At 65.7% G+C, this 109,607-nt stretch carries 108 protein-coding genes, 2 tRNA genes and 14 pseudogenes (2 of these 124 cut by a window edge); 74 read left to right on the top strand and 50 right to left on the bottom strand.

Annotated elements, in window-relative coordinates; translation table 11 throughout:
• Together ACHMW8_RS26700 and ACHMW8_RS26695 are read left to right on the top strand one after the other, a co-directional pair.
• Window positions 1–958, top strand: partial view of an amidohydrolase gene (locus tag ACHMW8_RS26700; RefSeq protein WP_395444326.1) — the 3' portion only. The gene continues 98 nt to the left of window position 1, outside the view; 958 of the gene's 1,056 nt are visible here — the last part of the coding sequence; its start codon lies off the left edge, out of view; its stop codon occupies window positions 956–958.
• Complete coding sequence (locus ACHMW8_RS26695; protein ID WP_395444325.1) at window positions 942–1,673, top strand: amidohydrolase; 732 nt, start codon at window positions 942–944, stop codon at window positions 1,671–1,673. Before ACHMW8_RS26700 ends, ACHMW8_RS26695 begins: the two co-directional genes overlap by 17 nt.
• Window positions 1,674–1,745: 72 nt before the next feature.
• On the opposite strand, the gene ACHMW8_RS26690 is transcribed toward ACHMW8_RS26695, so the two are convergent.
• The gene (locus ACHMW8_RS26690) at window positions 1,746–2,318 is read right to left on the bottom strand and encodes a TetR/AcrR family transcriptional regulator (RefSeq protein WP_395444324.1); all 573 of its coding nucleotides are present in this window, start codon (window positions 2,316–2,318) and stop codon (window positions 1,746–1,748) included.
• Window positions 2,319–2,412: 94 nt separating this feature from the next.
• On the opposite strand from ACHMW8_RS26690, the gene ACHMW8_RS26685 reads away from it, so the two are divergent.
• Entirely contained in the window at window positions 2,413–3,240 is an 828-nt protein-coding gene (locus ACHMW8_RS26685; RefSeq protein ID WP_395444323.1) for an SDR family oxidoreductase, read from the top strand.
• A gap of 193 nt (window positions 3,241–3,433) precedes the next feature.
• Here ACHMW8_RS26685 and ACHMW8_RS26680 read toward each other — a convergent pair whose 3' ends face one another.
• The 3 genes and pseudogenes from ACHMW8_RS26680 to ACHMW8_RS26670 all read right to left on the bottom strand — a co-directional run bounded on the left by ACHMW8_RS26680 (window position 3,434) and on the right by ACHMW8_RS26670 (window position 6,710).
• Complete coding sequence (locus tag ACHMW8_RS26680; RefSeq protein WP_395444322.1) at window positions 3,434–4,225, bottom strand: MipA/OmpV family protein; 792 nt, start codon at window positions 4,223–4,225, stop codon at window positions 3,434–3,436.
• Between the two features lie 209 nt (window positions 4,226–4,434).
• Window positions 4,435–5,098 (bottom strand): annotated as a pseudogene (locus tag ACHMW8_RS26675) (SDR family oxidoreductase).
• A 295-nt stretch (window positions 5,099–5,393) separates the two neighbouring features.
• The gene (locus ACHMW8_RS26670) at window positions 5,394–6,710 is read right to left on the bottom strand and encodes an MFS transporter (RefSeq protein WP_395444321.1); all 1,317 of its coding nucleotides are present in this window, start codon (window positions 6,708–6,710) and stop codon (window positions 5,394–5,396) included.
• Window positions 6,711–6,762: 52 nt separating this feature from the next.
• Between ACHMW8_RS26670 and ACHMW8_RS26665 the strand changes: the two genes are divergently transcribed.
• The gene (locus ACHMW8_RS26665) at window positions 6,763–7,833 is read left to right on the top strand and encodes an AraC family transcriptional regulator N-terminal domain-containing protein (protein WP_395444320.1); all 1,071 of its coding nucleotides are present in this window, start codon (window positions 6,763–6,765) and stop codon (window positions 7,831–7,833) included.
• Between the two features lie 141 nt (window positions 7,834–7,974).
• Here ACHMW8_RS26665 and ACHMW8_RS26660 read toward each other — a convergent pair whose 3' ends face one another.
• Together ACHMW8_RS26660 and ACHMW8_RS26655 are read right to left on the bottom strand one after the other, a co-directional pair.
• The gene (locus tag ACHMW8_RS26660; RefSeq protein WP_125158754.1) at window positions 7,975–8,187 is read right to left on the bottom strand and encodes a 4-oxalocrotonate tautomerase family protein; all 213 of its coding nucleotides are present in this window, start codon (window positions 8,185–8,187) and stop codon (window positions 7,975–7,977) included.
• 66 nt (window positions 8,188–8,253) lie between these two features.
• Entirely contained in the window at window positions 8,254–8,715 is a 462-nt protein-coding gene (locus ACHMW8_RS26655; protein WP_395444319.1) for a DoxX family protein, read from the bottom strand.
• A 120-nt stretch (window positions 8,716–8,835) separates the two neighbouring features.
• Between ACHMW8_RS26655 and ACHMW8_RS26650 the strand changes: the two genes are divergently transcribed.
• The 4 genes and pseudogenes from ACHMW8_RS26650 to ACHMW8_RS26635 all read left to right on the top strand — a co-directional run bounded on the left by ACHMW8_RS26650 (window position 8,836) and on the right by ACHMW8_RS26635 (window position 11,827).
• Window positions 8,836–9,726 carry a LysR family transcriptional regulator gene (locus tag ACHMW8_RS26650; RefSeq protein ID WP_395444318.1) on the top strand — a complete coding sequence of 297 codons (891 nt, stop codon included), beginning with the start codon at window positions 8,836–8,838 and terminating at the stop codon, window positions 9,724–9,726.
• A gap of 299 nt (window positions 9,727–10,025) precedes the next feature.
• The gene (locus ACHMW8_RS26645) at window positions 10,026–10,940 is read left to right on the top strand and encodes an SDR family oxidoreductase (protein WP_395444317.1); all 915 of its coding nucleotides are present in this window, start codon (window positions 10,026–10,028) and stop codon (window positions 10,938–10,940) included.
• A 118-nt stretch (window positions 10,941–11,058) separates the two neighbouring features.
• A pseudogene (locus tag ACHMW8_RS26640) lies at window positions 11,059–11,310 on the top strand (SDR family NAD(P)-dependent oxidoreductase); the annotation flags it as partial.
• A 70-nt stretch (window positions 11,311–11,380) separates the two neighbouring features.
• Complete coding sequence (locus ACHMW8_RS26635) at window positions 11,381–11,827, top strand: SDR family NAD(P)-dependent oxidoreductase (protein ID WP_395444316.1); 447 nt, start codon at window positions 11,381–11,383, stop codon at window positions 11,825–11,827.
• On the opposite strand, the gene ACHMW8_RS26630 is transcribed toward ACHMW8_RS26635, so the two are convergent.
• From ACHMW8_RS26630 to ACHMW8_RS26615, 4 genes are read right to left on the bottom strand one after another with little or no spacing between them, the layout of a single operon-like run.
• The gene (locus tag ACHMW8_RS26630) at window positions 11,793–12,287 is read right to left on the bottom strand and encodes a lipocalin-like domain-containing protein (RefSeq protein WP_395444315.1); all 495 of its coding nucleotides are present in this window, start codon (window positions 12,285–12,287) and stop codon (window positions 11,793–11,795) included. The genes ACHMW8_RS26635 and ACHMW8_RS26630 overlap by 35 nt on opposite strands.
• Window positions 12,288–12,339: 52 nt before the next feature.
• Window positions 12,340–12,591, bottom strand: coding sequence for a hypothetical protein (locus ACHMW8_RS26625; protein ID WP_395444314.1), 252 nt, complete (start codon window positions 12,589–12,591; stop codon window positions 12,340–12,342).
• Window positions 12,578–12,865 (bottom strand): SDR family NAD(P)-dependent oxidoreductase, encoded by a 288-nt coding sequence (locus tag ACHMW8_RS26620; protein WP_395446063.1) that lies wholly within the window; start codon window positions 12,863–12,865, stop codon window positions 12,578–12,580. Before ACHMW8_RS26620 ends, ACHMW8_RS26625 begins: the two co-directional genes overlap by 14 nt.
• A complete protein-coding gene (locus ACHMW8_RS26615) occupies window positions 12,832–13,173 on the bottom strand; it encodes an SDR family NAD(P)-dependent oxidoreductase (RefSeq protein WP_395444313.1) in 342 nt (113 codons plus the stop codon). Before ACHMW8_RS26615 ends, ACHMW8_RS26620 begins: the two co-directional genes overlap by 34 nt.
• A gap of 65 nt (window positions 13,174–13,238) precedes the next feature.
• Between ACHMW8_RS26615 and ACHMW8_RS26610 the strand changes: the two are divergent.
• Window positions 13,239–13,376 (top strand): annotated as a pseudogene (locus tag ACHMW8_RS26610) (LysR family transcriptional regulator); the annotation flags it as partial.
• A gap of 179 nt (window positions 13,377–13,555) precedes the next feature.
• Entirely contained in the window at window positions 13,556–14,170 is a 615-nt protein-coding gene (locus tag ACHMW8_RS26605) for a LysR substrate-binding domain-containing protein (RefSeq protein WP_395444312.1), read from the top strand.
• A 557-nt stretch (window positions 14,171–14,727) separates the two neighbouring features.
• Here ACHMW8_RS26605 and ACHMW8_RS26600 read toward each other — a convergent pair.
• A complete protein-coding gene (locus ACHMW8_RS26600) occupies window positions 14,728–14,847 on the bottom strand; it encodes a winged helix-turn-helix transcriptional regulator (RefSeq protein ID WP_395444311.1) in 120 nt (39 codons plus the stop codon).
• A 62-nt stretch (window positions 14,848–14,909) separates the two neighbouring features.
• Here ACHMW8_RS26600 and ACHMW8_RS26595 point away from each other — a divergent pair.
• The 5 genes and pseudogenes from ACHMW8_RS26595 to ACHMW8_RS26575 all read left to right on the top strand — a co-directional run.
• Window positions 14,910–15,425, top strand: a pseudogene (locus ACHMW8_RS26595) (AraC family transcriptional regulator ligand-binding domain-containing protein); the annotation flags it as partial.
• A 34-nt stretch (window positions 15,426–15,459) separates the two neighbouring features.
• Complete coding sequence (locus ACHMW8_RS26590) at window positions 15,460–15,918, top strand: helix-turn-helix transcriptional regulator (RefSeq protein WP_395444310.1); 459 nt, start codon at window positions 15,460–15,462, stop codon at window positions 15,916–15,918.
• Window positions 15,915–16,331 (top strand): NAD-dependent epimerase/dehydratase family protein, encoded by a 417-nt coding sequence (locus tag ACHMW8_RS26585; RefSeq protein WP_395446062.1) that lies wholly within the window; start codon window positions 15,915–15,917, stop codon window positions 16,329–16,331. The genes ACHMW8_RS26590 and ACHMW8_RS26585 overlap by 4 nt, the downstream gene beginning before the upstream one ends.
• Entirely contained in the window at window positions 16,213–16,605 is a 393-nt protein-coding gene (locus ACHMW8_RS26580) for an NAD-dependent epimerase/dehydratase family protein (protein WP_395446061.1), read from the top strand. Before ACHMW8_RS26585 ends, ACHMW8_RS26580 begins: the two co-directional genes overlap by 119 nt.
• Window positions 16,544–16,942, top strand: coding sequence for a hypothetical protein (locus tag ACHMW8_RS26575; protein WP_395444309.1), 399 nt, complete (start codon window positions 16,544–16,546; stop codon window positions 16,940–16,942). Before ACHMW8_RS26580 ends, ACHMW8_RS26575 begins: the two co-directional genes overlap by 62 nt.
• A gap of 96 nt (window positions 16,943–17,038) precedes the next feature.
• Here ACHMW8_RS26575 and ACHMW8_RS26570 read toward each other — a convergent pair whose 3' ends face one another.
• Window positions 17,039–17,368 (bottom strand): hypothetical protein, encoded by a 330-nt coding sequence (locus ACHMW8_RS26570; RefSeq protein ID WP_395444308.1) that lies wholly within the window; start codon window positions 17,366–17,368, stop codon window positions 17,039–17,041.
• A 218-nt stretch (window positions 17,369–17,586) separates the two neighbouring features.
• Between ACHMW8_RS26570 and ACHMW8_RS26565 the strand changes: the two are divergent.
• Window positions 17,587–18,231, top strand: a pseudogene (locus tag ACHMW8_RS26565) (LysR family transcriptional regulator); the annotation flags it as partial.
• 34 nt (window positions 18,232–18,265) lie between these two features.
• The gene (locus ACHMW8_RS26560; RefSeq protein ID WP_395444307.1) at window positions 18,266–18,481 is read left to right on the top strand and encodes a LysR substrate-binding domain-containing protein; all 216 of its coding nucleotides are present in this window, start codon (window positions 18,266–18,268) and stop codon (window positions 18,479–18,481) included.
• Window positions 18,482–18,913: 432 nt separating this feature from the next.
• On the opposite strand, the gene ACHMW8_RS26555 is transcribed toward ACHMW8_RS26560, so the two are convergent.
• Window positions 18,914–19,324 (bottom strand): hypothetical protein, encoded by a 411-nt coding sequence (locus tag ACHMW8_RS26555; RefSeq protein ID WP_395444306.1) that lies wholly within the window; start codon window positions 19,322–19,324, stop codon window positions 18,914–18,916.
• Between the two features lie 75 nt (window positions 19,325–19,399).
• Between ACHMW8_RS26555 and ACHMW8_RS26550 the strand changes: the two genes are divergently transcribed.
• Window positions 19,400–19,654 carry a helix-turn-helix domain-containing protein gene (locus ACHMW8_RS26550; protein WP_395444305.1) on the top strand — a complete coding sequence of 85 codons (255 nt, stop codon included), beginning with the start codon at window positions 19,400–19,402 and terminating at the stop codon, window positions 19,652–19,654.
• Here the strand turns inward: ACHMW8_RS26550 and ACHMW8_RS26545 are convergent.
• The 5 genes from ACHMW8_RS26545 to ACHMW8_RS26525 form a co-directional block, all read right to left on the bottom strand.
• Complete coding sequence (locus tag ACHMW8_RS26545; RefSeq protein ID WP_395444304.1) at window positions 19,617–20,273, bottom strand: hypothetical protein; 657 nt, start codon at window positions 20,271–20,273, stop codon at window positions 19,617–19,619. The two genes, ACHMW8_RS26550 and ACHMW8_RS26545, sit on opposite strands and share 38 nt — an antisense overlap.
• Window positions 20,274–20,656: 383 nt before the next feature.
• Window positions 20,657–20,860 (bottom strand): hypothetical protein, encoded by a 204-nt coding sequence (locus ACHMW8_RS26540; RefSeq protein ID WP_395444303.1) that lies wholly within the window; start codon window positions 20,858–20,860, stop codon window positions 20,657–20,659.
• 22 nt (window positions 20,861–20,882) lie between these two features.
• Window positions 20,883–21,362 (bottom strand): response regulator, encoded by a 480-nt coding sequence (locus ACHMW8_RS26535; RefSeq protein WP_395444302.1) that lies wholly within the window; start codon window positions 21,360–21,362, stop codon window positions 20,883–20,885.
• On the bottom strand, window positions 21,359–22,465 hold the full coding sequence (locus tag ACHMW8_RS26530) for a hypothetical protein (protein WP_395444301.1): 1,107 nt from the start codon (window positions 22,463–22,465) through the stop codon (window positions 21,359–21,361). Before ACHMW8_RS26530 ends, ACHMW8_RS26535 begins: the two co-directional genes overlap by 4 nt.
• Window positions 22,466–22,755: 290 nt before the next feature.
• Window positions 22,756–23,844: a hypothetical protein gene (locus ACHMW8_RS26525; protein WP_395444300.1), complete on the bottom strand. Its 1,089-nt coding sequence runs from the start codon at window positions 23,842–23,844 to the stop codon at window positions 22,756–22,758.
• Window positions 23,845–24,370: 526 nt separating this feature from the next.
• On the opposite strand from ACHMW8_RS26525, the gene ACHMW8_RS26520 reads away from it, so the two are divergent.
• The 3 genes from ACHMW8_RS26520 (at window position 24,371) to ACHMW8_RS26510 (ending at window position 27,465) form a co-directional block, all read left to right on the top strand.
• Complete coding sequence (locus tag ACHMW8_RS26520) at window positions 24,371–24,961, top strand: recombinase family protein (RefSeq protein ID WP_395444299.1); 591 nt, start codon at window positions 24,371–24,373, stop codon at window positions 24,959–24,961.
• A 1,440-nt stretch (window positions 24,962–26,401) separates the two neighbouring features.
• Entirely contained in the window at window positions 26,402–26,839 is a 438-nt protein-coding gene (locus tag ACHMW8_RS26515) for a hypothetical protein (protein WP_395444298.1), read from the top strand.
• A 35-nt stretch (window positions 26,840–26,874) separates the two neighbouring features.
• Window positions 26,875–27,465, top strand: coding sequence for a tyrosine-type recombinase/integrase (locus tag ACHMW8_RS26510; protein ID WP_395444297.1), 591 nt, complete (start codon window positions 26,875–26,877; stop codon window positions 27,463–27,465).
• A gap of 57 nt (window positions 27,466–27,522) precedes the next feature.
• On the opposite strand, the gene ACHMW8_RS26505 is transcribed toward ACHMW8_RS26510, so the two are convergent.
• Window positions 27,523–27,597, bottom strand: a tRNA-Val gene (locus ACHMW8_RS26505).
• Between the two features lie 48 nt (window positions 27,598–27,645).
• Window positions 27,646–28,359, bottom strand: a complete 714-nt coding sequence (locus tag ACHMW8_RS26500; protein WP_395444296.1) for an HAD-IA family hydrolase — start codon at window positions 28,357–28,359, stop codon at window positions 27,646–27,648.
• A 67-nt stretch (window positions 28,360–28,426) separates the two neighbouring features.
• Here ACHMW8_RS26500 and glmU point away from each other — a divergent pair.
• The 7 genes and pseudogenes from glmU (at window position 28,427) to ACHMW8_RS26465 (ending at window position 37,495) form a co-directional block, all read left to right on the top strand.
• A pseudogene (gene glmU, locus ACHMW8_RS26495) lies at window positions 28,427–29,813 on the top strand (bifunctional UDP-N-acetylglucosamine diphosphorylase/glucosamine-1-phosphate N-acetyltransferase GlmU).
• The gene (gene rpiA / locus ACHMW8_RS26490) at window positions 29,810–30,493 is read left to right on the top strand and encodes a ribose-5-phosphate isomerase RpiA (RefSeq protein ID WP_395444295.1); all 684 of its coding nucleotides are present in this window, start codon (window positions 29,810–29,812) and stop codon (window positions 30,491–30,493) included. Before glmU ends, rpiA begins: the two are co-directional and overlap by 4 nt.
• A 42-nt stretch (window positions 30,494–30,535) precedes the next feature.
• Window positions 30,536–31,936, top strand: a complete 1,401-nt coding sequence (gor, locus tag ACHMW8_RS26485; RefSeq protein WP_395444294.1) for a glutathione-disulfide reductase — start codon at window positions 30,536–30,538, stop codon at window positions 31,934–31,936.
• Entirely contained in the window at window positions 31,933–33,168 is a 1,236-nt protein-coding gene (locus ACHMW8_RS26480; RefSeq protein ID WP_125158739.1) for an O-antigen ligase family protein, read from the top strand. Before gor ends, ACHMW8_RS26480 begins: the two co-directional genes overlap by 4 nt.
• Before the next feature lie 112 nt (window positions 33,169–33,280).
• Window positions 33,281–34,660, top strand: coding sequence for a class II 3-deoxy-7-phosphoheptulonate synthase (locus ACHMW8_RS26475; RefSeq protein ID WP_125158738.1), 1,380 nt, complete (start codon window positions 33,281–33,283; stop codon window positions 34,658–34,660).
• A 134-nt stretch (window positions 34,661–34,794) separates the two neighbouring features.
• A pseudogene (locus tag ACHMW8_RS26470) lies at window positions 34,795–36,586 on the top strand (long-chain-acyl-CoA synthetase).
• A gap of 72 nt (window positions 36,587–36,658) precedes the next feature.
• Window positions 36,659–37,495 carry an alpha/beta hydrolase gene (locus tag ACHMW8_RS26465; RefSeq protein WP_395444293.1) on the top strand — a complete coding sequence of 279 codons (837 nt, stop codon included), beginning with the start codon at window positions 36,659–36,661 and terminating at the stop codon, window positions 37,493–37,495.
• Between the two features lie 63 nt (window positions 37,496–37,558).
• On the opposite strand, the gene ACHMW8_RS26460 is transcribed toward ACHMW8_RS26465, so the two are convergent.
• A complete protein-coding gene (locus tag ACHMW8_RS26460) occupies window positions 37,559–38,461 on the bottom strand; it encodes a M23 family metallopeptidase (protein ID WP_395444292.1) in 903 nt (300 codons plus the stop codon).
• A 2-nt stretch (window positions 38,462–38,463) separates the two neighbouring features.
• On the bottom strand, window positions 38,464–39,117 hold the full coding sequence (locus tag ACHMW8_RS26455) for a hypothetical protein (RefSeq protein WP_395444291.1): 654 nt from the start codon (window positions 39,115–39,117) through the stop codon (window positions 38,464–38,466).
• Between the two features lie 186 nt (window positions 39,118–39,303).
• On the opposite strand from ACHMW8_RS26455, the gene panD reads away from it, so the two are divergent.
• Together panD and ACHMW8_RS26445 are read left to right on the top strand one after the other, a co-directional pair.
• A complete protein-coding gene (gene panD / locus ACHMW8_RS26450) occupies window positions 39,304–39,660 on the top strand; it encodes an aspartate 1-decarboxylase (RefSeq protein WP_099576484.1) in 357 nt (118 codons plus the stop codon).
• Window positions 39,660–40,121: a hypothetical protein gene (locus ACHMW8_RS26445; RefSeq protein WP_395444290.1), complete on the top strand. Its 462-nt coding sequence runs from the start codon at window positions 39,660–39,662 to the stop codon at window positions 40,119–40,121. The genes panD and ACHMW8_RS26445 overlap by 1 nt, the downstream gene beginning before the upstream one ends.
• 61 nt (window positions 40,122–40,182) lie before the next feature.
• Here the strand turns inward: ACHMW8_RS26445 and ACHMW8_RS26440 are convergent, their stop codons facing one another.
• The gene (locus ACHMW8_RS26440) at window positions 40,183–40,932 is read right to left on the bottom strand and encodes an SIMPL domain-containing protein (RefSeq protein ID WP_395444289.1); all 750 of its coding nucleotides are present in this window, start codon (window positions 40,930–40,932) and stop codon (window positions 40,183–40,185) included.
• 151 nt (window positions 40,933–41,083) lie between these two features.
• Here ACHMW8_RS26440 and ACHMW8_RS26435 point away from each other — a divergent pair.
• Window positions 41,084–41,160, top strand: a tRNA-Ile gene (locus ACHMW8_RS26435).
• A 22-nt stretch (window positions 41,161–41,182) separates the two neighbouring features.
• On the opposite strand, the gene ACHMW8_RS26430 is transcribed toward ACHMW8_RS26435, so the two are convergent.
• The gene (locus ACHMW8_RS26430) at window positions 41,183–42,322 is read right to left on the bottom strand and encodes a phosphatidylserine decarboxylase (RefSeq protein WP_395444288.1); all 1,140 of its coding nucleotides are present in this window, start codon (window positions 42,320–42,322) and stop codon (window positions 41,183–41,185) included.
• Window positions 42,323–42,602: 280 nt separating this feature from the next.
• On the opposite strand from ACHMW8_RS26430, the gene ACHMW8_RS26425 reads away from it, so the two are divergent.
• Window positions 42,603–42,836 (top strand): hypothetical protein, encoded by a 234-nt coding sequence (locus ACHMW8_RS26425; RefSeq protein ID WP_395444287.1) that lies wholly within the window; start codon window positions 42,603–42,605, stop codon window positions 42,834–42,836.
• A gap of 7 nt (window positions 42,837–42,843) precedes the next feature.
• On the opposite strand, the gene ACHMW8_RS26420 is transcribed toward ACHMW8_RS26425, so the two are convergent.
• Window positions 42,844–43,188, bottom strand: a complete 345-nt coding sequence (locus tag ACHMW8_RS26420; RefSeq protein WP_125158729.1) for a helix-turn-helix domain-containing protein — start codon at window positions 43,186–43,188, stop codon at window positions 42,844–42,846.
• 175 nt (window positions 43,189–43,363) lie between these two features.
• Between ACHMW8_RS26420 and ACHMW8_RS26415 the strand changes: the two genes are divergently transcribed.
• The 15 genes from ACHMW8_RS26415 to ACHMW8_RS26345 all read left to right on the top strand — a co-directional run bounded on the left by ACHMW8_RS26415 (window position 43,364) and on the right by ACHMW8_RS26345 (window position 57,463).
• Window positions 43,364–43,780, top strand: a complete 417-nt coding sequence (locus ACHMW8_RS26415) for a hypothetical protein (protein ID WP_395444286.1) — start codon at window positions 43,364–43,366, stop codon at window positions 43,778–43,780.
• A 4-nt stretch (window positions 43,781–43,784) separates the two neighbouring features.
• Entirely contained in the window at window positions 43,785–44,000 is a 216-nt protein-coding gene (locus tag ACHMW8_RS26410; protein WP_125158727.1) for a hypothetical protein, read from the top strand.
• Between the two features lie 148 nt (window positions 44,001–44,148).
• Window positions 44,149–44,700, top strand: a complete 552-nt coding sequence (locus ACHMW8_RS26405) for a hypothetical protein (RefSeq protein ID WP_395444285.1) — start codon at window positions 44,149–44,151, stop codon at window positions 44,698–44,700.
• 314 nt (window positions 44,701–45,014) lie between these two features.
• Window positions 45,015–45,419 (top strand): phage tail terminator-like protein, encoded by a 405-nt coding sequence (locus tag ACHMW8_RS26400; RefSeq protein ID WP_395444284.1) that lies wholly within the window; start codon window positions 45,015–45,017, stop codon window positions 45,417–45,419.
• 95 nt (window positions 45,420–45,514) lie between these two features.
• Window positions 45,515–46,729, top strand: a complete 1,215-nt coding sequence (locus ACHMW8_RS26395; RefSeq protein WP_395444283.1) for a phage tail tube protein — start codon at window positions 45,515–45,517, stop codon at window positions 46,727–46,729.
• A gap of 89 nt (window positions 46,730–46,818) precedes the next feature.
• On the top strand, window positions 46,819–47,262 hold the full coding sequence (locus tag ACHMW8_RS26390; RefSeq protein ID WP_125158723.1) for a hypothetical protein: 444 nt from the start codon (window positions 46,819–46,821) through the stop codon (window positions 47,260–47,262).
• Window positions 47,148–47,606, top strand: a complete 459-nt coding sequence (locus ACHMW8_RS26385; RefSeq protein ID WP_158624736.1) for a hypothetical protein — start codon at window positions 47,148–47,150, stop codon at window positions 47,604–47,606. Before ACHMW8_RS26390 ends, ACHMW8_RS26385 begins: the two co-directional genes overlap by 115 nt.
• Before the next feature lie 59 nt (window positions 47,607–47,665).
• Entirely contained in the window at window positions 47,666–52,423 is a 4,758-nt protein-coding gene (locus ACHMW8_RS26380) for a phage tail length tape measure family protein (RefSeq protein WP_395444282.1), read from the top strand.
• Complete coding sequence (locus ACHMW8_RS26375; RefSeq protein WP_395444281.1) at window positions 52,423–53,577, top strand: hypothetical protein; 1,155 nt, start codon at window positions 52,423–52,425, stop codon at window positions 53,575–53,577. Before ACHMW8_RS26380 ends, ACHMW8_RS26375 begins: the two co-directional genes overlap by 1 nt.
• A gap of 4 nt (window positions 53,578–53,581) precedes the next feature.
• A complete protein-coding gene (locus ACHMW8_RS26370; RefSeq protein WP_395444280.1) occupies window positions 53,582–54,355 on the top strand; it encodes a hypothetical protein in 774 nt (257 codons plus the stop codon).
• A gap of 3 nt (window positions 54,356–54,358) precedes the next feature.
• Window positions 54,359–55,588 carry a hypothetical protein gene (locus ACHMW8_RS26365; protein WP_395444279.1) on the top strand — a complete coding sequence of 410 codons (1,230 nt, stop codon included), beginning with the start codon at window positions 54,359–54,361 and terminating at the stop codon, window positions 55,586–55,588.
• 501 nt (window positions 55,589–56,089) lie between these two features.
• Complete coding sequence (locus tag ACHMW8_RS26360) at window positions 56,090–56,401, top strand: hypothetical protein (protein WP_395444278.1); 312 nt, start codon at window positions 56,090–56,092, stop codon at window positions 56,399–56,401.
• Window positions 56,398–56,694, top strand: a complete 297-nt coding sequence (locus ACHMW8_RS26355) for a hypothetical protein (protein ID WP_395444277.1) — start codon at window positions 56,398–56,400, stop codon at window positions 56,692–56,694. Before ACHMW8_RS26360 ends, ACHMW8_RS26355 begins: the two co-directional genes overlap by 4 nt.
• Window positions 56,684–57,148, top strand: a complete 465-nt coding sequence (locus tag ACHMW8_RS26350; protein WP_395444276.1) for a lysozyme — start codon at window positions 56,684–56,686, stop codon at window positions 57,146–57,148. Before ACHMW8_RS26355 ends, ACHMW8_RS26350 begins: the two co-directional genes overlap by 11 nt.
• Window positions 57,149–57,223: 75 nt before the next feature.
• Window positions 57,224–57,463, top strand: coding sequence for a hypothetical protein (locus ACHMW8_RS26345; RefSeq protein WP_395444275.1), 240 nt, complete (start codon window positions 57,224–57,226; stop codon window positions 57,461–57,463).
• Here the strand turns inward: ACHMW8_RS26345 and ACHMW8_RS26340 are convergent.
• The gene (locus ACHMW8_RS26340; protein WP_395444274.1) at window positions 57,460–58,569 is read right to left on the bottom strand and encodes a hypothetical protein; all 1,110 of its coding nucleotides are present in this window, start codon (window positions 58,567–58,569) and stop codon (window positions 57,460–57,462) included. The two genes, ACHMW8_RS26345 and ACHMW8_RS26340, sit on opposite strands and share 4 nt — an antisense overlap.
• Window positions 58,570–58,712: 143 nt before the next feature.
• Window positions 58,713–61,442 carry a TonB-dependent receptor gene (locus ACHMW8_RS26335; protein WP_395444273.1) on the bottom strand — a complete coding sequence of 910 codons (2,730 nt, stop codon included), beginning with the start codon at window positions 61,440–61,442 and terminating at the stop codon, window positions 58,713–58,715.
• Window positions 61,443–61,744: 302 nt separating this feature from the next.
• Between ACHMW8_RS26335 and ACHMW8_RS26330 the strand changes: the two genes are divergently transcribed.
• Together ACHMW8_RS26330 and ACHMW8_RS26325 are read left to right on the top strand one after the other, a co-directional pair.
• Window positions 61,745–63,541, top strand: a complete 1,797-nt coding sequence (locus ACHMW8_RS26330; protein WP_125158713.1) for an alpha-amylase family glycosyl hydrolase — start codon at window positions 61,745–61,747, stop codon at window positions 63,539–63,541.
• Window positions 63,520–65,163 (top strand): alpha-glucosidase, encoded by a 1,644-nt coding sequence (locus ACHMW8_RS26325; RefSeq protein WP_395444272.1) that lies wholly within the window; start codon window positions 63,520–63,522, stop codon window positions 65,161–65,163. Before ACHMW8_RS26330 ends, ACHMW8_RS26325 begins: the two co-directional genes overlap by 22 nt.
• Here the strand turns inward: ACHMW8_RS26325 and ACHMW8_RS26320 are convergent.
• Window positions 65,160–66,181, bottom strand: a pseudogene (locus ACHMW8_RS26320) (LacI family DNA-binding transcriptional regulator). The gene ACHMW8_RS26325 and the pseudogene ACHMW8_RS26320 overlap by 4 nt on opposite strands.
• Before the next feature lie 317 nt (window positions 66,182–66,498).
• On the opposite strand from ACHMW8_RS26320, the gene ACHMW8_RS26315 reads away from it, so the two are divergent.
• From ACHMW8_RS26315 to ACHMW8_RS26305, 3 genes and pseudogenes are all read left to right on the top strand, one after another.
• Complete coding sequence (locus ACHMW8_RS26315) at window positions 66,499–68,028, top strand: MFS transporter (RefSeq protein ID WP_395444271.1); 1,530 nt, start codon at window positions 66,499–66,501, stop codon at window positions 68,026–68,028.
• A gap of 34 nt (window positions 68,029–68,062) precedes the next feature.
• Window positions 68,063–70,379, top strand: a pseudogene (locus tag ACHMW8_RS26310) (glucan 1,4-alpha-glucosidase).
• Window positions 70,380–70,500: 121 nt separating this feature from the next.
• Entirely contained in the window at window positions 70,501–72,849 is a 2,349-nt protein-coding gene (locus tag ACHMW8_RS26305) for a methyl-accepting chemotaxis protein (RefSeq protein WP_395444270.1), read from the top strand.
• Here ACHMW8_RS26305 and ACHMW8_RS26300 read toward each other — a convergent pair.
• Window positions 72,846–72,974, bottom strand: coding sequence for a hypothetical protein (locus ACHMW8_RS26300; RefSeq protein WP_395444269.1), 129 nt, complete (start codon window positions 72,972–72,974; stop codon window positions 72,846–72,848). The genes ACHMW8_RS26305 and ACHMW8_RS26300 overlap by 4 nt on opposite strands.
• Window positions 72,932–73,936: a serine hydrolase domain-containing protein gene (locus ACHMW8_RS26295; protein ID WP_395444268.1), complete on the bottom strand. Its 1,005-nt coding sequence runs from the start codon at window positions 73,934–73,936 to the stop codon at window positions 72,932–72,934. The genes ACHMW8_RS26300 and ACHMW8_RS26295 overlap by 43 nt, the downstream gene beginning before the upstream one ends.
• Window positions 73,937–74,074: 138 nt before the next feature.
• On the opposite strand from ACHMW8_RS26295, the gene ACHMW8_RS26290 reads away from it, so the two are divergent.
• The 8 genes and pseudogenes from ACHMW8_RS26290 to ACHMW8_RS26255 all read left to right on the top strand — a co-directional run bounded on the left by ACHMW8_RS26290 (window position 74,075) and on the right by ACHMW8_RS26255 (window position 81,928).
• Window positions 74,075–75,163, top strand: coding sequence for a ChaN family lipoprotein (locus ACHMW8_RS26290; RefSeq protein WP_395444267.1), 1,089 nt, complete (start codon window positions 74,075–74,077; stop codon window positions 75,161–75,163).
• Between the two features lie 50 nt (window positions 75,164–75,213).
• Window positions 75,214–75,708: a GAF domain-containing protein gene (locus ACHMW8_RS26285; RefSeq protein ID WP_395444266.1), complete on the top strand. Its 495-nt coding sequence runs from the start codon at window positions 75,214–75,216 to the stop codon at window positions 75,706–75,708.
• A gap of 96 nt (window positions 75,709–75,804) precedes the next feature.
• Entirely contained in the window at window positions 75,805–76,956 is a 1,152-nt protein-coding gene (locus ACHMW8_RS26280) for a GNAT family N-acetyltransferase (RefSeq protein WP_395444265.1), read from the top strand.
• Window positions 76,956–77,876: a glycosyltransferase family 2 protein gene (locus ACHMW8_RS26275; protein ID WP_395444264.1), complete on the top strand. Its 921-nt coding sequence runs from the start codon at window positions 76,956–76,958 to the stop codon at window positions 77,874–77,876. Before ACHMW8_RS26280 ends, ACHMW8_RS26275 begins: the two co-directional genes overlap by 1 nt.
• Window positions 77,792–78,796, top strand: a complete 1,005-nt coding sequence (locus ACHMW8_RS26270; protein ID WP_125158702.1) for a hypothetical protein — start codon at window positions 77,792–77,794, stop codon at window positions 78,794–78,796. Before ACHMW8_RS26275 ends, ACHMW8_RS26270 begins: the two co-directional genes overlap by 85 nt.
• A gap of 38 nt (window positions 78,797–78,834) precedes the next feature.
• Window positions 78,835–79,359, top strand: a complete 525-nt coding sequence (locus tag ACHMW8_RS26265; protein ID WP_125158701.1) for a flavin reductase family protein — start codon at window positions 78,835–78,837, stop codon at window positions 79,357–79,359.
• Window positions 79,360–79,424: 65 nt separating this feature from the next.
• A pseudogene (locus tag ACHMW8_RS26260) lies at window positions 79,425–80,922 on the top strand (CoA-acylating methylmalonate-semialdehyde dehydrogenase).
• A 22-nt stretch (window positions 80,923–80,944) separates the two neighbouring features.
• Window positions 80,945–81,928 (top strand): M15 family metallopeptidase, encoded by a 984-nt coding sequence (locus tag ACHMW8_RS26255; RefSeq protein WP_395444263.1) that lies wholly within the window; start codon window positions 80,945–80,947, stop codon window positions 81,926–81,928.
• On the opposite strand, the gene ACHMW8_RS26250 is transcribed toward ACHMW8_RS26255, so the two are convergent.
• The 4 genes from ACHMW8_RS26250 to ACHMW8_RS26235 all read right to left on the bottom strand — a co-directional run bounded on the left by ACHMW8_RS26250 (window position 81,925) and on the right by ACHMW8_RS26235 (window position 84,549).
• A complete protein-coding gene (locus tag ACHMW8_RS26250; protein ID WP_395444262.1) occupies window positions 81,925–82,152 on the bottom strand; it encodes a hypothetical protein in 228 nt (75 codons plus the stop codon). The two genes, ACHMW8_RS26255 and ACHMW8_RS26250, sit on opposite strands and share 4 nt — an antisense overlap.
• A gap of 277 nt (window positions 82,153–82,429) precedes the next feature.
• Window positions 82,430–83,143, bottom strand: coding sequence for a DUF72 domain-containing protein (locus tag ACHMW8_RS26245; protein ID WP_395444261.1), 714 nt, complete (start codon window positions 83,141–83,143; stop codon window positions 82,430–82,432).
• 31 nt (window positions 83,144–83,174) lie between these two features.
• Complete coding sequence (gene nth, locus ACHMW8_RS26240; RefSeq protein ID WP_395444260.1) at window positions 83,175–83,900, bottom strand: endonuclease III domain-containing protein; 726 nt, start codon at window positions 83,898–83,900, stop codon at window positions 83,175–83,177.
• Between the two features lie 79 nt (window positions 83,901–83,979).
• The gene (locus tag ACHMW8_RS26235) at window positions 83,980–84,549 is read right to left on the bottom strand and encodes an NUDIX hydrolase (RefSeq protein WP_395444259.1); all 570 of its coding nucleotides are present in this window, start codon (window positions 84,547–84,549) and stop codon (window positions 83,980–83,982) included.
• 290 nt (window positions 84,550–84,839) lie between these two features.
• Here ACHMW8_RS26235 and ACHMW8_RS26230 point away from each other — a divergent pair, with 290 nt between their 5' ends.
• From ACHMW8_RS26230 to upp, 3 genes and pseudogenes are all read left to right on the top strand, one after another.
• Entirely contained in the window at window positions 84,840–85,304 is a 465-nt protein-coding gene (locus ACHMW8_RS26230) for a (2Fe-2S)-binding protein (protein ID WP_395444258.1), read from the top strand.
• A gap of 2 nt (window positions 85,305–85,306) precedes the next feature.
• Window positions 85,307–87,476: pseudogene (locus tag ACHMW8_RS26225) on the top strand (molybdopterin cofactor-binding domain-containing protein).
• A gap of 32 nt (window positions 87,477–87,508) precedes the next feature.
• Window positions 87,509–88,138: a uracil phosphoribosyltransferase gene (upp, locus tag ACHMW8_RS26220; protein ID WP_125158692.1), complete on the top strand. Its 630-nt coding sequence runs from the start codon at window positions 87,509–87,511 to the stop codon at window positions 88,136–88,138.
• A gap of 8 nt (window positions 88,139–88,146) precedes the next feature.
• Here upp and ACHMW8_RS26215 read toward each other — a convergent pair whose 3' ends face one another.
• Together ACHMW8_RS26215 and ACHMW8_RS26210 are read right to left on the bottom strand one after the other, a co-directional pair.
• Entirely contained in the window at window positions 88,147–88,380 is a 234-nt protein-coding gene (locus ACHMW8_RS26215) for a CsbD family protein (protein WP_395444257.1), read from the bottom strand.
• Between the two features lie 56 nt (window positions 88,381–88,436).
• A complete protein-coding gene (locus ACHMW8_RS26210; RefSeq protein ID WP_395444256.1) occupies window positions 88,437–89,339 on the bottom strand; it encodes a 5'-methylthioadenosine/S-adenosylhomocysteine nucleosidase in 903 nt (300 codons plus the stop codon).
• Window positions 89,340–89,487: 148 nt separating this feature from the next.
• On the opposite strand from ACHMW8_RS26210, the gene ACHMW8_RS26205 reads away from it, so the two are divergent.
• A complete protein-coding gene (locus tag ACHMW8_RS26205; protein WP_125158690.1) occupies window positions 89,488–89,865 on the top strand; it encodes a response regulator in 378 nt (125 codons plus the stop codon).
• Between the two features lie 110 nt (window positions 89,866–89,975).
• Here ACHMW8_RS26205 and ACHMW8_RS26200 read toward each other — a convergent pair whose 3' ends face one another.
• The 3 genes from ACHMW8_RS26200 to ACHMW8_RS26190 are packed head-to-tail and all read right to left on the bottom strand — an operon-like array spanning window position 89,976 to window position 92,380.
• Window positions 89,976–90,605, bottom strand: a complete 630-nt coding sequence (locus tag ACHMW8_RS26200; RefSeq protein ID WP_395444255.1) for a hypothetical protein — start codon at window positions 90,603–90,605, stop codon at window positions 89,976–89,978.
• Window positions 90,605–91,882 carry an amidohydrolase family protein gene (locus tag ACHMW8_RS26195; protein WP_395444254.1) on the bottom strand — a complete coding sequence of 426 codons (1,278 nt, stop codon included), beginning with the start codon at window positions 91,880–91,882 and terminating at the stop codon, window positions 90,605–90,607. Before ACHMW8_RS26195 ends, ACHMW8_RS26200 begins: the two co-directional genes overlap by 1 nt.
• Window positions 91,883–91,942: 60 nt before the next feature.
• Window positions 91,943–92,380, bottom strand: coding sequence for an acetyltransferase (locus tag ACHMW8_RS26190; RefSeq protein ID WP_395444253.1), 438 nt, complete (start codon window positions 92,378–92,380; stop codon window positions 91,943–91,945).
• A gap of 174 nt (window positions 92,381–92,554) precedes the next feature.
• Between ACHMW8_RS26190 and ACHMW8_RS26185 the strand changes: the two genes are divergently transcribed.
• Window positions 92,555–92,689 (top strand): hypothetical protein, encoded by a 135-nt coding sequence (locus ACHMW8_RS26185; protein WP_255414603.1) that lies wholly within the window; start codon window positions 92,555–92,557, stop codon window positions 92,687–92,689.
• 197 nt (window positions 92,690–92,886) lie between these two features.
• Here the strand turns inward: ACHMW8_RS26185 and ACHMW8_RS26180 are convergent, their stop codons facing one another.
• From ACHMW8_RS26180 to ACHMW8_RS26170, 3 genes are all read right to left on the bottom strand, one after another.
• Window positions 92,887–94,383, bottom strand: a complete 1,497-nt coding sequence (locus ACHMW8_RS26180) for a phosphomannomutase/phosphoglucomutase (RefSeq protein ID WP_395444252.1) — start codon at window positions 94,381–94,383, stop codon at window positions 92,887–92,889.
• 98 nt (window positions 94,384–94,481) lie between these two features.
• Window positions 94,482–95,438 carry an SIS domain-containing protein gene (locus tag ACHMW8_RS26175; protein ID WP_125158686.1) on the bottom strand — a complete coding sequence of 319 codons (957 nt, stop codon included), beginning with the start codon at window positions 95,436–95,438 and terminating at the stop codon, window positions 94,482–94,484.
• Window positions 95,435–95,698, bottom strand: a complete 264-nt coding sequence (locus tag ACHMW8_RS26170) for a hypothetical protein (RefSeq protein WP_395446060.1) — start codon at window positions 95,696–95,698, stop codon at window positions 95,435–95,437. The genes ACHMW8_RS26175 and ACHMW8_RS26170 overlap by 4 nt, the downstream gene beginning before the upstream one ends.
• Before the next feature lie 163 nt (window positions 95,699–95,861).
• Here ACHMW8_RS26170 and gpmA point away from each other — a divergent pair, with 163 nt between their 5' ends.
• The 3 genes and pseudogenes from gpmA (at window position 95,862) to ACHMW8_RS26155 (ending at window position 99,292) form a co-directional block, all read left to right on the top strand.
• The gene (gene gpmA, locus ACHMW8_RS26165) at window positions 95,862–96,575 is read left to right on the top strand and encodes a 2,3-diphosphoglycerate-dependent phosphoglycerate mutase (protein ID WP_125158684.1); all 714 of its coding nucleotides are present in this window, start codon (window positions 95,862–95,864) and stop codon (window positions 96,573–96,575) included.
• A gap of 93 nt (window positions 96,576–96,668) precedes the next feature.
• Window positions 96,669–97,929 (top strand): annotated as a pseudogene (locus ACHMW8_RS26160) (pentapeptide repeat-containing protein).
• Between the two features lie 100 nt (window positions 97,930–98,029).
• Window positions 98,030–99,292 (top strand): pentapeptide repeat-containing protein, encoded by a 1,263-nt coding sequence (locus tag ACHMW8_RS26155; protein WP_125158682.1) that lies wholly within the window; start codon window positions 98,030–98,032, stop codon window positions 99,290–99,292.
• A 75-nt stretch (window positions 99,293–99,367) separates the two neighbouring features.
• Here ACHMW8_RS26155 and ACHMW8_RS26150 read toward each other — a convergent pair whose 3' ends face one another.
• Window positions 99,368–99,829, bottom strand: coding sequence for an Hsp20 family protein (locus ACHMW8_RS26150; RefSeq protein WP_125158681.1), 462 nt, complete (start codon window positions 99,827–99,829; stop codon window positions 99,368–99,370).
• Window positions 99,830–100,062: 233 nt separating this feature from the next.
• On the opposite strand from ACHMW8_RS26150, the gene ACHMW8_RS26145 reads away from it, so the two are divergent.
• From ACHMW8_RS26145 to ACHMW8_RS26125, 5 genes and pseudogenes are all read left to right on the top strand, one after another.
• Window positions 100,063–100,905 (top strand): class I SAM-dependent methyltransferase, encoded by an 843-nt coding sequence (locus tag ACHMW8_RS26145; protein WP_125158680.1) that lies wholly within the window; start codon window positions 100,063–100,065, stop codon window positions 100,903–100,905.
• A 58-nt stretch (window positions 100,906–100,963) separates the two neighbouring features.
• A pseudogene (locus ACHMW8_RS26140) lies at window positions 100,964–101,861 on the top strand (class I SAM-dependent methyltransferase).
• Complete coding sequence (locus tag ACHMW8_RS26135) at window positions 101,858–102,505, top strand: hypothetical protein (protein ID WP_395444251.1); 648 nt, start codon at window positions 101,858–101,860, stop codon at window positions 102,503–102,505. The pseudogene ACHMW8_RS26140 and the gene ACHMW8_RS26135 overlap by 4 nt, the downstream one beginning before the upstream one ends.
• Before the next feature lie 90 nt (window positions 102,506–102,595).
• Complete coding sequence (locus ACHMW8_RS26130) at window positions 102,596–102,904, top strand: SCP2 sterol-binding domain-containing protein (RefSeq protein ID WP_125158677.1); 309 nt, start codon at window positions 102,596–102,598, stop codon at window positions 102,902–102,904.
• Window positions 102,905–102,910: 6 nt separating this feature from the next.
• Window positions 102,911–103,895: pseudogene (locus ACHMW8_RS26125) on the top strand (alpha/beta fold hydrolase).
• Here ACHMW8_RS26125 and hisN read toward each other — a convergent pair.
• Window positions 103,870–104,706: a histidinol-phosphatase gene (hisN, locus tag ACHMW8_RS26120; protein ID WP_125158675.1), complete on the bottom strand. Its 837-nt coding sequence runs from the start codon at window positions 104,704–104,706 to the stop codon at window positions 103,870–103,872. The pseudogene ACHMW8_RS26125 and the gene hisN sit on opposite strands and share 26 nt — an antisense overlap.
• A gap of 42 nt (window positions 104,707–104,748) precedes the next feature.
• The gene (locus ACHMW8_RS26115; RefSeq protein WP_125158674.1) at window positions 104,749–105,138 is read right to left on the bottom strand and encodes a helix-turn-helix domain-containing protein; all 390 of its coding nucleotides are present in this window, start codon (window positions 105,136–105,138) and stop codon (window positions 104,749–104,751) included.
• Between the two features lie 125 nt (window positions 105,139–105,263).
• Here ACHMW8_RS26115 and ACHMW8_RS26110 point away from each other — a divergent pair, with 125 nt between their 5' ends.
• The gene (locus ACHMW8_RS26110) at window positions 105,264–106,211 is read left to right on the top strand and encodes a lysophospholipid acyltransferase family protein (protein WP_125158673.1); all 948 of its coding nucleotides are present in this window, start codon (window positions 105,264–105,266) and stop codon (window positions 106,209–106,211) included.
• Here the strand turns inward: ACHMW8_RS26110 and ACHMW8_RS26105 are convergent.
• The 5 genes from ACHMW8_RS26105 to gcrA form a co-directional block, all read right to left on the bottom strand.
• Window positions 106,208–106,726 carry a response regulator gene (locus tag ACHMW8_RS26105; protein ID WP_125158672.1) on the bottom strand — a complete coding sequence of 173 codons (519 nt, stop codon included), beginning with the start codon at window positions 106,724–106,726 and terminating at the stop codon, window positions 106,208–106,210. The two genes, ACHMW8_RS26110 and ACHMW8_RS26105, sit on opposite strands and share 4 nt — an antisense overlap.
• A 132-nt stretch (window positions 106,727–106,858) precedes the next feature.
• Window positions 106,859–107,710, bottom strand: coding sequence for a M23 family metallopeptidase (locus tag ACHMW8_RS26100; RefSeq protein ID WP_395444250.1), 852 nt, complete (start codon window positions 107,708–107,710; stop codon window positions 106,859–106,861).
• Window positions 107,695–107,910, bottom strand: coding sequence for a DUF2093 domain-containing protein (locus tag ACHMW8_RS26095; RefSeq protein ID WP_125158670.1), 216 nt, complete (start codon window positions 107,908–107,910; stop codon window positions 107,695–107,697). Before ACHMW8_RS26095 ends, ACHMW8_RS26100 begins: the two co-directional genes overlap by 16 nt.
• Window positions 107,911–107,938: 28 nt before the next feature.
• On the bottom strand, window positions 107,939–109,465 hold the full coding sequence (gene xseA / locus ACHMW8_RS26090) for an exodeoxyribonuclease VII large subunit (RefSeq protein ID WP_395444249.1): 1,527 nt from the start codon (window positions 109,463–109,465) through the stop codon (window positions 107,939–107,941).
• Window positions 109,466–109,592: 127 nt separating this feature from the next.
• Window positions 109,593–109,607 carry the final stretch of a cell cycle sigma 70 cofactor GcrA gene (gene gcrA / locus ACHMW8_RS26085; protein ID WP_125158667.1) on the bottom strand. 507 nt of this gene lie beyond the right edge of the window, so the window shows 15 of its 522 coding nt (coding positions 508–522); the start codon falls outside the window, past its right edge — the gene reads right to left on this strand; the stop codon is at window positions 109,593–109,595.

The following is a 109,607-nucleotide window of genomic DNA, read 5'->3' as shown; positions in this document are numbered from 1 at the left end:
CGGCGGCGAGACCAAGGCCGCGCCGGTGGCGGGCCCCGACCTGATCCTCACCAACGGCCGGGTCTATACGGTCGAGACGGCCAAGCCGTGGGCGCAGGCCGTAGCGGTCAAGGACGGCAAGATCCTCAAGGTGGGATCGGTCGCCGAGATTGCGCGCCTGAAAAGGCCGAACACAAAGGTCGTCGATCTGGGAGGTCGACTGCTGATGCCCGCCTTCGGCGACGCCCACGCCCATCCCGTCTTCGGCGGGCTGAGCTATTCGCGATGCTCGCTCCACGATGGCAAGACGCTGGAGGACTATCAGCGGATCATCGCCGACTGCGTCGCCAAGTCGCCCGGGCAAGGCACGGTTTTCGGATCCGGATGGAACCAGGCCCTGTTTCCGCCGAATGGCGTCCCGCGTAAGGAGATCCTCGACGCCGTGACGACCGCTCGGCCCCTCATCTTCGAGTCGGACGGCCACACTCTGTGGGTCAACTCCAAGGCGCTGGAGATGGCGAACATCACCCGTGAGACGCCTGATCCGGTCAATGGCAAGATCGATCGAGATCCTGCCACGGGCGAGCCCGGCGGCGGTCTCGAAGAGGCCGCCATGGCGCTGATGGAGAAACTGACGCCGCCTCCCACGGCCAAGGATCGCGAGGCCGCGATCGGCTACACGGTGAAGCTGTTCAACAGCCTGGGTATCACATCCTGGCATGACGCCATGGTCGAATGGGACGCAAGCGGCGCCAGCGTCGTGCTCGACGCGTATAAGGCCGTGAAGGACCGCGGCGAACTGACCGTCCACACCGCGCTCGACCTTCAATGGAACAACGGCCGAGGCCTCGACCAGCTGCCGGACATCCTCAAGCTCACCGATCGCGCCCACAAGATGGGCCTTCGCGCCACGGGGGTGAAATTCTTCATCGACGGCGTGATCCCCCGAACAGACCGCCGCCATGCTCGCCCCCTATGAGGGGACCATGGAGAAGGGCGCATCGCAGATTCCGTTGGAGACCCTCGCCGAGGCTGTGAGCCAGCTCGACGCAAAGGGCTTGCAGGCGCATTTCCACGCGATCGGCGATGGGGGCGTGCGCGAGGCGCTGGACGCCGTCCAGCGTGCGCGCGCTCGTGACGGGATGAGCGATACGCGGCCGATGATCTCCCATCTCAACGTGGTGGATCCTGTCGATCAACCCCGCTTTGGCCAACTCGGGGTCACGGCGATCTTCCAGCCGCTCTGGGCCTGCGACGAGCCTTATATGCGCCTGACGATCGAACGCATCGGCCCCAAGCGCGCCGGCTACATCTATCCCGCCAACAGCATCCTGAAAGCCGGCGGTAAGCTGGCCTACGGCGCTGACTGGTCGGTGGCTTCGGCGAACCCATTGGAAGGGATCGAAGTGGCCCTGACGCGCATCGCGCCGGGCGACAAGGACGCCAAGCCGCTGCTCGCGGATGAAGCCGTGACCCTGGCCCAGGCGGTGCAGGCCTACACGCTAAACGTCGCCTATGTGAATCATCTCGATAAGCAGACTGGTTCGATCCTGGCCGGCAAGAGCGCCGACCTGATCGTGCTCGACAGCGACATCTTCGCGATCCCGACCACCGAAATCTCCAAGACCAAGGTACTTGTCACCCTGTTCCAGGGTCGCGAGGTGTTTGGAAAGCTGGCGGCGCTAAGGCCCTGACCGTCTTCGGGCCCTGAAGCTTCGGGGAGGCGCTGAGCTGGCGACGGTCTTCAAGAGGCGGGTCGCCGCGGGCTAGCCTTTGGTCCCATCGTCGATGGCGGTGGTGATTTGGTCCCAGCCGGCTAAGGCGAGTTCCGCGACAGCTTCCAGTTCGGCGCGGTCCGCTCGGTCACGGGCGCGGATCGCCATGCCGCTCTGCACCGTTTGCACCAATCTCGCCAGCTTGGTTGTGTCGGCCGTGGCCGGGAGATCTGCGTCTTCCTTTGCCTGGTCGAAGCGCGCCTTGAGGATATCAAAACCTCCCGCGCGGACGGCTCGCATGAGCTCGGCTAGTTCGGCATGTCCCTCGCCGCCCACCGTGGCGAGGGTCGCCATACAACCGTGCGGCAGATCGCAGTCCCCACCCGTCATGGCTATGGCGGAATCCTGCAGGAACGCCAGGGTCGCCTCTCTCGCGGTCGCCGCCTTCCGGAACCGCGTCCAGACCAGCCCTTCATAGGTCGTGTAATAGTATTTGAGCGCTTCGGCGTAGAGCGCGTCCTTTGAACCAAAGGCCGCGTAGAGGCTCTTTGTCCCGATCCCCATCGCTTCCGTCAGATCGGCGATCGAGGTCGCCTCGTACCCCCTGATCCAGAACAGGCGCATCGCGGCGGCGAGCGCTTCCTGGCGATCGAATTCCCGCGGCCGACCGCGTGTGGGGTGTGTCGGCTCCGGAGTGGCCGGAGGCGCTGGCGCGTCATTGTGCATCGACCACTGTATAAATCGGTTGACCGGGCGCGGCAACGGACTTACCGATTTATGCATCGATCACTGCATAAAGGAAAAGATCGTGGATTTGCTTGGAAAGCGCGCGCTCGTCAACGGTGGCTCACGGGGCATCGGGGCCGCGATCGCGATTGCGCTCGCCGAGAAGGGCGCTGATGTGGCCTTCACCTATCACAGCTCGGCGGAACGGGCGGCGACGGTGGTCCGGTCGATCGAGGAGAAAGGCCGCCGCGGACTCGCGATCCAGGCCGACAGCGCCGACCCGGAAGCCATCCGCCGCGCCGTCGCCAAGACGGTCGATACCCTTGGAGGGCTCGATATCCTGGTCAACAGCGCGGGCGTCGCAACGGGTGGGATGACGGCGGAACTGTCACTGGCCGATTTACAAGCCATGCTCGACGTCAATGTTCGCGCGCCGGTCCTGTTCGCTCAGGCGGCGATACCGCACCTCTCATCCGGAGGCCGTATCATCTCCATCGGCTCCTCCTTGGCCGAGCGTGTTCCGTTCCCGGGCGTAACGGCCTACGCCATGTCGAAGTCGGCGCTTTTGTCGTTCACGCGCGGCCTTTCGCGCGAGCTCGGCCCTCAAGGGATCACCGTGAACCTCGTTCAGCCGGGATCGACCGACACGGACATGAACCCGGCCCATGGGGAGAACGCCGACTATCAGCGGAGCCTGACCTCGCTGGGTCGATTTGGCGAACCCCGTGAAATCGGCAGCGCCGTCGCGTTCCTTGCCAGTCCGGCGGCAAGTCTGATTACGGGCGCGGTGCTCAATGTGGACGCCGGCTTCAACGCCTGAGTTCATTGCTGCTTGCGCCGCCGGTTGCGGGGCGAACCGCAGTCACGCGGATTGCGCGCCGCAGCTGGTCTGGCCCGCTGTAGCGGAGCTTGTTCCTCCATCGCGTAGGCGATGGAGGAACAATTCCGTAAGGACGCCCTCCATGGCGCCGGCCGTGGCAGCACGGCGGCCTTGAGGGTTCGGACTGACGGCCTCAGAAGCGGTAGGTGACCGTGAGAGCGCCCATAGGCTGCCAGCGGCGCCCTTCGTCAGTGATCGGGCTGTCGGCGAAATCGCCGACGAGGTAATTTGCTCCGACCGCGCCCATGACGCCGATCCTTGGGCTGAACCAATATCCCGCCGTCAGGCTCATGCCGACATCCCTGATCCCGGAACCCGGTCGGTAGGCCGCCAGCCCGCTGGCGACGGCCTCGGCGGGGGTGACGCCGAAATAGGTGCGCGCATAATCCTGGTTCACCCAGGTCGTCCGAGCGTCCAGCGACAGCGAAAATGTGTCGCTGCGGATTGCGAAGTAGCTGACCCGCGCGGTCGCGAGCAGACCATCGTGCGCGCCCGAGACATCCTGGACGACGGAAAGTTCCGTCTCCAAGGCGCCTTGTCCTCCTTCGTTTCCGCCGAACCGGTATCCGACGAATGCGCCAGCCTCGATCGCCGTGTCGATCTCCGGTAGCAAACCCATGCGCCCGTCGGCGTCGTCACGCGGAAGCCGCACGCCGATGACCGGACCGAACGCGAGGCGCGAATTGGAGACGATGTCGGCGCGAAGGCCTTGCCCTCCGACCTGGACGTTGACGCCGCGCCAGCGAATGTCGGCGAGAATGGCGGGAAGAACGCGCACGTCCTTTGAGCCGTCAAAGTCGGGAGCGACGCCGGCTCCAATCGCGACGACGCCGTGCGGGGACGGGTCGGCTTCGATCTCCTGCGCCTGGGAGACGCTGGCGCTCAAGGCGACAAAAGCGCAGGCGAGCATGGTCGGGCGAAACATAAGCATAACGGTCCTTTCGGCATGGGGAGGGGCCACCAAAGGCGCGCGGCGTGAAGCCGGCGCCTTCGGTGGCCAGGGAGATCGCCTGGGTGGGGGCCGGCGATCTCCCTTTGAAATCGGCGGGGAAAGGGGGAGGGGAGATCCCCTGATCCGATTTCAAAACGGGTGTGCTTGGCGCCTGGCGCCGTCCGCAGGCTGGCGGTTCTCGATCAGCCCAACCCGCCGTTGGCGAACACGGTTTGAGCATCGATCCAGGCGCCGTCCCGCGAGCAGAGAAGCGCTATGACGCCGGCGATGTCTTCGGGCAGACCCAGGCGACCAAGGGGCGTCTGTTCGGGGAATGCCGCGGAGCGCCGCTTCGCCGTGCTGACGGAGAAGCTGCGTGTCGACCGCGCCAGGCGCGACCGCATTGACCGAAATGTTGCGACCGGCCAGCTCCTTGGCCAGGACGTTGGAAAAGAGCACCTGGGCGCTTTTGGTGGCGGCATAGGCGCCCGTCGCCGGGGGCGGCGTCTTGATGATGCTCGATGACAGGCTGATGATCCGGCCGCCGTCACGCGTACGCCGCGCCGCCTCGCGCAACACGTTGAAGCTGCCTTTGACATTGGTGGCCATCATGCGATCGAAGGCCGCGTCCGTCATCTGGGCGAAGGGGCCGACGTTCATGATGCCGGCGTTGTTGACCACCACATCAACGCCACCGAACGCCTGGTCATGGGCGTCGAACAGGGCCTTGACCGCCGCGGGATCGGCGACATCGGCTTGGCGAACGATGGCGCGGCCCCCAGCCGCCTTGATGTCGGCCACGACACGGTCGGCGAGATCGCGGTTGGTGAGGTAGTTCACGGTCACGGCAAAGCCATCGCGCGCCAGGCGCCTGGCGGTGGCCGCGCCGATGCCGCGCGAGGAGCCGGTGACGACAGCCGCCCTGCCGACGCCGGGAAGAGCGGTCGGGCCGAACGGGGCCGTCGGGCCGAAGCCGCGCCTCCCGTGACGAGCGCCGCGGGAGCGGCGGCCGCGAAGGCCATGAAGGTGCGGCGTGAGGTATCGACATCGGACATTGCGATGGTTCCTTTCTCGATATGAGTGGTTTGCTTGCGATGGGTGCGGCCGCGCCCCTAGGTCGGCAGGCCAGGGTCTGTTGGGGGCGGATCGGAGGCGGGGAAAGTCACCCTCGCGCCAGCAAAGCGGCGATGCGCCGGTTTGCTATCAGCAGGGTGACGCCGGTCAGGACGCTCGCGATCGGGACGACCAGCAGCCCAAAGCCGAGGCCATTGGACCCCTGCGCAGCGGTCACCGCGTCGCTGACCATCCCGACGATGACAGGCCCGAGCGCTGGGCCAAGAAGGCCGGAGCCGATCATCACGAGGCTAGACGCCTGCGCCTGCCTGCCTTCACCGGCCACGAGATGGGCCGCGCCAAAGGCCCATGGCAGCAGGAACGAGAAAGACAGCATTCCGGGAACCATCAGCGCTATCGACACCCACCCGGTCGGCGCGAACAAGGCCCCGCTCGTGGTCATGCTGGCGATCAGGAAGAGAACGGCTGGCGGGCCGAGCACTCTCCCGGTCCCCGAACCGACCGCGCGGTCGAACCAGCGCCCACCCAAGAGCGTGCCGACAATGCCCATCAGGCCCTGCAGGAGGCCAAAGGCCAGGCCCACCTGGCTGGTGCTGAAACCGTGCGTGCGGATGAGGAACGGCGCGGAAAAGGCATAGAAGGGCGCAGCGGCGAAGCCGAGGAAGATTGCGCCTATAAACAGCCAGCGGAACGCCGGGGACGCCAACAGGCGCCGGCTGGACCGAAGGAAAGGTTCACGGTTGGCGGCCGTACGTTGGAGCGCTGGGGTTGGACCGGCGGCGAGAAAGGTCAACAGGGCGATCAGCCCGCCAATGGCCCCGGCGCCGACCAGGGCGGTGCGCCATCCCAGCGTCTCGCCGATCGCCCCGCCGGCGGCGAAGCCGACCATGGTGCCGAGCGGGATGCCCATGGCGAAAAGCCCGATCGCCAGGCCGCGGTGTTCAGGACCGATCTTGCGGGCGATCAGCGCATGTCCGGCGGGCACCGCGCCGGCTTCTCCGAACGCGACGCCGAAACGCGTGAACGCCAGCAAAAGAAAGCTGGCCGCCAAGCCGCCGAGCGCCGTCATCGCACTCCAGAGCAGTATGCATGAAACCAGGACGAAGCGAGGCGATCCTCGATCGGAGGCTCGGGCGAGGGGCAAGGACAGCAGCGAATAGCACACGGCGAAGGCGAGGCCTGTCAGCAGGCCCATCTCGGTATCGCTCAGTCCGAGGTCGGATTTGATCGACTCGGCCAAAATAAACGGAAGTATTCTGTCGATCTGAGAAAAGGCGCTGACAAGAAGAAGTGTGGTGAAAATCGCGACTACGCGTCCGCCTCGCACATATTCCTGTTTTGGATATTGTGAAACGACTGGCAAGTTTCTTTGCTTTTCTATTGATTGCGCGGCAGGTTCTGTCATGTTCGACGCGCTCCTCGCTTGTTTCGCATCTTCAAGCTAGATGGAGCGCCGTATGATCAGAATGCCGGAAGCCTCAAAAAACTTGCCCAATTCTGCAGTGGGCGATAAGGCGGTCACGGAGGGCCGCGTGTTGCGCTGGCCTCGGAACCTGCCGGAGGTCCGCATGCCGTCATCGCTGTTTGAGGCGGTCAACGTCTATATCGCGGACCAGGGCGGCGGTCAGGGCGTGTTCCCTACGCCCATCGACAACTTCAACATCGTCAGCTCGTTCAAGGCGCGGATGCGGATGCGGCAGGTCTACAAGCCGTCGCTCTGCGTCGTCCTCCAGGGCGCCAAGGAAATCACCTTGGGCGAGGAGACCCTTCGTTACGGGGCGATGGAGTGTCTGGCGGTGGGCATGACCCTGCCGGCGACGGGGTGCATCATCGAGGCAAGTTCCGACGCGCCCTATATTGGTGTGAACCTTGAACTCGACGTGGCGATGATCCGCGAGGTGCTGCAACAGCTCGATACCCCGCCGGCGCCCCCCGTCACATCCGGGCCTTGCCTGTTCGTGCGGCGGGTCGATGAGCCCTTGGCCGAGTGCGTTCTGCGTCTGCTACGGATGTGCGAGACGCCAAAGGCGATCCCGATCCTCTTTCCGTCCGTCATGCGCGAGATCTGCTACTGGCTCTTGACCGGCCCGAACGGCGGCGAGCTCTGCAAGCTGGCCGAGCCTGAGTCCAACGCCGCCCGGGTCGCAAAAGCCCTCCACCTCATGCATGAGGACATCGCCCGGACGCTGCGTATCGAGGACTTGGCGCAAGTGGCGCGAATGAGCCTTTCGTCCTTCCATCAGCACTTCAAGGCCATGACCTCCATGACGCCGCTGCAGTTCCAAAAGCAGTTGCGCCTTCTCGAGGCGCGACGCCTGATGGTGATGGAGGATGTGAACGTCGCCGACGCCGCCTATCAGGTCGGCTACGAAAGCGCGTCGCAGTTCAGCCGGGAATATTCCCGGACGTTTGGCGTCGCCCCGAAGCGTGACGTCATGAACCAGCAGCGCCTCTACAGTGAATATGTCGGTCGCAGGCTGACAGACCGCCTAGCCGCTATCAGGTCGAGGGGATCGCTCCGACAATAAGGTTGGGCGGCCCCTCGGCGCGTGGAGCACGGTCCTGATCGCTTGCCCGGTTGCGCGACGCCTGGGCGATTCCCGGTGCGATTGCGAGCGGTCGCCCGCCCAAGTTTATCGTTGTTTTCGTTTGTGGCGCCGCTGCGGAGTTCAGCCTCCCGCCCGATACGCGTCCGGAATCACGAACACTTCGTCGGCGCGGGCGTAGCCGCCATCCTTGACCTCCTCGATCAGGACCATGGTGTGCGCACGGGCAGCCTCGGAGAAATATTCGACGAGCATCGCCGTGGTCCGATGAACGATCTCTTCCTTCTGTGCGCGGCTGAGCGCGGCTTCGGGGACCTTGAAATTGACGAAGGGCATGGTGTTCGCTCCTGTTTGGTCGACTGATCTGTTGAATTGAACGGGGAGTTTCCGGCCGCCTTGCCCTCAAAGTTCGCGGCCAATGCGACGGTCGATCGAATGGGGACCACCGCCGTGAACGGAGATCATCAGGGCGATGAAGCCGAGCATCAGCGGATACTCGACGCCACGGTCGATCCACGGGTAGGTCGGGCCAAGCGCGATGCTGATGAGGAGCATCTGGACCCCCAGCATCGGCGCGATGAGCCGGGTCGCCAGGCCGACCGCCACGGCGAGCCCGCCGAAGGTCTCGAGCAGCGCGACGAACATGGCCAGTTGCGGGGCGAAGGGCAGGTGGAGGACGTTGGCGATCAGCTTGATCGAGCCGCCTAACGGGTCCGCCATTGAGCCGTGCGCGACGCCGAACAGTTTCGGCACGCCGTGAGTGACGACCGTCAGGCCGAAGGCCGCGCGCAGCACCGCATAGGTCGCCGGCTTGGCGGCCGCGTAGAACGGCGCAAGCGACGGGATGAGAAGTTGGTTCGACACTCAGGCTTCCTTCGATCGCTGATCCGGGGATGAAGGTTAGGTGTTTCGAAATTCGGCACTAGATCCCCCATTTCGACATCACTGTTTTACAGGGCATAACAATCGGCTTAGCGTTGAGGCATGGATCGCATCGACGTCATGCGGCTTTTCGCCAGGATCGTTGAGCGCGGGAGTTTTGCTCAGGCGGCGCGTGATCTGCAGATTCCGCGTCCCAGCGCGACCCATGCCATCCAGCGCCTGGAGGCGGATCTCGGCGTCCGGCTGCTCGAACGGACCACCCGGACGGTAAGGCCTACGCTCGATGGCGCCCTCTACCACGAGCGCTGCGTTCAGCTCCTGGCCGATCTGGACGAAGTGGAAAGCGTATTTCGCAATGCCGAACCCCGGGGACCTCTGCGGGTGGACATGCAGGGGACGATCGCGCGGTTTTTCATCCTGCCGGCCTTGCCCGAGTTCGTGTCGCGCTATCCTGGGATCTCGCTCAGCCTCAGCGAGGGCGACCGGATGGTCGATCTCATCACCGAAGGCGTCGACTGCGTCGTACGCGCCGGTGAGTTGACCGACTCGTCGCTGATCGGCCGCCGCATCACCACCTTCGAGCAGCTGACCCTGGCGAGTCCGGCCTACCTCGAACGCCATGGCGTCCCGATGACCCCGGACGATCTTGGGAACCACCGGATGGCCGGCTACGCCGCCTCGGCGACCGGACAGCCTTACCCGCTCGAGTTCATGGACGGGGGCAAGGTGCGGGAGATGACGCTGCCCTACGACCTGGTCGTCCGCGGCGCGGAGATCTACACGGCGGCGGGCGTCGCCGGGCTGGGATTGATCCAGGTCCCGCGCTACCGCGTTGAGCATCAGATTGCGGCGGGACAGTTGATACCGGTCCTGGAAGGCTTTCCGCCGCCGGCGATGCCGGTGTCGGTGCTCTATCCGCAGAGCCGACACTTGTCCTCCCGCGTCAGGGTTTTCATCGACTGGCTGAGCGAAGTCCTTCCCGTGACATCCTAGCCAGGCGGGATGGCGATCTCGCGCCATCAGCGACGACGATCCGCACAGGCCCGGCCCACCGGCGCACCGGCCCCCGTGCTGGAGGCGCTCAAGAAGAAACTCCAAGCGCGGAGCTCGGTCATGGCGGCTGTGCCCGCGACCGAGCTTGTTGTCTCGGTGCAGGATTGGGCAGGTTTTTTCGAGGGTTCCGGCATGGCGAAACCGCTGCGCCGAAGGCATCTCGGCCAAGAGATGAGACGCGGGCTCGTCGCGCCGCGACAGGCTCGACGTCAGCCAACCCCGAGGAGGCCCTGACTGCCATGGCAAAGTGGACGACGAAGAAAATCCCGCCGCAAGAGGGCCGCTTGGTCGTCGTCACAGGGACGGGCGGACTGGGCTATGAGGACGCGTTGGCCTTGGCCCGCGCCGGCGCCAGCGTCGTGATCGCCGGGCGCAATGCCCAGAAAGGCGCCAAGGCCGTCGCGGGCATCAAGGAGACCGTTCCAGGAGCGAAGGTGCGGTTTGGGCAACTGGATCTTGCGGATCTCGCCTCGATCGCCGCCTTCGCCGAAAAGCTGTCGGGCGAGCAGGATCGGCTCGACCTTCTGATCAACAATGCCGGGGTGATGACCCCGCCGCAACGTCGACAAACCCGCGACGGCTTCGAGTTGCAATTTGGCACGAATTATCTTGGCCATTTCGCGCTCACGGCTCATCTGCTGCCGCTGCTGAGGAGCGGGCAGAGCCCGCGCGTCGTCACGCTCGGCAGCATCGCGGCGCGAGGTGGCGCGATCGACTTTGCCGATCTGCAGGCTGAGCGCGCCTACAAGCCTATGCCGGTCTACAGCCAGTCGAAGCTGGCGTGCATCCTGTTCGCCTTGGAGCTCAGCCGACGTAGCAAGGCCGCCGGGTGGGGCGTCGCGAGCATCGGGGCGCATCCGGGCATCACACGAACCGATCTGATCCTGAATGGCGCGGGCCGATCAAGTCCGTCCGGCCTATTCCGACGCTTCCTGCCCTTTCTGTTCCAGCCGACCTGGCAAGGCGCGTTGCCCACATTGTACGCGGCGACCGACCCCGCGGCGCGGGACGGCGCCTATTATGGGCCCGACCGGCTGAGCGGAACGCGCGGCTATCCGACCGAGGAGAAGCCTCCCGAACAGGCGCTGGACGCCGCCGTCGCCGCCCGTCTCTGGGAGACGTCCCTGCGCCTCGCGAACGTGACCTTCGGGTGAGATGCCCGCTGCGAGCGCTTCTTGAGCTTCGGCCCGGGAGCCAAGCCGTTGGCCCGGCCTGAGTGAAAATCTGCAGTGTAGCCTTCACGAGCGGGCGCGGCCATCAAAGGGCTGGCATATGAATTCAGGTTGCGCGCTCGTGACGGGAGCCTCCGGCGGTTTGGGCGAGGCTTTGGCGGAAGACCTGGCGCGGCGGGGCTATCCTCTCGTGCTCACGGCCCGAAACCGTCCCGCCCTGGAAGATGTCGCCCGCCGCATTCGCGACGCTCATGACGTCCAGGTCATCGTTCAGCCCGGTGATCTTTCGAAGCCAGAGGGCGTAGCGGAATTGATCGCCGCGCTGGACGCCCACAAGGTTCGGCCGTCGATCCTGGTCAACAATGCCGGGTTTGGCCTCAACGAGCGTTTCGACGAGCATGGGTCGGAACGGCTGGGGGGCCATGCTGCAGCTGAACATCCTAGCCCTGACCGCGCTTACCCAGGCCTACGCGCAACGGATGAAGGCGCAAGGGGGCGGGCGCATTTTGCTGGTGGCGAGCGTCGCCGCCCATATGCCCGCCCCGTTGATGGTGGCCTACGGCGCGTCAAAGGCCTACGTTCTGTCGCTGGGCGAGGCGCTCCATGTCGAACTTGCGCCGCAGGTCGGTGTGACGGTTCTTTCGCCCGGCTATATGGAAACCGGCTTTGATGAAGCGTCAGGGTTTCGACCCAATGCGGCGACAAAGCGGACGGCGCTTCCACCTTCAACCGTCGCGCGGATTGGACTGGGCGCCTTGTTCGACGGCAAGGCGTCGGTCGTGGCCGGCAATGCGAACAAGGTCGCAACTTGCCGTTCGCGCTCGCGCACTTCCCTTATTTTACCCGCCGCCACTCGATCCGGATGTTAGTGCCCTCCGGCCGGCGAAATGTCTCTGTCATGCGGTCGCCGGCGACGATCAAGCTCAGATCATCACGCGTTCGGACGCTGCCAACCCAGTTCGGAAAGGTCGCGCCCTCGACACGGTTTCCGCTGAACGCTCCTTTTTCGTCGACGGTATAGGCGCCGAAGAATCCGATGCTGCGTGACATGGCCACGCGATTTTCATCATCCGTTCCTTCACCGCGAGCGTTGGAAGCAAATCGCGGGACGTCGGCGTCGGTTAGAACTTCCACGAAGTGCATGTCAGGGGTGAAGACGAGCAGACCATTGGGGTTTTCTCCGTAGGCGGCGATATTCTTTCCGCCGGGATCGATCGTCGCCGACAGCATCCGCCAGGCGCCTACGAGCTGATTTTCCGCCGCGGTCTGAGCGAAGGCAGAAGACGCGATGCTGAAGGCGAAAGCCGATAGAGCCAGTCGAATGGGCATGTTGGTTCCGCGCCCTTTCATGAGGTCTGAATATCCACGCCGCCGCTGCGGCTTAAAAATCCTGCCGGTCGGCGGATTTCGCGACCGCCTGCTGCGCCTCTAGGGCCGTCAGACGGGCGGCGAGCGCCCGCGAGATTGAGGAATAGGCCGTGCTGCCCAGCGCCAACCGGAGTGGCGGCGCGTCGCTCTGGGCGGCCGAGATCATTGCGGCGACGGTCCGCGCCGCATCGCCCTTGATCTCGAAGCTTCCGTCACGGATGGCGTGGCGAACGGCGCCGGCAGGCGTTTCCTCATAGGCCGCCAAGGGCTCTGCGCGGTCGAGGTTGGTTCCGAAATTCGTGCCGGTCGGCCCCGGCTCGGCGATGATGAAGTCGATGCCGAACGGCGCCGACTTCCTGGGCGACGGATTCGACGAAGCCCTCGATGCCCCATTTGGTCGCGTGGTAGAGGCTGAAGCCGGGATAGGCGATCTGCCCGCCTTCGGACGACACTTGGACGATCCGGCCGCCGCCTTGTTTTCGTAGAAAGGGAAGGGCCGCACGGATCAGGTGGATTGATCCGGCAAGGTTGGCGGCGATCTGCCGGTCGATCTGAGTCGTGGAGAGTTCTTCTGCCGCCCCAACAGGCCGTAGCCGGCATTGCTGACGATCACGTCTATCCGCTTGTGTCGGTCAAAAGCACTCTCGATGGCGGACGCGATGCCGCCGGGTTCCAAAAGGTCGAGCTGGACAACATCTAGGCGGGCGGGGTGGTCCTGCCTGAGCTGCGCCAGGGCGTCGGGGCGGCGCGCTGTGGCGATCACCGTATGACCTTCGGGAAGCAGTTGACGCGCCATCTCCAAGCCGAGGCCCGAAGTGGCGCCGGTGATGAACCATGTCTTCGGCATGTGACCTCCTTATGCGTACGCCTTGGGATGTAGATCGCGGACATAGGTGATATAAGATCGCCAAAATGGGATGGCCTGGTGAAGATCGGTCACGAATGACACGTCCGAGCCTGAACGACCTGGCCGCTTTCGTGGCGGTGGCCAACCATCGAAGTTTTCGCCGGGCGGCCGACGTCATGGGCGTTTCGCGCTCCGCGCTCAGCCACGCGATCATCGCTCTGGAGGCAAAGCTGGGCGTGCGGCTGTTCAACCGCACCGACACGCAGCGTGTCGCCCACCCAGGCCGGCGCACGCTTGCTCGCACGACTCGACCCGGTCCTTCAGAAATCTCGATCAGGCGCTCGACACGCTCTCGGAAGAACGCGGCGCCCCCAGCGGGCCATTGCGGATCAATGCGAACAAGAGCGGCGCCCGCCTCCTGCTGGCAGACGTCGTGCCGCGCTTTCTCGATCTCTATCCCGACGTCGAGCTCGACCTGGTCTCGGAGGGGCGGCTCGTCGATATCGTGGAACAAGGCTTCGACGCCGGCGTGCGCCTGCTGGAGGCCGTGCCGAGGGACATGGTCGCGGTGAAGTTCGGGGGCGAGGTGCGCTTCATCGCGGTGGCCGCGCCGTCCTATCTTGCGGCGCGCGCAACGCCGAAGACGCCTGACGACCTGCAGGCGCATCGTTGCATCCGTCAACGTCTTCCCAGCGGAAAGCGCTATCGCTGGGAGTTCGCCAAGCGCGGCGCCGAGGTCGCGATCGACGCGCCGGGCACCCTCACCCTGGACGACAATGATCTTCTCGTGCAGGCGGCTGTAGCTGGGCGCGGCGTCGCTTATGTCCCTGAGCCCTTCGCCAAGCCGTTTCTGGAGTCGGGTGAGCTTGTGACCGTTCTTGATGACTGGTGCCCGCCGACACCGGGGCTGGCGCTCTACTACCCGAGTAGCCGCCACCTGCCGTCGCCGCTCCGGGCGTTTATCGACCTGTTGAAACAGTCGGACGGCAATCGATGACAACGAGCCGGCGAACGGCGCGGTTTTCTATTGCCGGCATGTCGCAGGAGCCTTGCTGTCTGCTCTCTTCTGCGCTCCCGCTGGCGCGCAGTCTGTGGGGCGGTCCGGTCTACACCGACCCTGCACCCGCCGTTGCCCGCCCGAGCGATCGAGCGTTCGAAGGCTTGATCGAGCTCCACGTCGACGCGACCGACGTCCGGCATCGCATCTTCTCGATGCGGCAGCGGATCCCCGTCGCAGATGGTGGCGCGATGACGCTTCTATATCCTCGATAGGAAGCCGCCAGCCACGGGCCGAGCCTCACCGTCACCGATCTTGCGGATCTCGTCGTCGAGGCCGCGGGGCGACGCATCGCGTGGCCGACCTATGCCAGGCGCTCAACCACGTCGCGCCTTCGGACTGGGAAGAGTTCTTGCGGACCTGGATCGAGGGACATGACGAACTCGACACGACCAGCGGGCTGACACGACATGGGTGATCGCGCGATCGAAGACCCGCGGGCAGTGGCGACTTACCCGATACGGCTGCGGTGAGCTCTTCAGGTTCAGAGCCGGAAACTAACGCCGATCGAGCGTCCGAGTGAGCATCTGCTGGGAGATAGCCCCGACGGTGCGCTTGATGTCGTTGAACCGGCGCGGGCGATCGATAATCACCATGACGATCAGCACGATCAGCACGGTCCGCACGATTGGCGCGATCGGATTTGTTGCGAAATGTCCGGCCCGCCTATGCTCTCTCCATGCAAGGTCCATCCACCTTTTCGTTGCCGACCGGCGTGCTGTCGACGCTCGGCACGCCGATCGAGCGCCTGTGCGCGCGTGCGGGCGTAGCGACGTCCAACGCGTGGGTGACGAGCGATTTCTTCCGCATCTGGGCGGCCGCGGAGGAGGAATTCAAAGACCCCCGTGCAGGCCTTCGCTTTGGTGACGAAGGGATCGAGCGCGGTTACGGCGTCGCGGCGATCGTCGCCTTGCACGCGCCCGACTTTCGCAGCGCGCTCGTTGCGCTCTCCCGATACAAACGCCTGACCTGTCCCGAACTTGTGGAGGTCGAGGTCAAGGGCGGCGAAGCCGTCGTTCGATATCGCTGGCTCCAGGCGGCCGGACCGGTCCCACGCCTCCTCGTCGATATGACGATGGCCTCGCTGCGCCAACTCGCTTGGCGAGGCGCCGGCGGAAAGATCACGCCGATACGGCTCGAACTGACACGTCGCTCGATCGACGAGGCGCTACTGCGTCGCCATTTCGGCTGCCCGATCGTCTTCGGGACCGCGAGCGACGCCATGGTGTTTGACGCCCCCGCGCTCGACGTTCCGTTTCTCACCGCAGGGGGTCGGCGCCTTCGCGCATGTGCTGGAGGGTCTGGAGCAGCGCATCGGCGAGGGAGAGGGCTTCCCCGCTTTTGTGGGAGAGGTGTGCGTCGCTATCGCACGGCAACTGAGCGAGGGGCGACGACCAAGCGTCGCGGCGGTGGCGGGACGCCTCAATCTCAGCACCCGCACGCTTCAGCGTCGGCTCCGCGATCTCGGCACGAACTTTCAACAGCAGCTTTCGGGCGTGAGGCGGACCACGGCGGGTCGTTTGCTTGTCGCCACCGACCTCGACGCGGTGGCCATTTCCATGTTGGTCGGCTTCGACGAGCCCAATTCATTCGCCCGGGCCTTCCGTCACTGGGAGCGAACAACCCCGACACTCTGGCGTGGCCAAAGGGTCGACGAGCATCGCCTTCGCAAGGGAAACCCGTCATGAATCCGCAGCACGTTCTTGTCACCGGCGGCTCCGGCTTCATCGCGGGGCACTGCATCCTCCACCTTCTGGAGCAAGGCCATGTTGTCCGGGCCACCATCCGGTCGTTGGCCAAGGAAGCGACGGCGCGCGGCGTCCTCAGGGATGCGGGCATGGTTCATGCCGACAGGCTGAGCTTCGTCGCGGCCGATCTGCTAGACGACGATGGCTGGGCGCAGGCCATGGCCGGCATGGACATCGTCCTGCATGTCGCCTCGCCGGTCCAACCGGGGAGAGTCGCGGGACGAGGACGCGGTGATCGTTCCCGCGCGCGAAGGCACGTTGCGCGTGCTGCGCGCGGCGCGCGCGGCGCGGGGGGTAAGGCGGGTCGTCCTGACCTCCGCGTTCCACGCCGTGGGCTGGGGACATCCGCATGACGGCCATGTGTTCACCGAAGCCGACTGGACGATCCTCGATGGGTCCGGTGTCGATGCTTACGCCAAGAGCAAGACCCTTGCCGAGCGCGCGGCCTGGGATTTCATCGCCGCCGAGAGCGGCGGCCTGGAACTAACCACGATGCTCCCGGTCGCCGTCATGGGGCCGGTGATGGGCAAGGATGTTTCCCGGCTCCAACCACATCGTCCAGCGCATGCTCGACGGCGCGATGCCAGTCGTCCCCAACCTCTTTATACCCGTGGTCGATGTCCGTGACGTCGCCAGCGCGCACGTCATGGCGATGACCAACCCGGCGGCGGCTGGTGAGCGGTTCCTGCTCTCCAACGGCCCGGCGCTCAGTCTGAAGGAGATCGGCGCCATCATCAGGGCCGCGCTTGGCGATGCGGCCAAGCGGGTCCCGACGCGCGCGCTCCCCGACTTCGTGGTGCGCATCGCCGCGCGATTCAATGCCGAGATGCGCCCCTTCGTCGCCGACCTCGGCTACGCCAAGAAAACCTCGAACGACAAGGCGCGTCGCGTGCTCGGCTGGACCCCGCGCGAGCCCCGCGAGGCGATCGTCACGGCGGCGACTTCCCTGGTCGGGAGAGGTTGAAGCGCCGAGTCGCCGCGCATCGGGGGAGGCGAGCGCCGCGAGCGCTTGCGATGACGTCGATGCAGCGCCGCCCTCGCGGCGATGTTGCCATCGTCGTCAACGCCCCCGCGTCGCGATGAAACGCCAGTCGGCGATCACGGCGAACCGATGCGGTTTGGCGAGACGGGCGTAGACCTCGCTGTCGAGAATCGCCCGAAGATCAGCGAAGCTGTCGTAGCGTACGACGACGATGTCGTCCCAATCATCGTCGGGACCAGCAAGAAGACCGTGGATGCGCTGGCCTGCATAAACAAGTTGCGGTGTCACGCCGACCTCTTCGCAAGCCGCATAAAAGCCGCCGACATATCCTTCATAATAGCCGCTTCGGGAGTCCGGTTTTGCGTCTGCAAAACCATTGGCGTAGTCGGGTGCGTCCCGGAATCTCAACGAGATTGACCATGACGACGGGGCCTTGGCCGATTGCCTGCGCCGCCTTGTCCAAAGCAGCGTCGTCGAGTTCGTTTGCTTGCATCACCTTAGGCCTCGAGTTTAACGGAGAACCATTATCGCGACGGCTCCACGGTGCGTGTAGAAAGGTCGGGAACAGGATTGAGTTGCCGTCGTGTCCACACCGCCCAACTTTCAGCGTCTGTTGAACCTGCTTCATTTCGCCCGGGTGGTGGAGGCCGGGATCGTTCGCGGAGGCGGCCCGGCGCGCCGGTATGACGACCTCGGCGTTGTCAAAGGCGGTCTCACGCTTCGAGAAGGCGAACGGGGTGCGGCTGCTTCATCGCACGACGCACGCGATCTCGCTGACGCCGGAAGGCGAACGCCTGCTTGAGGGGACGCGGGACCTGCTGCGCGAGGCCGAAAGGCTCGAGGCTACTCTCGATCACGCGATGTCGAACGGCACGGGCGGGCGCATTCGCCTAAGCGCGCCGGCGCCGCTCATTCGCGCCAGGCTCGCGCGGCAGGTTCCCTCGATCTTGCGCGCCAATCTCGATATCGAACTGGAGCTCAAGATCGATGACGGCGCCTTGGATCTTGCCGCCGAGGGCATCGACATCGCGATCCGGTTCGGTTCGCTCGCCGGCTATGCGAATGTCGTCTCCACGCCGCTGGGCAGCTTTCCGTGGGTGCTGTGCGCCACCCCGCGCTATGTGGAGATCATGGGCGCCCCGCAATCGCCGACGGATCTCGACGCCCACCATCAGATCGGATTTCGCGATCCAGGCTCAGGGCGGGTGATGCCGTGGCAATTCGTTGATCCGGCCAACGGCGCGCTGTTTCGACACCTTCCGCGCCCGCGGATCGTGGTGGAGGACTTGGGGCGCGATCTGGTCGATGATGCGCCTGGGCCTGGGGCTTGCCTGGGTTCCGGCCTGGATCGGTCTGGCTCCGTTGCGCGATGGACTAGTCGTAGAACTCCTGCGGGAGTGGCGGGCGGAGGAGACGGCGATCCACGCCATTCGACTTGAGCGGCGCCATACGCCATCACGGGTTCGTTCTGTGCTTGATGGTCTTCAAGCCGCAGCAACAGAATGGCGCTATCTCGGATGACATCCATAGGCCTGCTCCTCCCCGAAAAAGTGGACGGGGTTAAGCTGCTCTGCGTTCGGCCTCGGCGGGGCTGATATAGCCTAGGGTCGAACGATAGGCCTCGGCGGCGTATTGAATGCCGTGATCGACCCGGACGGAGACGACGCGCCACGCAATCGTTTCTGGCAGATAAGTGGCAAGCAAAACGCAAGCTCGCTCGGCGCGCCGCTGCTGGTATTTAACGTGTTGTTTTATTGAGGAAAATGGTGGATGCGACAGGGATTGAACCTGTGACCCCCTCGGTGTGAACGAGGCTAGCGAGTGCCCCACCACGCAAAAGCCGTTGTCTTTCAAAGGAACCCGTGCAGGCCTCTGTGAGGATGTCTATACCTTTTCGAGGTCATTCAGGGGAGTTGTCGGGAAGTGGTAAGCCCTATCTTCCCGGCTTATCACTCACTTCTTAGGGGCAAGCTTGCTTTCTAAGAACGTGCGGCAGATGGGCATGATCATTGCCCCAATCCGTTGATGTTCCCGCATGCTGGGCCCGAACACCCTTCCATTCACTTTCAGTTCGACCACGGTGGCCGATGGCTTGTCGATCTTAAATTCGTACCAGCAGTCAGCGGAGTGGGCGCAGCCCGCACTTTGGCAAATAAGCGCTTCATAAGTTGCGAACTGAAAGGAGCCGAGCTCCTTGAACCCTTGTGGAGCACCTAGTTTGGCCGTGATCTCATCGACCTGGGCTCCGACCACCTTTTGCTCAATTTGAGTCTCAGGGACCTCCAGGCCTGTGTCCTGAGCGCACGCGACTGCCGCCCAGCCTAGGAGAACAACACCAACCATCCAGCCCACAGAATTACCCATGCTAAACCCCTAAAAGTCGCCAATAGGGACTATAATCCCTGGTGACTATAAGCCCGATCCTGATCCATCTTGCAAATGGATTGGAAGGCTGTCGTGGGCAGGAACGTGCGGTCGCTCAGGCATCAGCGCGGCTTCACGCAGGAATACCTGGCGCATGAAGCGGAAATCGACATCACTTATTTACGGGGCATAGAGCTAGGTAAAAAAAATCCAAGCCTTCTAGTCTTAGTAAGAATATGCAGCTCTCTAAGCATCGATCCGAGAGATATCCTAGATTCGGATTTTAATAGCTTTAGTCAAAAATTCCTAAATGAGGTAGAAGGTTCTTAAATACCTCCGCCGAAATCGTGCTAGCCATTGCTTGCCCAAAGTCATCCTTCGCCACATGGCCAAAGTCGGCAACGCCTTTAATGGCGAGTACTGAGGGGCGCTTTCCAACGCTACGCTCAGCAGCCGCGTAGAGTCCGAAAACCTCCATATCGAGCCCTATCGCTGACGGGTGCCTAGAACAAATCTCGCTGATCATCCCTTCGTCAGCGATTACGCTAGATCCAGTAACAATAGGAGCAAATCGAACCTCAGGTAACTCGCGGACGTCTTCGCCGAACTTCTCCTTAATCGCCTTAAACTTAGCTTGTGAAGAAATCCTCTTAAGCGCGGGGTTTAATGTTTTTTCGGAAAGTTCAATTGCCAAATCAACCTTGTCTCGAATGATATCATCAACAAGTCTTGGCTTGGCGCGGTTCTTAAACTCGGTCGTTTCCGCATCTTGTTCAACGTACTTTCCCTGCTCCCAGCAGGAAACTTCTCTTACGACTATCACATCCATGAACTTGCAAGGGGAAGCGCACTCCTCCACCGCAAAGCCGCAACACATGCCCAGCATCGCAATTAGCCGTGGCCGAAACACGGAAATCGCCTGGGCGGTAACGGCGGCGGTAGCAGCCATCCCCATCTCACCAACGCATATAAGCGCCGCGTTAAGCCGCTTATCCTGGCCAAGCGAGATTGCGCCGAATGTCACCTCCCCCTTCCACAGAGGGTGGTCAACATCATCGACCTCAGAAAAGATCTTGCTCTTAACGGGGATATATTCGTTTTTGTGCCGGGCCGTAAGAATAACTACGTCGAGATCGAAATTATTTGCCGAAAATGCCGCAGATGCGCGCTTTGAACGATACAGATACTTTATCTTGTCTAATATCTTCTCCGACCAATCGGTGCCATTTTCATCATAAAACTCGAGGGCAAGGAGATTGGCGTCGTAGAAACGCCGTTCCGCTTTCGCAATTTCTGCGAATTGAGTCAGCCCTATGATGTGGGTCGGCGGGGTTAGCTCCCCCCAGTCGTGACCTGTCGAATCAACGAGCGAGCGACCAGTGCGCTTGGATCCTGATCCGCTGCCGGAAGGACCAAGTCCAAAACGACTAGGTCAAAGAATCCAGATTTCAGGTGCTCAAGAGCTTCTTCGTAGTCTTTAGCTTCGGAAATCTGCAAGTCCGGAATATCTAGGCCGGCATTGAGCTGGCTAACCACTCGGCGGCGCTTCGTCTCACCGTCATCTACTACCAGAATCCTCAACGAGCTGCCCCCCTAAGGCCCTTACAACCGCCAACCGAAGCCCTGCTTTCCAAGTGTCTTCGGAAAGATCAACTCGCACGGTCTCCCGATAGTTGGGAGAGAATAAGCGTGCGAGCATGGCGTGCAACTTGTCAATGGAGTCGATGTCCGGCCTCTCGTTAGACGTGAATGAAGAGTGTTGGGTAGCCACGATTACGGGCACCTCAATTCTACGCCTTTTCAAATATTGTAGGACCTCAATCCCCGCCAATGGTTCTTTAGCGATCTCGTTTCCAGATCCCGATAGTACCTGGAATGTCATATCAAGAATTATGAGATCCCATCTTTTGTTTTCGAGGATCTTGAACGCCTGGGAGATCGCGGTGGTCCAAGTTGGTATGCACGACGACGGGAGCGCAGCTTTTATTTCCTCGTGCTTGGTCGGGTTATCCTCAACAATAAATATGTCATACGTCATGGAACGTAGGTCCTCGTATTGATTTTTGCGAACAATTCAATAACGAATAACCTATTCGTTTTGGATATCGGCGGGATATTGAATCTAGGTTGAACACCAAATGCGACATGAAAGGCATGTCTTATTTTCTGGAATCCTGAAGCGTTATCTTTCCTGGCCTGATCACCCAGTAGGGCCTTAGCCAAGGACACCGTACGAGTATAATTACTCAGGACGCTTGATATTTCATTAGGTGATATATTATTAGTACATATGATACGAATTTCGGTATCGCTCAGAGAAAACTCTAATTCTATTTCGGTCTTCAGGCCAAGTCCACTCTTACTGTATGCGTTTGATAGTAAATTGTGGACGATTTCTTGAAAAAAATCTAGGTATCGACCATCGATGCTTACGTGGGATCGCGTCGGGTCCGGCAACACCTTTACCCGCGTATCTACGCTGAGTTTGCGCCAACCGAAGAGGTGGTGCGAAATGAGATATAGTTTCACCACCTCGTTCACGGTGAACGGGATCGCTGATCCGCGCGTTTCTGAGACGCCAATCCACCGCGATATATCGTCAATCGCAGTGTTGATGTTCGCTTCCAGATAATCGAGGAATAGCTTTACCTCGTGGCTTCCATCCTGGCCTATATTCAAGCGAGTTTGGCGAATCCCGAACATGAGCGTTGGCTTCAACGAAACCGTCAGGCTCTTTGAGGTTGCCATAAGGTGGGATTTTATCTTTCTAGAGGCCGACGCCACGATGGCGGATTCTAGCCTATTCCTAACTTTATCAGCTTGAATATATTTCTTAATTGATTGTTTTATTAAGCCTCTAACCTCAAGGTCTAGGCCAGTTTTCTGCTTTAATGTTAGATACTCATCGACGAAAGATTTAATTAGGGAGCTATACGACTCCCTGTATTGATGTATGTGAACGCCGCATTCGCCAAACTTACTTTTAATATTCTGAACATTCCAAATATCCAGAGAGTCTCTTCTGTATACCGTCTGAAAAGCATCATCAAATGCACGTAACATTCTGGGCGCAACAATGCCGTGCCGAAGATTGTTGCTCAGGGCCTGGTCTACAGAAAGTGACGACTTCGTGAAGCACATGGTCAGAGACTTTATCGGCAACGAAGTCAGTCAATCTGTTTGATATATCCGCCGACATCTTGGAGAAAGACTGGCGACTGAGGTATATCTGAGGGAAATCATCAAGAATGATGGAGCGAACCTGTTTGGCAAGCTCCTCCCATTGGATCTTCACACGGCCAACCCTCAAGCGGCTTTGGAAATATTGCATCCTTAGCCTTTCGATCTCCTCCCCAAGCCTTTCGTCTGCGGTTTCGGGATCGATCAAGCCCCTTTCAGCCGCAAGCTTCAAAGCTTCAATTCGCACAGCGCTAACGCGTGTCGAGTTCCACAGGGGGGAGCTCGCTAGGCCAGCGCCGAGGATTTGGCACCGAACTGGCAAGCCTTTCGATAATCGGGCGTTCGAGCAACGCTGCCGTCAGGGTCTCGGCGGCCGAGGCCGGTAGGGACTTGAACTTGGTGAGGAGGGAGCCAATCGGCGCAGCCTTCCTGTTGATGAGCCCGGTGAGGTCAGCAATGAAAGCCCCCTTGCCCATAGCGATCCCGACGTCTGGATACAGTGCCCGTACCTCCTCCAGCCCCATAAGCATGGTGAGAAACGTGCTGCGCACATTGACGTTGGGATGCTCGTCCAAGATCGAATAGATTTTATCCCAATTTAGAAATCCGATAAGGTATTCATCAAGCTCAAAGAGATCAATTATGGAGTCTGTTAGTAGGCGGCTATTACGCTTCGTTATTGCGCAATGAATATGGTAATAGATTGCAATCAATTTTCTGTCGTAAGTTTCAGATCGTGGCTTTACGTGTCTTGCATCAACGTCATTCAGCAGCATAGACCTCACCATATTTTCGTGAGATCTCGGAAACGTCCCATCTAAAATCCTGGATAGCCGCGCCTGAGCAAATGCTCGGAACTCATTGTCCGCCGAAGGGAGGCGCACCACGGTCAGCAAATTCAGGAGCCGAGATAGCCCCCAGCACTCGAATACAAACTCGATAGATCTAAGCTGATGGGATGTGAATTTGGTCGTCGGATCGCAAAGAGCCAGTATGAAAGTTATTAGATCCGGGCCTACAATATGTAGAGAGCCCCGCTTTAGAAGAAGGGCGGATTTAATAAGATCTTGTATTGATTTTACATTTTCCTCGATTTTAAAAGCACCTAGGCGCATCACTAAGTCATTTAGCGCTGATGGAGAATAGTCGTAAAAATTTCCGTGCCCAGCTTCCACTAGGGATCGAGAGAAGTTCAAAATTGGTAGAAGAACCTCATCGGAGATGCGAAATTCTGGGTCTCCAATTCTGGAATATATATAGCTCTCTGCAATTATAGAATAATCATCATCCGAAACCCGGGCTCCACTATGGAAATCGACGATTTCGGTGAAAATGAACATCCAACGGCATAGTTACAGTTTAAAGGCTCCGTACCTTCATTTGAAAGCGCGTAGATGAAGCCTATTTGATTTTTAATTCGATCAATTGGCAGTGAAGCGGCAACGAAGATCCATCTCTGGTCCTCGTATTCCGTGGGCCTTTTTAAGGACAACCGCCGAGCCAGCCCGGTTGATATTGAGCCCTCCGTCCCGCCGGTGGCAAAAGCACGGGCGTCACGCGATAGGGCCTGACTAAGGAAAGACTGCCTGGTTGACAGGCCGCGCCTCAATCTGAGCTCGTCTATGGTCGGAGACATAGAGGCACCGTGCTGGACAATGTGCCCGTCTTCCATCTCGCCCCCACTCTACGGCCGCTAAGCTGCTCGCTCTAGACGGTACGCGAGGGGGTCAGACTTGCATAGCGAGCGCATGCATCGGAAACGATCAAATTCGATACAGGCTGGGAGTTTGTATTGAAATATAGGCTAGCCTGGGGTTTCGATACGAGTCACTATCGATCCACGTTTCCGATACAGGAGTTCGCGGAATGACGCGTGTCTTTGCCTACTGCCGCGTAAGCACGGCTGATCAGACGACCGACAATCAAATTCTGGAGATAGAGGCTGCTGGTTTCCGCATCGAGCCGCAGCGGGTTGTGGCGGATACGGTTTCCGGCTCCGTTCCTGCGGCTGAAAGAAGGGGCTTTGCCAAGCTCATGGTGAAGCTGGAGGGTGGTGATGTGCTCGTGGTCACCAAACTAGATCGCCTTGGGCGCAGCGCGATGGATGTCAGGGCAACCATTGAGTACCTCGCTGGTCTCGGCGTTAGGGTCCACTGTCTAGCTCTTGGCTCAATGGACCTCACGAGTTCGACAGGGAAGATGACGATGGGCGTGCTGAATGCCGTCGCCGAGTTTGAGCGAGACCTGCTTATAGAGCGGACCCAGGCTGGCCTTAAGCGCGCCAAGGCTCAAGGTAAGAAGCTTGGAAGGCCTAGGTCGGTCGATGAGGCTGAGCAGGCCGCCATTCTGGCCAAGAGGGCTCTAGGCGTTTCGCTTGGAAAGCTGGCGTCTGAGTATGGAATATCAAGGTCAGCGGTGCAGAGAATTGAAAAGCGATCTAGTAATGTCGCAGCCTAAGTAGTGAGGCTGTCCGACAATCTCTTCGGTATAGAAGTAAAGAGTGCGGCTTACAAAATATAATGGTTGCGCGCACGGACATGTTCGTGATATAAGGAAAATTCCCTAGCTTTCGAGATTGATAAATCTTGAGGCCGGGGCCATTTTGCACATACTGATTAAACAGCATAGAAAAAGTCTGAGATTTATTAACGTCATTCAATGAGTAGATTAGATAGGCGCGGTTGGGTAGAATATTACCGCGCGAGAGATGCCTACGCAGTAACGTTTGCATTTAATAGGAAGTCAATTCCGAAGTTTGTTGCAGTAAATGCGCTTCGCGAATTCGACCGTCAGGTCAACAGGTCTAATTTAGGACCAAGGTTCTACAAGAAAAATAAGCAAAAAAGCCGCTTGGATTTCCTTGTCGTTCCGGAGCTAGCGCTTACAAATACGCATTTTCATGGATTTATGATCATTCCGAGAAGCGAATTCGATCTCAGATCGGAGCCTGATGTATTTGATAAATATCAGAGTATTTGGGAAGGTCTTTACCCTTCGGGCTCGTTAGACATCATGCCTGTTTATGACGCCTCCGGCTGGGCCGATTACTGCTCGGAAGAGAGCTGTCTCGCTGGTCACCAGAACGTGTGGTCTCTCGACTTTTCCCCTACTTAAAGCGGAGCTTCTCCGCGCCGCCGTTCCTCGGAATACCACATGAGAGCGGCGGGCTTTTCCCTGGTCTAAGGCCAGGATTTCTCCGCACGTTTGGCCTCCCCCGGAATATCGACATGAGGGGGAAATGGCCCTTGCGGCTCCAGCTCAATGAGGTCGCCAGCACAGCTCCACCGGGGCTGGGCAATGCGAAGCTATGGGACAAATAACATTAATCTTCTGTAATCAATCTACGAACGTAAAATATAAAGGTCAATAAAAACAATTGGATAAGATAAAGTCTTTGATTTCTTTGTTAAGAATATTCAAGTAAAAATATCGGAGTTGCCTCGCTGAATGTTGATCGATACCTGGGATTTCGTACCTCAATTGAGGTGACGGTGGCGACGGAAAGAGCCATTGCAACATTTTCAATGAAGAAGCGAAAATGAACGGGGTGAGTCGACGCTTGGGACTTCGGCCAAATCCTGGTGATTGGGGCATGGATGATCCAATGACACTAAAGGAATTTGTATTTATATTCAGAGATATTTATCCTATTAAGGAGTCGACTCTTAGGAATGCAATAGCTAGAGGAGATATTTCGCCAGCTAAGGTTGGTGGAAAATTTTATGTGACCCAAAAACAAGTGAGAAGTCTATTTTCACAATGTCTAGAGCCTCAAAAGGTGCGCGACTTTACCTTAGGAAGGGGAGAGTCGACTCAAAGACCGGAAAGCGACTGCCAGATATCTACTTTATCCGAGATGGAGCGGTTGAAATCGGCACGGGCTGCGGCCCTGAACGCGTGCGCGAAGCTGAGCAGGCTCTCCAAGCCTATCTAGCGTCTAAAAGCCGACCTGAGCGGTGGGGCGGCAACGACAGGCAGGACCCGACCAAAATCTTTGTCGTCGATGTGCTGGCGCTCTATGCGGCGGAGAAGGCGCTTGAGCTAGCGAGCGACCCCAGCACGACAGCTGGCTTCATCAAGCATCTGCTGGGTTGGTGGGGTGACCGTAAGCTTTCAGACATCAAACGCTCGACCTGCAAACAGTATGTCGCTCATCGGGTCGCTCAACGCATTTCTACGGCGAAGACCAGTGAGCGAAAGGTGTCCGATCAAACAGCGCGCCGTGAACTAGAAGTGCTGTCTGCTGCGATTGGGTATTGGGATGGCGAGGACCGACTCACTAGCCGACCCGAGGTTTGGCTACCTGACAAAGCGGAAAGTCCACGGATGCCCTAACTCGCGCTCAAGCGGCTCGGCTCCTGCGAGCTTCGATGGGCTGGAGGCTGGATAAACACGGAAAATGGCGACGCCTCTCTAAGTCAGCGAGAGCCAACCGTGCGCATCTGCGCCGTTTCATCCTGTTGGGGCTGTACACGGGGACGAGGCATAGCGTCTTGACCAAGCTGCTTTGGAACCAAAGTAGGCTTCAGGCTTGGGTCGATTTACGCGGTGGTGTCATTTATCGGCGGGGCGCAGACGAAAAGGAACAAAAGACCAAACAGCGCCCGCTTGTTGTCCTTCCCGCTCGTCTGATCGCTCACATGAACCGGTGGAATAAGCTGGACATGGAAGCTGAGCGCACGGTCAGGACGGTGCTTCATCACGGTGGTGAGCCCATCAAAGGCAAAATCCGAACTGGCTTTGCTAGCTGCGTGCGAGACGCAGGATTGGATCGAGAGATTACACCTCATTGGCTGCGCCATACCGCAGCGACTTGGTTGATGGAGAATGGTGCCGATGCTTGGGAGGCGGCGGGCTACCTCGGGATGACGGTGGCCACGCTAGAAAAGAACTACGGCCATCGGCGACCGCGCCACCAAGCGAACGCCGTAAAGGCAATGACGCGGGGAAAGGCGGCTTAATCAGGGGAGCATTCTGGGAAGTGTGACCCCAGAAGAAACGAAAGTCTTTGAAAAGAATGGTGGATGCGACAGGGATTGAACCTGTGACCCCCTCGGTGTGAACGAGGTGCTCTCCCGCTGAGCTACGCATCCGCCGGTGTGGAGAGGTCCTTGAAGGACCGATCCGCGAGAGGAGGGGGCCTATAGCCCGGTGTTCGGCGCGGGGCAAGAGGCCAAAAGCGTCTTGCAGGCCCGGGGCACATCCAAAAAGCTGTGGATGACCAGGTCGGCCCCCAGGGTCTCGACCGGATCCTCCGTGTAGCCGAACGAGACCAGCAGGCCGGGGACGCCGGCGTTGCGGGCCCCCAGGGCGTCATTGATGCTGTCGCCGACCATCACCGCGCGGGCCAGATCGCCGCCCACGGCCGCGATGGCGGCGGCGACATGGCGGCCGTCGGGCTTTGGGGCGGGGGCCAGGTCCGCGCCGATCACCGCATCGAAGTGCGGCGTCAGGCCCACCGCGTCCAGCAGGGCGACCGACAGGTTGGTCAGCTTGTTGGTGCAGACCACCAGTCTGGCGCCGTCGGCCTTCAGCTCGGTCAGGACCTCGACCACGCCGGGGAAGGGCGCGCTTTCGTCGGCGATGCGGTCCAGGTAGACGGCGATGAAACGCTCCACGAGCGTCGGCGCGCGGTCGAGACCCAATGGCGCCCGGCGGCGGCGAAGCCGCGCTCCAGCAGGGCGCGGGCGCCGCGGCCGACCATCAGCCGCACCTCGTCGAAGGGCAGGGGCGGCAGGGCTTCCTGGGCCAGGATGGTGTTCAGCGCGCCGACCAGGTCGGGGGCGGTGTCGACCAGGGTTCCGTTCGAGGTCGAAGGCGATCGTCGCCCCGTTCAGGTCATGAAGCTCGCTCATGGGTCGGCCTTTCCGCCAATTGGGCGGCTAACGCAACGCTGGAAGCGTCCCAGGGAGTCGCCCGTCCATGACTGATTCCGTTTCGAGCCCATCCCGTCCGCGCGCCGCCGTGATCCTGGCCGCCGGTCAGGGGACGCGGATGAAGTCGCCGACGCCCAAGGTGCTGCACAAGGTCGCCGGCCGCACCCTGCTGGACCTGGCCATCGACGCCGCCGAGGGGCTGAACTGCGAGCGGATCGTCGTCGTGGTCGGCGCGCACAGTCCGCAGGTCGGCGAGAGCGCCCGCAAGCGGCTCGGTCCGAACGCGACGGTCATCCAGGATCCGCCGCTGGGCACCGGCCACGCGGTCCTGGCGGCCCGGGACGCCCTGGCCGATTTCGAGGGCGACGTGGTCGTCACCTATGCCGACTGCCCGCTGACCACGGCCGGGGTGATCGCGCCGCTGTTCGACCTCATCGCGGGCGGGACCGACGTGGCGGTGCTGGGCTTCGAGGCCGCCAACCCGACCGGCTACGGCCGCCTGATCCTGGCCCCCGGCCATGTGCTGCTGCGCATCGTCGAGGAGAAGGACGCCGACGTCGCCACCAAGCAGGTCAAGCACTGCAATTCCGGGGTCCTGGCCGCCGACCGCGCCACGCTGTTCAGCCTGCTGGCCGACGTCCGCAAACGACAACAGCAAGGGCGAGTACTACCTGACCGACGTCGTGGGCCTGGCCCACGATCGCAAGCTCTCGACCCGCGCGGCCTTCGCGCCGGAGCCTTCGGTGCAGGGCGTCAACTCGCAAGCCGAACTGGCCGCCGCCGAGGCGGTCTGGCAGAAGAGCCGCCGCAACGCCCTGATGACCGAGGGCGTGACCATGCCTGCGCCCGAGACCGTTCACCTGTCGTGGGACACGAAGATCGCCGCGGGGGCGGTGGTCGAACCGTTCGTCGTCTTCGGCCAGGGCGTCAGCGTCGACACCGGCGCGGTGATCAAGGCCTTCAGCCACCTGGAAGGGGCGGCCGTGGGCGAGGGGGCGCTGATCGGCCCCTATGCCCGCCTGCGGCCGGGCGCCGAGATCGGGCCCGAGGCCCACATCGGCAACTTCGTCGAGGTCAAGAAGGTCAAGGTTGGCAAGGGCGCCAAGGCCAACCATCTCAGCTATCTGGGCGACGGCTCGATCGGCGAGAAGGCCAATATCGGCGCCGGCACGATCTTCTGCAATTACGACGGCTTCGAGAAGTTCGAGACCCATGTCGGCAAGGGCGCCTTCATCGGCTCCAACAGCGCCCTGGTCGCGCCGGTCCGCATCGGCGACGGGGCGATGACGGGCTCGGGCTCGGTGATCACCAAGGACGTCGAGGACGGGGCCCTGGCCCTGACGCGTCCGGAACAGCAGATCAAGGCCGGCTGGGCGACGAAGTTCCGCGCCCTCAAGCAGGCCGCCAAGGACAGGAAGAAGGACAAGCAATGAGCGCCGACGACCAGAAGCGCATCTCCGGCGAAGCCGCCGCCGAGCTCGTCGAGAACGGGATGGTGGTGGGCCTGGGCACAGGCTCCACGGCCGCCTGGTTCGTCAAGGCGCTGGCGGCCCGTAAGCTGAGCGACATCCGCGGCGTGCCGACCTCGGACGCCACCGGCGCCCTGGCGCGCGAGCTGGGCATCCCGCTGGTGGCGCTGGATGACGTCAAGACCATCGACCTGACCGTGGACGGCGCTGACGAGGTCGGTCCGGGTCTCAGCCTGATTAAGGGCGGTGGCGCGGCCCTGCTGCGCGAGAAGTTGGTCTGGGAAGCCTCCAACCGCTGTGTCGTCATCGCCGACGCGGCCAAGAAGGTCGACGCCCTGGGCAAGTTCCCGCTGCCGATCGAGGTAGTCCGCTTCGGTCACGTCCATACCAGCTGGCGGCTGGCCGACATCGCCGCCGAGTTCGACCTGCCGCCGCCGCGCCTGCGCATGGCCGAGCGGGGCGTGGTGGTCACCGACGGCGGCAACTTGATCTACGACATGGCGTCCGGCGTCATCGCCGAGCCCACGGCGCTGGCGGCGGCGCTGAAGAGCGTCACCGGCGTGGTCGACCACGGCCTGTTCCTCGACCTCGCCGACGAAGCCCTGTTCGGCACGGACGACGGCGTGGTGCGCCTCGTTCCCTGACATCCTACATAAGCCGACCCGTTAAGCTCCCCGGAGGCCGCTGTGGCTGACTACGACTTCGATCTCTTCGTCATCGGCGCCGGTTCGGGCGGCGTGCGGGCGGCGCGCCTGGCCGCCATGAGCGGGGCCAAGGTCGCCGTGGCCGAGGAATATCGGGTCGGCGGCACGTGTGTGATCCGCGGCTGCGTGCCCAAGAAGTTCATGGTGTACGCCAGCGAGGTGACTAGCCAGCTGAAGACCGCCAAGGGCTATGGCTGGACGATCGAAGGCGCCAAGTTCGACTGGAAGGGCTTCCTGCACGACAAGGACGTCGAGATCGCCCGCCTGTCGGGCATCTACGTCACCAACCTGCAGAAGGCCGGCGCGCACCTGCTGCACGGCCGCGCCCAGATCCTAGATGCCCATACCGTCGAGGTGCTGCCCAAGGAGGGCAGCAAGGACGCCGGGACCTACACCGCCAGAAAGATCCTGGTCGCCACCGGCGGCCGGCCGGTGAAGCCCGACTTCCCGGGCGCGGAGTTCGGGATCACCTCGGACGAGGCTTTCCACCTCCCCAAGCTGCCCAAGAGCATCCTGGTCGTCGGCGGCGGCTATATCGCCGTCGAGTTCGCGGGCATCTTCAACGGTCTGGGCGTCGAGACCACGCTGCTTTATCGCGGGGCGAACATCCTGCGCGGCTTCGACGACGACGTCCGCTCGCACCTGGCCGAGGAACTTGAGAAGCGCGGCGTCAAGGTGGTGCTGGGCTGCTCGCACACCAGCATCGAGAAGCAGGCGGACGGCACGTTGCTCAGCACCTTGACCAGCGACCTGACCTTCGAGACCGAGGCGGTGATGTTCGCCACCGGCCGCGAGCCCTACGTCCAGGGCCTGGGGCTGGAGAAGGCCGGGGTGAAGCTGAACGACAGCGGCGCGATCGCGGTCGACGCGCACTCCAAGACCAGCGCCGCCAGCATCTGGGCCGTCGGCGACGTCACCGACCGCATCAACCTGACGCCGGTGGCGATCCGCGAAGGCGCGGCCTTCGCCCAGACCGAATTCTACGACAACCCGACCACCTTCGATCACGACCTGGTCGCCTCGGCGGTGTTCTCGCAGCCGCCGGTCGGTTCGGTCGGCATGACCGAGGCCGAAGCCCGTCACGCTTTCGGGACGGTCGATGTCTACCGGTCCGTGTTCCGTCCGATGAAGATCACCTTCTACGGCGGCCAGGAGCGGTGCCTGATGAAGCTGGTGGTCAAGGCCGACGACCAGAAGGTGATCGGCGTCCACGTGGTGGGTCCTGACTCGCCCGAAATCATCCAGATGGCCGCCATCGCCGTGAAGATGGGCGTGACAAAGCAGCAATGGAACTCGACCTGCGCGGTCCATCCGACCCTGGCCGAGGAACTGGTCACGATGCGCGAGAAGTACGTGCCGGTCGAAGTCGGCGGGGTTGGATGACGCTGGCGGTAGCTTCTGCCGGAAGTCACGAGCGCCGCACGCGGTGGCTTGGCGCGCTCGCCGTCTTCCTGATGGTGATGACGCCGCTGATCGGCTACCTGGCGCCGCTGGGTTTCGCGCCGCTGCTGAGCGTGGTCGGCCTGCTGGCGACGCCCGGTCTGGCGCGATCGCGCCCGCCGCTGCTGCCGATGTTCGCCCTGATTCTGCTGGTGCTGTGGGCCCTGGTCAGCCTGAACTGGAGCCCGGCCGCCCCGGCGCTGTCAGAGCTCAAGCGCGACAAGGACATCGGCGCCTTTACCGCCCTGAAGCTGGTGCTGCAACTGGGCCTCTACGGGACCGCCGTCGCGGTGCTCGGAACCATGTCGCAACGCTCGGCGCGGCTGGCGGGGCGGGTGATGCTGTTCGGCATGATCGCCTTGGCGGTCTTCACCTTCGCCGACGCCGCGATGGGGGCGAGGATCTACCAGGCGATCCGGGCCGCAACCCACGACCCCATCCGGCCGGACCTGGCGGTGGTGAAGGTGTCGCTGCCGATCTATCCGCTGGTGCTGCTGTTCTGGCCTTGCGTAAGGCTGCTTGACGCCTGGGGCTTCCGCGGCCGCAACGTGCTGATCGCGACCCTGGCGCTGATGATCCTGGCCGCCTCTCACTTCACCAGCGCCGACGCTTCGGGCGCGGCCCTGTTGTTGGGCGGCGCCGTCTGGCTGGGGACGCGGGTCATCGGCAAGCCGTTCGTGCGCGGCATGATCCCGGCGGTCTCGACGCTGTTCATCTTCGCGCCGATGGTGGTGCTGTGGGGCGTGCGCTCGGGCCTGTTCGCGTGGCTGCACGCGATCGCCCCGCCGTCGTGGGACGCGCGGCTGAACATCTGGGCTTTCGCCGCCAACCAGATCGTCGAGCACGCCCTGCGCGGCTGGGGTGTCGACGCCAGCCGGACCTTCGGTAACGCCATCCCGCTGCACACGCACAACGCCGCCCTCCAGCTGTGGCTGGAGCTGGGCGCGCTGGGCGCGGCCCTGGCGGCGGCGTTCTTCGCCTGGGTGCTGTATCGGATCGTGGCCTGGACTGGCCAAAGCCGCCGCGACGGCGCCATGGCGGCGGCCACACTGACATCCTACGTGATGATCGGGGGCTTGAGCTTCGGCGTCTGGCAGGAGTGGTGGCTGGCGCTGGGCGTCATCGCCGCCATCGGCTGTGTGGTCGCGCAAAAATCGAGCGCTCCACGCCGGTAGCGCGACCGCCACGTTTCTCGCTCGGGTGGATTGGCGGTGTTCAGCCGCACGATTTTGCCTTTTGGTTCCTTTCGCGGTATCTACGCCGCCCTTTCAGTTATCGAGCCTTGTCATGACCGCCCGCTGGACCCCCGCCGCCTGGAGAGCCAAGCCCGCCAAGCACATGCCCACGGATTATCCGGACATGGGCGCGGTAGAGCGGGTCGAGCAGACGCTGCGCCAGATGCCGCCGCTGGTCTTCGCCGGCGAGGCGCGCCGCCTGAAGAGCCTGCTGGGCGACGTGGCCGAGGGGCGGGCCTTCCTGCTGCAGGGCGGCGACTGCGCCGAGAGCTTCAAGGAATTCCACGCGGACAATATCCGCGACACCTTCCGCCTGATCCTGCAGATGGCGGTGGTGCTGACCTTCGCCGGCGGCAAGCCGGTGGTGAAGGTGGGCCGCATCGCTGGCCAGTTCGCCAAGCCGCGTTCCGAGCCCGTCGAGACGATTGGCGGCGAGACCCTGCCGTCCTATCGCGGCGACATCATCAACGGCATGGACTTCACCGCCGAGGAACGCGTGCCGGATCCGGATCGCCTGCTGAAGGCCTATGGCCAGTCGGCGGCGACCCTGAACCTGCTGCGCGCCTTCGCCAGCGGCGGCTACGCCGACCTGCACAACATCCATCGCTGGACCCTCGGCTTCGTCGGCGACAGCCCGCAGGGCGCGCGCTATCGCGAGCTGTCGGACAAGATCACCGAGAGCCTGGCCTTCATGGCCGCCATCGGCGTCACGCCTCAGAGCCATCCGGGCATGCACCAGGTGGAGTTCTTCACCAGCCACGAGGCCCTGCTGCTGGGCTTCGAGGAGGCCATGACCCGCGTCGATAGCACCTCGGGCGACTGGTACGACACCAGCGCTCACCTGCTGTGGATCGGCGAACGCACCCGTCAGCTGGACGGCGCGCACATCGAGTTCATGAAGGGCATAAAGAACCCGATCGGCCTGAAGTGCGGCCCGACCATGGAGGGCGACGACCTGCTGCGGCTGATCGACGTGCTCAACCCGAACAACGAGCCGGGCCGCCTGACGCTCTATGGCCGCTTCGGCTCCGACAAGATCGCTGATCGTCTGCCGCGCCTGATGAAGGCCACCAAGTCGGCTGGCCGCTCGGTGGTGTGGGCCACCGACCCGATGCACGGCAACACGCTGAAGGCCTCGACCGGCTACAAGACACGTCCGTTCGACCGCATCTTGAGCGAAGTGAAAAGCTTCGTGGAGATCGCCCAGGCCGAGGGCGTCCATCCGGGCGGCGTCCACCTGGAGATGACTGGCCAGAACGTCACCGAATGTCTGGGCGGCGCGCGCGCGGTCTCCGAGACCGAGCTGGCCGACCGCTACCACACGCACTGCGACCCGCGTCTGAATGGCGAGCAGGCGCTGGAGCTGGCCTTCCTGGTGGCCGAGAAGCTGAAGTCGGCCCGCGACGACCAGCGCCGCCTCGCCGCCGGCTGAAGATCGGCGCGGGATGCGGCGATCCTGACTGATCGCTGTTCAGGTTGAGCGAACATTGAAAGGTCCGCGATGCAGCGCGCGGCGTCTTGACCCGCCGCGCGGCGCTCTCCAATGGTTGTTCGAGGGAGAGACGAATGCGTTTGCGTCAGACAATTAAGCGGGAAATCCGGTTTCTGAAGGGACTTTCCCGGACGCTCAAGCGCGTGAAATCGATCGCTCCCGACAGCTCGAACCTGATCTGCGACGACCTGGAGGCCGCGGTCGACAAGTGGCGCGATCGCCCGGCGATCACCTTCGAAGGCAAGTCGGTCACCTACGCCGAGCTGGACGCCATCGCCAACCGCTACGCCCACTGGGCCAAAGGGCAGGGGCTGACCAAGGGCCAGACGGTGGCGCTGTTCATGCCCAACCGTCTCGAGTACCTGGCGATCTGGTACGGCCTGACCAAGGTTGGCGTGGCCACGGCGCTGATCAACAACCAGCTGACTGGCGCGGCGCTGGCGCACTGCCTGAACATCTCCCCAGGCCCTGCATTGCATCGTCGACCCCGAGACCTCGCCCTGCTTCGAGGACGTCAAGGGCCAGCTGGATCGACACATGCAGCAGTGGGTGCTGGGGCCCGTGAACGGCGAGCAGCGCGACCTGGTCAAGGCCGTGAAGAGCTGCAGCCAGCTGCGCCCCGACCGCGAGACGGCCCGCGACGGCATCGTCGCCAAGGACACCGCGCTCTACATCTTCACCAGCGGCACCACGGGCCTGCCCAAGGCCGCGCGCATCACCCACATGCGCGCCCAGCTCTATATGCGAGGCTTCGCCGGCTCCACCGGTTCGAAAGAGACCGACCGTATCTACGTGACCCTGCCGCTCTACCACGCCACGGGCGGCCTTTGCGCCATGGGCGCCGGCCTGCTGAACGGCGGTTCGATCGTGCTGCGAAAGAAGTTCTCGGCCACCCACTTCTGGCCCGAGATCGTCGCCGAGAACTGCACCATGTTCGTCTATATCGGCGAGTTGTGCCGCTACCTGGCCAACCAGCCCGAGCACGAGCTGGAGCGCGCCCACAAGATCCGCATGATCTTCGGCAACGGCCTCCGTCCGGACGTCTGGAACGACATGCTGGACCGCTTTAAGGTCGGCGAGGTGCTGGAGTTCTACGGCGCGACCGAGGGCAATGTCTCGCTGTTCAATTTCGATGGCCGGCGGGGCGCGATCGGTCGGGTCCCCGGCTATCTGAAGAAGAAGTTCAACATCCGCATCGTCAAGTTCGACGTCGAGACCGAGATGCCGATCCGCGGCCCCAACGGCTGCTGCATCGAGGTCGCGCCTGGCGAGGTCGGGGAGTGCATCGGCCATATCGGCAGCGACGCCCGCTCGAACTACACCGGCTACGCCGACAAGGCCGCCACCGAGAAGAAGGTGCTGCACGACGTCTTCCAGAAGGGCGACGCCTGGTTCCGCACCGGCGACCTGATGAAGGTCGACGGCGACGGCTACATGTATTTCGTCGACCGCATCGGCGACACCTTCCGCTGGAAGGGGGAAAACGTCGCCACCAGCGAGGTGTCCGAACGCATAGCGGGCTTCGACGGCGTGCTGGAAGTCAATGTCTACGGCGTCAAGGTCGGCGACCTGGACGGCAAGGCCGGCATGGCGTCGCTCGTCGTGGAGGAGGGCTTCGACATCGAGGCTTTCGGCAAGTACGTCGACGAGCAACTGCCCAGCTACGCCCGTCCGCTGTTCGTGCGCCTGCAACAACAGATCGAGACGACCGGCACCTTCAAATACCGCAAGGTCGACCTGGTCAATGACGGCTTCGATCCAGCCAAGACCAGGGATCCGCTGTACTTCCGCGATCCGGCCAAGGGCTATGTGAAGATCACCAAGGCCGTGCACGCCAAGATCGAGAGCGGGGCCTTCAAACTCTAGCGATGACAAGCTCCTGGCCGGCGGCGCCGACTGCAACGCGCTGAAGGCCAGGCGGGTCGAGGGCCACCCGTGATGAAACGAGCGATCAGGCGTCTGCTGGCCGCCTTCTCGCCTTTGCAACTGTTCGCCCTGATCGCGCCGAAGGACCCGGCGCGGCGCGTCACCCACGCCGCGCGACATGCCGACGGACCGCGCGGCGGGCTCGATGTCTACGCGCCGGCGAAGGTCGACGGCCCGGCCCCGGTGGCGGTCTTCCTCTACGGCGGCTCCTGGGAGACCGGTCGCCGCCAGGACTATCGCTGGGTCGCGCGCGCCTTGGCCGCCCAGGGCTTTCTGGTCTTGGTCCCGGACTACCGGCTCTATCCCGAAGTCCGCTATCCCGGCTTCCTGGAGGATGGCGCGGCGGCGGTGCGCTGGGCGGTCGATAACGCCGCCAGCCTGGACGGCGATCCTGCCCGCATTGTTCTGATCGGCCATTCGGCCGGCGCCTACAACGCCGCCATGCTGGCCCTTGACCCGCGCTGGCTGCGCGCCGTGGCGGTCGAGCCCCGCGTGATCCGCACCTTCGTCGGCCTGTCGGGTCCCTATGCCTTTCTGCCGCTGGAGAGCCCGGTGACGATCCGCACCTTCGGCGAGGCGGACGATCTCGCCGCCACTCAGCCGGCCGCCTTCGCGCGCGCCGACGCGCCGGCGGCGTTTCTGGCCACGGGTGAGCAGGATACGGTGGTCCGTCCCCGCAACACTCGTAAACTGGCCGCCGCGCTGCGCGAGGCGGGCGCCAAGGTCGAGGAGCGCCACTACCCCAACATGGGCCACGCCGGTCCGGTGCTGGCCCTGTCGCGCCTGTTCCGCGGCAAGTCCACGCTGCTGGCCGACATGGTCGCCTTCCTCAAGGCCGAGGTCGGCTAGTGTGCTGGATTTGAAGTTCGCCGGCGTTTGCCACAAGCGCTCGCGAACTTCGGAATTGAGACACTAGCCCCCGCAGGCCTGGCCGTTCAGCTTGCGCTGATAGGCCTCGGCCAGGCTGAGATACGGCGGCAGGAAGGTGTGCAGGGCGACGGCCTTGCCGTCTGTGGTCGTGCCCGCCACCCCGGCCCGCAACTCGAAGTGCAGGTGGATGGTCGTCGGCGTGCCGCCGAAGTCGTTCGAGACCTTGCCCAGCTTCTGGCCCTTGGCGACCTGGTCGCCTTCCTTCACGGCCAGGGTCGACATCTGCATGTGCAGATAGCGGTAGGTGTAGTGCGGCTGGGCCTTGGCCACGAGAGTGACGGTGTAGGCGCCGATGTCGGTGATCGTGCCGGCCTCGGCGGCCACGGCCCAGTGTTGGTTCTTCTTGCAGGTGGCCGGACGGATGTCCTGCCCCTGGTGGCCCGTGCCAGCGCCGGCGCACAGCGGGTTCGTCCGCGAGCGCGCCTCGCAGAAGGTGTCATGCCAGGGCAGGCTGTAGTTCAGCGCATCACACTGGCTGGGCTTGCCGGGCGGACCCATGCCGCCGCCGGGGCCGTAGACCTGAGAGTTGGGGAAGCCGGCCTCGGCCAGCGGCCAGCACATGTTCGGGGACCACACCGTGCGGTCCAGATAGCCCGGACCCTGGCCGGCCGGGATCGCGCCGGCCGGCGCGTGGTCGAAGGTCGCCGGCGAGGGCGCGGGCGGATCGGCCGGCTGTGGCGCGGGATCGGGGCTGGGCGGCACGGGTTCGCTGGACGGCTGCTCGGCCCCGCCGTCGGCCGGGCTGTCGTCGGGCTGGGGAGGCCCTGGCTCGGGGGAGGGCGGCTTGGGCGTCTCGCCCGGCGCCGGAGGCTTGGTGGTGTCGTCGCAGGCGGCCAGCGGCGCCAGGGCCAGGGCGGCGACCAGCAGGAGCGGGGAGAGGCGCATGGTCAACCTCCCAGCCCGGCCGCTTCGCGGGCCGCCTTGCTCATCACCACGGCGGTGGTCTTGCCGACCAGGCCCAGCACATAGTTGTCATCGGCGCAGCGCGGGTCGCCGGCGGCGTCGCAGCGGATCTCCACCGTGTAGAGCACGCCATAGCGCACGAAGCTGGCCAACTGGCCGTCGACCGTGCGCTGGATCGTCAGCATCTCCGGCCCGGTCTGGATCTTCAGCGGCTTGGACGCCGGCATCGGCACGGTGGTGGTCGCGCCGCTCAGCGAGACGCGGCCGCCAGCGGTGTTGCTGGTGATCGTATAGTAGTCGCCGAAGCTGTAGATCCGCGCCCCTGCGGTCAGCTTGGCGTCCTGGGGCAGCAGGATCGGCACGGCGGTCATGTCGACCTGCTCGCGGTTCAGGTTGGTGGCCAGGCTCTCGCCGACATTGGCCGACTGGCGCAGGCCCCCGACGGCGCCTTGCCAGTCCACCCGGCCGCGCGGCCGGACGACGAGGGCGGCGGCGTTCGGTCGGACGGCCGCGGCGCCCGGGATTGGTGCGCCAGTCGCGTCCCGCGTCTGCGCCTTGCCGGTCGAGATGAAGGCCGCTCCCGCGACCAGGGTCGCGACGACGGCTCCCGCCGCCGCCAGCCATTTTCCGTGACGCATGGTTTCCCCCGAAGAACCGCGTTCTTTCAAACCCTAGCGCGAAATGGTCAGGGTGTTAACCATTGGTCTTGAGAGGGCGCGATTGAACCGTTTTGGGTTCGTGTCTATATGGCGAGACCTCCTTTCGGGCCTTGTGTGTGGCGGCCTTGAGAATTCCATTCTGTTCAAAGAGATAGAGCCCCCGCCATGCTGCTCACCATGCTGAAGGCCAAGCTGCACCGGGCCACGGTGACCCAGGCCGACCTGGACTACGAAGGCTCCATCGCCATCGATCGCGACCTGCTGGACGCCTCGGGCATCCTGCCGAACGAGCAGGTCGACGTTCTGAACATCACCAACGGCGCCCGCTTCACCACCTATGCGATCGAGGCCCCGCGCGGCTCGAAGGTGATCGGCGTCAACGGCGCCGCCGCCCGCCTGGTGCAGAAGAACGACCTGGTGATCGTCGTGACCTACTGCCAGATGGCCGCCGAAGAGGCGCGCAACTACGCCCCGACCGTCGTGCTGCTGGACGAAGGCAACCTGATCAAGAAGGCGGCCTGATGCGTCGTATCGCGCTCGCTGTTCTCGCCGCCGCGGGTCTCTCGGCCTGTTCGCCGAAGCTGCCTTCGGGCGTGGACGAGGCCGTCCTGACCCAGTCGGTCGGCAAGTCGATCGGCTCGCCCTCGACCTGCGTCGTGATCGCCGACGCCAGCGGCAAGCTGGTGTGGCGTGGCGGCGGCTATGTCACCTGCTCGCGCAACCTGCCGTCCTGCGAAGGCGCGCAGACCACGGCCGAGACCTTGCTGAAGGCAAGCCTGGGCAAGCCGGCCCGCTTCGTCAGCTGCGCCAGCGGCGGGGCCAACGGCGCCACGGTCGGCTGGTCCATCGGCCCGGTGCCGACCGGCGAGGGCAAGCCGCCGCGCGGCCTGACCTATGTCGCGGTCATGGAGGGCGAGCGGGCCCTGCCGGGGCTGGAGATCAAGGACCGGGTCGAGCGGGCCTTCGCCAAGGCCGGCTTCTAGAAACATCAAAGCCGCCGCCGGAACCCGGCAGCGGCTTTTTCGTGGGCGCTGTTCGGGGCGCCTACTTGGCGGCTTCGTATGTCGCGCTGACGTCGATGCGAACCTTCAACTCACCGGCCGCGATGCTGGTCGAGTCGGCCATCTCGCGCTTGGCCATGGCGAACACCGGCATCGGGGGCGGCGCGGGCTGGTAGCCGCCGCCTTCGCTCAGATTGACCAGGCGCACGGCCTTGTAGCCGGTGGCGCGGCCATAGAGCTCGGCCTTGGCCTGCAGAGCCTTCACGGCTTCCAGGCGCGCGGCGTCCTCGGCGGCCTGGGGATTGATGAGGCCGAAGCTGATGCCGTTGATCGTGTTGGCGCCGGCATTGACCGTGGCGTCAACCGTCGCGCCCAGCTTGGCCAGGTCGCGGACCGTGATCGTCACCTGGTTCGAGGCCTGATAGCCGGTCAGCTTCGGCGGCTGGTTCTGCTCATAGGCGTACTGGGCGTTGAGGTTGAGGTTCGAGGTCTGGACGTCGCGCTCGGCGATCCCGGCCTTCTTCAACGCGGCCATCACCTGGTTCATGCGCGCGCCGTTGGCCTTCAGGGCCTCGCCGGCGGTCAGGGCCTCGGTCTGGACGCCCAGAGTGATGGTGGCCATGTCCGGCGCCACGCGCGTCTCGCCAAAGGCCGACAGGCTGAAGGTCGTGGCCTTGAACGCCGAGTCGGCGCTGGTCTGGGCCAGGGCCGGGGCGGCCGCGCCCATCAGCAGAGCGCCGCCGATCAGGGCTGGCAGGGCGATCGAGGTCAGGCGGCGAGCGGTGTTGGTCATCGTTCTTTTCTCCAGGTCCGTCCAGGGCAAGGGAAGCGCTGCCGGACAGCTATGCGTTCCCTGATGACAGCTCCAATCTGAACCGGAGCTTTAAGCCGCGTTCGGCTCATGCTAATCCGCCGCTCTCGCGTACGCTCACACGTATCCGCGCGGGCCTGTAGCTCAATGGTTAGAGCCGACCGCTCATAACGGTCTGGTTGGGGGTTCGAGTTCCCTCCAGGCCTACCAAACCTCTTCAAGGGGCCCCCCCTCACACCACCGGATAAGCGTCCGCGATCTTCACGCCCGTCTTGTAGTGCACCCCCGGCTGGGCGACGAAGCTGACGTTACTCTTGGCTTCGAACAGCACGATGATGTCCGAGCCGCCGAACTGGAAGTAGGCCAGCTCCTCGCCCTTGCGGAGGGTGACGCCGACCTCGGCGGTGACGATCACCGACGAGACCTGGCACATGCCGATCGGCAGCACCGCGACCAGGCCGATCGGGGTGTCCAGCACGATCAGGCCGCGGGCCTGGGCGAACTGGTAGCCGGCGGCGTCCGGGGCGTCGAAGGCGCGCAGGGGCTTCAGCCTGTGGGCGCCGTTCTCGTCGCCGGCCACCGGCTCGGCCACGACCTCCAGATAGACCTGGCCCGGGATGACGCGCGACTCCAGCACCGTGCCGCCGACGGGCGCGTGCTGGCGGTGATAGTCGTTGGGACCCAGGAAGGCGTGCATGAACAGGCCGTTCTTGAAGCGGTCCCTGTAGGGACTGCCCTCCATCAGCTCCTCGATCTTCCAGTGCAGGTTCTTGACCGTCACGTGGCTGTCGGTGCGGATCTCCCACTGGCCGGCGAAGGTGGAGTCGGCGGGGGAGACGATGACGCTCTGATCGGCGACCGCCGCTACCGGCCGGTAGCCCGGCTTGAAGTTGCGGGCGAAGAACTGGTTGAAGGTCTTCCAGCCCCCGTGCGGCTCGATGTAGTCGCCCAGATTGTAGCTCGGCGACTTACGGAAGCTCTCCAGCGAGGCCGGCGTCAGGGATTCCGGCGTGTCGAGGAAGGCGCCCATGGCGTCGGCATAGTTGACCAGCCACGCCGACAACGGCGTCAGGGGCGCGGCCTTGTTCAGCGGGACGACCTTGTTTTGCAGGTCGATTACCGCGTCCTGGTCGAGCACGAAGTAGAACTTGCAGAGCTTGTTATAGACCTCGCGGCCAGGCTCGTTCTCGCTGGGGACCCAGCGCAGGAAGTCGTTGATATAGACGTAGTAGCTCTCGAGGTCCTTCAGGTCGGCCAGTTCCGGGATGTTCCACGCGCGGGCCTGGGCGACGGCCTTCTCGAACCGCGCCTCCCAGCCGTTGTCCTTGATCAGTTTCTGCAGCTTCACGACCACGGGATGCCACTTGCTCATCGTCTGTCCTCGAACGGGATTGGGCTGATGCGGGCTAACGCTCTATTCGTGCATGGCTCAAATTAACTTCTTATAGTTGTATATTCTTCCTGTTCGCGGGTAAAGCGAAGCTCGCTCACGGCGCGCCGATTTGCTGTTCATGCAAATACAAGGAACGAGCGCTGATTTGTTGTCAGTGCAAAAATTAACCTGCGTCAAACCCGGACGCATAGGCTGCCGCCACCGGTCGACTCATCGGAAGGAGACGTGCAGAGTGGGGTTGTTGAAGGCGGAGGTTGTCGTGTTCTCGGTAACGCGTTTCTGCGTGCAGGCCTTCGGGCGGCGGGGGGGATTGCTCCGGCCGACCGAGGTTCGGGAGTGCTATTTCGAAGAGGATGCGCGGCGTGAGATGGAGGTTCTGGCGCGTCGATCCTCGGGCGTGGCGCTCTATCGGGTGCGCGGCGAGCCGCTATCGGGCCTTTGGGGAAAGCCCAAGCTGATCGAGCGCCAGGGCGAGATCCTGACGCTGGAATGAGCGGGGATTATCCAGCCTTCTTAAGGGTTTGTCCGATCTCGACGAGCTGGATCCGCTGCACAGGTTGCAACTGGTCCCAGATCGACCAGATCGCGTCGCCGGCTGCCGGATCACGCATGATCAGGTCGGCGGGCTCACAACGATAGATGATCGCTAAGGCCTCCAGTACGTCCTGAGAATAGCCGGTTTCGCCGCGCTCGACGCGCGAGAGCTGGGCGACCGAATAGGGATATCCGACCTCGAGCTCCAACCGTTCGATGGCTTGCTCCAGGTTCATGCCGCGATGCTTGCGCCAGGCGCGGATGAAGGTCTTCGCGCGCTGCTTCGCCTTGGCCTGCCGGTCGGGGGTCATGCAAATCCGGGAGTGAGTGCGAAAGGGAATGTCCAGGCATTAAACACAAAATTTGCTTGCCATGCAAATTTGTATTTGGTACAAATTAGATATTCCGAGAACTCCGCCCTGGCGACGCGAGCCGGGCGGCTTCCCGCGAAATTCCCTTCATCGGCCTAGCCGCAGGAAGTCCCAGATGATTCCGCTCCACGCGACCGGTCACGCCGGTCATGCGCCTATTCACGCCCCTATGCCGGGCTATGTCGCGCGCCGCACCGACGCCGATCGCCGGCCGCCGCGCGCCGTCCTGACGGCGCTGCTGATGGGCGATCCGCGCCCCGGTCGCTACGCCGTGTCCGAGGCGATCCGCACTCGTCTGTTCGGCGCCGCGCCCGCCGAACCGGTCCCGCCCGCCAAGGTCCTGGCCGTGCTGGAGGCGCTGGTCGAAGGACCCCTGACCCTGGCCGACCTGGCCGACGAGATGGCCGTCAGCCTGTCGGCCGGCAGCGACCGCGCCCAAGCCGCCCGTCTGCTTGGCCTGGTGGAGCGCCTGGGCGGCCGGCCTTGCCGGATCGGCCTGACGCCGGCCGGTCGGACCGCTCTGGAAGCCTAGACTCATGGGCGGGCTCCAGGACGAGATCGCCGAGGGCGCCATCGACAAGGCCGTCCGCGCCTGTGGACCGCGCAAGCCGATGCTGTGCGCGATCATTCGCGCCGCCGGCCGGATGCTGGCCGAGAGCGAAGGCCACGATTTCGTCGCCCAGGTCTGCGCCGGCGAGGCCCGCCGCCACGCCCTGGCCGACAGTCGACGCGGCGTCCGTTTCGGGCGCTGACCATCTAGAAAGGGGAACCATCATTTCCGTCCAGTTCATCCGGCCCGAGGGGCTGACCTCGGCCGAGCTTCGAGACCTGGCCCGCGCCGACCGCGCGGCGGGCCTGGCGATCAGTCCCGCCGCCCGTCGGGCGGCGCGCGAGGCCGTTATGCGCATCGCCGGCGCCCAGCTGGCCAGAACCGAAGAGGCCGATATCGCCGCGGGCCTGGTCGAGACCGTGGCCCGGGCGCGGGCGCGGGGCGAGGTGGTCGAGGCCGACGGCGGTTCGTTGCGGATCTCCAGCCGCGACGGCCTGCGCAGCTTGCTCCAGGGCGGCCACATCAACGACTCCCACTACGCCGTCGCCCTTCTGTACCGAGCCGGCTTCGAAGCCCGGGGCCGTGACCTGCGCGTCGCCGGCCTGGAGCCCGGAAGCGGCGGCGGTCACGACAACGACCGCTTCGTCGCCGCCCGTCTGCGGCGCGCCCGCATGCTGGACTTCGTGGCCCGCGCCGACCGCGCCGTGGCGATGAGCCTGGCCGACCAGCCCGTGGCCCTGCGCCTGCTGCGCTCGGTGGCGGGCGAGGGGACCAGCCTGTCCGTATGGGGCGCTGGCCGTGCTTTCGCCCGTAATCGCGAAGTCCTGATCAAGGCCTTGGATCTGATCGTGGTCTTGGCCAAGCAGATCGCGCGTGACCGTCAAAATAAGAACATTTCATGAACGAATAGATTGACGGTCGGGAAGGTGAAGGGTTTAATCAAAACAGTCTCGGAGATGCGCCTTCAGCGGCGATCAAGACCTCCAGACACCGAACTCCAGACCTTCCTGTTCTTCCGAAACGGCGCGCTTCGACGAAGCGTGAGCCGGTCGGCCTCGTGAACCCGCTCTTCCTCCCCGAAGGGCGGGTTCTTCGTCTCGTCCGCTGATCCAGGGACCTCCGACATGACCTTCGTCCTCGCCGCCGGGCGCCGCATGGCTTCCGGATCGCCTCCGCGCGCCTCGATCCCGCCAGCCTCGACGAGGGAGCGCCGCCGATGAGCGTACTGAAGATCCGCGCGGCGCTGGAGACGGCGCTGGCCGCCATGAGCCCCGCCCTGGCCACGGCCTGGGAGAACACGAACTACACGCCGGTTTCAGGAACGCCCTACCAGCGTGTGTCCATGACCTTCGCCGAGCCGGTCAATACCGAGTACGGCCGAAGCTTCCAGCAGGGCGGCCTGTTCGTGGTGACCCTCTGCTACCCGCAGGGCGCGGGTCCGGCCGACGCCGCCGCGCGCATCGAGCTGCTGCGCTCGACCTTCTATCGCGGCGCCGCCTTCACGTCCGACGGTCTGACCACCGCGGTCGCCCGCACCCCCATCATCCTGGCCGCGATCCTGGAGGGCGACCGCTACCTGGTCCCCGTCCAGGTCCCGTTCCTGGCCACGATCACCAGCTGACGGCGGTCCCCGCCCGAAGGGACAGGCCCCAGGTCGCCTTCTTTGGGGGCCTCGTCTGATCCACCCATCCCGATAACGTCTCAGGAGAAGACCCCATGGCAGTCGCCCAGGGCATCAACAAGAAAACCGTCTACAAGAAGCAGGCCGGCCTCGGCGCGCCCGCCGCCGGCTCGGGCGGCCAGGTCGTTCGCCGCACCAGCTCGGTGTTCCAGGCCCCGCCGGACACCTTCGAAAGCAACGAAATCGTCAGCCACCAGCAGTCGACGGGCGTCGGGCTGGGCGTGGTCAAGCCGGCTGGCAAGATCGACGGCCTGCTGTCTCCGGGCACCTACGGCGCCCTTATGGGCTCGCTGCTGCGCAAGGACATGACGGCCGGCGTCTCGGCCACCGGCGCCACGATCAGCGTCGCCGCCTCGGGCCAGAATTGGACCCTGACCCGTTCGGCCGGCTCGTACCTGACCGACGGCTTCAAGATCGGTGACGTCATCCGCCTGACCGCCGGCGCCTTCAACGCGCTGAACACCCAGAAGAACCTGCTGATCATCGCTCTCACGGCCACGGTCGCCACGGTGCGCGTGGTCAACGGCTCGGCCATGTTCGCCGAGACCAACATCGCCAGCGCCACGGTCTCGGTCACCGGCAAGAAATCGCTGGTCCCGCTGTCGGGCCACACCAACGACTACTACACCTTCGAGGAGTGGTATCCGGACCTGGGCCGCTCGGAAGCCTATTCCGACCAGCAAGTCGGCCAGGCGGCGCTGAACCTTCCGGCCACCGGCAACGCCACCATCAGCCTCGACACCGTCGGCCGCATCCGCACGCTGGGCGCGGCCCAGGTGCTGACCACGCCGACGGCCGAGACGGTCACCGACATCCTGACGGCCGTGAACGGCGTGGTCCTGGTCAACGGCGTTCCCGTGACCAACGTGACCGGCGCCCAGGTGACCATCAACGGCAACGCCGCCCACAGCGACGCCGTGGTGGGCTCGAACGTGGTCGACGACATCCAGCGCGGTCGCCTGGCCGTGTCGGGCTCGTTCACGGCCAAGTTCGACAACGTGACCCTGCAGACCATCTTCGAAGGCCGTTCGACCACCTCGCTGGTGCTGGCGGTGACCGAGGACGCCACGGCCAACGCCGACTTCGTGGTCATCAACCTGCCGATGATCAAGCTGACCGGCGACACCCCGGACGACGGCGAGAAGGCGGTGATCCGGACCTATCCGTTCACGGCCCAGATCAACGGCGCCGGCGGCGCGGCCCTGGCCACCGACCAGACCATCATCGCCATCCAGGACAGCGCCGCCTAACCGGCGCGGTTCTTCTTCTCTCCCTCTCGAAGTCCCCTTCAACTTAGCGGCCGGGTCGCGCCCGGCCGTCCTTTTCCAAGGACATACCCATGACCAAGTTCTCGACCGAAACCCTGTTCGACCTGAACGACCTCGACGCCGTAGCCGCTGGCGACACCCCGTTCGAGGTCGAATACATCCGCGCCGACGGCTCGGGCTCCGGCGTCTTCCTGCAGGTGCTGGGCGGTCAGTCCGAGAAGGTGCAGTCCGAGGTCAACCGCCTCGTCAACGACCGCCGCAAGAAGCAGGCCGTGGCCGCCGCCATGACGGGCCGCAGCAATCCCGAGAAGGCGGAGTTCACCCCGATCGAAGACGACATCGCCTTCGGCCACCGCCTGACCGCCGTCCGCCTGGTGGGCTGGCGCGGCATCAAGCAGGAGTGGTCGGCCGAGAACGCCTTCCGGCTGGTCAGCCGCAATTCCGAGATCGCCGAGCAGATCACCACGGCGTCGAACACCCTCGGAAATTTTATGCCGGGCAAGTCCGCGGCCTGATCGCCTACGCCCGCGAGCAGTTCGAGCTCGCCGCGCGCCAGGACGACGGCGAGCCGCTGCGGACCCACCTTGAGAGCCTGGCTCGCCAGGGCGACCCCGAGGCCAGCTGGCGGCTCGCCAACCCGCCGCCGCTGTCGTCGCACGTGGCCCACCTGTGGGCCTGGTACGCCGACCTCTGCCAGACCCGCCAATCCGGCGGCTTCGGTCCGTCCCGCCTCTCGCGCCTGGAGATCCAGGCCTGGGAGCGCGACGAGGGCGTCCGCCTCGAGCCCTGGGAACGGCGCGCGGTCATGACCCTCGACGCCGAACACCTTCTGACCATGACGGCCCCCAGCAAGGGCTGACCACCACCGGGCTGCGCCTTCGCGAGGAGGCGCGGCCCGAACTTTTTGGGAGAGCCGCTGTGGCTGACAAGGATCTTGAGGAACTGGCCAAAGGCTCGAAGGCGGCGGCTGACGCGGCGGGCAAACACGAGCGCGCACAGAAGTCGCTTCAAGACGCGATTGAAAAGACCGGCGGCGCGATGGCCGCCTTGAACACTCGAACAACGACGAGCCTCGCGGGGCTGACCGTACTGGAAAAGCAGATCTCTTCGCTGACGAAGGCGGCCGGCTCGTTGGAGGAAGCGTTGTCGGGCGTGAATAAGCGGCTCGTCGAAACGGCGGGACTTTCGGTGCTGGGCGCGGCCGCGATCGACAGCTACGCCAAGGCCCAAAAGGGCTTGGAGCAAGCAGCTGCAACAGCCGCCAAGACGGAAGAGGCCGTCAGCAAGGCCCGGAGTTCGGGCGCGACGGCTGCGGCTTCGCAGTCGTCCGAACTTCGGAAGCTGGGCAAGTCGGTGCTCGAAGTCGTCTTGGAGCTTCGCAAAGGCACGGATCCGCTCCAGGTCTTGATCGACAAGGGGCCGGCGCTTTGGGATGTCTTCTCCAAGGCCCGTGACGCCAGTGGCGGTTTCCGAGGGATGCTCGGCGGCATCGCTACTGAGGTCACACCGATCGTCGATGCAATCGGGTCTTCGCTCGCTGGCCTGGCGCCGTTGGTGGAGCCGCTCGCCGTGCCGCTCGCGGGCGTTGCGGCGGCGGCGGCGGTCGCCGTCGGGGCCGTGGCCATTACGGCGCAGCAGATCGGCAAGACGGTCGGTGAGAACCTTGACCAGCTGCATCTCACCGAAGAACAGCTGGAGCGGGTCAAGAACAAGGGCGTCACCATGGGTGACGTGCTGGCGGCCGCTTGGAAGGGTGTCGCCGACGTGCTGTCGGGAGTCTGGAAAAGCGTCGCCGACGCCATTGTCGGCTTCGTCGGGCCGGCCCTGAGGGCGGTCGGGGATTTCTTCGGAAATCTCTACCAGGGCATCATCGACGGCATCATGGGAGCCGTGAAGGCGGCCTTCCAGGTGGTTGGCGGCTTCATTGGCGGCATCCGCGCGGCCTTCGGTGCTCTGCCGGCGGCGATCGGGGATCTCGTCATCTCGACGGTGAATATCGCGGCGGGCGCACTTGAGAAGTTGGCGAACACCGCGATCGGCATCGTCAACAATCTGATCCATATGGCCAACGAGACGGCTGCCAAGCTGGGTATTCCGATCAAGTTGCCCGAGTTGGACACGGTCTCGATCGGGCGGCTAGAGAACAAGTACGCGGGCGCAGCCGCCTCTCTCGGGAAGGCCATGATCAAGGGCGCGGCCCAGGGCGCCGCCGACGGCGGTAAGGCCTACGATCAGATGGCGGCGAACGTCGTCAAGAGCGTAGCGGCGGCGCGGAACAGGCGTGTCATCCGGGAGGCCGGGCCGGCGCCCAAGGCGGTGGAAGTCGCCGGCAGGGATGGCGTCAACGACAACGACGTCGTGAGCAATGTCACCAACAACACGATTTCGAACAACAGCAGTCGAACGTCCGCCAACAGCGCCGCGTGCGCCTGCAAGGATGCAGAGACTTCGGTTCGCGATTTCTCGGACGTGCGTCGTGTCGAGACTGTGCAAGTTGAGTTGCTCAAAGCACAGAAGCTCGAAGACCAGGTCATCAAAGCGATCCCCCAGCCCGAGTCGCTGGAGCCCTTCAAGGATGCGTTAGCGGAAACCCTCGGCCACTTCGAAGCCATGGCCAAGTTGGCTCCCGAGCTTGGCAAGCAGCTCGAGGCGGCTTTCGGCAAACCGGGGAAGGCAGTGGGCGACCTTGTCGGCGCGGTGGCCAATTTCGGTATTGAAAACGCCAAGCTCGCGGAGGGCGCCACGAGCGAAAAGCGCACCGAGGTCGCGATCAAGGGTTACGCCTCCATGGCGACGGCCGCGAAGGGGTTCTTTAAGGAGAATTCGAGCGGCTACGCCGCCATTTCGACGATCGAAAAGGCCTATCGCGCCTGGCAGCTGGTCGCTTCCGTCAAGGCCACGGCGGCGCATGCTTCGGAGACGGCCGCGGGTGTGGCGGGCTCTCTCGCCAAGGCGACGGCGTCGGCGGCTGCCGGCGCGGCGAAGATCTTCGAGTCCCTTGGACCATGGGGTTTTCCCGTTGTAGCGGCCATGGTGGGCGTGCTGGCCGGCCTAGGCCTGAAAAGCGGCGGTGGCGGCGGCTCCGTCCCCGGCGTCAACGACATGAAGACCCGCCAAGACGCCCAGGGGACCGGCTCCTCACTCGGCGACTCCAAGGCCAAGTCCGACAGCCTGGAAAAGGCCCTCGGCTATGCCGAGAAGTATCAGAACAAGGACCTGGAATACGGCAACGACATGGTTCGGTCGCTGAAGTCGATCGACGGCCAGATCGGCGCGGTGGCGGCGGCGCTGGCGCGGTCGTTCGGGGCCGGCGGGATGCTGAGCACCGAGGGGCTCAGCCTCGGCAAGACCGGCGCGTCGGCGTCACTGTCGAACCTGGGCTTCTCGAAATCCACGACCCGGACGCTGCAGGATCAGGGCATCCAGTTCGACGCCGCTACCCTCGCCGACATCACGGACGGCAAGCTCTCGGGCTCGACCTACCAGCAGGTGATGGAAACGACCAAGAAGAAGGCGTTCGGGATCACCACCTCGAACAAGAGCAAGGTCATCACAGAGACCGGCGCGCTGGACACCGATTTCGTCGACCAGGTCTCCAAGCTGGTCAGGTCGCTGGGCAAGGGCGTGGCCGACGCCGCCAAGGCGCTGGGCGAGACCGATGTCGAGTCCGTTCTGGCCAAGTTCAAGGTCGACCTCGGCAAGCTGTCCTTCAAGGACATGACCGGCACGCAGATCGAGGAGGCTCTGAACGCGATCTTCGGCAAGCTGGGCGACGACATGGCCAAGGCGGCCGTGCCGGTCATCGCCGCGTTCCAGAAGGTGGGCGAGGGGGCCTTCGAGACCCTGGTCCGCGTCGCGCGTCAGTACGAGGTCATCGACACGACGCTGGAGTCGGTCGGCATGAAGTTCAACGACGTCGGCGTGGCCTCGCTGGCGGCCCGCGAGCGCCTGGTCGATCTGGTCGGCGGCCTCGACAACCTGACTGAGCAGACATCCTTCTTCGGCGAGAACTTCCTGACGGACGAAGAGCGCCTGAAGCCGGTGAAGGACACGGTCAATGACAAGCTGACCGAGCTACGGCTGCCGACGAACATGACGCGCGAAGGCTTCAAGAATCTGGTCCTTGGCCTGGATGTATCGACCAGGGAGGGCGCTGAACTCTACGCGGCGATGATGGCGCTGGCGCCGGCCTTCGACAAGGTCGCCACGGCCGCCGAGGCGACGAAGTCCGCGGTGGATGACAAGGCCAAATCGATCCAGGACCGGATCGACGACCTGATCATGACACCGGCCCAGAAGCTGGCCAAGTCCCGGACAGCCGAGGAGGACGCCGTCAAGGCGCTGGACGCCTCGCTTTTGCCGCTGCTCAAGTCCCTTTGGGCGGTGGAGGATGCGGCCGAGGCCAGCGCCGCCGCCATCGAAAAGGAGGCCAAGGACAAGGCCATGGCGGCGAGCCGGTCAGGCGCCCTGGCCGATCTTCTGGACGCCCAAGGCTATGCCGAGCAGGCCAAGAAGATCCGGCGTGACCTGGCCCTCGCGGATGTCGAGGACGCGGTGCAGCAGGACTATATGCGGCGTACCTGGGCCGCGCAGGACGCCGCCGAGAAGGTGTCGGCCGCGCGGGATGTTCTGACCCAGGCCTATCAGCGCGAGCAGGACGCCATTCAGGCGACCAAGGACAAGTTCAAGGAACTATCCACCTCACTGCGGGCCTTCAGCGGCAGCCTGACCGAAACGATCGCCGGGACCGATCCGGCCATGCGCTATCGCCGGTCACGAGAGGCGTTCATGTCGACTGCGGCCATGGCCCGCCTTGGCGACCCTGACGCCATGGGGCGGCTGCAAAGCGAGGGCGAAGCCTTCACGGCGGCCTCGCGCGACTATGTCTCGACCAGCCTGGACTACCTGCGTGATGTCGGTCTGGTCCGCTCGGCCGTCGACGAGGCGGCCGATACGGCCGACCGCCAGGTGTCGATCGCTCAGCGGCAGCTCGATGCGCTGGACGCCTCGGTCCAGGGGCTGATCGAGATCAACACGAACGTCGTCTCGGTGCGGCAGGCGATCATCGCGCTGCAGGCCGCCAACGCCCAAGCCCGCAACGCGGGCGTGGTGTCGGTGGGCGGGATCCCCATCCCCGGCGCGCCGACTGGTCCGCCGAACACCGGCACGCCGGGCGCGGGCGCGCCGGTGACCAGCAACAAGACCCTGGACGGCCTCTACAACTACGACCCGGTGATCGCGGCGGCCGCCTACGCGGAGTCCCTTCGCGATCCGCAATACTGGGCCAACGGCAATCCCTACGAGAAGCCCGGCACGCAGGAATATTCGACCCTGCAGACCCTCAAGGCCAAAGACCCGCAGAAGTACAGCGAGCTGGAATACATGCACACCTTGAAGCGGTTGGCCACTGGCGGCAGCTTCGAGGTGGGCGGTTCCGGTCCGCCAGATTCCAAGTTCTTCGGCCTGGCCCTCAGCCCGGGCGAGGCGGTGAACGTCCAGCGCGCCGACCAGAAGAACGACCGGGGCCTGATCAACGAACTGCGGAACCTGCGCGCCGAGCTCGCCGACCTGCGCGCCAGTAACGCCCGCATCGCCGCCAGCAACGACAAGATGGAGCGAACCTTGACCAATGTCACCGAGGGCGGCCGCGCCATGCAGACCCAGGCGGCTGCCTGATGCGCGCGCTACCGCCAATCACGATCACGCCGGCCATCCTGACCAGCACCACCTGCACCGAGCCGTCGGCGGGGGAGGCGGTCTGGAGCGCCGCCACGGCCTACAAGAACGGCGACCGCGTTTTCAGCGCGACCACCCATCGTCTGTACGAGGCCATCGCCCGGAAGAGCGCCTCGGTGACGATCGCCAACGCCGGCAGCGCCCTGATCACCTGGGCCAACCATGGCTTGACGGCGGACACGCCGGTGGTCTTCTCGACGACGGGCGCGTTGCCTTCGGCGATCGCCTCGGGCACGACCTACTATGTGCTCGCGGACACGGCGAACACCTTCAAGATCGCCGCGAGCGCCGGAGGCGCGGCGATCTCCGGCAGCGGCGCGCAGAGTGGCGTCCACACCGTGGCGACCACGGCCAACCTGGGCCAGAACCCCGCCACGGCCGGCGACAGCTGGTGGGTCGATGTCGGACCCACCAACCGCTGGGCCATGTTCGACCTGCTGCGCAACACCGGCACGACGACGGGCTCGCCGCTGACGGTTTCGCTCACGCCCGGACAGCGCGTGGACTCGATCGGCGTGGTCGGCATCGTCGCCGACACCGTTGCCGTGACGGTGACCGTGTCAGGCGCGACCGTCTACACCGCCTCGGCCAACCTGCTGAAACGGCCGACCAGCGGCTGGTACGACTACTTCTACGGCGCCTTCCGATACCGGCAGGAGTTCGCGCGCTTCGACCTGCCGCCGTACACGAACGCGGTCATCACCATCACCCTGACCAGGGCGAACGGGAACGTGACCTGCGGCGGGGTGGTGCTGGGCTCGTCGGTCTATCTGGGCGCCACGCAGCACCAGGCCGAGAGCGACGCTCTGAACTTCTCGAAGATCGACCGCGACGACTTCGGAACCGCCACCCTCGTGCCGCGCCGCTCGGTGCCGCGCACCGTCCAGGCCCTGCGCTGTCGCAAGACCGACGTCGATCGGATCCTGCAGCTGCGCGACGACCTCAACGCCACGCCGGCGCTGTGGTCTGGGCTGGACGACCAGGAGAGCGGCTACTTCTCGGCCCTGCTTATCGTCGGCGTCTACAAGCGGTTCACGATCTCGATGGACCAGCCGGAAGACGCCCTGATTTCCCTCGAACTCGAAGAGGTTTGACCCCGTGCCCGCACAAATCACGGCGCTTCCAACGCCGCCCTCAACCAACGACCCCGCCAACTTCAACACCCGCGCCGACGCGTTCCTCGGGCAGATGCCGACGTTCGTGACCGAGACGAATGCGCTCTCGACGGAGGTGAACGGCATCGCCGTCCAGGTGATCGCGGACAAGTCCGCCGCCGCCACCTCTGCGGCGACCGCCACGAACAAGGCTTCTCAGGCGGCCGATCAGGTCGGGCTGGCGGCCGCTCAGGTCACGCTGGCCACTGGTCAGGTGACCCTGGCGGCCGCTCAGGCCGGGATCGCGACGAGCAAGGCCAGCGAGGCCGCGGCGACCCTGGTCCAGGTGCGGAACGTCGCCTCGGGCGTCTCGTTCTCGACCAAGTCGCTGACGTCCAACGCGATCGCGGTCGGGACCAAGACCTGGACCGTCGACGCCGGCGAAAGCTTCGCCGAGGGCATGCCGATCTACGCCGTCGCGCACGGCGATCCGACCCGGTTCATGGTCGGCGTCTGCACCGGGTATGCCGGCACGACGCTGACGGTCGCCGTCACCCAGATCTCGGCGGCGGGCGGCACGATCAGCAACTGGGACATCAGCATCGGCGGCGTTCCGGGCGTGCAGGGCATCCCGGGCGCGCCGGGCATCGGGACGCCCGCGGGGGCGCCAGAGGGCCGCCTGCTGATCAAGAAATCGAGTTCCGACTACGACTTCGAATGGGGCGTCCAAGCCGCCGAAGTTCCTGTCGCCTTCCTGATGAAACATGGAGTTCTCTAGACCATGGCCGATACGCTTGAGGAAATCTGCAACGTCAGTCTCAACCTGACCCAGCTCAAGGCTGGCTATACGCTGTTCGACCTGCCCGCGACCGATGGCTTCGTGATCCGGGACATCTATGTGTCGAACCCGGGCAACAGGAAGGTTCAATTGCTCCGCAATGGCGCGGCGTTCCGTACGCTCGACTACTCGACCAATCTGTCAGGCTTCGAGATCGTCCCGAAGGACGCGACAATGAGCTTGTCGACTTCGGTGAACCCGATCTTCAATCGTTTCCAGTCGATGACCGCTAACCAGGTGGTGCAATCGGGGGGAGTCACGATCTTCGACGACGCTATTCCGGTCAGTAATCAAAATGCCAGTATTGTTCTGGCGCCGTACACCGCCAATGCTGTCTATCAAACAGTGTCCACATCCTTCAGCGGTAATGCGTTTCAGTTTTGCCTCGTCGCTGCAGGGAATTTCTACTATTGCGACGCTAACGGCAGCGGCGGCAACGCTCTGTATCGCCGGGCGGGTGGTTTCAATGGCGCGGAAACGACGCTGTGGTCGGGAACGACCATCGCCAACGCCACCTACGATCAGGCGACGGGTATTCTTTATGCCATCCAGGTCGGCGGCTCGGTCTGGAAGCGATACGACACGATAAATTCGGTCGCCTTGGCTGACGTTGCGCTTCCGACCGGCCTGACGGGGCAGGGAGCGTGGAGCGCCAACACCATGTCCTTCACGGCCTACAATAACGTTCTGTATTGCTCGATCGTTGGCACGGCAGTTTGCCATATCGTCAGTGGCGTGACGTCGACGTATACTGGGTCTTTTGCCCTCTCGACGACAACGCCTGCCTCCGCTCGCCCGCAATTCAAATTCAGCAAGAACCGCGCAGGAGAAGTCTATTTCGTCTATGTGGCAAGTTCTTCCGTGTGGCAAGTCTTTACTATCGTCGGGAATAATCCCGCGACCGTTCCAACGGTGAGTAGAACCGTGGCGGCCGCTGTGAGCATCTACAACACCGGGTCACCGCAGCGCCTTGTCGATATTCCGGGGACCGATTGGATGGTGGGGTATGACACTTCAAGCATCCAGCTTCTCAATCCCGCGAACTTGCAGTTCTTCACCGTGACGAACTTCAGTCTGTCCAACTTCATGATCCAGCAGGGGATCGATACTGCTGCGGCCCTGACCGACTTCGGTCAGATCGGCGTTCGGATGACCGGCGTTCGCTTCAACTAATCAGGACAAAACCAATGCTTATGGATAATCGGGGTTCTGGCAAGATTGTCGCCACAAATCTCTCAGGTCTCAATGATGGAATGGTCGCTTACACTGTTCCTGAGGGGCGTAGCTTCGTGGGAAAGATCATTTCTGGCTCATCGGGTTCGAGCATTTTTCTGAGTCTAAGAGTCAATGGCGTCGTTATACCTTGCGGCGGTCTTGCCTCGTCCGGCCCGATGGTGACGGTCATCGAGGTTAATTGGCCCGCGAACACTGTCATCAGCGCCACTAATGCCTCTTCGGGTGTCGCCATTATGGGCAACGAACTCTGAAGCCGGCGAAAGCCTATGCTTGACGGTTGGTGATCGGCCACGACCCTAGCGCTCGAACCAAAATCTGGGGAGATGAGCGCTCCGCGCTCCGGTCTCGTTCTCGGGCGCCCCTTCCAATTCCTCATAGCGTAAAAGGAGGGGCGTGCTCATGCCCTGGAGAGACCCCGACTTGCTCGGGCGATACGGCATGGCCGCCGGTGGCGCGGGCCTCTACGGTCTGTACCTGTTCGCGATCAAGACGCGATCCGGCGGCGAACTCACCCGCAAGGACTTGAACTGGTTGGTCCTGAACGTGGCCTGCGCGCTGTTGTCCGGTCTGCTGCTGACCTATGTCTTCGCGGACCGGGTGGCGGCGCTGATCCCGTGGGTCTCGTTGCGTGACGCCGGCTTGGTGGCGTTCGCGTTCGGCGTCTTCGGCTGGGAGCTGCTGCCGTTGCTGTTCCCCAAGGCGCTGCGATGGGCCGAGCAGGCGGTAGACAGGGCCGGGGGCGGCGCATGAGCATCATGGACCTTGTCGCCGTCGCCGCCGCGGCCCTAGCCAGCGGCTGGCTGGCGATCCGCGCCTACATGCTCAAGCCGGCGTTCGCCAGTTGGTGCAGCGCGCCGGGCATCGTCTGGGCGTCCATCCTGGCCCTCTCGGTCGTCTGCGGCATCGCTGCGCTCTCGATCGTGCGGACCGGCGTCCACGCCACGCCGCGAGAGACTATGCTCCTGCTGACGCTGGCCTGGGTGGCGTTCGTCATGCTCGTCAATCTGCACCGACAAGCGCCGGAGGCTGTTCATGACGCCTAGCCCGCGCTGCATCGCCCTGGTGAGGGGGCACGAGAAATGCCGGCTGACGGCCTACAAGCCCACGGCCAACGATGTCTGGACCTTGGGGTGGGGTGCGACGGGGCGGGACATCAAGGTGGGCATGACCTGGACCCAGGCTCAGGCGGACGCCCGCTTCGATCGCGATCTGGCGATGTTCGCTGCTGGCGTGGAGCGCCTGCTGGGCGGTCGTCCGACGAGCCAGGCCCAGTTCGATGCGATGGTCTCGTTCGCCTACAATGTCGGCCTCGACGACGATGCGAACAACGCCGCCGAGGGCTTCGGCGACTCGACCCTGCTGAGACTGCACAAGGCCGGCGACTTCCGGGGCGCGGCCAACCAGTTCGGGCTCTGGAACAAGCAGAAGGGCGTCGTACTGCGCGGCCTCACTCGCCGTCGCGCGGAAGAAGCCGCCCTGTATCGCGGCGAGATCTAGCCGTCGCGGGGATCGCCTCTCGATCTTTCCAATCTTCGCCCGAAGACTTCGGGCGCTCTCATCAAGGAGCTTCCCATGAAGCACGTCATCGGCCCGATGGCGGGCCTGCTGCTGGTCGTCTGCCAATCAGGCTGCGCCGGCATGGCCGTCGATCCCGTCACCTTGGCCCAGGCGGTCAAGGTGCTGAACGAAGGCTGCGAACGCACCGTCGATCTCGACCTGGACAAGAGCCAGCCGGGCGGGGGTTCATTGAAGGTGACGCGGACCTGTGCGCCAACCCCGGCCGCCGAGGCGGTCGAAGCGACCAAGCCCTAGAACCGGCTCGGGAACGCCTTGGACGTCTTGGCGTCGTTGTAGCGCGCGCCGGGGCAGTCGACGGCGTAGGCGCCGGCGGTCTCGGCCAGGTAGGGGCCTCGGTCGCTGTCGCCGTTCAGGGCGCGGCACGAGACGGCGGTCTTGTAGATCACCGATCCGTCGTGGCTGAGCTCGTTCATGAAGAGGTCGAACGCCAGGTCCATCAGGCCGCGCGTGGCGGCCAGGCGGCGGGCGCGGCCGTTGAAGGCGGTGGTGACCTCGCCCTGCCGCGACATCTCGCGGGTGGCCGGGACGGGGCCCGCCGCGGCGCCGGCGGCGCTGATCACGCCGCCGGCCAGCATGGCCTCCAGGTCCTGGAAGCGGCCCGAGGCCGAGCCGACGGCCAGGGCGGTGTTGAAGGCGGCGTCGAAGCCGGGGCCCAGGCGGCTGGGACCACCGATGGCGGCGGCCTGGGCTGCGCCGGCCAGACCGGCATAGGGCGCGTCGTAGATCGACACGATCAGGTTCTGGTTGACGTAGTAGCCCAGCGCGACGCCGCCGATGGCGCCGCCCGGCAGGGCCAGCACGCGGTCGCGCGAGACGCCCAGCGGACCGGCGATGGCGGCGCGGGTGACGTCGGGCGTGATCCCGGTCCAGCGCGCCTCGTAGGAGGCTTCCAGGGTCTTTTCGCGGACCACCTCGCCGGTGCGCCAGCGCACCAGGCGGAAGGTCACGCGGGCCGAGGCTAGCTTGTCGGTTCCCCACCAGACGTTGGGGCCGCGCAACTCCTCGAACGTGGTGTAGAGCATGTACTCGGCGTCGAGGCGCGTGGGGGCCAGCATCTCGGCGTGACGCAGGTGGTTGGTCAGGCTCTCGACCACCTGGACGCGGGTCGGACGGGTGGTGACGACGGCCCCGCCGTCGAACCAGCGGAACTCGGGCGCGCCCTCGACGGCCTGGACGGCGACGTTGCGATAGAAGGCCCGGGCGGGCGAAGCCTTGGCCACGGCGACCGGCGGCAGGGCCGGCTGGCGCAGGGCGGCGACCTCGTCGCGGGTGGCGCAGGCGCTCAATCCGGCGGCGGCGCTCGCCAGCAGGACGGCCAGACGGATGGACTTGCTCGGCATGATCGTGCGCTCCCCCAGATGGGCGGCACTATCCGGCTCAATCCTAAAGAGAGCTTGAAAGGTGAAGCTTCAGGCGAAAAAGAGCCCCTGTCGGGCAGGACCGACAGGGGCGCCAAGGCTTCTTTGGGGAAGGAGAGGTCGGCTTAGAACCGATAGTTCAGGCCGACGAGATAGGTGCGACCGTAGTTCTGGTAGTCGATGACCTGACGCGGGTCGTTGTTCTGGTAGGTGACGAAGGGCTCGTTGGTCAGGTTGTTGACCTGGGCCAGGACCGAAAGGCCTTCCATCGGGCCGTCGCTGAAGGTGTAGCCGATCTGGCTGTCGACGACGGACTCGCCCTTGACCATCCGGTAGTTGCGGCCGTTGCCGAAGCCGGTGACCTCACCCAGGAACTTCGAGCGGTAGCGGTCGCTGACGCGGAACGAGAAGCCGTTCTTCTCGTAGTAGACGGTCAGGTTGGCGACCTTCTTCGACAGGCCCGGGATCGGGGTGCTCAGGTCGTTCGGGTTCGGGTGGATCGAGCTGTCGGTGTAGGAGGCGCTGAAGGTGGCGCCGAAGCCTTCGAGCACGTCGGTGAACAGCGCGCCGGGGATCGAGGCGGCGAATTCGACGCCCTTGACCGTGCCGCCCTTGCCGTTCTGCGGAGTCGTCACCAGGCCCTTGCGGATGGCCGGTTCCGGGTTGCCGCCAGTCGGGAAGCCGGTGAAGTCGTAGATGATGCTCTGGTCGTAAACGTAGGTCTCCAGATCCTTGTAGAAGGCGGCCAGCGAGACATAGGCCTGGCGGCCGAAGTACTTTTCGTACGACACGTCATAGGCGTCGGCGCGCCACGGCTCGAGGTCCGGATTGCCGCCCGTGCCGCTCCACGGCGAGAAGTTGATGTCGGTATTGCCGCCCTTGGCCGCGTCGAAGCTGTACTGCGTGCTGGCGCGCATCTGGTCCATCCGCGGGCGGGCCAGGGTGCGGGCGACGGCGAAGCGCAGGGTCTGCTCGGCCGGCAGGTGGAACTGCAGGTTCATGCTGGGCAGGAAGTCGGTGTAGGTCTTGCCGCCCGACAGGTTGGCGCGGGTGACGCCCGCGCCGGTGCCGCTGGCGCCCAGGGCGGTCGAGCTCTGGTCGGTGTTGACGATCTGGAAGCCGAAGTTGCCGGTGACCGGCACGCTGCCGACGGCCGCGTCGATATTGGCCTTCACATAGCCGATCGTGACCTTTTCCTCGACGTCCCAGCTCTTGACCAGCACGTCGGCGTTCGGGTTGCGAACCAGGTCGTACGTACCGTTCTTGATCAGGGCGAACGGGTCATAGCTGACCATGCCGGCGATGCCGATGAAGGCCAGGGAGGTCGTGCCGACGATGGCCGACGAGGGGATCGCGACGCTGGCCGGCGAGCCCTTCACGCGCAGGAACCATTCGTCGTTGACGAGGCCCTTGGAGCGTTCGCTGTAGTTGAAGCCGATTTCGAAGCTGGACAGGCCGTCGTCCAGCGCCTTGGCGGCCGACAGACGGACCGCCTTAAGCTCGTCCTCGATGTGCGGCTGGTTCAGATAGCCGTCCTGGCCGCCGGTGATGATGTCGCCGCCCCAGCCTTGCGGGCTGGTCAGCTTGATCAAGTTCGGATCGGCGTAGTTCAGGGTCGACTTGAAGATCGCCACGCCGTCGTCGTTCATCGAGAACGTCATGTTGTCGGTCGCGCCGACGCCCGAGCGGCCCGTGCCCGAATAGCTCTCGACGATCTGGTCGGTGCGGTCGACCTTCGACCACGACAGGTCGCTGACCAGGGTCCAGTCGTCGCCGACGTTGAACTTGTTGTTCCAGCCGACCGACTTGATGGTCGCGTCGCGGTCGTTGCCGTCGTTGCGGACCACGCCCTTCACGCCGTTGAAGGCGCCGCTGCTGACGAAGCCGCCCGAGGCCTGGGCGCCGGTCAGCGGCACGCCGCCCCAGACCAGCGGCAGTTCGATGCCGCGCTGGATCTGGTGGTTCTTGAACTTCGAATAGAAGACGTCCAGCGACGAGCTGAAATTGTCGGTGGGCTTGAACTCCAGGACGCCGATGACGCCGTCGCGCTTCAGCATGCTGGACTGCACGTACGGCTTGGCGCCGCCGATCACCAGGTTGCCCGAGGAGTCGGTGGGATAGCCCCACGAATTCCAGCGCTCGGCCTGATAGGGCGACTCCATGTGGGCGTAGCCCAAGGCCAGGCCCAGCTTACCGTCCATGAACTGGTCGATGTACGAGATCGAAAAGCGGTTGCCGTGCGCCTTGGTGCCGGCGTTCAGGGCGCCGATGTCGTTCCACTCGTAGCGGGCGCCGACGGCGAGGGCGCGCTTGCCGAAGGCCAGCGGACGGACGGTTCGCATGTCGGCGGTGCCCGCCAGGCCCTGACCGATCAGGCCGGCGTCCGGGGTCTTGTAGACCACGACGGCGCTCAGCAGTTCCGACGGATACTGGTCGAACTCGACGCCGCGGTTGTCGCCGGTCGAGACCTGTTCACGGCCGTTCAGCAGGGCGGTGGTGAAGTCCGGCGCGAGGCCCCGGATCGAGATCACCTGACCGCGGCCGTCCAGGCGCTGGGCGGTCAGGCCGGGCAGGCGGGCGATCGACTCGGCGATCGACATGTCCGGCAGCTTGCCGATGTCCTCGGCCGAGACGGCTTCGACGATCGAGGTCGAGCTTTTCTTCAGCGAGATGGCGCCTTCGATGCCGCGGCGGATGCCGGTGACGACGATCTCCTCGACCTTGCTGTCGTCCTGCGTCGTCGGGGCGGCGGGGGTCTGGGCCTGGGCCGAGCCGGCCACGGCGAACGCCAGGGCCAGACCCGTGGCGCTACCGGCCATCAGCCACGCACGGCGACGCGAAAATTGGGTGTCCATGGAATGCTCCCTCCCTGTCCGGCTCTGCGCTCTTGCAAATTTGCGATCTGGCCGTTGCTGCAAACTACCGCAAATTAACGCGCTGTAATCAACCCGAAAAAATTGCAAATCTAGCGTCAGTCACGCCCTGAGACCGCCAAAATGGCGCGTGGTGTGGCTTTATAGCGCCACTTAAGTCGTGAAGGGCGGTGGGAGTGGCCTGCAAACCCATCCAATCGAACGGATTGACAGGGCGTCCTTGGTTCTGCAAATTCTTGCAAATAATTGCAGTGGCGGTTGTCGTTCGCCACGGGAGGGGAGCGATGTTGGCCTTGACGCCTTGGCGACGAACGCTGCTGGCCGTGACGGCGCTGGGCGTGCTGGCGACCAGCGCGCTCGCTGCTCCCGACGCCTATCGTCTACGCAAGCCTCAGGACGAGGTGATCTATTTCGTCCTGCCCGATCGCTTCGAGAATGGCGACGCGACCAATGATCACGGCGGGCCCGCTCTCGGGCCTTTGGTCGACGGCTTCGACCCGACGCGGGCCGGCTTCTATCACGGCGGCGATCTGGAGGGCGTGACCCGGCGGCTGGACTACATCCAGGGCCTGGGCGCGACGGCGGTGTGGCTGGCGCCGATCTTCAAGAACCGCGCGGTGCAGGGGCCGCCGGGTCACGAGTCGGCCGCGCATCACGGCTACTGGATCACCGACTTCACCGACGTCGATCCGCATTTCGGGACCAAGGCCGACTTCAAGGCCATGGTCGACGCGGCCCACGCCCGGGGGTTGAAGGTCTATATGGATATCGTCGTGAACCACACGGCGGACGTCATCCAGTATAAGGAATGCCCCGAAAGCCGCTGCGCCTATCGCGGCGTCGCCGACTATCCCTATACGCGCCAGGGCGGCGTGGCGGGCGCGCCGATCAATGACGGCTTCGACGGCAAGGACTTTCGCAAGCTCAAGCGGACCGACTGGGCCTATACGCCCTACGTCCCGGTCGGCCAGGAGCACGCCAAGAAACCGGATTGGTTGAACGACCCGATCTACTACCACAACCGCGGTGACAGCACTTTCGCGGGCGAGAGCTCGCTGCTGGGCGACTTCGCCACGCTGGACGACGTGTTCACCGAGAACCCACGAGTCGTCGCGGGCTTCATCGAGGTTTACGGCCAGTGGATCGACGACTTCGGCGTCGACGGCTTCCGCATCGACACCGCCCGCCACGTGAACCCCGAGTTCTGGCAAGCCTTCGTCCCGGCCATGCTGGCCCGCGCGAAGGCCCGGGGCATCCCGAACTTCCACATCTTCGGCGAGGTGTTCGATCCGGACGTCGCGATCCTGGCCAGTCACACCCGCGTCGACAGGCTGCCGGCCGTGCTGGACTTCGCCTTCCAGTCGGCCGCGACGGACGTCGCCCTAGGCCGGACCGGGACCGATCGCCTGGCCCGCATTTTCGCCGCCGACCCGGTCTACGAGGGCGGCGAAGCGACCGCGCGCCAACTGCCGACCTTTCTGGGCAATCACGACATGGGCCGCATCGGCTGGTTCGCGATCAAGGAAAAGCCGGCGATCGGCGACGAGGAATTGCTGGCCCGCGTCACCCTGGCCAACGCCCTGATGCTGACCGCGCGCGGCGTGCCGACCATCTACTATGGCGACGAGCAGGGCTTTACCGGCGACGGCGACTATGCCGACAGCCGCGAGGATATGTTTCCGAGCCAGGTGGCCAGCTACAACGACAATCGTCTGATCGGCTCGAACGCCAAGGGGCCGAGGTCGGCCTTCGAAACCGACGGCGCGCTCTACGGCCGCATCGCCGAGCTGGCGAGGATCCGTGTCGCCACGCCAGCCTTGCGCGACGGTCGCCAGGTGACCCGCGTCGCCGGTGACAAACTGGGCCTGCTGGCGTTCTCGCGCATTCTGGGCGAGACCGAGGTGGTGGCTGTCTTCAACAGCGGCGACCAACCGCTGAGGGTCAATATCCCGGTCGAGGCCGGTTCCGTCGCCTGGCGGGCGCTGCACGGCGCATGCGCCAAGACGGCGAGCGCCCCCGGCAGCTATTCGATCGAGCTCAAGCCGCTCGACTACATGATTTGCGTTTCCGAGGGACGATAGTGACAGTGCAGGTTCTGGTTCGCCCCGGCGCGGAAACATCGATGAATACCGAGTGGTGGCGTGGGGCGGTCATCTATCAGGTCTATCCGCGCAGCTTCGCCGACTCGAACGGCGACGGCGTTGGCGACCTGCCCGGGATCACCGAACACCTCGAACACATCGCCTCTCTGGGCGTCGACGGGGTGTGGCTATCGCCGTTCTTCACCTCGCCGATGAAGGACTTCGGCTACGACGTCTCGGACTATCGCGACGTCGATCCGATCTTCGGGACCCTGGCCAACTTCGACGCCCTGATCGCCAAGGCCCACGCCCTGGACCTGAAGATCATCATCGACCTGGTCTTCTCGCACACTTCCGACGAGCACCCGTGGTTCGCCGAGAGCCGCCAGGACCGCGCTAACGCCAAGGCCGACTGGTTCGTCTGGGCCGACGCCAAGCCCGACGGCAGCCCGCCCAGCAACTGGCAGTCGGTGTTCGGCGGTCCGGCCTGGACCTGGGACGCGCGCCGCGGCCAGTACTACATGCACAATTTCCTCAGCAGCCAGCCCCAGCTGAATCTGCACAATCCGGCGGTGCAGGAGGCCCTGCTGGCCGTCACCCAGTTCTGGATCGACAAGGGCGTGGATGGCTTCCGCTTCGACGCGATCAACTTCTCGATGCACGATCCGGCCTTCACGGATAACCCGCCGCTGCCGCCGGGCGGCAAGCGTACGCGGCCGTTCGACTTTCAGGACAAGATCCACAACCAGAGCCACGCCGACATCCCGAAGTTCCTGTCGCGCATCCGAACTCTGACCGACGCCGCGGGCGGCCGGTTCTCGGTGGCCGAGGTGGGCGGCGATCATGCCGACCGCGAGATGAAGCTGTTCACGGCCGGAAACGACCGGCTGAACAGCGCCTATGGCTTTCTCTATCTCTACGCCGACAAGCTGACCGTCGACATGATCCTCAAGGGCGCGGCCATGTGGCCGGGCGAGGACGGGGAGGGGTGGCCGTCCTGGACCTTCTCGAACCACGACGCGCCGCGCGCGGTGTCGCGCTGGGCCGAGGGGCGCGATCGCAAGGCCTTCGCCGAGATGTGCCTGCTGCTGCTGATGGGCCTGCGTGGCAATGTCTTCGTCTACCAGGGCGAGGAACTGGGCCTGCCCCAGGCCAATGTGCCATTCGAACGTCTGCAGGATCCGGAAGCCATCGCCAACTGGCCCCAGACCCTCGGCCGCGACGGGGCCCGCACGCCTATGCCCTGGACGGCCGGCGCGCCGAACGCGGGCTTCTCGGCCATCGAGCCGTGGCTCCCGGTCGACCCCGAGCATCTGCCGCTCGCGGTGGACGCCCAGGAAGGCGATCCGACCTCGACCCTGCATGTGGCGCGTCGCCTGGTCGGCCTGCGCAAGGCCTATCCCGCCCTGCGCACCGGCGCGATCAGCTTCGTCGACACCAACAGTTCGCTGCTGATCTTCCTGCGCGGGGAGGGCGCGGACGCGGTGCTGCTGGCCTTCAACCTGGGCTTTGAGCCGGTGACCTGGTCGCTGCCGGAGGGGTGGGCGATCGTTGACGGGGTCAATCTGGGCGGCGAGGGCGAAATGCCGCCGTGCGCTGGGCTGATTGCGCGACGGGTTTAGCCGCCGCAGCTTTCCCGAATGATCAGGTCGGTCGGCACGCGTTCCGACCGGCTGGCGCGCTCGCCGCTGTCGAGCAGCTTGGACACCATCAGCCGGCCGGCCTTGTTGGTGTCCTGGGCGATGGTGCTCAGAGCCGGGCTGGCGTAGCGGCTGAAGGGGACGTTGTCGAAGCCCATCACCGAGACGTCGCCGGGCACGGACAGGCCGGCGTGCTTCAGGGCCCGCATGGCGCCGAGCGCGATCAGGTCGGACGCGGCGACGACACCGTCGAACTTGATGTCGTGATGGATCAGGCTGTCGACCGCGGCCTCGGCCGACTCGACCTCGAAGTGGGCCGGGACGATCAGGTCCGGGTCGACGCCCAGCTTGGCGTGCTCCAGGGCGTCCAGATAGCCGCGATGGCGCTGCATGGCCTCCGGCGCCTCGGTGTCGCCGAGGAAGACGATGCGCTTGCGGCCCAGGCGCTGCAGGTGGAGCGTGGCGCGGCGACCGCCCATCACGTTGTCCGAACCGACCGAGCAATAGTTCTGGTCCGGCAGCTGGGCGCCCCAGACCACAAAGCGGTTCTCGGTCTCGGCCAGGCGGTTGAAGGCCGCGTGCAGTGAGCTTTGGCCCAGGAAGATCACGCCTTCGGCCCGGCTGGTGGTCATGGCCGAGGACAGGTCCTCGAAATTGGTCGGGGCGATGTGGCTGAGGATGACGTCGCATCCGCGCTCGCGCGCGGCTTCGCCGACGCCAGCCAGCAATTCCAGAAAGAATGGATCCGACATGCTGCTAGCGCGGCCCTGCGGACGGGGCGTGACGATGGCGATCGTCGCCTCGGCCCCGATCGGGCCGGCCGGCATGTAGCGGCGGAAGGGGTAGTCCATCTCGCGCGCCAGCTTCCAGATGAGCTGCTTTGTGCGCTTGTTGACGGCCGGGCTGTCGTTGAGGGCCCGCGACGCGGTCGAGATCGAAACCCCCGCCAGCTTGGCCAGGTCTTCCAGTCGCGTCGCCCCCTTGCTCACCCTAGGTCCATCCCTGTTTGATCGTTGTTGCTGCAAAGATTTCTGCAAACTTTTTCAGAGGCTCATAAGGCGCCGTTCCATGGGGTTTGCAAGCCGGGCGCGGTAAAAATTGACGTGAAAACTCCTGCAAATCTTGGCGCGGACCCGACTGTGTTCTGAAGGGGGGCATGGGTGAAAGTGGCGCTCGTGCGCGCACGAAGCTCAATGGAATATGGATTTATCGTTGCGCCTCGCGATGACGCGTGCGCAAATGGCCGCCACGACGAATTATGAAAAAACTTGCGAACCGGTCGGAAGCAACCGGCGGTCGGAGCGGGGCGGAGGACCGATGGCCAGGCAGCGGCTCAGTATCCTGCAGATCTGGAACATGTGCTTTGGATTCTTCGGAATCCAGATCGGTTTCGGCCTGCAGAACGCCAACACCAGCCGCATCTTCCAGACCCTGGGCGTCGATGTGAACCACCTGGCGATCCTGTGGATCGCCGCGCCGGCCACCGGTCTGCTGGTCCAGCCGATCATCGGCTACCTCTCCGACAAGACCTGGGGGCGTCTGGGCCGCCGCAGGCCGTACTTCTTCTGGGGCGCGATCCTCACCACCCTGGCGCTGCTCGTCATGCCCAACGCGCCCGCGCTGTGGGTGGCGGCGGGCGCCCTGTGGCTGATGGACGCCTCGATCAACATCACCATGGAGCCTTTCCGGGCTTTTGTCGGCGACAACCTGCCCGACGAGCAGCGGGCCACGGGCTACGCCATGCAGAGCTTCTTCATCGGCCTGGGCGCGGTGCTGGCCTCGGCCTTGCCGTGGATGCTGACCAACTGGCTCAACGTGTCGAACACCGCTCCGGCCGGCCAGATTCCAGATGCGGTGCGGATCGCCTTCTACGCCGGCGGGGCGGGCCTGCTTCTGGCCGTGATGTGGACGGTGTTCACGACCCGGGAATATAGCCCCGATCAACTCGCCGCCTTCGAGGTCGCCGAGCACGAGGCGCTGGGCTTCGGGCCCCACGAGGAGCCCGAGCCGTCGGTCAACGCCTATGTCGTCCTGGGCGTCGGCGGCGTGCTGACGGGCCTGGCCTTGACCCTGATCGTCTGGAGCGCGCGCCTGGAGAAGGAGCTCTATGTCCTGGCCGGCCTGGTCTTCGCGTTCGGCGTGGCGGGCGTCGTCGGCGCGCGGTTCAAACGGATCGGGCGCACGGACAACGGCTTTTCCGAAGTGCTGTCCGACTTCTTCCGCATGCCCAAGACCATGCGCCAACTGGCGGTGGTGCAGTTCTTCTCGTGGTTCGGCCTGTTCGCCATGTGGATCTACACGACGCCCGCGGTGGCGGCGGTCCACTTCCATGCGGTGGACGCGACGTCCAAGGCCTATAACGAGGGCGCGGACTGGGTGGGCGTGCTGTTCGCCGTCTACAATGGCGTCGCGGCCCTGGCGGCCCTGGTCATCCCGCTGATGGTCCAGGCGACCAGCCGCAAGGTCAGCCATGCCGCTTGCCTGATCCTGGGCGCCCTGGGCCTGCTGTCGTTCCCGCTGATCCGCGAGCCGGGACTGCTTTGGATCGGCATGATCGGCGTCGGCTTCGCTTGGAGCTCGATCCTGTCGGCCCCGTACTCGATCCTTGCCGGCGCTCTGCCCGCCCGGAAGATGGGCGTCTACATGGGCATCTTCAATTTCTTCATCGTCATCCCGCAGCTGCTGGCGGCGACGGTGCTGGGCTTGCTGCTGAAGAGCTTCTTCGCCGGCCAGGCCATCTACGCCCTGGTGCTGGGGGCGGCTTCGCTCGCCATCGCCGCGGCCGCCACCTTCGCGGTCCGTGACACAGTCCCTCAAGCCCGTCCTGGCGCCGTCAAGCCGGCTTGAATTCCTTTTCCTTCCAGCCTGACGAGTCCTCGCCATGCACAGCCTGAAACTTCTCGCCCTGGCTTCGGCCGCCCTGGCCGCCAGCGCGGCGCATGCCGCCGCGCCGAGCACCTGGGCCTATTCGGCCAAGACGGGTGTCGGCGCGTCCTACGAGGCCTATGTCGACGGCGCCTACAAGGCCGGCGGCAAGACCGGGGCGGTGTCCAAGGTCTGGTTCTCGATCGCCGACGGCGTGCTGACCGAAACCATGTACGGCCTGATCCACGAGGCCCAGATCAAGCAGATGCGTATCGCCGTCCAGACCGCGACGGGCCTGGCGGTCGAGGGCGCGGACACGACCTCCAAGACCGAATATCTGCACGTCGACGCCGCCGGCCGTCCGCTGTCGCCGGCCTACAAGATCACCACCACGGACAAGCAGGGTCGCTTCGTCATCGAGAAGCGGATCTTCACCGATCCGGACCGCAACAGCCTGTTCGTGCGGGTCACGGTCAAGGCGCTGAAGGGGCCGGTGACCCCGACCCTGGTGCTGGAGCCGCACATGGCCAACACCGGCGGCGGCGATACGGGCGCGGCCTCGACGGCGGCGCTGACGGCCTACGAGGGCAGGGCCTTCCTGAGCCTGAAAGGGACCAAGCCCTTCGCCAAGGCCTCGGCCAGCATGCTGAAGGACAATGACGCGCTCGCCGGCCTTAAGGCCACGACTACCTCTGCCAAGGGCGCCATCGTCCTGACCGGCCAGCTGCCGGCTGTGGCCAAGGAAGCCACCTTCGACTTCGCCATCGGCTTCGGCCCGGACGCCAAGACCGCCGACGCCACCGCCGCTGCAACGCTGAAGACCGGTTACGCCGAGGTGCTGGCCCGCTTCAACGGCGAGGGCGCGCGGGTGGGCTGGGAAGACTACCTGGCCTCGCTGACCGAGCTGCCGCGCCTGCGCGAGGCCTCAGAGGACGGCGGCAAGCTGGTCCAGGCCTCGGCCCTGATGCTGAAGGTCCAGGAGGATCGCACCCACGCCGGCGCCCTGATCGCCTCGCTGTCCAACCCGTGGGGCGATACGGTCGACGCCACCGAGTCCTCCACCGGCTACAAGGCCGTCTGGCCGCGCGACTTCTACCAGTGCGCCATGGCCCTGGCGGCCCTGGGCGACAAGGAGACGCCGCTGGCGGCCTTCCACTACCTGCCGACGGTGCAGGTTGGAGCCAAGACGCCCGGCAATAAGGGCGATGGCGGCTGGTTCCTGCAGAAGTCGCATGTCGACGGCACGCCCGAATCGGGTCGGCGTCCAGCTGGACCAGACGGCCATGCCGATCATGCTGGGCTGGAAGCTGTGGAAGCTGGGCTGGCTCTCCGACAAGGACCTCAAGACCTTCTATGGCGAGATGCTGAAGCCGGCGGCCGACTTCCTGGTCAGGGGCGGCAAGGTCGACCTGGGCTGGAACCACGCGACCATCACCCCGCCGTTCACCCAGCAGGAGCGCTGGGAAGAGCAGGGCGGCTACTCGCCTTCGACGACCGCCGCCGTGATCGCGGGTCTGGTGGTGGCCGGCGACATCGCCGAGGCCGCCGGCGACACGGCGTCGGCCGAGACCTACCGCAAGACCGCCGACGACTATTCGTCCAAGGTCGAGGCCCGCATGGTCACGACCAAGGGCGCGTTCGGCGACGGCCACTATTACCTGCGTCTCAACAGCGACCAGGATCCGGACAACAAGAGCTCGGTCGAGGAGCGCAACGGCCAGGCCGCCGTGCCCGAGGACAGGATGCTGGACGCCGGCTTCCTGGAGCTGGTCCGTTACGGCGTGCGGCGCGCCGACGACCCGGCCATTGTCGCCAGCCTGCCCAAGCTGGACGACGAGGCGATGGAGGACCTCTATCGCGTCCGCTACAGCTTCACGTTCCCGGGCGTCGATGGGACCTTCCCCGGCTGGCGGCGCTACGGCGTCGACGGCTATGGCGAGGACACCAAGACCGGCGCCGACTACGGGGCCGACGGCCAGATGCGTCCGGGCCAGCGCGGCCGCGTGTGGCCGATCTTCACCGGTGAGCGCGGTCACTACGAACTGGCCCTGGCCGGTGTCGCGGGCAAGCCCGACGCGGCGGCGGTCAGGAGGATCCGCGACACCTATGTCAAGGCCATGGAGCTATTCGCCAACGAGGGTCTGATGATCCCCGAGCAGGTGTGGGATGGCGTTGGCGCGCCAAGCGCCCATGGCTACACGCGTGGCGAGGGAACGGACAGCGCCACGCCCCTGGCCTGGAGCCACGCCGAGTACGTCAAGCTCCTGCGCTCGGTCAGCGACGGCCAGGTCTGGGACAACTACGCGCCTGTGAAGGCCCGTTTCTCCCGCTAGAGTAACGGTTCCGGACGCGCGGATTGTCGCAGTTCGGCGCGTCTGCGGCATGGTTAACGGGTGGTTTAGGATTCGGCCGCGAAGACAGGGTTAACAGCCCCGCTCGTGGCCGGAGACCTTCATGTCAGCGTTCCGTCGATTGACCATCGCCTGGAAATTGATCCTCGTGGCGGGTCTCGCGATCGGCTTCCTGCTCATCGCCGCGGCGGTGGCCGTCTCGTCGCACACCAGCGCGATCGTCTCGGGCCTGACCAACCGCTATGCCGGCGCGGTGGCCGACGACGCCATCCAGAGCGTCCAGGCCGACATCGGCAAGGTCCAGTCGACGGCGCGGTCGATGGCCGTCTCGATCGGCGCGGCCCATGAGGCGGGCATGACCGACCGGGCCACGGTGGTCCAGATGCTGAAACCCAACGCCGAGTCCTCGGCCATGGTGCTGGGCAGCTGGTACATGGCCGAGCCGAACGCCTTCGACGGCAAGGACGCGGAGTTCGCTGGCGACACGGCCTCGGGCTCGAACAAGGCCGGCAACTTCTCGCCTTACTGGGTGCACGACGGCGACAAGGTGATCTTTCAGCCGCTGGACCAGGGCAACGAGTACCAGGAGCCGTACTACGCCGTCCCCAAGCGGACGGGAAAGTCGGCGGTTGTCGAGCCCTATGCCTACGACGTCGCCGGCAAGTCGGTGCTGATGACCTCGGTCGTCTATCCGGTGTTCTCGCGCGGCCAGTTCATCGGCGTGGCCGGTCTGGACATGGCGCTGGACAGCGTCTCCAAAACCCTGGGCGCGCTTAAGCCACTGGGCGGCGGCCGCGTGATGATGCTGTCGCCGAGCGGCAAGTGGATCGCCCACCCCGATCCGGCCAAGCGCACCCAGCCCTATGCCGACATCGGCGCCGACCAGGTTCAGAGCGTCCTGGCCGGCGGCGCGGCCGTCGAGGTCAAGGGGATTGTTGTCGATGGCGCGCCCATGGCCCGCATCATCCGTCCCGTCCCGATCCCGGCCCTGAACACCACCTGGGCCCTGGTGATGGACGTGCCGGTGGCCGCCATCACCGGCCCCGCCGACCGCCTGGCCAAGATCCTGTTCATCGGCGGCCTGGTCATCACCGCGGCCGTGCTGGCCGCGCTGTTCTTCGCCAGCGCCGCCCTGGTCAAGAAGCCGCTGACGGGCCTGACCCGCTCGGTCGACAAGCTCTCGGCCGGCCGCTACGACGAGGCCGTCCCCGGTATCGACGGCGGCGACGAGATCGGCGCCATCGCCCGCGCCCTGGACGGTTTCCGCCACGACCTGGCCGACGGCCAGCGCCGGCGGGCCGAGCAGGAGGCCGAGCGCGCCGTGGCTGAGGCCGAGCGCCAGCGCCATGAGCAGGAGGCCGCCGCCTTCGCCGCCGCCCAGGCCAAGGCCGTTCACGCGCTGGGCGAGGGCATGGAACGCCTGGTCGACGGCGACCTGATCTGGCGGATGCGCGAGGATGACTTCCAGGGCGGCGCGGCCAAGATGCCGCGCGACTTCAACGCCGCCGTCGAGAGCCTGCAGGCGACCATGGCCGGCATCCTGACCGCCGCTCGCAGCATCCGCGGCGGTTGCGCCGAGATCAGCAGCGCCGCCGATGATCTCTCGCAGAGGACGGAGCGCCAGGCCGCCGGCCTGGAGCAGACCGCCGCCGCCCTCGACCAGATCACCGCCACGGTGAAACGCAGCTCGGAAGGCGCCGAGCGCGCCCGTCAGGTGACGATCAGCGCCAAGGCCGCCGCCGAACGCAGCGGCGCGGTGGTCAAGGAAGCCGTCCAGGCGATGGGCGGCATCGAGAAGTCCTCGCAGTCGATCACCCAGATCATCGGGGTCATCGACGAGATCGCCTTCCAGACCAATCTGCTGGCGCTCAACGCTGGCGTCGAAGCCGCACGGGCTGGGGACGCCGGTCGGGGTTTCGCGGTGGTCGCTCAGGAAGTGCGGGCCCTGGCCCAACGCTCGGCCGACGCGGCCAAGGAGATCAAGGGCCTGATCCGGGCCTCGACCGACCAGGTCGACAAGGGCGTCAAGCTGGTCGGCGAGACAGGCGAGACCTTGGCGCAGATCCTCACCCAAGTGGCCGAGATCAACGAGCTGGTCGGCGAGATCGCCTCGTCCTCGAAGGAGCAGGCCGTGGGCCTGGCCGAGGTGAACCAGGCCGTGAACCAGATGGACCAGGTTACTCAGCAGAACGCGGCCATGGTCGAACAGTCGACGGCCGCGAGCCACGCCCTGTCCAGCGAGGCCGCCGAACTGGAACGCCTGATCGGCCGCTTCCAGGTCGGGGCGGTGGTCCACGAATTGCCGGCCCGGGCCGAGCGTCGTCCAGCGGCTCCGGTCCCGCGTCCGGCCGCAGCCCCGACCCGCGAGAGTTTCCGCCAGCGCTACGTCCAGGGCGCGAACGCCCTGAAGGTCCAGCCGAACTCGCGCCCGGGCGAGTGGGAGGAGTTTTAGGGCGCGACCTGGAATCGATCCGAGACGAACTTGCTCAGTCGCCCTGCCAGGAATGGCGGGGCGACATTGCTGAGGGCGACGATCACGCCCTCGCCGCCGTCGATGATCCGAAGGTCGCCGGCCATGCCGGGGCGCCGCCGTTGTGGCCGACGATGGGTAGGGGGCTCGGATAGATGGCGATGCCGTAGCCGTACTTCATGCCGTCGCCCAGATCGACGAAGCCCGTGGTCATCTGCTTGCGATGCGTCTCGTCCAGCAGGCGGCCGTCGTAGAGCGCCATGGCGAACTTCACGAAGTCCTCCGCCGTCGCGTAGCCGCCACCCGCCGAGGTTCCGCGCCAGGGCAGGCCTCCGGCCAGTGTGAAGTCAGCCTTCTCATGTTCGTAGGCCACCGCGCGGCCGGGCACGGGCATGGTCTCCGGTTCGAAGCCGCTGCCGGTCATGCCGGCCGGCTGGAAAATGTGGGCGCGGACATAGTCGTAGTAGCTCTGGCCGGAGACCGCCTCGATCACCCGGCCCAGCAGGATGAAGCCGTAGTTGGAATAGTCGTCCTTGGAGCCCGGCTCGAAGTCCGGGGCCCGCTTGCCGAACAGGTCGACATAGTCCTGCAGCGTCCGCACCCGGTCACGCCTGGCCTCGTATTCCGGTGTGAAGATCTCGCCCGCGCCGCCCTGGTGGGTCAGCAGGTGATGCAGGGTGACCTTCCGGGCCCAGTCGGCGTTCGGATAGTCCTTCAGATAGGTGATCAGGGGGGCCTGGACGTCCAGCTTGCCGGCCTGGGCCAACTGCATCACGGCGACGGCGGTGAACGTCTTGTCCATCGATCCGACCCGGAACTTGGTGTCCGCCGTGTTGGGGATCTTGCGCTCGCGGTCGGCCCAGCCTTGCGCGAAGGTCGCGATCGGCTGGCCCTTGCGGGCGACCATCACCACGCCGGAATAGTTTTCGCCCATCTCCGCCAGCTTGCCGGCGATCGCCTTGACCAGAGCGGCGTCGGGTAGGCGCGCGGGGGCTGGGGCGACTTGCGCGATAGCCGATGCGGGCAGGGCGAGCGCGGCCAGGAGGCTAACGGGCAGGCGAAGCTTCATGCCGAGAATCCACTTGAGGTGGAGCGACGTTCGCTCAAGCGCCGTCATGTGTCCATTTGCAAGTCATTCGCAAAAGTGCTGGCGTTGCGGCGGGCAACCCGGATAGGTCAGGACTTGAGGTTCATCCCCGGAGCGCCGATGTTCACGAAGTCCTGGCTCATTTCCCTGCCGATGCTTGCCCTGGCCAGCAGCGCCATGGCCCAGACCGCGCCGATCGTGAAACCGGTCGGTGGCGGCTATCAACTGAGCCGGGGGCTGGAGGACTTCTACGACACCGCGTTCGTGATGAAGGACGCCAAGACCGGCAAGCCCCGGGTGGTGAGCTTGGCCGAGGCCGCCGCGCTTCTGTCGGGCTACGACGTCGTGTTCTTCGGCGAGAGCCACCGCCATCCCGGCGTGCATCTGCGGCAGCAGGAGCTGTTCCGGGCGCTGGTCGCCAAGAACCCGCGCTACATCCTGTCGCTGGAGCAGTTCGAGCGCGACACCCAGCCGGTGGTCGACGCCTATCTGGCCGGCAAGGTCGGCGAGAACGCCCTGAAGGAAAAGGGCCGGGCCTGGGACAACTATCCGACCTCGTACCGGCCGCTGGTCGAGTTCGCGCGGACGCACGGCCTGCCCGTGGTGGCCGCGGAGGCGCCGACCTGGGCGATCTCTTGCATCGGCCAATGGGGCCCCGAGATCCTGAGCCAGTTCACGCCGGAGGAGCGCGGCTGGATCGCGCGCGATCTCACTCCCGGGACCGGCGCCTATCGCGCGAAGTACATGCGCTTCCAGTCCGGCGCGGCGGCCCATGGCGGCGGCGCGAGCCAGTCGCCCGAGGCGCTGCTGAAAGCCGAGCGGAGCCTGGCCGGCCAGACCGCCCGCGACGACACCATGGCCGAGTCCATCTTCCTGGCGCTGAAGGCCCATCCGGGCTCAAAGGTCCTGCACCTGAACGGCAATTTCCACAGCGCCGCGTTCCTGGGGACGGTCGAGCGGCTGAAACTGCGCGACCCCGCCCTGAAGATCGCGGTCATCGACCCCCTGGAGGTCGAAGACGCCAAGGCGCCGTCGTTCAAGGCCGCCGACCTGGAGAATGGCACGCTGATCCAACTGATCTATCCCAATCCGCCCGCCTTCGTGGACGGCGAGGACACCAGCGAATGGGTCCGTGGGCTGATGGCCAAGCGCAAGGCCGGCGCCTGCAAGTACGCGCCGCCGGGGACCCCGGAACCGGCCAAGCCCTAAACCGCGCCGCGCCCTCTGACATCTGCCGCCAGCCGCGCTATATCCCCGCCATGGCCGAAGCGTTCAACGACCTCACCCTCTCCGCCGACAAGGCGACCCGCTATGCCGAGGTCGCCGACGAGATCGCGTCCGTGCTGGACGGCGAGCCCAACGTCACCGCCCGCATGGCGACGGTGGCCTCGATGCTGGCCAACAGCTTCGACCATTATTTCTGGACCGGCTTCTACGTCGTGGATCCGACCAAGGCGCGCGAGCTGGTGGTCGGACCTTATCAGGGCACGCTGGGCTGCCTGCGCATCGCCTATGGGCGCGGCGTCTGCGGCGCGGCGGCGGAGACCGGCGAAACCCAGCTTGTGCCAGATGTGCACGCCTTCCCGGGCCACATCGCCTGCGACAGCCGATCCGAGAGCGAGATTGTCGTGCCGGTCTTCGGCCCCGACGGCCAGCTGATCGCGGTGTTCGACGTCGATTCCGACAAGCCCGCCTCGTTCGACGCCACCGACCAGTTGTGGCTGGAGAAGATCCTCAAGACGACGTTTGCATAAGCCGGACACAACCTTGTCGGGAACCTAACATATGGCCCGCTGATTGCAGGCTTGGTCCATCTTTCCCTAACCCGAGCCGGAGTAGGACAGATGGACATGTTGGACGTCGAAACCTTACACCCGAGCCTGCTGAGCGCCGAGGACGTGGCGCTGTGGCGGAGCCTGGCGGCCGCCCAGCCGGGCTTCGGCAATCCGTTGCTGGGCCCGGACTTCGCGCAGGCCATTGGAAGCGTTCGGGAAGATGCGCGCGTGGCGGTCGTCCGCCGCGACGGCCTGACCCAGGGCTTCCTGGCCTATCACCGTCGTCCTGGCGGTCTGGCGCGTCCGATCGGCTCGCCGCTATCCGACTACCACGGGCTGGTGAGCCGTCCCGATGCGGGACTTGATCTGGCACAGGTGCTGCGCGCCGCCGACGTGTCGGTGTTCCGGTATACGGGTCTCATCGATCCCAATGGCCTGTTCCCGGCCTCGAGGGAGTCCGATCGCACGGCCTATATGATCGATCTGGGAGGCGCGACCGCCGAGGCCTATCTCGAGGCCATCCGCGCCGCGAGCCCCAAGAAGATCAAGAACTACCGCCGCCTGGACAACAAGCTGGACCGCGAGGTCGGGCCGGTGCGCCTGGTCGCCGGCGACGTCTCGCGCGACGCGTTCAACCAGCTGATCGACTGGAAGCGCGAACAGCTGGAGCGGACCGGCGCCCACGACTTCCTGCGCGCCGACTGGACCCGCGAGCTGATGGCGGATCTGTTCGCGCGCCGCTCGGGAGACTTCCGCGGCCTGATGATCAACCTCTATGCCGGCGACACGCTGGTGGGGGGGCACTTCGGGGTTCGCCTCGGCGAGGTGTACCATCCGTGGATCGCCTCGACCTCGCCCGAGCACGCCGCCTGGTCGCCGGGCCAGATCTTCTTCCTGCGGGCCATCGCGGCCATGCCGGAACTGGGTCTCTCGCGCTACGATCTCGGTCCCGGCCACGATCACTACAAGCGGTCCTACGGCCTCAACACCGTTACGATCGGCGAGGGCGCGGCGACGGCCGCGACGATCGGCGGGCGCATGGCGCTGTCGATCGAGAACGCCTGGTCGATGGCCGGCGCCCGCGGTGCGGGTCCGGTCGGCCGCCTGCGCCGCCGCATGGACGCCATCGCCAGCACCGAACTGACCATGTCCGGCCGGGTGCGCGACTTCGTGGGAGCCGTGGCCTCGCGCGCGCATCGCCGCCAGGGGGACAATCTGGAGGCCTGATGCCACGCGTGACGATCATGATCCCGACGCAGCGACGCCCCGACGGCCTGGCCGTCGCGGCGCGCTCGGTGTTCGGCCAGACCGGCGTGGACTGCGCCGAGCTGGAGCTGGTGATCGTCGACAACGACCAGGTCCCCTCCGCCAAGCCTGTCGCCGACATGCTGGCCAAGGCCGCGCCCTTTCCGGTGATCTACGTCCACGAAAAGCGACCCGGCGTCGCCTTCGCCCGCAACGCCGGCATGGCCCGCGCCTCGGGCGAGCTGATCGCCTTCCTGGACGATGACGAGGAGGCCCCGGACGGTTGGCTGGCGGCGCTGCTGGCGGCCCAGGTCCGTTACGACGCCGATGTGGTGTTCGGTCCGGTTCGAACCCGCGCGCCGGATCACATCGTCGCGCACCGCGACTATCTGGAGCGCTTCTTCTCGCGCGAGGGTCCCGCCGAGGCTGGCGTCCTCGACCACTACTACGGTTGCGGCGACAGCCTGATCCGCCGCGCCGCCCTGCCGGACCCGGTCTCACCGTTCGCGATCGAGCGCAATCATATCGGCGGCGAGGACGACATGCTGTTCGGTCACATGCGCGTGGCGGGTGCGCGCTTCGCCTGGGAGCCGGCGGCCTGGGTCTGGGAAGAGCCCGTGCCCAGCCGCATGAACCTTCGCTACACGATCGCCCGGGCGTTCGCCTACGGCCAGGGCCCGACCTCGCACTGCGCCGCGGCCATCCCGCGCGACAATCTGGGCGTCGCCCGCTGGATGGTCATCGGCCTGGGCCAGGCCGCCGTCTTTGGCGCCGTCGCCGGCTTCAAGTGGCTGGTCCGCGCCAAGGACCGCGCGGAATGGCTGGACCGCGCCGCGCGGGGCCTGGGCAAGACCTTCTGGTGGGGCCCCTTCAAGATCCAATTCTACGGGAGGACCGCATGAGCGTGATCACCGACTGGACGGCGGACAAGGCCAAGGCCTTCGGCCGCGAGAACCTGATGTTCAAGCACGCCCTGCATGAGCGTCCGATGTTCGACGACGAGGGCCTGGCGCGCCTGCTGGACCAGTATCCGCGCGACAAGCTGGGTGTCTTCACCATGGGCGACGATCCCAAGGCCTGGACCACCTGGCGCAAGGGCTCGGCCGGAAATCTGAGCGGCGACCAGCTGCTGGAGGCCGCCAAGACCGGCCGCATCTGGCTGAACCTGCGCCAGACCAACGACCATGTGCCGGAATACGCCGCCCTGGCCGATGAGATCTTCGCCGACAAGGAGGCTCATGTGCCAGGCCTGCGCACCTTCAAGCGCGACGTCGGCATGTTGATCTCCAGCGCCAACGCCCAGGTCTTCTATCACCTCGACGTGCCGCTGGTGTCGCTGTGGCAGCTCCGCGGCGAGAAGAAGGTATGGGTCTATCCGGTGGCCGATCCTTATGTCGGCGACCTGGCCCTGGAGAAGATCGTCCTGCGCGAGACCGCCGAGCAGTTCGCCTTCGAGCCCGAATGGGACAAGGGCGCCCAGGAAGTGGTGCTGACGCCGGGGAACATGGTCACCTGGAAGCAGAACGCACCGCACCGGATCGAGAACGGCCCGATGCTGAACGTGTCGATCTCCATCGAATTCATGACCCCGCCGGCCCTGATGCGGGCCAATGTCATCTACGCCAACGGCGTGCTGCGCCGGCGCATGGGCATGAGCCCGCGCGTGCAGGACGGCTTCGGGCCGACGGCGCTGGGCAAGCTGGCCGTGGCGCGTGGAGCCAAGGCCCTGGGCCTGCAGACGCCGCACGTGCGCCACCTGCCGATCACCTTCGGCCTGGATGCCGCGCGACCGGGCGTTTTGGTCGAGCCCGTGCACGGCTGACCTTGCCGACCGCCGATCTTTGCCGCACTGCTTGGGCGATGAGTAAAGCGGTTACGATCGAACTGGGAGAGGGCGCCGAGCACGACGCCCGGGCCCTGCGCAATGCGTTCGGATGCTTCACGACCGGGGTGACGGTGATCACCACCGTCCGCGAGGACGGTCGCAAGGTCGGGCTGACGGCCAATTCCTTCACCTCGGTGTCGCTGGACCCGCCGCTGGTCCTGGTCTGCGTCGACCTGAAGTCGTCCAGCCTGTCGTCGCTGGACGCCGCCGGCCGCTGGGCGGTCAATGTGCTGCACGCCGAGCACCAGGCCCTGGCCCGCCAGTTCGTCCAGAAGGATACTGATCGTTTCGCCGGCGTCGAGACCGAGACCTGGCGGACCGGCGCGCCGATCCTGCCCGGCTGCATGGCCAATTTCGAGTGCGAGACGCACCACGTCTTCGACGCCGGCGACCACCGGGTCTATGTCGGGCGGGTGGTCAAGCTGCGCTACGATCCCGACCACGAGCCGTTGGTCTATCTGCAGGGCCGGTTCCGTCGCGTCCATGTGGACGCGGAATGACTTGGCGCGATACGGCGTGAACCTTGGATGCTATTGACGCGCAAAACAGCGTTAGGGAGCGCATCATGCGAGACATCGCCCATTTCGTGAACGGTCAGACCCTGACCGGAGCCTCCGGCCGCTTCGGCGACGTTTTCAATCCCAACACCGGCGAGGTCCAGGCGCGGGTGCAGTTCGCGACCGACGCCGAGCTCGACGCCGCCGTCCAGGTCGCCGCCAAGGCGCAGATCGGCTGGGCGGCGACCAACCCGCAGCGCCGCGCCCGGGTGATGTTCGAGTTCAAGCGCCTGATCGAGCGCGACATGAACAGCCTGGCCGAGATCCTGTCGTCCGAGCACGGCAAGGTCATCGCCGACTCCAAGGGCGACATCCAGCGCGGCCTCGAGGTCATCGAGTTCGCCTGCGGCATCCCGCATATCCTGAAGGGCGAATACACCGAGGGCGCGGGTCCCGGCATCGACGTCTATTCGATGCGCCAGCCGCTGGGCGTCTGCGCGGGCATCACCCCGTTCAACTTCCCGGCCATGATCCCGATGTGGATGTTCGGCATCAGCATCGCGGTGGGCAACAGCTTCATCCTCAAGCCGTCGGAGAAGGACCCGACCGTGCCCGTGAAGCTGGCCGAATTGATGATGGAGGCAGGCGCGCCACCCGGCGTGCTGAACGTCATCCACGGCGACAAGAGCGCCGTCGACGCCATCCTGAGCCATCCGCTGATCCGCGCGGTCAGCTTCGTCGGCAGCTCCGACATCGCCTCTTACGTCTACCAGACCGGAACGGCGCACGGGAAACGCGTCCAGGCCATGGGCGGGGCCAAGAACCATGGCATCGTCCTGCCCGACGCCGATATGGACCAGGTCGTGAAAGACCTCTCGGGCGCGGCCTTCGGGTCGGCGGGCGAGCGCTGCATGGCCCTGCCGGTGGTGGTGCCGGTTGGCAAGAAAACCGCCGACGAGCTGCGCGAGCGCATGGTCGCCGAGATCGGAACCTTGAAGGTCGGCGTCTCCACCGACCTCGACGCCCACTACGGCCCGGTGGTCAGCGCCGCGCATCGTGACAAGATCGCCGACTACATCCGTATCGGCCAGGAAGAGGGCGCCGAACTCGTGGTCGACGGCCGCGACTTCCAGCTGCAGGGCTTCGAAAAGGGCTTCTTCATCGGCCCGTCGCTGTTCGACGGCGTCAAGAAGGGCATGAAGACCTACCAGGAGGAGATCTTCGGTCCGGTGCTGCAGATCGTCCGCGCCGACAGCTTCGAGGAGGCCGTGGCCCTGCCGTCCGAGCATCAGTACGGCAACGGCGTCGCCATCTTCACGCGCAACGGCCGCGCCGCGCGCGAGTTCGCCGCCAGCGTCAATGTCGGCATGGTCGGGATCAACGTACCGATTCCGGTGCCGGTCGCCTATCATACCTTCGGCGGCTGGAAGCGCTCGGCGTTCGGTGACACCAACCAGCACGGCGTTCGAGGGCGTGAAGTTCTACACCAAGGTCAAGACGGTCACCGCCCGCTGGCCGGAAGGCGAGGCGGGCGACAGCAGCTTCGTCATTCCGACGATGAAGTAGGCCTTCAGGGGAGGGGGCGGTGATGAGCGGTCTGGTTCGACGATCCTTCCTGTCCATCGCCTTCGCCGGGCTCCTGGCCCCGGCCGCCTTGGCGCGGACGCCCCTTTTGGCGAAGGCCGAGTGGGCCGCCATCGGCCAGTACGGCGACAAGGCCGCGCCCTTCACCGTCTTCGAGAAGGATGGGGCGCTGCATATTGACGGCGAGAGCTTCAAGTCCGCGCGGCTGACGCCTTTGGGCGGTGGTCGCTACGCCATCGCGGGTGGCGGCGAGCTCGTGCTGGAGAGGGGCGCGGCGCGCCTGGACGGCAGGACCCTGGCCTTCCACGACTTCGGGGCCGAGACGCGCGAGCGGATCCACAGGGCCGTGCGCGCCGATCCGGTCGCCCTGCGCCGGCGCGCCCTGGCCGCGACGCCGCCGGTCGAGCCGGGCGAGCGCTTGCCGTCCGATCTAGTCGACATGACCGCCATCGATCCTGGTATCAAGCTCGACATCCGCTATGCCGGATCGGACAACTTCATGGGCATCCCGCTCTACGAGAAGCCCGCCGCCTACCTGCAGCGACCGGCCGCGGAAGCCGTGGGGCGAATCCACAAGGCGCTGGCGGCCCAGGGCTATGGCCTGCTGATCCACGACGCCTACCGTCCCTGGTACGTGACCTGGATGTTCTGGGAGGCGACGCCGCCGGAGGACCATGTGTTCGTCGCCGATCCGGCGCAGGGTTCGCGCCACAATCGCGGCTGCGCGGTCGACCTGACCCTCTACGACCTTAAGACCGGCAAGGCTGTCGAAATGCCCGGCCTCTACGACGAGTTCTCGACGCGATCCTATGCCGACTTCGTGGGCGGTACGACGGCGCAGCGAGCCCGGCGCGCGATCCTGCGTCAGGCGATGGAGGCCGAGGGCTTCGCCGTCTACCCCGAGGAGTGGTGGCACTTCGACTTCAAAGACTATGGCCGCTACCCGATCGGGACGAAGACCTTCACGGAGCTGGCGGCGGGCGCCTAAGCCTCCCAGGCGAATTCGACGACGGCCCAGCCGTATGAGCGGATCCGCCAGCGGTCGTCCTCGCGGACCTGTACGAAGGTCCAGCCGCCCAGCTCCTTGAACGGCGCGCCGTCGCGCACGCCGCTCCAGCGCGTGGGCAGGGTGAAGTGGATGAGGTCGCCCGTGACTCCGAAAATCCTGAGGCCGCCCGAACGTGTGACGCAGGTCGCCGATAGCGCCGACATGCTTGGCCATCGTGGCGCGCCAGAGGGCCAGGCCCGCCTGGCCGTGGAAGATGTGCGGCGGGAAGTTCTCCAGAATGGTGACGTCGCCGGTGGAGAAGACGCCGTTGAGCAGAGCTTCGTCGCCGGTTTCGAGGAAACGGGCCAGGGCTTCGGGCGCGGCCATCATGGCGGGGTCGAGAGCGGGCATCGAGTTTCCTCTGCGTGTCGTCCGACAAGCGCGTAGCGCCATCGGCGACCCAGGGGCAAGCGGCGGTGTGAGGCCTGACTCTCCACTCCGCTATGGCCGGGATGACAGGATGCGTTTGATCGACAAGGCGTCGCGCGTCGCCGCGCCGAACTTGGTGTTGTCGAAGACGCACCAGGTTTCAGGCTCCTCGGCCAGCCGCGCCGCCAGACCGTCCAACGCGGCGGGCGCATAGGCGCTTTCGTAGATCACCGGCGAGCCATGCAGGCGGCGATAGGTCAGTCCGCGCCAGCCCCCGGGTTCCGCGGCCGTCGGAACGATCGCTGGATCCGCTGCGACGCGGGCGACCTGAAAGTCGGCCAACATCCGGTCCGCCGTCGCTTCAAACCAGGTCGCGTGACGGGGCTCCAGCACGGTCGGAGCATCGGTCTGTGCGCGCCAGGTCTCCAGGAACATGCCGGCCCGCTCGGCCTCGAACCTCAGGCTGGGCGGCAGCTGCGCCAGCAGCGGCCCGCGCTTGCCGCCCAGGCCATCGGTCTCGTCGAGGAACCGCGCCAGCAGATCCTCGATCCCGACCAGCCGCCGCTCGTGCGTGATGGTCTTCGGAACCTTCACCGCGAACCGGAAGTTCTCCGGCGTCGCAGCGGCCCAACGTTCGTAGGTCTTGCGCTGATGGGGCCGGTAGAACGCGCTGTTGATCTCCACGCAATCGAACCGCGCCGCGTAGCGCTCCAGCCCCGTTCCCTCGGCCGGGAAGTCGAGGTCGCGCGGAAAGCTCCAGCCGGCCGTGCCGATGCGGATGGTCATTCCGGATCAGCGCGCGAAGCGCCGCTCCGGTTCAGTCCCGCGGTCGCCAGGCCAGGACGTCGGCGCTATGGCCGACGCCAGCCTTGGCGCAGATCGACTTGATGGGGCACGCTCCGCACTTGGGGCCTTCGTGCGGGCACAGCATCTGGCCCAGACCCCGCTTCAGCAGCCAGTGCAGCTCAAAGAGGTCGTCCGCGGTCCATGTGTCCGGCGCCTGGGCCATCAGCGCGTGGTAGGCGTGGTTCGTGTCGCCCGCGCCGACCAGGCCGACGCGCTTGGCCACGCGGTGGACATGGGTGTCGACCACCAGGCTGCGCATGGCCAGCTCGCTGAAGTTCAGCACGCAGGCGGCGACCTTGACGCCGACGCCGGGCAGCACCTGCAGCTCCCAGCGGGCTTGATCGACCTCCAGGGTCTTCAGGTGGTTCAGCGACAGCCAGCCGACCTTGGCCTCGATCATCTTCAGGGCGGTGGTCAGGTGGCGGGCCTTGTCGGCGGGGAAGGCGACGTCGTCGATGATCCGCGCCACGGCCGCGACCGGCGCCTGGGCCAGGTCCTCCCAGCACCTGAACTCGGCCCGCAGGCGCAGGAAGGCCGCCCATGAGACGGCGTCCTGGGTGCGGCCGCTGATCGACGACTTCACCAACTGCGAGATCGGATCCATGCGCGCCACGGGTCGCTGCGGACCGAACTCGCAGAGCAGGGCGTCGCGCACGCTTTCCAGCGGCGACCGGGCCAGGCCTAGGGACAGCTGCATCGAACCTCGCCGAACGAGAACATAATGGGAACGTTATGCGCGCCGAGCGGCGTTGTCCACAGGCGTTTGTTTGGTCGGATCAGGGGCGGTAGCGGCCCCACAACGCCGTCACCCGACGGCGCAGACGCTGGAAGGCGACGCGCGCGGGCGTCGGCGCCGGGTCGAGCGCCGGACGTTCCTCCTCGGGCAAGGCGATGCCGACGAAGCGGGCGATCAACTCGCGCAACGCCGGTTCCTGGACGGCGAGGGCGGCCTCGACCGGGGTCATCCAGTCCAAGGTGCGCTGGCCCTTTTCCGGCCAACTCTGGAGCTCGGTAGTGACCTCCAGCGGATAGACGTCGACCTTCACCAGCCGCGCCGCGCCGCTCTTCAGCTTCTTGAGGTACTCGTACTCGCCGATCGGCTGTTCGGCGATCACGCCCACCACGCCGGCCTCCTCATAGGCTTCCTGGGCGGCGGCGGCGGCGTCGGCCTTGTCCTTCATCGGCCAGCCCTTGGGGATCACCCAGCGGCGGGTCTCGCGCGACGAGACCAGCAGGACGCGCAGGGCCTCGCCCTCGCCCCGCCAGGGCAGGGCCGCGACCTGGCGGCGCTTGCCGCCACCGCCGCCTGGCTTGCCTGTTCCCGCCTTGCCGCTCGACCTCGCCACGTCACCCCAATCCCAAGTCCGCGAACCGCGTGGTCCGCCGGACCCGCAGAATAATGGCTGCTGTCGCCCGAGTCGTCGCGTTGAACCTCGGTGCGACAACTCGCTCGCGCGCCGGGCGCGGAGCCGCTCCGGCGAATATCATCTGTAAACGGATCGATTCCCCGGGGGCGAGGGAAAACCACGGGCGTGGACGGGTGTCAAATTCGTTCGGTATTTTGGCGGTGCGGGCTCGCGTGCGGAGCCTGCCTCAGGCAGGATCGCGCCCGTTCAATCCGGATCGGAGCCGCGTCATGGCCTTCACGCTGACCGTCAATGGAGAAACCCGGACAGCCGATGTCGATGGCGACACCCCACTGCTGTGGGTGCTGCGCGACACGCTGGGTCTGGTTGGAGCCAAGTTCGGCTGCGGCGCGGCGCTGTGCGGCGCCTGTACGGTGCACCTGAATGGCGCGCCGGTCCGCGCCTGCGTGACGCCGGTCAGCCGGGTCGGGGCGCGCGCGGTCACCACCGTCGAGGGCGTCGGCAAGACCCCGGTCGGGGCCAAGGTCCAGGAGGCCTGGAAAGCGATCGACGTTCCGCAGTGCGGCTACTGCCAGGCCGGACAGATCATGTCGGCCACGGCCCTGCTGACCGCCAAGCCCAAGCCGACCGACGCCGAGATCGAGGCCGCGATGAACGGCAACCTCTGCCGCTGCGCGACCTATCTGCGGGTCAAGAAGGCGATCAAGGCCGCGTCCGGCCAGGTGGAGGTCTGATCATGGACGGCGAACTCCTGCGCGATCCGACACGCCGCTTCGTCCTGAAAAGCGGCGCGGCCGCCGGCGGCGGCCTGCTGCTGAGCTTCACCGTGGCCGCCGAGGGGAATGCGGCCGAAGCCAAGCGGATCAACGCCTATGTCCGCATCGCCCTGGACGGCAAGGTGACGATCGCTTCGAAGGTCCCGGAGGTCGGGCAGGGCATCAAGACGGCCCTGCCGATGCTGATCGCCGAAGAGCTTGACGTGGAGTGGTCGGCCGTGACCGTCGAGCAGGCCCTGGCCGACGCCAAGGTCTACGGCCGGCAGGTGGCCGGCGGCAGCATGGCCACGACCCTGGAATATGACGGCCTGCGCCGCGTCGGCGCGACCGTGCGGGCGCTGCTGATCCAAGCCGCCGCCACGCGCTGGAACGTTCCGGTCGATAGCTGCAAGACCGAGCCGGGCTTCGTCGTCTCGGGCAAGAACCGCGCGTCCTATGGCGAACTGGCGGAAGCCGCCGCCGCCCTCACGCCGCCCGATCCCAAGACCCTCGTCCTGAAGGATCCGAAGGCTTTCCGGATCATCGGCCAGAGCCACAAGAGCCAGAACCTCGAACGCTATCACCACGGGCCAGCCGCTGTACGGCGTCGATATCGTCGTGCCGGGCATGCTGTTCGCCACCTTCGTCAAGGCGCCGGTCTATGGGGCCAAGGTGGCCAGCGTCGATCTGGCGCCCGCCAAGGCGGTGAAGGGCGTGCGCGACGCCTTCATCATCGAGGGCGGGACCAACCTCAATGGCCTGCTGCCCGGCGTGGCGGTGGTGGCCGACAGCTGGTGGGCGGCGCGCAAGGGCCGCAACGCCCTGGAGATCCAGTGGGCCGAGCACCCGACCTCTGCCCAGTCCAGCGCCGGCTTCGCCGCCAAGGCCGCCGAGCTAGCCAAGGCTCCGCCGCAGCGCACGGACCGCTCGGACGGGGATGTCGACACAGCCTTGAAGAGCGCGGCCAAGGTCGTGGCGGCGACCTATAGCTATCCCTTCATCGCCCACGCGCCGCTGGAGCCGCAGAACTGCACGGCCAGCGTCAAGGACGGCAAGGTCGAGATCTGGGCTCCGACCCAGAACCCCGAGCCGGGCCGCAAGCTGGTCGCGGCCGCCCTGAACGTGCCGGAAGAGGCGATCACCATCCACCTGGTGCGCGGCGGCGGCGGTTTCGGCCGGCGGCTGAACAACGACTACATGGTCGAGGCCGCGGCGATCGCCGCCAAGGCCGGCGCGCCGGTCAAGCTGATCTGGACGCGCGAGGACGACACGCGCCACGACTTCTACCGTCCGGGCGCCTGGCACAACCTCACCGCCGGCCTCGACGCCTCGGGCAAGGTCACGGCCTGGAAGGACCACTTCGTCAGCTTCGGCGAGGGCGACAAGTTCGCGCCCAGCTGCGGCTTCAACGCCACCCAGTTCCCGTGCCGGGCGGTCGACAACTACCGCGTCGACGTCTCGGTCATGCCGCTGGGCGTGCCGACCGGGCCGCTGCGGGCGCCGGGCAACAACGCCTTCGGCTTCGTGCTGCAGAGCTTCACCGACGAACTGGCCGTCGCGGCGGGCAAGGACCCGGTCGCGTTCCGCCGCGAACTGCTGGGCGAGCCGCGCCTGCTGGGCGAGCCGGGCAAGGGCGACAGCTTCCACACCGGCCGGATGCGCGGCGTGCTGGATCTCGTGGCCGAGAAGTCCGGCTGGGGGCGCAAGCTGTCCAGGGGCTCGGGCCTGGGCGTCGCCTGCCACTACAGCCACCTGGGCTATGTGGCGGTGGTCATACAGGTGACGGTCAAGGACGGCGCGCTGAAGATCGACAAGGTCTGGGCGGCCGCCGACGTCGGCCGTCAGATCGTCAATCCGAATGGGGCCGAGCAGCAGATGCAGGGCTCGATCCTCGACGCCATTGGCTCCACCCTGCGCCAGGAGATCACCTTCGAGAACGGCGCGGCCAAGCAGGGCAATTTCAACACCTTCCCGCTGCTGCGGATGGCAGACGCGCCGGACGTCGAGGTGCACTTCAAGCTGTCGGACAACAATCCGACGGGCCTGGGCGAGCCGGCCTATCCGCCGACCCCGGCGGCGCTGTGCAACGCCATCTTCGCCGCCACGGGCAAGCGCATCCGCAGCTTGCCGATCGGCGACCAACTGGCCTAGGACCGGGAGATACTCTTCAAGCGAGCGCCTTCATGTCCCAGGTCACCGTCGTCAGCCACCCGCTCGTCCAGCACAAGCTGACCAAGATGCGGGACAAGCGGACCTCGACGAAGACCTTCCGGGCCCTGATGCGCGAGGTCGCGACCCTGATCTGCTATGAGATCACCCGCGACCTGCCGATGGACGCGGTTCAGATCGAGACCCCGGTCGCCCCGACCACGGCCTATGAGATCGCCGGCAAGAAGCTGGTCTTCGCGCCCATCCTGCGCGCGGGCCTGGGAATGTGCGAGGGGATGCTGGACCTCGTGCCCTCGGCGCGCGTGGCCCATATCGGCCTCTATCGCGATCACGAAACGCTCGAGGCGGTCGAGTACTATTTCAAGGCGCCGGAAGACATCGCCGGCCGCCTGGTCATCGTCGTCGACCCGATGCTGGCCACGGGCCATTCGGCCATCGCGGCGATCTCGCGACTGAAGGCCGCCGGCGTCGCCAATCTGCGCTTTGTGTGCCTGCTGGCCGCCCAGCCGGGCGTCGAGGCGCTGCGGGCCGCGCACCCCGACGTGCCGATCTGGACGGCGGCGATCGACGCGACCCTGAACGAGCACGGCTACATCGTGCCGGGCCTGGGTGACGCCGGCGACCGGACGTTTGGCACGCGGTAGTCCCGCTCCTACTTCTTGGCGTCCTTGACGGCGTCCTTCAGCTCGCCCTGCTTCAGGTTGCCGGCGACCTTGTCCTTCTTGCCTTCGTTCTTCAGGTCATTGTCGCCGACGACCTTGCCGACGCCGGACTCGACCTTGCCGATCGTCTCCTGCTTGCGGCCGGCTTCCTTATCGCAGGCGCTCAAGGTCGTCAGCGCGATCATCGAGGCCAGGGCGAAGGCGAGGGGACGTTGCAGGGTCATGGGTAAAGCTCCGTGTTGTCCGCAAGGAACGCAAACGGAGCCCTAGCGATCCGGGCCTAGTTCGGCAGCGCCTTGACGAAGGCCTTCACCACGGTCGCGGAATTGTCCGAGGCCAGGGCCATGAAGGTGTGCATCTCGTTGGCGCCCGCGCCGCCGCCGGCTAGGTCCGACAGGCTGCGGAAAGCGATGAACGGGGTCGCGTTGACCAGGGCCACGTGGGCGACGGCGGCGCTTTCCATGTCCACGACGCGGGCCTCGAAGGTGGAGCGCAGATATTTGCGGTAACCGGCGTTGTCGAGGAACACCGGGGCTGACACGCCATTTCCGCCGACCACCACCTTGGGCGGATGGACCAGGCACTTGTCGACGGCGCAGCGCTGCAGGGCGACATCGGCGGCGACCTGGCGGGCGGTGGCCAGCAGGGCCGGATCGGTCGGGAACCAGACGCGGGCCGGCGCCGACAGGTCGGTCCCCGGCAGGATGATCGCGCGGGGATAGATCATGCCGTAGTTGGCCAGCGGGCTGTTGCGGATGCTGTCCGAGACTTCGAAACCCTTGTCCGTTTCGCGGGCGAAGGCGCTTTCCAGGTTCTGAGCCCACTGGTCGGCGACCACCACGTCGCCGATGTCCAGACCCTCGTCGACACCGCCGGCGATGCCGGAGAAGACGATGCGGGTGATGTTGAAGCGGTCCAGCGCCATCTGGGTGGTCATGGCCGCGTTGACCATCGACACGCCGCTGAGGAACACCACGACGGGCTTGCCCTCGAGCCGGCCGGTCGTGAACCGGACGCCGTGGATGTCGAAGGTCTTCTGTTCGCTGGTCGCGGCGTTAAGCGCTCCGATCTCGGGCGGGAAGGCCGAGATCACCGCCACGCGCGGGGTCTCGTCCAATCTCTGCGCCAAGGCGGGCGAGACGACGAGGAATAGGCAGGCCAGGACGAGGGCGGGTAAGCGCATGGCGACTCCGAGGCGGAACAGCTTCTGCTTAGCGTCCCAGCCTCCGGGCCCCAAGGGCGGAAGCCTATTCGGCGGTCATCATTTGAATTGTGATCGTGAAACGGGAAGTCTTTAAGAAATGTCCGAAACCGCGTAGGCCGTTGGCTCGATGTCCAGACGCGTTCCTCTGATCTATGTCGCCGACGACGACGAGGCGACGCTCGAGCTGGTCGAGGCCTATCTGGCCCGCGACGGGCTGGAGGTCGTGGGTTTTCCGGCCGCCGACCGGCTGATGGCGGCGGTCCCGGCGCGCCGGCCCGACGCCATCCTGCTGGACGTGCGCATCCCCGGCCAGAGCGGCCTCGACGCCTTGAAGGCGCTGAAGGAGTCCGAAAACGCCGACATCCCGGTGCTGATGCTGACCGGAGATGGCCGCCTGGACCGCATCGTCCAGGCCATGCAGCTGGGCGCCAAGGGCTATGTGATGAAGCCGTTCGACGGTCCCAAGCTGGTCGCCGAAGTGCTGGCGATGCTGGAGTCCGCCTAGAGCCTGTCCGTTTCTGATGGAATCATCAGAAACGGACAGGCTCTATCTCAAGCATCTGGAGCGTGGCGGGCGCCGAAACCGCTCACACTTTCGGCTGCCACGCTCTGAGGTCAGCCGATCAGGCTCTTCAGCCACGCCACGACCTCGCCGCACCACGCCAGGAAGTTCTCGAACACGCTGACGGGCTTGGGCGGAGGCGGGGGCTTGATGTCGACCGGTACGAACCAGCTTGGCGCGGCCGGCGGGGCGCAGTTCATCCGCATGCCGACGCCCTTCAGATAGCCGCGTCGCACGCCGCCGGACTGGATGGCCTTGGCGATGGCCTTGTCGTGCTTGGCCGCGCCCGTCAGGCGGCGGATCCAGCCGCGAAACGGCAGCAGGTCGTGGGTCGTGTCGCGCACCCCGGCCACGCCCGCGCCATAGGCGGCGTCGGCGACCTTCTTGCCGCGCGAACGGTCGTCGGGCGGCGGGGCCTCATCGAGGTCGGGGCCCAGGGCCGCGTCCAGCCGGCCGATCTCGGCGGCGATCGGCTCGCAGCGGGTCAGGCCGGTCAGGTCGTAGGGATCGGTCACCGCCCGGGCCAAAACCGCCGGGATCGGCTTCCGCTTGAGGTTCAGGTCTTCCAGCGGCGCGGTGGCGGCGTCGCGGAAGGTGTCGTGCTGCTGCAGCGTTCCCGGATCGCCCTGCGCGAAGGCCGGGCCGGCCAGGACGAGCAGCGCGAGTAAAGGGGCCGCTCGCATCACGGCCGCCGCACGACCTGGCCGCCCTTCATGACGAAGATGACGTCCTGTGTCGCCTCGATCGTCCGGGTCGGATCGCCCTTCACCGCCACGACGTCGGCGAGGTAGCCGGGCTTCAGCTGGCCGAGGTCGCCCGCGCGGCCCAGCACCTTGGCGTCGACCGCCGTGGCGGCCAGCAGGGCCTGGGTGGGGCTCATGCCTTCCTTGACCAGCCAGACGAGCTCGCGGGCGTTGTCGCCGTGCCGGAAGACGCCGACGTCGCTGCCCATGCCGATGGTGACGCCGTTCTTCACCGCCAGCTTGAAGGCGCGTTCGGCATTGACCATGGCCGCCGTCGGCGGAGTCTTGCCGGCGACATAGCCGCCGAAATAGGTCGAGGTGCTCTCGACCGCCGTCAGGGTCGGGAAGAACACCACACCCTTTTCGGCCATCAGCTTGAAGGTGGCGTCGCTGCCGCCATAGCCGTGCTCGATGGTGTCGACGCCCGCCACGATCGCGCGGCGCATGCCTTCGTCGCTGGAGGCGTGGGCCGAGACCGGCCGACCGCTGGAATGGGCCGCGTCGACCAGGGCCTTCAGCTCCTCGATCGAGAAGGTCGGCTGCGTGGAGCCATCGGGTCCGACGCGGTAGTCGGCGTAGACCTTGATCCAGTCCGCGCCGGCGCCGGCCTGCTCGCGGACGGCCTTGACCACTTCGGCCACGCCGCTGGCTTCCTGCGCGCCCTGGGGCAGGTCGGCTTCGGGATTGTAGTTCTTGCGGGCCGGGCCGTACGAGCCGGTGGCCACGATCGCCTTGGTCGCCACGAACAGGCGCGGACCCGGGATCAGGCCGTCGTTGATCGCCTTGCGCAGCGGAACGTCAGCCGCGCCGACGCCCTCGGTCCCAAGGTCGCGCAGCGTCGTGAACCCGGCCTCAAGCGTCGCCTTGGCCTGCACCGCCGCCCGCAGCGTGCGGTAGGTCGGCGTCTCCTTCAGCACCTGATCGTCCCACAGGGTCTCGTTATAGGGGTGCAGGAAGAGGTGACTGTGCAGGTCCATCAGGCCCGGGATCACGGTTGTGTCGGGCAGGTCGACGATCTCCGCGCCCGCGGCGTCGATCTGCGCGGCGGGGCCGACGGCGGCGATCTTGCCGTCCTTGACCAGCACGGCCCAGCCCTCGCGCGGCGGGCCGGCGTTCTCGGCCGTCCAGACCCTGGCGGGCCTGAGCAGCACGGGCTGGGCGGCGAGCGCGAGGCCGGGCGCCAGGATCAGGGCAAGGGCGGTGAGCAGACGGCGCATGGGACGACTCGTGTTTGACGTCATGCAGCTAAGCCGAAATCGCCCCAACCACCAAAGTGATCAGACGCCAAAGCGCAGATGGATCAGCGGGTAGGGGCGGCCCTGGCCATCGGTCGCCGACCAGCCGATCCGTTCGAAGCCCATGTGTTCGTAGAAGCCGACGGCCTGGCCGTTCTGCTCGTTGACGTCGGTGGTCAGGACCGGGTGAACCGCCAGGGCATAGTCGATCAACATGGCGCCGACGCCGGCCCCGCGATGCTGGGGATCGATGAACAGGGCCTCCATGTGGCCGTCGACGATCAGCATGAAGCCCAGCGGTCGGTCGCGGTCGTCGACGGCCAGCATCAGCGGCGCGGTCGGCAGGAAGCGCTCGACGTCGCCACCGATAGCGGCTCGGTCCTCCGGCGTCAGAAAGTCATGGGTGGCGTCGACGGCGGCGGCCCAGATCTCGACGACGCGGGCGCCGTCTTCCGGGCGCGAGGGGCGGAGCTTGATCATGGCGGTGACCTAACCCACCGCCGCTTTCCGCGCCAGTCGATCGGCCTGCCCCGGCCTATTTCGCGGCGCCCCTGATAAACTCGGCCATGGCCCCCCATATGAAGGTCAGTCGCCGTCGGGAGCGAACCGCGTCGCGGTCAACGCTCGGGCTTGGCGGCGCTTGAGATTCTCCAAATGGACTGGCTTTTCCAGCTTTCGGCCGCCTGCGTCATCGCCGCGGCGATGATGCTTCCTGTTTTCCGCCTTTTCACCGTGGCGCCCAGCCGCGCCCGCGCGCCCTACCGCCCGTCCAAGGCGACGCCGCGATGAAAACCTATACGGGAACCCTGCCTTCGCCGCTGCGCGGATTGAACGATCCCCGCTCGACTGGCGGCCCGCCGCCCCTGAAGCGCGTGGATACGGTCGCCCAACGAGGCACCAAGACGTCCTGATCCAGGGCGGAGCCAAATGACGAAAGGGCCGGCGCTCTCACGCCGGCCCTTTTGCTTTGGGCCCGGCGCGCCGGCTCAGATCTCCTGATTGTACTTGCCGACGCGGTCGCCCAGCCGGGGCTTCACTTCCTCGCGGAAGAGGGCGCGCATGTCGTCCTCGGACCGGGCGCTCTCGACCACGACCACGACCTCCGGCTTGTTCGACGAGGCGCGGACCAGCACCCATGAGCCGTCTTCCAGGTGCACGCGCACGCCGTTGACCGTGATCACCTCGGTGATCTTGCGGCCCAGGATCGAACCGCCGGCGGCGAACAGGTCCTCGTATTCCTTCACCACGTCGGCGACGACGCCGTACTTTACCTCGTCGCCGCAGTGCGGGCTCATGGTCAGCGAGGTGAAGGCCACCGGCAGGGCCTTGCGCATGTCCGACAGCTTCAGGCCCGGATTGCGGTCCAGCATGGCCAGGATGGCCGCCGCCGCCGTCAGGCCGCAGTCGTAGCCGTAGCCCAGCTCGCCGTTCATGAAGAAGTGGCCGCTCTTCTCGAAGCCGGCCAGGGCCCCCAGCTCGGCGCTCTTGCGCTTGATGTAGCTGTGGCCGGTCTTCCAGTAGATGACCTTGCAGCCGTGGGCGGCCAGGATCGGGTCGGTGGCGTAGAGGCCCGTCGACTTGACGTCGACCACGAAGGTCGCGCCTGGATGCAGCGGGGCCAGGTCGCGGGCCAGCATGAGGCCGATCTTGTCGGCGAAGATTTCCTCGCCCTCGTCGTCGACCACGCCGCAGCGGTCGCCGTCGCCGTCGAAGCCGAACGCCAGGTCCGCCTTCTCCTCGCGCACGGCGTGGGCCATCGCGTGCAGCATCTCGGCGTCTTCGGGGTTGGGATTGTACTTGGGGAAGGTGAAGTCGAGGTCGGTGTCCATCGGCACGACCTCGGCCACGCCCATCTTCTGCAGGGCCTCGACCACGAAGGCGCCGGCCGTGCCGTTGCCGCAGGCGGCGATCACCTTCAGGGGGCGGGTGATGCTGGCGCGCTTGGCGACGTCGTCGATATAGCGCTGAGCCTCGCCCTGAACACGGATCAGCTTGCCGCCGTCGCGCTCGACGAACTTGGCGTTCAGCACGATGTCCTTCAGGCGGCTCATTTCGTCGGGGCCGAAGGTCAGCGGCTTCTGGGCGCCCATCTTCACGCCGGTCCAGCCGTTCTCGTTGTGGCTGGCCGTGACCATGGCCACGCAGGGGATGTCGAGGTCGAACTGGGCGAAATAGGCGGTGGGCGAGAGGGCCAGACCGATGTCGTGGACCTCGCAGCCGGCGCTGATCAAGCCCAGGATCAGGGCGTTCTTGATCGAGGTCGAATAGGAGCGGAAGTCGTGGCCGACCACGATCTTCGACTGGCCCAGCTCGTGGATGTATGTCCCCAGGCCCAGGCCCAGCGCCTGGACGCCCAGCAGGTTGATCTCGGGCCCGAACAGCCAGCGCGCGTCGTACTCGCGAAAGCCTGTCGCCTTGACCAGCGGCTCGTTCTCGTAGGCGGCGGTATTCGGGACGAGGTCGGAGCGCGGCGCGGAGAACATCGAAAGCTCGTTTCAGTTAAGGTGATGTGGCTGTAGCCGCCCGGACGCCGGGCGACTAGCGCGTTCACATGACAAAGTTCGATAAAGTCGAATGTGACCTAGATCACGCCGGCTCGGAGCAGGTCGTGAACATGCAGCACGCCGACGGGGCGTCCAGCGTCGACAACGAACAGCACGGTGATCCGGCGCTCGTTCATGACCTTCAGCGCCTCGGCGGCCAGGGCGCCGGAGGCGATGGTCAGAGGATCCCGAGTCATGACCTGGCCGGCCGTGTGCTGAAGCAGCCCGTCCATGTGCCGGCGCAGGTCGCCGTCGGTGATCAGGCCGGTCAACAGGCCCGCGCCGTCGACGACGCCGACCGCGCCGAAGCGCTTCTCGCTCATCACCAGCAGGGCGTCGGGCATGGCCGCGTCGACGCTCACCAAGGGGAGCTCGTCCTGCCCATGCATCAGGTCGGCCACGGTGCGCAGCATCGCGCCCAGCTTGCCGCCCGGGTGGAAGACGCGGAAGTCGCTGGCCGTGAAGCCGCGCCGTTCCAGCAGGGCCACGGCCAGGGCGTCGCCCAGGGCGATCTGCAGGGTCGTCGACGTGGTCGGCGCATTGACCTCGGCCGTCGCCTCCGGCGAGTCAGGCAGCAGCAGCAGGATGTCGGCCGCCTGGCCCAGCGGGCTGTCGGCCACGGCGGTCATGGCCACCAGCGGGATCGAGAAACGCTTGGCGTAGGCCAGGGTGTCGGAAAGCTCGCGCCCCGCGCCGGACTTCGACAGGGCCAGGATCACGTCGTCGGGACCGATCATGCCGAGGTCGCCGTGGCTGGCCTCGGCCGGATGAACGAACATGGCCGAGGTGCCGGTCGAGGCCAGGGTGGCGGCGATCTTGCGCGCGACGTGACCGGACTTGCCCATGCCGGTGCAGACGACCCGGCCCTTGGCGTCGAACACGGCCTCGACCGCGCGGACGAAGGTGTCGCCCAGCGACTCGGCCAGGGTGTTGAGCGCGTCGGCCTCCGTGCTCAGCACGCGACGGCCGACCGCGACGGCGTCGAAAGCGCTCATTGCTGGGCCGGGGCGGGGGCTTGGGGCGGAGCGGGCGGCAGCGCCTCGGACGGCATCTGGCCCACGGCCTCGACGGCCTTCTTGGCCGCCTGGTCGCGACGCATCGCGGCGTCCTTTTCCTTCTGGATCCGGGCCTTCATCTCCGGCGTCTGCTGTACGGGCGTGTGGCCGAACGGACCCCAGGAACGGTCGCCCTGGCCTTGGGGCCAGACGAGGGAGAGGGCGATCAGCGCGGCGGCGACCAGTCCCATCAGCGGCATGAAAATGCGATCAGGCATGGCCCGCCTATAGCATGCGGCGCGGCGCGGGGGAGGGGGAAGAGCGGGGACGCGCACGTATCGCGCCGTGCTCCGCGCTTGACGCTGCGACCGCGGAGCCTTAGCCCGCGCCCATACCTCCCCGATCCGCGAAGGAAGCCGCCCGATGCCGACCCTCGTCCTGCTCCGCCACGGCCAGAGCCAGTGGAACCTGGAAAACCGCTTCACGGGCTGGGTCGACGTCGACCTGACGGCCGAGGGCGAGGCCCAGGCCAAGAAGGGCGGCGAACTGATCAAGGACGCCGGCATCCAGATCGACCACGCCTTCACCTCGGTCCAGACCCGCGCCATCCGCACGGGCAATCTGGCGCTGGACGCCGCCAAGCAGAGCTTCGTGCCGGTGACCAAGGACTGGCGTCTGAACGAGCGCCATTACGGCGGCCTGACCGGCCTGAACAAGGCCGAGACGGCCGAGAAACACGGTGTCGAGCAGGTCACCGTCTGGCGCCGCTCGTACGATATCCCGCCGCCGGAACTGGCTCCGGGCGGCGAGTACGACTTCAGCAAGGACCGTCGCTACAAGGGCGCCGATCTGCCGTCGACCGAGAGCCTGGCCACGACCCTGGTCCGCGTTCTGCCGTACTGGGAAAGCGACATCGCCCCGCATCTGAAGGCCGGCGAGACGGTTCTGATCGCGGCCCACGGCAATTCGCTGCGCGCTATCGTCAAGCACCTGTTCAACGTGCCGAACGACAAGATCGTCGGCGTCGAGATCCCGACGGGCAATCCGCTGGTCATCGAGCTGGACGACCAGCTCAAGCCGATCAGCGCCCGCTACCTTGACGAAAGTCGGGCCGAATCTCTGCCCCAAGTTGGGTAATATTCTGGTCAAGCTTCAACAGAAGCCCTTGGAAACACGGCGTTAATTTTGCTCTGTGCATGGTGATCCCCTATCCGGGATTCCATGCCAGACATGAGCGCCGCCGCCAGCACGACACAGGAATACAAGCGCCTGACGCAGCATGACGTTGACGTCATCTGCGCCAAGCACGATCGCCTGTGGTCGGCCCGCCTGGGCGGGGCGCGGGCCGTGTTCGCCTTCTGCGATCTGTCGGGCCTGTCGATGACCGGCCGCAATCTGTGCGACGCCGACTTCACCGGTGCGATGATGGTCGGTTGCGACCTGCGCAAGACCAAGCTGGACAACGCCAATCTCTACGGCGCGGACTTGCAGGGGGCGGAGCTGACCGACGCTTCGATGCGTCGCGCCGACCTGCGCGGCTCCAGCCTGCGCGGCGCGAACCTGACCGGCGCCGACATGTTCGAGGCCGACCTGCGCGAAGGGACCATCGCCGCCGCCGACCGCAAGGAAGGCTACCGCGTCATCGAACCGGTCCAGCGCGAGGCCTACGCCAAGGGGGCCAACCTGTCGGGCGCCGAATCTGGAGCGTTCGCGCCTGTCGGGCATCGTCGCCACCAAGGCCGACTTCAGCGACGCCATCCTCAAGGACGCCAAGCTGGTCCGCGCCAACCTCAAGCAGGCCAATTTCAACGGGGCGAACCTGGCGGGGGCCGACCTGTCGGGCGCCAATCTGGCCGGGGCCGACCTGCGCAACACGGTGCTGGTCGGCGCCAAGACCATGTCGTGGAACATCAACGACACCAATCTGGAAGGGGCCCTGACCGACAAGCCGTCGGGCACCAGCGTCTCGGACCTGCCGTACGAGCAGATGATCGCCGACCACGCGCGGTGGATCGACACCGGCGGCGCCGAGGGCAAGCCGTCCGTGTTCGACAAGGCCGATCTGCGCAATCTGCGCTCGGTCCGGGGCTTCAATCTGACGGCCCTGTCGGCCAAGGCCGCGGTGTTCTACGGCCTCGACATGGAAGGCGTGCAGATGCAGGGAGCGCAGCTGGACGGCGCCGACCTGCGCGCCTGCAACCTGCGCCGGGCCGATCTGCGCGGCGCGCGCCTGAAGGGCGCCAAGCTGACCGGTTCGGACCTGCGCGACGCCCAGCTGGGGCCGCTGCTGATCGCCGCCGACCGGGTGCTGCCCGTAGACCTGACCGGCGCCATCCTGGCCAATGCCGACCTGGCGAGAGCCGACCTTCGCCAGGCCCGTATGGCCGGGGCGGACGTGTCGCGCGCCAATTTTACGGGAGCCCAGCTCAAGGATGTCGACCTGACCGGCGCGATCCGTCTGGCGGCGCGCGGCCTGGACGACGTGATTTAGGAAAATATCGCGACAAAAGGACGCATGCTTAACGCTTCGCTCGTCCCTCGTCGCTAGAGTCCGCGTAACTCAGAAAAGCACCTAACGGGGAACCAACGTTATGAACGCCGCGCAAAGCGTGGTCGGGCGTCGTCGCCTGAGCCAGGCCGAGCTCGACATGATCGTAACGGCGCACGAGAAATTCGTTACCGGCAAGCAGGGCGGCAAACGCGCCTCCCTACGCTTCATGCAGCTGTCGGGCCTAGATCTGTCGTTCCGAAATCTGACCGACGCGGACCTGACCGCTTCCGTCCTCGAAAACTGCCGCATGGTTCGCACCAAGCTGGATCGCGCCAGCCTGTTCGGCTGCGACCTGCGCAAGAGCGACATGCGACAGGCCTCGCTGGTCCGCGCCGATCTGCGCGGCGCCTGCCTGCGCGGCGCCAACCTGGCCCAGGCCGACCTGACCCAGGCCGACTTCCGCGAAGGCCAGATCGCCATTCCGCATCCCCGCAAGGGTCTCGACACCCTGCGCCACGAGACGCGCCAGGGCGAGGTCGACGAAGTCAACTTCTCGGGCGCCACCCTGGACGGCTCGCAGTTCGAGGGCGTCTCCGCGTTCAAGGCCGACTTCAGCGACTGCTCGCTGAGGGGGGCCAAGCTGTCGGGCGCGAACCTCAAGGAAGCCAATCTGGTCGGAGCTATCCTCGACGGCGCCGACGTCAAGGGCTGCAACCTCGAGGGCGCCAACCTGTCTGGCGCCGTGATGGCCGGGGTCGACACGTCCACGGCGCGCACCAGCGGCGCCAGCATGACCGGCGCGGTGGTCACGGTGACCCGCGAGGCGATCGGCAAGGCTCAGGAACTTTACAATCGCTGCCTGGGCAACCAGCGCTGGTGCCAGACCGGCGGCAAGGAGGGCGCGGCCGCCCGCCTCGACGGCGAGGACCTGCGTCCGCTGGGCGACAAGCTGAAGGGGCTGCGCCTGACGGCGATGAGCGCCAAGGGCGCCTGCATGGTGGGCCTGGATCTCTCCGGCGCCCAGTTGCAGGGCGCGAACCTGCAGAACGCCGACCTGCGCACGGCCAATCTGCGCGGCGCGGATCTGCGCGGCGCCCGTTTGACCGGCGCCAATCTGACCAAGGCGGACCTGCGCCAGGCCTTCCTGTCGCCGCTGCCGCTCGGACCGACGCGCCAGACCCAGTCGAACCTGCAGGGCGCGCGGGTACGCTACGCCCTGGTCCAGGCAGCCGATCTCAGCGAAGCCGTCTTCGACGGCGCCGACCTGCGCGGCTCGGACTTCACTGGCGCTCGGGTGGCCAAGGCCAGCTTCCGCCAGGTGGATCTGAGCCAAGTCCAGGGGCTGGATTTCTCGCTGCCCTGAACGGAAAAAGGCGGCGCATCGCTGCGCCGCCCAAGTTCAGAGGGGATTGAGGGGAGACCTGGGAGAGGCGCGCCGTTAGGCGGCCTTTTCGCCTTCGATCAGGGTCGAGCCGGCGTTCGATTTGATCTCAACCGTGCGGGGCTTGAGGGCTTCGGGCAGCTCACGCTTCAGCGCGATCGACAGCAGGCCGTTCGACAGGTCGGCGTCGACGACGACCAGGTAGTCGGTCAGCTGGAACTTGCGCTCGAAGTTGCGCTCGGCCAGGCCGCGATGCAGGTACTGCTTGGCATCGCCGTCATTGGCGGCCTTGCGGCCGGTGACGGTGAGCAGGTTTTCCTTCACTTCGACGGTCAGTTCATCGGGCTTGAAGCCGGCCACCGCGATCTCGATCCGGTAGTCGTTCTCGCCGGTGCGTTCGATATTGTAGGGAGGATAGCCCGAGGCCGCTTCGGTGCGGGCGGCGGCGTCCAGCTGGTCGGCGAGGCGGTCGAAGCCGACGAGCGAGCGGTACAGGGGCGAAAGGTCGATCGTACGCATGGGTCAGATCCTTCTCATCAAGCAAGGTCTTTGAATGTTCGTCCCGTCGGCGACCCGAAATCGGCGTCGCCAGGTGGTCCGGAAGGCCCGGGTGTCCAGCGCCTTCGTGAAACTAGTTGGTGAGCGGATTTTGGGGTTCAAGGGGCCAAGAGCTCACAGAACGTGAATCGTTTGACGCACCGCTCACCCCGGCTAAGGTCGCGGCCTCCGTTACGCCGAAGGACACGTCCCCCATGCCGCTTCGCCGCCACATGCTGTTGCTCGCCGCCGCCATCACCCTGGCCGCGCCCGCCGCCTTCGCCTCGACCGACCCGGCCCTGCAGGCCGCCGTCGCCTCGCCGACCCGTCCCGCCGGCGACGTCGCCCGCGACGGCGCGCGTCACCCAGTCGAGAGCCTGACCTTCTGGGGCTTGAAGCCCAAGCAGACCGTGATCGAGATCTCGCCCGGCGGCGGCTACTGGACCGAGATCCTGGCCCCCTACGCCAAGGCCACCGGCGGGACCTATGTCGCCGGCGTCGCCGACCTGTCGAATCCCAAGATCTCGGAAGGGGCCAAGAAGGGCCGCGCCGACTTCGAGGCCCGCTTCGCCGACCCGGCCAAGTACGGCCAGCCGCGGTTCGTCAATTTCGGCGCCCAGTCGGGCCCGCTGGGCGCGCCCGGCTCGGCCGATCTCGTGCTGACCGCGCGCAACGTCCATAACTGGACTCAGGCGCCGGGCATGGCCGACAAGGTGTTCGCCGACTTCTTCGCCGTGCTCAAGCCCGGCGGCGTGCTGGCCGTCGAGGATCACCGCGCCGATCCGCGCTCGGAAAAGGACGCCGGCGCCGACGGCTATCTGAACACCGCCACCGTGATCGCCCTGGCCGAGAAGGCCGGGTTCAAGCTGGACGCCAAGTCCGAGATCAACGCCAATCCCAAGGACACCAAGGACCACCCCTTCGGCGTCTGGACCCTGCCGCCCACCAAGCGCACCGCGCCCGGCGGCCAGCCCGCCAATCCGAATTTCGATCGCACGAAGTACGACGCGATCGGCGAGAGCGATCGCATGACCCTGCGCTTCCGGAAGCCCGCCTAGGTTCGGTCCGCCCGACTTTGGTCAAGGTCGGCCGGCAAGCTGGCTGCATTACGGGGGAATGATGTTTCCAGTAGGGTACTGGTCGCGGCGAGGAGTCCTGGCGAGCGTCGGCGCGCTGGGACTTCTCGGCCTGCGGTAAGCGGAACGACCCCGCCAAGACCGAGGCCAAGGCGGCCCAGAAGGCCGGGCCTGCGACCGTCGAGACGGCCGTGGCCGGCGACTGGCGACCGCCCGCCGACCGCGCCCGCGACGTCTGGCGCCATCCGGTCGAGACCCTGAAGTTCTGGGAGTTGAAGCCCGGCCAGACGGTGGTCGAGTTCTGGCCTGGCGCCGGCTGGTACACAGACATCCTGGCGCCGTTCCTGGCCGACACCCGCGGCAAGCTCTACGAAGCCGAACTGCAGACCGACGACCCGTCGGAGCCAGCCGCGGCCGAGATCGTCGAGGCCTACCGTCGCAAGCTGTCCGAGAAGAAGAAGCTCTATGGCGAGGTGACCTTCACCGCCTTCGGCCCGACCAGCGGCCCGGTGGCCCCGGCGGGCGCGGCGGACCTCGTGCTGTTCCTGCGCAACCTGCACAACTGGATGGCTGGCGGCATCGCCGAAAAGGCCTTCAAGGACGCCCTGGCGGCTCTGAAGCCGGGCGGAATCCTGGGCGTCGAGGAGCATCGCGGCGAGCCGGGGCGCGTGCAGGACGTGTTGGCCGCCGACGGCTATGTCCAGCAGGACTACGTGATCCAGATGGCCAAGGAGGCCGGCTTCGTCCTGGCCGGAACCAGCGAGATCAACGCCAATCCCAAGGACACCAAGGACCACCCGTTCGGCGTGTGGACCCTGCCGCCGACGCGCCTGTCCGCCCCGCGGGGGGAGCCGGCCGAACCTGGCTTCGACCATTCCAAATATGACGCCATCGGCGAAAGCGACCGCATGACCCTGAAGTTCGTGAAGCCCAGATGAAGCGCGCCCTGATCCTGGCCGCCGTGTTGGCGGCGGCCGCCACTCCGGCCTTCGCCGAGAAGAGCGCGCCGGCCGACAAGGTGCTGCCGTTCCTGGACAGGTTCCTGAAGGTCCCGCCGGCCGATCGCGCGCGCGTGAAGCTGTCCTACGCCATCCGTCACGACGGCCAGATGATGCCGAACCTGAAGGCGACTCTGGTCGAGAAGAGCGGCGCGCGCACGCCGTTGCCGGTCAACGGGGAGGGCTATTTCGACCGCCTGCCGACCCTGGCCCAGCTGCAGGGCGATCCGACCATCTTCCTGGATGTGCCCGCCGACATGAAGCTGGGCTCGATGATGAGTTTCGGCACGCAGCTGCCGCCCGCCCGCGAATACGACGCCCGCGAGCTTGTCGCGACGGTCAACGAGGCCAACACCGTGATCGGCAAGGCCGCCGGCCCGATGTCGTTCATGGCGCCCAAGATGACCGGGATCGCCTTCTCCAAGGCCGAGGGCGGGACGATCGTCTTCGCCGACGGCCACAGCGCGCCGCTGCCCCAGGCCAAGGACGTCCCTTATTTCCGTCCCGCGGACCATCAGGGCGCCGTACGGGTAAAGTTGACAAAAACGCCAACTAAGGTCGGGTTCTACGACGGGAAGAAATAAGGCCCTGGGTCGTCTGAACGGTGTTTACTTATCGAGACGGCCCGGTCTAGCTATCCGCCACACTTTTTCGCGCAGAGGGAGATCGCGCTCATGGCCACGCTTCAGGAAATCACCGATCGCATCAAGGGCGCCGTGGGCGACGACAGCGGTCTCGGCAAGAGCCTCAAGTTCGACCTTAAGGACGCCGGCGTCATCCACATCGATGGCGGCTCGGTGACCAACGAAGACAAGCCGGCTGACCTGACCATGACGCTCAGCCTGGACGATCTGCTGGCCATCGGCGCCGGCTCGCTGGACCCGACCATGGCGGTCATGACCGGCAAGCTGAAGCTGTCGGACATGGGCACGGCCATGGCCCTGCAGCCCAAGATGGGCGCCCTGTTCGCCAAGATGCGCTAACCCGCGATGACGGAAGAACCGGCGCGTCTGGTCTCGATTCCCGAGGCTCCGGTTCCCGATCACGGCAAGGCCGAGTGGTTTCGCGGCGCGGATGGGGCGACCCTCCGCGCCGCGACGTTTTTCCCGCAGGGGCCCGCGCGGGGTTCGGTGGTGCTCAGCCCCGGACGCAGCGAGCCGATCGAGAAATATTTCGAGGTCGTCGAGGACCTCCAGAGCCGCGGCTTCGCCGTGCTGCTGCATGACTGGCGAGGGCAGGGGCTGTCGGCCCGCGGCCTGCCGGACCGCCTCAGGGGGCACGCCCGGGGCTTCAAGACCTTCGTCGCCGACCACACGGCGCTGCTCGACACGTTCGAGGCGCGGATGCCCAAGCCCTGGATCGCGGTTTCCCACTCGATGGGCGGCTGCCTGACCATGCTGGCCCTTGCTCGTGGCGAGACGCGGTTCGCCGCCGCCGTGCTGTCCGCGCCGATGCTGGGCCTGAACACGGCCGGCGTTCCGCCCTGGCTGGCCAAGCCGCTGGCTTGGACGATGTCGCGGATCGGTCGGGCTGGGGACTACGTGTCCGCCGCCTATGATCCTCTGACCCAGACCTTCCAGGCCGACGGCCTGACCCATGACGAGACGCGCTACGACCGTTATCAGGCGCAGCTGCGCGCCGATCCCGAGATCGCCCTGGGCGGCATGACCTGGGGCTGGGCCGATTTCGCCATCTCGGCCTGCGCCTGGCTGCGGGACGGCAAGGGCGTGGAGAAAATCCAGATTCCGGTGACCATCGTCGGGGCCGAGCTCGACAACCGCGTCCTGAACGCCGACGCCGAAATCGATCGCCGGCCGCATCCCCAAGGGGCGCTATGTCGAGGTCCCGGGCGCGTTCCACGAGATCCTGATCGAGACCGACCCGCGCCGGGCGCTGTTCTGGAAGGCCTTCGACGAGACGGTGGACCCTGTCGCGCCGCGTGAGCCGATTACTTCGCCGAACGCTTCAGACTGACCAGGGCCTCGTCCAGCGGGCGGCGGTCGCCGGAGATGACCATCTGGCCGCCGTTCGGGCCGACGGGTTCGCCGCGCCAGTTGGTGACCAGACCACCGGCGCCCTCGACCACCGGGATGGCGGCCTCGATGTCCCAGGACTTCAGGCCCGCCTCGATGACCATGTCGATCTTGCCCATGGCGACCATGGCGTAGGCATAGGCGTCGCAGCCCAGGCGGGCCAGCTTGACGGCCGCCCGCACCTGCAGCCAGGCGCCGCGTTCAGCCCCGTCGAAGCAGGCGTCCGGATCGGTGGTGGCGATCACGGCGTCGGTAAGGTCGGCGCATTCGCGGACCTTGATCGGCGTCTCCTGGCCGCGCGCCAGCAGGCGCGAGCCGCCAGCATGGCCGATGAACAGCTCGCCGACATAGGGCTGGCCGATCGAGCCCAGCACCGGGCGCCCCTGGTGGCGCAGGCCGATCAGGGTGGTCCAAAGCGGCAGGCCGGAGATGAAGGCGCGCGTGCCGTCGATCGGGTCCAGCACCCAGACGAACTCCGCGTCCGGGCGATCCTCGCCGTACTCCTCGCCGATCACGCCGTGCTCGGGGAATCGCTCGCCGATCAGCTTGCGGATCGCCGCTTCCGCGCCGCGGTCGGCCTCGGTCACGGGGTCGAAAGCCGCGTGGCTGTCGCGCGGGAGGTTCTTGCCGGCTCCCTTGTCCTCCAGGCCATGGTCGGCCCGGAAAAGCGGCAAGATCGCATCCGCGGACGCGCGGTTCAGATCGATGATGAAGGCGTCGAGCGCCGTGAGCCGGTCAGCGGAAAGCGTCATGAGCGGGGGTTTAGCGCCCCCGCCTCACGTAAGCTACCGTTGTCAGGCGTCCGCGTGCTCGGGACCGCCGCCGTTCAGCGATTTGGCCAGGTCCAGCAGGCGACGGCGCGGACGCTCGCCTAGCAGGTAGTACGCGCGGATCAGGTCCAGCGTCTCCTTGCGGGCGAACATTTCGCCGCCTTCGGCCGACTCGCCTGCGCTCTCGCGGCGCACGTCCGAGAGACCATCGTAGAAGTAGCCGACCGGCACTTCCAGAGCCTCGGACAGCTGCCACAGACGCGCGGCGGAGATGCGGTTGGCGCCGCACTCGTACTTTTGAATCTGCTGGAACCGCACGCCGACGGCGCCCGCCAGTTGTTGCTGGGTCAAACCCAGCAGACGACGGCGGCGACGCAGGCGTTTGCCCAGGTGCGTATCGATGTCGTTACCCATGGAAGCCGTGCCCCCTAGCTTTCTGGAGCCGTCCCGAAACGGAACGGCCTAGGCTGACAGCCGCAAGTCGCGTGCCGGGCGAAGCGAAGTTGCGCGGGACGTGGGAGCCAGCCTACTTAGGACCTATGTCGGATAAGCGTCAGCCCTGGGTTCAGGACATTCTGTGGCGGTTGGAGGCCCTGGGCTTCGACCTCTTTATCGGCGCCGTGCGTCTGATGGGCGTGGACCGCGCCTCGGACTTCGGCGGCTGGCTGGGCCGCACGTTCGGACCCCTCAGCGGCGCGCACAAGGTCGCGACGCGCAATCTGAAGCTGGCCTTTCCGGAAAAGGACGCCGCCTGGCATGCGCGGATTCTGGATGAGCAATGGGAGGGCCTGGGCCGCTCGTTCGCCGAGTTTCCTTTGATGGACAGGATTCTGCCGTCCACCGGCCGGGTCGAGGTGGTCAATGCCGAGCGCTTGGCGCAGATCGCCGAGCAGAAGACGCCGGTGGTGTTCGTGTCAGGCCATCTGTCGAACTGGGAGGTCATGCCCGCGGCCATCGTCGACAGCGGCGTGATCTGCGAGATGACCTATCGCGCGGCCAACAATCCCTATGTCGACAAGCGCATCCGCGACAGCCGCTTCCGCTACGGGGTGCGCCTGTTTGCGCCCAAGGGCGGCGACGGGTCCCGCGAACTGCTGAAGGGCATGATGGAGGGGCGGTCGGTCGCCCTGATGAACGATCAGAAGTTCAATAGCGGCGTGGCCGCCCCGTTCTTCGGCCATGACGCCCGCACCGCACCGGCGCCGACGCGCCTGGCGATCCGTTTTGGCACGGTGCTGCAGCCGATGTCCGTGCAGCGGCTGAAGGGCGCGCGGTTCCGGGCGGTGGTGCACCCGCCGATCGTCCCGCCCAACACGGGCAATCGCACGGCCGACATCGAGGCCGGGGTGAGGATGATCAACGCCTTCATGGAAGACCGCATCCGCGAGCGGCCGGCCGAGTGGTTCTGGGTCCACCGCCGCTGGCCGAACGAGGTCTATGCCGAACTGGCCGACCGCGAGCGCGCGGCGCAAGCCGCCAGCGCCTAGATTTCCAGCGTGTCGGCGGCCGCGTCCTTCTCGCCGGAGCGGCGGAAGGGGCCGCTATAGTAGGGGTCGACGCGGCGGCGGCGGCACGGACCGAAATAGTCCTCCGAACGGATGAACGGCCGCGGATGGAAGATCACCGTGTTGATCCGGTCCAGCAGCGAGCGGGCCGTCACCGGCTTGACCACCACCTCGGTCACCCCCGCGTCGCGGGCTTCGAACACACGGTGACGCTCTGCGAAGCCGGTCAGCATGATGACGGGCAAGAACGGGTCGACGCTGTCGGGCGAGTTGCGGACCAGCTGGGTGAACTGCACCCCGTCCAGGGGGGTCATCTTGAAGTCGACGATGGCGATGTCGGTTTGCCAGTCGCGCAGGATCTGCAGGCCCTCGGCCCCGTCCATGGCTTCACGGATGTGCCGAACGCCCACGCCCTTGAGGATCGCCGAGACGATCGACCGGATGTGCTGGTTGTCATCCACCAGCAGAAAGCGCAGCTTTTCGAACGCCGCCGACATGCGGAAGCCGCCTCCTCAGATCATACGGGAAGACCGGAACTCCGAAGCCGCTCCCCCGCGTCTCCATGTCCCGATGCGGCGGCATAGCTACCTAAGGATTGAAATTCGCGCCAGGGGCGAAATGGCAGAATCTCAAGCGCGGAAGGGGCCCGCGCCGACCAGCAGCGACGGATCGAGATTGCGGCCGCGCCATTTCATACGCCAGCACAGATGCGGCCCGGTCGCGCGGCCTTCCTTGCCCGTTTCGGCGATCAGCTGTCCTTGCTTGACGTAAGTGCCCGTCGCAACAAGGATTTTCGACAGGTGAAGATAGGCGGTGACCAGGCCCTGGCCGTGATCGACCAGCACGAGACCGCCTTCATAATGCAGTCCGGTCTCGGCGAAACACACCAGGCCGCCGGCCGGGGCGCGCACCGGCGCGCCCACCGGGCTGGCCAGATCGACCCCATAATGGGGACGCTTGGGTTCGCCGTTGAGGATGCGCTGGCCGCCGAACCGGGCCGAACGGCGCGCGCCCACAACCGGAAGTATGAAGCCATCGCGAAATCCCTCGAGATCGGCCTGGCTGGCGAAGCCGGCGACCTTGCGGGCGTTCTCGGCGGTGATCCGCTCCAGCAGAGCCGGGTCGGTCGGCGTCACCTGTTGCGGCGGCAGGCCATCGATGCGCTGGACGTCGAAGTCGCCGACCGCGATCGTTCGGTCGTCGACGGCCGAGCCGTCCGGCGTCGTGACGGTCAGCTTGCTGGTCGGGAGGGCGTCGCGGTCGAAGCCGATCACGAACCACCCGTTGGCAGAGGCGGTGGTCAGCGCCTGGCCGTCGAGATCAATCACCGCGCGAGGCGTCGTTCGGCCCACCGCATAGCCGCCCTGGACGAACTTGCCCGTCAGCGACAGGCCCGGCGCGGCGGCGCGGGCTGTCGTCGTGAAGGCGGCCGAGAGCGGAAGCGCGGCGAGGACCGCGCGGCGGCTCAGGCCCCTTGCCAACGCTTCAGCGCCTCGGCGGGACCGGCATAGGCTTCCTGGTGCTCGGGGCTCCAGTAGCGAAGGGCTTCCAGCGGGATTGGCTTGTTGGTGATGGCGCACAGCACGAAGCGGCCGGGGCTGAGCACGGCGTACTCGCCGTCGCCATAGTGCAGGACGGCCAGGCCGTCGGACTTGCCGAGATCACGATCGAAAGCGTTCATGACTTTTACTCTACGCCAGTACGGGGCTTCAGAACAGATCGCCTTGATCGACGGGCGGCGCGGCCGGCTTGGGGCGAGGCCTTGGCGCGGGAGCGGATGTCGGCGCTGGCGGTGGAACAAACCCGCCTTCGCCGTCGATCACCGCGTCGCGGTCGCCGCTCTTGAACTTCAGGTTCACGCGTTCCCCCGAGACAAGGTCGGACGCCGAACGGGCCAGTGTCCCGTCGCCCTTGCGAACCAGGGCGAAGCCCAGTTCCAGCGGTCGTTCCGGGTTCAGCGACTGACGCAGCTTTTCCAGGCCGGCCAGGCGCTCGGCATCGCGCTGAAGGCGACGTTCTCCCGCCGCGTTCAGGCGCTGCCACAGGGCGGGCAGTCGGGCGTGCTGGGCCACACGGTCGGGCGCGCGGCGGGCGGCCAGGTCCAGGCGACGGCCAAGGTCGCCCACACGCTCGGCCTTGATGGCGCGCTGCCGGGTCAGCACCTCCGGCGTCAGGCGCGCGGTGACCTTCAGCAACTCTTGAGCGTGGACGGTGGTGTTGCGATGCAGGGCCGCGTCCAGTCGCCCGGAAGCGATGTCGAACCGCTGCTGGGCGAGGGCCAGGATGTCGTCGGGACGCGGCAGGCCGCGCGCGGCGCTGACCAGGCGCGTGCGGCGGTCCTCGATCAGGCGCGCGCCCGAGCGGTTCAGGCGGCGATCGAAGTCCGAGATCAGGGCGCGCAACTCGGCCAGCACAGGCGTGGCCATCTCGGCGGCGGCCGTCGGCGTCGGGGCGCGGCGATCGGAGACGAAGTCGATCAGGGTGGTGTCGGTCTCGTGTCCGACCGCCGAGATCAGCGGGATGGTTCCCTCGGCCACGGTGCGGGCCAGGGCCTCGTCGTTGAAGGCCCACAGGTCCTCGACCGAGCCGCCTCCGCGCGCGACGATCAGGATGTCGGGACGCGGCACGGGGCCGCCCGGCGCGATGGCGTTGAAGCCGCGGATGGCCGCGCTGACCTGGCCGGCGGCGGCGTCGCCCTGGACGACGCACGGCCAGACCAGCACCTGGCACGGCCAGCGGTCGCGGATGCGATGGAGAATGTCGCGGATCACCGCCCCGGTCGGGCTGGTGATGACGCCGACCACGGCCGGCATCGACGGCAGAGGCTTCTTGCGCTCCGGCGCGAACAGGCCCTCGGCGGCCAGCTTGGCCTTCAGGCGTTCCAGCTGCGCCAGCAGCGCGCCGACGCCGGAGGCTTCCATGCTGTCGATGACGATCTGGTAGCGCGAGCCGGCCGGATAGGTGGTGATCTTGCCGGTGACAATAACCTCGAGCCCGTGCTCGGGCCGTACGCTCAAGGCCCGGACATTGCCTTTCCAGACGACGCCGTCGATGGCGGACTTGTCGTCCTTGATGGTCAGATAGACGTGGCCGTTGGAGTGGTGCGTGACCTTGGACAACTCGCCGCGCAGCCGCACGAAGCCGTAGCGATCCTCCAGCGTCCGCTTCAGGGCGAAGGCCAGTTCGGAGACCGAATAGGGCGGGGCGTTGGAATCGTTCGGCGCGAGGTCCGTCATCCGCCCTATCTAGAACGTCCCCCGGAAATGGAAAATCCCAGGCAGTCGCGAGACCGCCCCGAGAAATGGAAAATCCCGGGGCGCGTGAGCGCCCCGGGATCCGCCGCCTGAGAGACTTTTGTTGTTCTTAGATGTAGCGGCG

The organism is Caulobacter sp. UC70_42, assembly GCF_044056025.1.
Taxonomy (GTDB): Bacteria; Pseudomonadota; Alphaproteobacteria; order Caulobacterales; family Caulobacteraceae; genus Caulobacter.
Note: the sequence above shows the minus strand (reverse complement) of the source record. Positions and strands in the feature narration are given on the sequence as shown.

Coding starts and splice junctions, on each gene's coding strand:
- ACHMW8_RS26695 (WP_395444325.1), top strand. CDS start 942: ATGCTCGCCCCCTATGAGGGGACCATGGAGAAGGGCGCATCGCAGATT.
- ACHMW8_RS26690 (WP_395444324.1), bottom strand. CDS start 2,318: ATGCGCCTGTTCTGGATCAGGGGGTACGAGGCGACCTCGATCGCCGAT.
- ACHMW8_RS26680 (WP_395444322.1), bottom strand. CDS start 4,225: ATGTTTCGCCCGACCATGCTCGCCTGCGCTTTTGTCGCCTTGAGCGCC.
- ACHMW8_RS26670 (WP_395444321.1), bottom strand. CDS start 6,710: ATGACAGAACCTGCCGCGCAATCAATAGAAAAGCAAAGAAACTTGCCA.
- ACHMW8_RS26665 (WP_395444320.1), top strand. CDS start 6,763: ATGATCAGAATGCCGGAAGCCTCAAAAAACTTGCCCAATTCTGCAGTG.
- ACHMW8_RS26660 (WP_125158754.1), bottom strand. CDS start 8,187: ATGCCCTTCGTCAATTTCAAGGTCCCCGAAGCCGCGCTCAGCCGCGCA.
- ACHMW8_RS26650 (WP_395444318.1), top strand. CDS start 8,836: ATGGATCGCATCGACGTCATGCGGCTTTTCGCCAGGATCGTTGAGCGC.
- ACHMW8_RS26645 (WP_395444317.1), top strand. CDS start 10,026: ATGGCAAAGTGGACGACGAAGAAAATCCCGCCGCAAGAGGGCCGCTTG.
- ACHMW8_RS26635 (WP_395444316.1), top strand. CDS start 11,381: ATGCTGCAGCTGAACATCCTAGCCCTGACCGCGCTTACCCAGGCCTAC.
- ACHMW8_RS26630 (WP_395444315.1), bottom strand. CDS start 12,287: ATGCCCATTCGACTGGCTCTATCGGCTTTCGCCTTCAGCATCGCGTCT.
- ACHMW8_RS26615 (WP_395444313.1), bottom strand. CDS start 13,173: ATGCCGAAGACATGGTTCATCACCGGCGCCACTTCGGGCCTCGGCTTG.
- ACHMW8_RS26585 (WP_395446062.1), top strand. CDS start 15,915: ATGAATCCGCAGCACGTTCTTGTCACCGGCGGCTCCGGCTTCATCGCG.
- ACHMW8_RS26575 (WP_395444309.1), top strand. CDS start 16,544: ATGCTCGACGGCGCGATGCCAGTCGTCCCCAACCTCTTTATACCCGTG.
- ACHMW8_RS26560 (WP_395444307.1), top strand. CDS start 18,266: ATGATGCGCCTGGGCCTGGGGCTTGCCTGGGTTCCGGCCTGGATCGGT.
- ACHMW8_RS26555 (WP_395444306.1), bottom strand. CDS start 19,324: ATGGGTAATTCTGTGGGCTGGATGGTTGGTGTTGTTCTCCTAGGCTGG.
- ACHMW8_RS26550 (WP_395444305.1), top strand. CDS start 19,400: ATGGATTGGAAGGCTGTCGTGGGCAGGAACGTGCGGTCGCTCAGGCAT.
- ACHMW8_RS26545 (WP_395444304.1), bottom strand. CDS start 20,273: ATGGCTGCTACCGCCGCCGTTACCGCCCAGGCGATTTCCGTGTTTCGG.
- ACHMW8_RS26535 (WP_395444302.1), bottom strand. CDS start 21,362: ATGACGTATGACATATTTATTGTTGAGGATAACCCGACCAAGCACGAG.
- ACHMW8_RS26530 (WP_395444301.1), bottom strand. CDS start 22,465: ATGTGCTTCACGAAGTCGTCACTTTCTGTAGACCAGGCCCTGAGCAAC.
- ACHMW8_RS26525 (WP_395444300.1), bottom strand. CDS start 23,844: ATGTTCATTTTCACCGAAATCGTCGATTTCCATAGTGGAGCCCGGGTT.
- ACHMW8_RS26520 (WP_395444299.1), top strand. CDS start 24,371: ATGACGCGTGTCTTTGCCTACTGCCGCGTAAGCACGGCTGATCAGACG.
- ACHMW8_RS26510 (WP_395444297.1), top strand. CDS start 26,875: ATGGGCTGGAGGCTGGATAAACACGGAAAATGGCGACGCCTCTCTAAG.
- ACHMW8_RS26500 (WP_395444296.1), bottom strand. CDS start 28,359: ATGAGCGAGCTTCATGACCTGAACGGGGCGACGATCGCCTTCGACCTC.
- rpiA (WP_395444295.1), top strand. CDS start 29,810: ATGAGCGCCGACGACCAGAAGCGCATCTCCGGCGAAGCCGCCGCCGAG.
- ACHMW8_RS26480 (WP_125158739.1), top strand. CDS start 31,933: ATGACGCTGGCGGTAGCTTCTGCCGGAAGTCACGAGCGCCGCACGCGG.
- ACHMW8_RS26475 (WP_125158738.1), top strand. CDS start 33,281: ATGACCGCCCGCTGGACCCCCGCCGCCTGGAGAGCCAAGCCCGCCAAG.
- ACHMW8_RS26465 (WP_395444293.1), top strand. CDS start 36,659: ATGAAACGAGCGATCAGGCGTCTGCTGGCCGCCTTCTCGCCTTTGCAA.
- ACHMW8_RS26460 (WP_395444292.1), bottom strand. CDS start 38,461: ATGCGCCTCTCCCCGCTCCTGCTGGTCGCCGCCCTGGCCCTGGCGCCG.
- ACHMW8_RS26455 (WP_395444291.1), bottom strand. CDS start 39,117: ATGCGTCACGGAAAATGGCTGGCGGCGGCGGGAGCCGTCGTCGCGACC.
- panD (WP_099576484.1), top strand. CDS start 39,304: ATGCTGCTCACCATGCTGAAGGCCAAGCTGCACCGGGCCACGGTGACC.
- ACHMW8_RS26445 (WP_395444290.1), top strand. CDS start 39,660: ATGCGTCGTATCGCGCTCGCTGTTCTCGCCGCCGCGGGTCTCTCGGCC.
- ACHMW8_RS26440 (WP_395444289.1), bottom strand. CDS start 40,932: ATGACCAACACCGCTCGCCGCCTGACCTCGATCGCCCTGCCAGCCCTG.
- ACHMW8_RS26430 (WP_395444288.1), bottom strand. CDS start 42,322: ATGAGCAAGTGGCATCCCGTGGTCGTGAAGCTGCAGAAACTGATCAAG.
- ACHMW8_RS26420 (WP_125158729.1), bottom strand. CDS start 43,188: ATGACCCCCGACCGGCAGGCCAAGGCGAAGCAGCGCGCGAAGACCTTC.
- ACHMW8_RS26415 (WP_395444286.1), top strand. CDS start 43,364: ATGATTCCGCTCCACGCGACCGGTCACGCCGGTCATGCGCCTATTCAC.
- ACHMW8_RS26410 (WP_125158727.1), top strand. CDS start 43,785: ATGGGCGGGCTCCAGGACGAGATCGCCGAGGGCGCCATCGACAAGGCC.
- ACHMW8_RS26405 (WP_395444285.1), top strand. CDS start 44,149: ATGCGCATCGCCGGCGCCCAGCTGGCCAGAACCGAAGAGGCCGATATC.
- ACHMW8_RS26400 (WP_395444284.1), top strand. CDS start 45,015: ATGAGCGTACTGAAGATCCGCGCGGCGCTGGAGACGGCGCTGGCCGCC.
- ACHMW8_RS26395 (WP_395444283.1), top strand. CDS start 45,515: ATGGCAGTCGCCCAGGGCATCAACAAGAAAACCGTCTACAAGAAGCAG.
- ACHMW8_RS26390 (WP_125158723.1), top strand. CDS start 46,819: ATGACCAAGTTCTCGACCGAAACCCTGTTCGACCTGAACGACCTCGAC.
- ACHMW8_RS26375 (WP_395444281.1), top strand. CDS start 52,423: ATGCGCGCGCTACCGCCAATCACGATCACGCCGGCCATCCTGACCAGC.
- ACHMW8_RS26365 (WP_395444279.1), top strand. CDS start 54,359: ATGGCCGATACGCTTGAGGAAATCTGCAACGTCAGTCTCAACCTGACC.
- ACHMW8_RS26360 (WP_395444278.1), top strand. CDS start 56,090: ATGGCCGCCGGTGGCGCGGGCCTCTACGGTCTGTACCTGTTCGCGATC.
- ACHMW8_RS26355 (WP_395444277.1), top strand. CDS start 56,398: ATGAGCATCATGGACCTTGTCGCCGTCGCCGCCGCGGCCCTAGCCAGC.
- ACHMW8_RS26350 (WP_395444276.1), top strand. CDS start 56,684: ATGACGCCTAGCCCGCGCTGCATCGCCCTGGTGAGGGGGCACGAGAAA.
- ACHMW8_RS26345 (WP_395444275.1), top strand. CDS start 57,224: ATGAAGCACGTCATCGGCCCGATGGCGGGCCTGCTGCTGGTCGTCTGC.
- ACHMW8_RS26340 (WP_395444274.1), bottom strand. CDS start 58,569: ATGCCGAGCAAGTCCATCCGTCTGGCCGTCCTGCTGGCGAGCGCCGCC.
- ACHMW8_RS26335 (WP_395444273.1), bottom strand. CDS start 61,442: ATGGACACCCAATTTTCGCGTCGCCGTGCGTGGCTGATGGCCGGTAGC.
- ACHMW8_RS26330 (WP_125158713.1), top strand. CDS start 61,745: ATGTTGGCCTTGACGCCTTGGCGACGAACGCTGCTGGCCGTGACGGCG.
- ACHMW8_RS26315 (WP_395444271.1), top strand. CDS start 66,499: ATGGCCAGGCAGCGGCTCAGTATCCTGCAGATCTGGAACATGTGCTTT.
- ACHMW8_RS26305 (WP_395444270.1), top strand. CDS start 70,501: ATGTCAGCGTTCCGTCGATTGACCATCGCCTGGAAATTGATCCTCGTG.
- ACHMW8_RS26300 (WP_395444269.1), bottom strand. CDS start 72,974: ATGGCCGGCGACCTTCGGATCATCGACGGCGGCGAGGGCGTGATCGTC.
- ACHMW8_RS26295 (WP_395444268.1), bottom strand. CDS start 73,936: ATGAAGCTTCGCCTGCCCGTTAGCCTCCTGGCCGCGCTCGCCCTGCCC.
- ACHMW8_RS26290 (WP_395444267.1), top strand. CDS start 74,075: ATGTTCACGAAGTCCTGGCTCATTTCCCTGCCGATGCTTGCCCTGGCC.
- ACHMW8_RS26285 (WP_395444266.1), top strand. CDS start 75,214: ATGGCCGAAGCGTTCAACGACCTCACCCTCTCCGCCGACAAGGCGACC.
- ACHMW8_RS26280 (WP_395444265.1), top strand. CDS start 75,805: ATGTTGGACGTCGAAACCTTACACCCGAGCCTGCTGAGCGCCGAGGAC.
- ACHMW8_RS26275 (WP_395444264.1), top strand. CDS start 76,956: ATGCCACGCGTGACGATCATGATCCCGACGCAGCGACGCCCCGACGGC.
- ACHMW8_RS26270 (WP_125158702.1), top strand. CDS start 77,792: ATGGCTGGACCGCGCCGCGCGGGGCCTGGGCAAGACCTTCTGGTGGGG.
- ACHMW8_RS26265 (WP_125158701.1), top strand. CDS start 78,835: ATGAGTAAAGCGGTTACGATCGAACTGGGAGAGGGCGCCGAGCACGAC.
- ACHMW8_RS26255 (WP_395444263.1), top strand. CDS start 80,945: ATGAGCGGTCTGGTTCGACGATCCTTCCTGTCCATCGCCTTCGCCGGG.
- ACHMW8_RS26250 (WP_395444262.1), bottom strand. CDS start 82,152: ATGTCGGCGCTATCGGCGACCTGCGTCACACGTTCGGGCGGCCTCAGG.
- ACHMW8_RS26245 (WP_395444261.1), bottom strand. CDS start 83,143: ATGACCATCCGCATCGGCACGGCCGGCTGGAGCTTTCCGCGCGACCTC.
- nth (WP_395444260.1), bottom strand. CDS start 83,900: ATGCAGCTGTCCCTAGGCCTGGCCCGGTCGCCGCTGGAAAGCGTGCGC.
- ACHMW8_RS26230 (WP_395444258.1), top strand. CDS start 84,840: ATGGCCTTCACGCTGACCGTCAATGGAGAAACCCGGACAGCCGATGTC.
- upp (WP_125158692.1), top strand. CDS start 87,509: ATGTCCCAGGTCACCGTCGTCAGCCACCCGCTCGTCCAGCACAAGCTG.
- ACHMW8_RS26215 (WP_395444257.1), bottom strand. CDS start 88,380: ATGACCCTGCAACGTCCCCTCGCCTTCGCCCTGGCCTCGATGATCGCG.
- ACHMW8_RS26210 (WP_395444256.1), bottom strand. CDS start 89,339: ATGCGCTTACCCGCCCTCGTCCTGGCCTGCCTATTCCTCGTCGTCTCG.
- ACHMW8_RS26205 (WP_125158690.1), top strand. CDS start 89,488: ATGTCCAGACGCGTTCCTCTGATCTATGTCGCCGACGACGACGAGGCG.
- ACHMW8_RS26200 (WP_395444255.1), bottom strand. CDS start 90,605: ATGCGAGCGGCCCCTTTACTCGCGCTGCTCGTCCTGGCCGGCCCGGCC.
- ACHMW8_RS26195 (WP_395444254.1), bottom strand. CDS start 91,882: ATGCGCCGTCTGCTCACCGCCCTTGCCCTGATCCTGGCGCCCGGCCTC.
- ACHMW8_RS26190 (WP_395444253.1), bottom strand. CDS start 92,380: ATGATCAAGCTCCGCCCCTCGCGCCCGGAAGACGGCGCCCGCGTCGTC.
- ACHMW8_RS26185 (WP_255414603.1), top strand. CDS start 92,555: ATGGACTGGCTTTTCCAGCTTTCGGCCGCCTGCGTCATCGCCGCGGCG.
- ACHMW8_RS26180 (WP_395444252.1), bottom strand. CDS start 94,383: ATGTTCTCCGCGCCGCGCTCCGACCTCGTCCCGAATACCGCCGCCTAC.
- ACHMW8_RS26175 (WP_125158686.1), bottom strand. CDS start 95,438: ATGAGCGCTTTCGACGCCGTCGCGGTCGGCCGTCGCGTGCTGAGCACG.
- ACHMW8_RS26170 (WP_395446060.1), bottom strand. CDS start 95,698: ATGCCGCTGATGGGACTGGTCGCCGCCGCGCTGATCGCCCTCTCCCTC.
- gpmA (WP_125158684.1), top strand. CDS start 95,862: ATGCCGACCCTCGTCCTGCTCCGCCACGGCCAGAGCCAGTGGAACCTG.
- ACHMW8_RS26155 (WP_125158682.1), top strand. CDS start 98,030: ATGAACGCCGCGCAAAGCGTGGTCGGGCGTCGTCGCCTGAGCCAGGCC.
- ACHMW8_RS26150 (WP_125158681.1), bottom strand. CDS start 99,829: ATGCGTACGATCGACCTTTCGCCCCTGTACCGCTCGCTCGTCGGCTTC.
- ACHMW8_RS26145 (WP_125158680.1), top strand. CDS start 100,063: ATGCCGCTTCGCCGCCACATGCTGTTGCTCGCCGCCGCCATCACCCTG.
- ACHMW8_RS26135 (WP_395444251.1), top strand. CDS start 101,858: ATGAAGCGCGCCCTGATCCTGGCCGCCGTGTTGGCGGCGGCCGCCACT.
- ACHMW8_RS26130 (WP_125158677.1), top strand. CDS start 102,596: ATGGCCACGCTTCAGGAAATCACCGATCGCATCAAGGGCGCCGTGGGC.
- hisN (WP_125158675.1), bottom strand. CDS start 104,706: ATGACGCTTTCCGCTGACCGGCTCACGGCGCTCGACGCCTTCATCATC.
- ACHMW8_RS26115 (WP_125158674.1), bottom strand. CDS start 105,138: ATGGGTAACGACATCGATACGCACCTGGGCAAACGCCTGCGTCGCCGC.
- ACHMW8_RS26110 (WP_125158673.1), top strand. CDS start 105,264: ATGTCGGATAAGCGTCAGCCCTGGGTTCAGGACATTCTGTGGCGGTTG.
- ACHMW8_RS26105 (WP_125158672.1), bottom strand. CDS start 106,726: ATGTCGGCGGCGTTCGAAAAGCTGCGCTTTCTGCTGGTGGATGACAAC.
- ACHMW8_RS26095 (WP_125158670.1), bottom strand. CDS start 107,910: ATGAACGCTTTCGATCGTGATCTCGGCAAGTCCGACGGCCTGGCCGTC.
- xseA (WP_395444249.1), bottom strand. CDS start 109,465: ATGACGGACCTCGCGCCGAACGATTCCAACGCCCCGCCCTATTCGGTC.